97 protein-coding genes, 1 tRNA gene and 2 pseudogenes (1 of these 100 only partly in view) are annotated in these 113,685 nt (G+C 67.6%); 59 read left to right on the top strand and 41 right to left on the bottom strand.

Annotated elements, in window-relative coordinates; all coding sequences use genetic code 11:
- The 8 genes from doeA to ehuR all read right to left on the bottom strand — a co-directional run.
- Positions 1 to 611, bottom strand: partial view of an ectoine hydrolase DoeA gene (doeA, locus tag JHL17_RS23925; protein WP_200197023.1) — the 5' portion only. 580 nt of this gene lie to the left of the window's left edge; the window shows 611 of its 1,191 coding nt (coding positions 1–611); its start codon is at positions 609 to 611; the stop codon falls past the left edge of the window.
- A 31-nt stretch (positions 612 to 642) separates the two neighbouring features.
- On the bottom strand, positions 643 to 1,635 hold the full coding sequence (eutC, locus tag JHL17_RS23920) for an ectoine utilization protein EutC (protein WP_200197021.1): 993 nt from the start codon (positions 1,633 to 1,635) through the stop codon (positions 643 to 645).
- The gene (gene eutB, locus JHL17_RS23915; protein WP_200197020.1) at positions 1,623 to 2,609 is read right to left on the bottom strand and encodes a hydroxyectoine utilization dehydratase EutB; all 987 of its coding nucleotides are present in this window, start codon (positions 2,607 to 2,609) and stop codon (positions 1,623 to 1,625) included. Before eutB ends, eutC begins: the two co-directional genes overlap by 13 nt.
- Positions 2,606 to 3,391 carry an ectoine utilization protein EutA gene (gene eutA / locus JHL17_RS23910; RefSeq protein ID WP_200197018.1) on the bottom strand — a complete coding sequence of 262 codons (786 nt, stop codon included), beginning with the start codon at positions 3,389 to 3,391 and terminating at the stop codon, positions 2,606 to 2,608. Before eutA ends, eutB begins: the two co-directional genes overlap by 4 nt.
- A gap of 56 nt (positions 3,392 to 3,447) precedes the next feature.
- Positions 3,448 to 4,104: an ectoine/hydroxyectoine ABC transporter permease subunit EhuD gene (gene ehuD / locus JHL17_RS23905; protein ID WP_200197017.1), complete on the bottom strand. Its 657-nt coding sequence runs from the start codon at positions 4,102 to 4,104 to the stop codon at positions 3,448 to 3,450.
- Positions 4,105 to 4,116: 12 nt separating this feature from the next.
- Positions 4,117 to 4,776, bottom strand: coding sequence for an ectoine/hydroxyectoine ABC transporter permease subunit EhuC (gene ehuC / locus JHL17_RS23900; RefSeq protein WP_200197015.1), 660 nt, complete (start codon positions 4,774 to 4,776; stop codon positions 4,117 to 4,119).
- A gap of 100 nt (positions 4,777 to 4,876) precedes the next feature.
- Positions 4,877 to 5,662, bottom strand: coding sequence for an ectoine/hydroxyectoine ABC transporter ATP-binding protein EhuA (gene ehuA / locus JHL17_RS23895; protein ID WP_345773867.1), 786 nt, complete (start codon positions 5,660 to 5,662; stop codon positions 4,877 to 4,879).
- Positions 5,663 to 5,785: 123 nt separating this feature from the next.
- Positions 5,786 to 7,171, bottom strand: a complete 1,386-nt coding sequence (ehuR, locus tag JHL17_RS23890) for a MocR-like ectoine utilization transcription factor EhuR (RefSeq protein ID WP_486598861.1) — start codon at positions 7,169 to 7,171, stop codon at positions 5,786 to 5,788.
- Positions 7,172 to 7,259: 88 nt separating this feature from the next.
- Here ehuR and JHL17_RS23885 point away from each other — a divergent pair, with 88 nt between their 5' ends.
- From JHL17_RS23885 to JHL17_RS23875, 3 genes are all read left to right on the top strand, one after another.
- Positions 7,260 to 7,766 (top strand): Lrp/AsnC family transcriptional regulator, encoded by a 507-nt coding sequence (locus JHL17_RS23885; RefSeq protein ID WP_200197012.1) that lies wholly within the window; start codon positions 7,260 to 7,262, stop codon positions 7,764 to 7,766.
- 140 nt (positions 7,767 to 7,906) lie between these two features.
- The gene (locus JHL17_RS23880) at positions 7,907 to 9,400 is read left to right on the top strand and encodes an NAD-dependent succinate-semialdehyde dehydrogenase (protein ID WP_200197011.1); all 1,494 of its coding nucleotides are present in this window, start codon (positions 7,907 to 7,909) and stop codon (positions 9,398 to 9,400) included.
- A 28-nt stretch (positions 9,401 to 9,428) separates the two neighbouring features.
- The gene (locus JHL17_RS23875) at positions 9,429 to 10,808 is read left to right on the top strand and encodes an aspartate aminotransferase family protein (protein WP_247893776.1); all 1,380 of its coding nucleotides are present in this window, start codon (positions 9,429 to 9,431) and stop codon (positions 10,806 to 10,808) included.
- A 202-nt stretch (positions 10,809 to 11,010) separates the two neighbouring features.
- On the opposite strand, the gene JHL17_RS23870 is transcribed toward JHL17_RS23875, so the two are convergent.
- Entirely contained in the window at positions 11,011 to 11,904 is an 894-nt protein-coding gene (locus JHL17_RS23870) for a LysR family transcriptional regulator (protein WP_200197007.1), read from the bottom strand.
- A gap of 96 nt (positions 11,905 to 12,000) precedes the next feature.
- Here JHL17_RS23870 and JHL17_RS23865 point away from each other — a divergent pair, with 96 nt between their 5' ends.
- Positions 12,001 to 12,330, top strand: coding sequence for a nuclear transport factor 2 family protein (locus JHL17_RS23865; RefSeq protein WP_200197005.1), 330 nt, complete (start codon positions 12,001 to 12,003; stop codon positions 12,328 to 12,330).
- On the top strand, positions 12,327 to 13,115 hold the full coding sequence (locus JHL17_RS23860) for an SDR family oxidoreductase (RefSeq protein ID WP_200197003.1): 789 nt from the start codon (positions 12,327 to 12,329) through the stop codon (positions 13,113 to 13,115). The genes JHL17_RS23865 and JHL17_RS23860 overlap by 4 nt, the downstream gene beginning before the upstream one ends.
- 193 nt (positions 13,116 to 13,308) lie before the next feature.
- Here the strand turns inward: JHL17_RS23860 and JHL17_RS23855 are convergent, their stop codons facing one another.
- Positions 13,309 to 14,124, bottom strand: a complete 816-nt coding sequence (locus JHL17_RS23855; protein ID WP_211113541.1) for an AraC family transcriptional regulator — start codon at positions 14,122 to 14,124, stop codon at positions 13,309 to 13,311.
- Positions 14,125 to 14,221: 97 nt separating this feature from the next.
- Here JHL17_RS23855 and JHL17_RS23850 point away from each other — a divergent pair, with 97 nt between their 5' ends.
- The 13 genes from JHL17_RS23850 (at position 14,222) to JHL17_RS23790 (ending at position 30,895) form a co-directional block, all read left to right on the top strand.
- Complete coding sequence (locus JHL17_RS23850) at positions 14,222 to 16,390, top strand: FUSC family protein (protein ID WP_200197000.1); 2,169 nt, start codon at positions 14,222 to 14,224, stop codon at positions 16,388 to 16,390.
- Positions 16,387 to 16,602 (top strand): DUF1656 domain-containing protein, encoded by a 216-nt coding sequence (locus JHL17_RS23845; RefSeq protein ID WP_200196998.1) that lies wholly within the window; start codon positions 16,387 to 16,389, stop codon positions 16,600 to 16,602. The genes JHL17_RS23850 and JHL17_RS23845 overlap by 4 nt, the downstream gene beginning before the upstream one ends.
- The gene (locus JHL17_RS23840) at positions 16,599 to 17,483 is read left to right on the top strand and encodes an efflux RND transporter periplasmic adaptor subunit (RefSeq protein WP_200196996.1); all 885 of its coding nucleotides are present in this window, start codon (positions 16,599 to 16,601) and stop codon (positions 17,481 to 17,483) included. The genes JHL17_RS23845 and JHL17_RS23840 overlap by 4 nt, the downstream gene beginning before the upstream one ends.
- Positions 17,484 to 17,848: 365 nt before the next feature.
- Positions 17,849 to 19,525: a long-chain-fatty-acid--CoA ligase gene (locus tag JHL17_RS23835; RefSeq protein ID WP_200196995.1), complete on the top strand. Its 1,677-nt coding sequence runs from the start codon at positions 17,849 to 17,851 to the stop codon at positions 19,523 to 19,525.
- An 11-nt stretch (positions 19,526 to 19,536) separates the two neighbouring features.
- Positions 19,537 to 20,301, top strand: coding sequence for an enoyl-CoA hydratase/isomerase family protein (locus JHL17_RS23830; protein WP_200196994.1), 765 nt, complete (start codon positions 19,537 to 19,539; stop codon positions 20,299 to 20,301).
- Complete coding sequence (locus tag JHL17_RS23825) at positions 20,294 to 21,064, top strand: creatininase family protein (RefSeq protein WP_200196993.1); 771 nt, start codon at positions 20,294 to 20,296, stop codon at positions 21,062 to 21,064. The genes JHL17_RS23830 and JHL17_RS23825 overlap by 8 nt, the downstream gene beginning before the upstream one ends.
- 228 nt (positions 21,065 to 21,292) lie before the next feature.
- A complete protein-coding gene (locus tag JHL17_RS23820) occupies positions 21,293 to 22,432 on the top strand; it encodes an LLM class flavin-dependent oxidoreductase (protein ID WP_200196992.1) in 1,140 nt (379 codons plus the stop codon).
- A gap of 32 nt (positions 22,433 to 22,464) precedes the next feature.
- Positions 22,465 to 23,253 (top strand): enoyl-CoA hydratase/isomerase family protein, encoded by a 789-nt coding sequence (locus JHL17_RS23815; RefSeq protein ID WP_200196991.1) that lies wholly within the window; start codon positions 22,465 to 22,467, stop codon positions 23,251 to 23,253.
- Between the two features lies 1 nt (position 23,254).
- Positions 23,255 to 25,165, top strand: coding sequence for an AMP-dependent synthetase/ligase (locus JHL17_RS23810; RefSeq protein ID WP_200196990.1), 1,911 nt, complete (start codon positions 23,255 to 23,257; stop codon positions 25,163 to 25,165).
- 21 nt (positions 25,166 to 25,186) lie between these two features.
- On the top strand, positions 25,187 to 26,314 hold the full coding sequence (ribB, locus tag JHL17_RS23805) for a 3,4-dihydroxy-2-butanone-4-phosphate synthase (protein WP_200196989.1): 1,128 nt from the start codon (positions 25,187 to 25,189) through the stop codon (positions 26,312 to 26,314).
- 37 nt (positions 26,315 to 26,351) lie between these two features.
- Positions 26,352 to 26,957: a flavin reductase family protein gene (locus tag JHL17_RS23800; RefSeq protein WP_247893775.1), complete on the top strand. Its 606-nt coding sequence runs from the start codon at positions 26,352 to 26,354 to the stop codon at positions 26,955 to 26,957.
- A 637-nt stretch (positions 26,958 to 27,594) separates the two neighbouring features.
- On the top strand, positions 27,595 to 29,412 hold the full coding sequence (locus tag JHL17_RS23795; RefSeq protein WP_200196988.1) for a DUF1302 domain-containing protein: 1,818 nt from the start codon (positions 27,595 to 27,597) through the stop codon (positions 29,410 to 29,412).
- 112 nt (positions 29,413 to 29,524) lie between these two features.
- Positions 29,525 to 30,895 (top strand): spinster family MFS transporter, encoded by a 1,371-nt coding sequence (locus JHL17_RS23790; protein WP_200196986.1) that lies wholly within the window; start codon positions 29,525 to 29,527, stop codon positions 30,893 to 30,895.
- Between the two features lie 144 nt (positions 30,896 to 31,039).
- Here the strand turns inward: JHL17_RS23790 and JHL17_RS23785 are convergent, their stop codons facing one another.
- Positions 31,040 to 31,831, bottom strand: a complete 792-nt coding sequence (locus JHL17_RS23785) for an AraC family transcriptional regulator (protein WP_247893774.1) — start codon at positions 31,829 to 31,831, stop codon at positions 31,040 to 31,042.
- A gap of 326 nt (positions 31,832 to 32,157) precedes the next feature.
- On the opposite strand from JHL17_RS23785, the gene JHL17_RS23780 reads away from it, so the two are divergent.
- Complete coding sequence (locus JHL17_RS23780; protein WP_247893773.1) at positions 32,158 to 32,658, top strand: Lrp/AsnC family transcriptional regulator; 501 nt, start codon at positions 32,158 to 32,160, stop codon at positions 32,656 to 32,658.
- Between the two features lie 137 nt (positions 32,659 to 32,795).
- Positions 32,796 to 33,008: pseudogene (locus JHL17_RS23775) on the top strand (IS3 family transposase); the annotation flags it as partial.
- Between the two features lie 56 nt (positions 33,009 to 33,064).
- Here the strand turns inward: JHL17_RS23775 and JHL17_RS23770 are convergent.
- The 10 genes from JHL17_RS23770 to JHL17_RS23725 form a co-directional block, all read right to left on the bottom strand.
- Entirely contained in the window at positions 33,065 to 34,066 is a 1,002-nt protein-coding gene (locus tag JHL17_RS23770; protein WP_200196983.1) for a zinc-binding dehydrogenase, read from the bottom strand.
- Positions 34,067 to 34,113: 47 nt separating this feature from the next.
- On the bottom strand, positions 34,114 to 34,869 hold the full coding sequence (locus tag JHL17_RS23765; RefSeq protein WP_200196981.1) for an SDR family NAD(P)-dependent oxidoreductase: 756 nt from the start codon (positions 34,867 to 34,869) through the stop codon (positions 34,114 to 34,116).
- Positions 34,870 to 35,040: 171 nt separating this feature from the next.
- Positions 35,041 to 36,060 carry a LysR family transcriptional regulator gene (locus tag JHL17_RS23760; protein ID WP_200196980.1) on the bottom strand — a complete coding sequence of 340 codons (1,020 nt, stop codon included), beginning with the start codon at positions 36,058 to 36,060 and terminating at the stop codon, positions 35,041 to 35,043.
- Positions 36,061 to 36,142: 82 nt separating this feature from the next.
- Complete coding sequence (locus tag JHL17_RS23755; protein WP_200196978.1) at positions 36,143 to 37,597, bottom strand: YncE family protein; 1,455 nt, start codon at positions 37,595 to 37,597, stop codon at positions 36,143 to 36,145.
- Positions 37,598 to 37,615: 18 nt separating this feature from the next.
- Positions 37,616 to 38,101, bottom strand: coding sequence for a DUF305 domain-containing protein (locus JHL17_RS23750; protein WP_247893772.1), 486 nt, complete (start codon positions 38,099 to 38,101; stop codon positions 37,616 to 37,618).
- 96 nt (positions 38,102 to 38,197) lie between these two features.
- Positions 38,198 to 38,641, bottom strand: a complete 444-nt coding sequence (locus JHL17_RS23745; protein ID WP_200196977.1) for a nuclear transport factor 2 family protein — start codon at positions 38,639 to 38,641, stop codon at positions 38,198 to 38,200.
- Positions 38,642 to 38,669: 28 nt separating this feature from the next.
- Positions 38,670 to 39,935: an epoxide hydrolase family protein gene (locus JHL17_RS23740; protein ID WP_247893771.1), complete on the bottom strand. Its 1,266-nt coding sequence runs from the start codon at positions 39,933 to 39,935 to the stop codon at positions 38,670 to 38,672.
- 22 nt (positions 39,936 to 39,957) lie between these two features.
- Positions 39,958 to 41,001, bottom strand: a complete 1,044-nt coding sequence (locus JHL17_RS23735; protein WP_200196975.1) for an alpha/beta fold hydrolase — start codon at positions 40,999 to 41,001, stop codon at positions 39,958 to 39,960.
- A gap of 1 nt (position 41,002) precedes the next feature.
- Positions 41,003 to 42,187 (bottom strand): MFS transporter, encoded by a 1,185-nt coding sequence (locus JHL17_RS23730; RefSeq protein ID WP_200196974.1) that lies wholly within the window; start codon positions 42,185 to 42,187, stop codon positions 41,003 to 41,005.
- A 194-nt stretch (positions 42,188 to 42,381) separates the two neighbouring features.
- Entirely contained in the window at positions 42,382 to 43,224 is an 843-nt protein-coding gene (locus JHL17_RS23725) for an alpha/beta fold hydrolase (protein WP_200196972.1), read from the bottom strand.
- A 354-nt stretch (positions 43,225 to 43,578) separates the two neighbouring features.
- Between JHL17_RS23725 and JHL17_RS23720 the strand changes: the two genes are divergently transcribed.
- The 3 genes from JHL17_RS23720 (at position 43,579) to JHL17_RS23710 (ending at position 47,255) form a co-directional block, all read left to right on the top strand.
- Positions 43,579 to 44,448 carry a helix-turn-helix domain-containing protein gene (locus tag JHL17_RS23720; protein ID WP_200196970.1) on the top strand — a complete coding sequence of 290 codons (870 nt, stop codon included), beginning with the start codon at positions 43,579 to 43,581 and terminating at the stop codon, positions 44,446 to 44,448.
- A gap of 104 nt (positions 44,449 to 44,552) precedes the next feature.
- On the top strand, positions 44,553 to 45,431 hold the full coding sequence (locus JHL17_RS23715; protein ID WP_200196969.1) for a helix-turn-helix domain-containing protein: 879 nt from the start codon (positions 44,553 to 44,555) through the stop codon (positions 45,429 to 45,431).
- A 393-nt stretch (positions 45,432 to 45,824) separates the two neighbouring features.
- Positions 45,825 to 47,255 (top strand): MATE family efflux transporter, encoded by a 1,431-nt coding sequence (locus tag JHL17_RS23710; RefSeq protein WP_200196967.1) that lies wholly within the window; start codon positions 45,825 to 45,827, stop codon positions 47,253 to 47,255.
- A gap of 39 nt (positions 47,256 to 47,294) precedes the next feature.
- On the opposite strand, the pseudogene JHL17_RS38025 reads toward JHL17_RS23710, so the two are convergent.
- The 7 genes and pseudogenes from JHL17_RS38025 to JHL17_RS23680 all read right to left on the bottom strand — a co-directional run.
- Positions 47,295 to 47,443: pseudogene (locus tag JHL17_RS38025) on the bottom strand (IS3 family transposase); the annotation flags it as partial.
- Between the two features lie 189 nt (positions 47,444 to 47,632).
- Positions 47,633 to 47,706 (bottom strand) — tRNA-Gln (locus tag JHL17_RS23705).
- 156 nt (positions 47,707 to 47,862) lie between these two features.
- Positions 47,863 to 50,055: a 4-alpha-glucanotransferase gene (gene malQ, locus JHL17_RS23700; RefSeq protein ID WP_200196965.1), complete on the bottom strand. Its 2,193-nt coding sequence runs from the start codon at positions 50,053 to 50,055 to the stop codon at positions 47,863 to 47,865.
- 106 nt (positions 50,056 to 50,161) lie between these two features.
- Positions 50,162 to 51,295 carry a response regulator gene (locus tag JHL17_RS23695; RefSeq protein WP_247893770.1) on the bottom strand — a complete coding sequence of 378 codons (1,134 nt, stop codon included), beginning with the start codon at positions 51,293 to 51,295 and terminating at the stop codon, positions 50,162 to 50,164.
- 96 nt (positions 51,296 to 51,391) lie between these two features.
- The gene (gene glgX, locus JHL17_RS23690; protein ID WP_200196964.1) at positions 51,392 to 53,530 is read right to left on the bottom strand and encodes a glycogen debranching protein GlgX; all 2,139 of its coding nucleotides are present in this window, start codon (positions 53,528 to 53,530) and stop codon (positions 51,392 to 51,394) included.
- Between the two features lie 43 nt (positions 53,531 to 53,573).
- Positions 53,574 to 53,927, bottom strand: coding sequence for a HepT-like ribonuclease domain-containing protein (locus tag JHL17_RS23685; protein ID WP_200196962.1), 354 nt, complete (start codon positions 53,925 to 53,927; stop codon positions 53,574 to 53,576).
- A complete protein-coding gene (locus JHL17_RS23680) occupies positions 53,917 to 54,234 on the bottom strand; it encodes a nucleotidyltransferase family protein (RefSeq protein ID WP_200196960.1) in 318 nt (105 codons plus the stop codon). The genes JHL17_RS23685 and JHL17_RS23680 overlap by 11 nt, the downstream gene beginning before the upstream one ends.
- Before the next feature lie 661 nt (positions 54,235 to 54,895).
- Here JHL17_RS23680 and JHL17_RS23675 point away from each other — a divergent pair.
- Positions 54,896 to 55,366: a GNAT family N-acetyltransferase gene (locus JHL17_RS23675; RefSeq protein WP_200196958.1), complete on the top strand. Its 471-nt coding sequence runs from the start codon at positions 54,896 to 54,898 to the stop codon at positions 55,364 to 55,366.
- A gap of 41 nt (positions 55,367 to 55,407) precedes the next feature.
- Here the strand turns inward: JHL17_RS23675 and JHL17_RS23670 are convergent, their stop codons facing one another.
- Positions 55,408 to 56,322, bottom strand: a complete 915-nt coding sequence (locus JHL17_RS23670; protein ID WP_200196956.1) for a LysR substrate-binding domain-containing protein — start codon at positions 56,320 to 56,322, stop codon at positions 55,408 to 55,410.
- Positions 56,323 to 56,434: 112 nt separating this feature from the next.
- On the opposite strand from JHL17_RS23670, the gene argH reads away from it, so the two are divergent.
- The 7 genes from argH to speB all read left to right on the top strand — a co-directional run bounded on the left by argH (position 56,435) and on the right by speB (position 63,853).
- Positions 56,435 to 57,850 (top strand): argininosuccinate lyase, encoded by a 1,416-nt coding sequence (argH, locus tag JHL17_RS23665; protein ID WP_200196954.1) that lies wholly within the window; start codon positions 56,435 to 56,437, stop codon positions 57,848 to 57,850.
- A 64-nt stretch (positions 57,851 to 57,914) separates the two neighbouring features.
- Positions 57,915 to 58,760 (top strand): amino acid ABC transporter permease, encoded by an 846-nt coding sequence (locus tag JHL17_RS23660; RefSeq protein WP_200196952.1) that lies wholly within the window; start codon positions 57,915 to 57,917, stop codon positions 58,758 to 58,760.
- A 10-nt stretch (positions 58,761 to 58,770) separates the two neighbouring features.
- Entirely contained in the window at positions 58,771 to 59,538 is a 768-nt protein-coding gene (locus tag JHL17_RS23655) for an amino acid ABC transporter ATP-binding protein (RefSeq protein WP_200196950.1), read from the top strand.
- Positions 59,539 to 59,561: 23 nt separating this feature from the next.
- On the top strand, positions 59,562 to 60,404 hold the full coding sequence (locus JHL17_RS23650; protein WP_247893769.1) for an ABC transporter substrate-binding protein: 843 nt from the start codon (positions 59,562 to 59,564) through the stop codon (positions 60,402 to 60,404).
- A gap of 75 nt (positions 60,405 to 60,479) precedes the next feature.
- Positions 60,480 to 61,892, top strand: coding sequence for an MmgE/PrpD family protein (locus tag JHL17_RS23645; RefSeq protein ID WP_200196948.1), 1,413 nt, complete (start codon positions 60,480 to 60,482; stop codon positions 61,890 to 61,892).
- 17 nt (positions 61,893 to 61,909) lie between these two features.
- Complete coding sequence (locus JHL17_RS23640; RefSeq protein ID WP_200196946.1) at positions 61,910 to 62,773, top strand: polysaccharide deacetylase family protein; 864 nt, start codon at positions 61,910 to 61,912, stop codon at positions 62,771 to 62,773.
- 33 nt (positions 62,774 to 62,806) lie between these two features.
- On the top strand, positions 62,807 to 63,853 hold the full coding sequence (gene speB / locus JHL17_RS23635) for an agmatinase (RefSeq protein WP_200196944.1): 1,047 nt from the start codon (positions 62,807 to 62,809) through the stop codon (positions 63,851 to 63,853).
- Between the two features lie 81 nt (positions 63,854 to 63,934).
- Here speB and glgB read toward each other — a convergent pair whose 3' ends face one another.
- Both glgB and treS read right to left on the bottom strand, forming a co-directional pair.
- The gene (gene glgB / locus JHL17_RS23630; RefSeq protein WP_425599647.1) at positions 63,935 to 66,223 is read right to left on the bottom strand and encodes a 1,4-alpha-glucan branching protein GlgB; all 2,289 of its coding nucleotides are present in this window, start codon (positions 66,221 to 66,223) and stop codon (positions 63,935 to 63,937) included.
- A 302-nt stretch (positions 66,224 to 66,525) separates the two neighbouring features.
- The gene (gene treS / locus JHL17_RS23625) at positions 66,526 to 69,873 is read right to left on the bottom strand and encodes a maltose alpha-D-glucosyltransferase (RefSeq protein WP_200196942.1); all 3,348 of its coding nucleotides are present in this window, start codon (positions 69,871 to 69,873) and stop codon (positions 66,526 to 66,528) included.
- Positions 69,874 to 70,156: 283 nt separating this feature from the next.
- Here treS and JHL17_RS23620 point away from each other — a divergent pair, with 283 nt between their 5' ends.
- The gene (locus JHL17_RS23620) at positions 70,157 to 71,086 is read left to right on the top strand and encodes a glycosyltransferase (RefSeq protein ID WP_200196940.1); all 930 of its coding nucleotides are present in this window, start codon (positions 70,157 to 70,159) and stop codon (positions 71,084 to 71,086) included.
- Positions 71,087 to 71,093: 7 nt separating this feature from the next.
- Here the strand turns inward: JHL17_RS23620 and nirJ are convergent, their stop codons facing one another.
- Genes nirJ through JHL17_RS23605 form a run of 3 tightly spaced genes read right to left on the bottom strand, consistent with a single transcriptional unit; the run spans position 71,094 to position 73,807 of the window.
- Positions 71,094 to 72,254, bottom strand: a complete 1,161-nt coding sequence (gene nirJ, locus JHL17_RS23615) for a heme d1 biosynthesis radical SAM protein NirJ (RefSeq protein ID WP_200196939.1) — start codon at positions 72,252 to 72,254, stop codon at positions 71,094 to 71,096.
- 56 nt (positions 72,255 to 72,310) lie between these two features.
- On the bottom strand, positions 72,311 to 73,090 hold the full coding sequence (locus JHL17_RS23610) for a cyclic nucleotide-binding domain-containing protein (protein ID WP_200196937.1): 780 nt from the start codon (positions 73,088 to 73,090) through the stop codon (positions 72,311 to 72,313).
- 3 nt (positions 73,091 to 73,093) lie between these two features.
- Positions 73,094 to 73,807 carry a Crp/Fnr family transcriptional regulator gene (locus tag JHL17_RS23605; protein WP_200196936.1) on the bottom strand — a complete coding sequence of 238 codons (714 nt, stop codon included), beginning with the start codon at positions 73,805 to 73,807 and terminating at the stop codon, positions 73,094 to 73,096.
- A gap of 221 nt (positions 73,808 to 74,028) precedes the next feature.
- Here JHL17_RS23605 and JHL17_RS23600 point away from each other — a divergent pair, with 221 nt between their 5' ends.
- The 10 genes from JHL17_RS23600 (at position 74,029) to JHL17_RS23555 (ending at position 82,241) form a co-directional block, all read left to right on the top strand.
- Complete coding sequence (locus tag JHL17_RS23600) at positions 74,029 to 75,669, top strand: cytochrome D1 domain-containing protein (RefSeq protein WP_200196934.1); 1,641 nt, start codon at positions 74,029 to 74,031, stop codon at positions 75,667 to 75,669.
- 74 nt (positions 75,670 to 75,743) lie between these two features.
- Positions 75,744 to 76,526 (top strand): uroporphyrinogen-III C-methyltransferase, encoded by a 783-nt coding sequence (gene cobA, locus JHL17_RS23595; protein WP_200196932.1) that lies wholly within the window; start codon positions 75,744 to 75,746, stop codon positions 76,524 to 76,526.
- A complete protein-coding gene (locus tag JHL17_RS23590; RefSeq protein WP_345773866.1) occupies positions 76,519 to 77,010 on the top strand; it encodes a c-type cytochrome in 492 nt (163 codons plus the stop codon). The genes cobA and JHL17_RS23590 overlap by 8 nt, the downstream gene beginning before the upstream one ends.
- Entirely contained in the window at positions 77,007 to 78,206 is a 1,200-nt protein-coding gene (locus JHL17_RS23585; protein ID WP_200196929.1) for a cytochrome D1 domain-containing protein, read from the top strand. The genes JHL17_RS23590 and JHL17_RS23585 overlap by 4 nt, the downstream gene beginning before the upstream one ends.
- Before the next feature lie 12 nt (positions 78,207 to 78,218).
- Positions 78,219 to 78,686, top strand: a complete 468-nt coding sequence (locus JHL17_RS23580) for an AsnC family transcriptional regulator (RefSeq protein ID WP_200196928.1) — start codon at positions 78,219 to 78,221, stop codon at positions 78,684 to 78,686.
- Entirely contained in the window at positions 78,677 to 79,210 is a 534-nt protein-coding gene (gene ahbB, locus JHL17_RS23575; RefSeq protein ID WP_200196926.1) for a siroheme decarboxylase subunit beta, read from the top strand. The genes JHL17_RS23580 and ahbB (JHL17_RS23575) overlap by 10 nt, the downstream gene beginning before the upstream one ends.
- Entirely contained in the window at positions 79,210 to 79,674 is a 465-nt protein-coding gene (locus tag JHL17_RS23570; protein WP_247893767.1) for an Lrp/AsnC family transcriptional regulator, read from the top strand. Before ahbB (JHL17_RS23575) ends, JHL17_RS23570 begins: the two co-directional genes overlap by 1 nt.
- Entirely contained in the window at positions 79,671 to 80,189 is a 519-nt protein-coding gene (gene ahbB / locus JHL17_RS23565; RefSeq protein WP_200196925.1) for a siroheme decarboxylase subunit beta, read from the top strand. Before JHL17_RS23570 ends, ahbB (JHL17_RS23565) begins: the two co-directional genes overlap by 4 nt.
- 39 nt (positions 80,190 to 80,228) lie before the next feature.
- Complete coding sequence (locus JHL17_RS23560; RefSeq protein ID WP_200196923.1) at positions 80,229 to 81,788, top strand: cytochrome D1 domain-containing protein; 1,560 nt, start codon at positions 80,229 to 80,231, stop codon at positions 81,786 to 81,788.
- A gap of 168 nt (positions 81,789 to 81,956) precedes the next feature.
- The gene (locus JHL17_RS23555; RefSeq protein WP_200196922.1) at positions 81,957 to 82,241 is read left to right on the top strand and encodes a hypothetical protein; all 285 of its coding nucleotides are present in this window, start codon (positions 81,957 to 81,959) and stop codon (positions 82,239 to 82,241) included.
- Positions 82,242 to 82,246: 5 nt separating this feature from the next.
- On the opposite strand, the gene JHL17_RS23550 is transcribed toward JHL17_RS23555, so the two are convergent.
- The gene (locus tag JHL17_RS23550; RefSeq protein ID WP_200196921.1) at positions 82,247 to 82,792 is read right to left on the bottom strand and encodes a GNAT family N-acetyltransferase; all 546 of its coding nucleotides are present in this window, start codon (positions 82,790 to 82,792) and stop codon (positions 82,247 to 82,249) included.
- A gap of 5 nt (positions 82,793 to 82,797) precedes the next feature.
- The gene (locus JHL17_RS23545; RefSeq protein ID WP_200196919.1) at positions 82,798 to 84,069 is read right to left on the bottom strand and encodes an MFS transporter; all 1,272 of its coding nucleotides are present in this window, start codon (positions 84,067 to 84,069) and stop codon (positions 82,798 to 82,800) included.
- 75 nt (positions 84,070 to 84,144) lie between these two features.
- Between JHL17_RS23545 and JHL17_RS23540 the strand changes: the two genes are divergently transcribed.
- A complete protein-coding gene (locus tag JHL17_RS23540) occupies positions 84,145 to 85,032 on the top strand; it encodes a LysR family transcriptional regulator (RefSeq protein WP_200196918.1) in 888 nt (295 codons plus the stop codon).
- 165 nt (positions 85,033 to 85,197) lie between these two features.
- The gene (locus JHL17_RS23535) at positions 85,198 to 87,648 is read left to right on the top strand and encodes a PAS domain-containing hybrid sensor histidine kinase/response regulator (protein ID WP_200196917.1); all 2,451 of its coding nucleotides are present in this window, start codon (positions 85,198 to 85,200) and stop codon (positions 87,646 to 87,648) included.
- Between the two features lie 257 nt (positions 87,649 to 87,905).
- Here the strand turns inward: JHL17_RS23535 and JHL17_RS23530 are convergent, their stop codons facing one another.
- Entirely contained in the window at positions 87,906 to 88,604 is a 699-nt protein-coding gene (locus JHL17_RS23530; protein ID WP_200196915.1) for a GntR family transcriptional regulator, read from the bottom strand.
- Positions 88,605 to 88,713: 109 nt separating this feature from the next.
- Here JHL17_RS23530 and JHL17_RS23525 point away from each other — a divergent pair, with 109 nt between their 5' ends.
- The gene (locus tag JHL17_RS23525) at positions 88,714 to 89,952 is read left to right on the top strand and encodes a benzoate/H(+) symporter BenE family transporter (RefSeq protein WP_200196914.1); all 1,239 of its coding nucleotides are present in this window, start codon (positions 88,714 to 88,716) and stop codon (positions 89,950 to 89,952) included.
- An 18-nt stretch (positions 89,953 to 89,970) separates the two neighbouring features.
- Here JHL17_RS23525 and JHL17_RS23520 read toward each other — a convergent pair whose 3' ends face one another.
- Positions 89,971 to 90,375, bottom strand: coding sequence for a 6,7-dimethyl-8-ribityllumazine synthase (locus tag JHL17_RS23520; protein WP_200196913.1), 405 nt, complete (start codon positions 90,373 to 90,375; stop codon positions 89,971 to 89,973).
- 417 nt (positions 90,376 to 90,792) lie between these two features.
- Here JHL17_RS23520 and JHL17_RS23515 point away from each other — a divergent pair, with 417 nt between their 5' ends.
- Positions 90,793 to 91,899 (top strand): hypothetical protein, encoded by a 1,107-nt coding sequence (locus tag JHL17_RS23515; protein ID WP_200196911.1) that lies wholly within the window; start codon positions 90,793 to 90,795, stop codon positions 91,897 to 91,899.
- A complete protein-coding gene (locus JHL17_RS23510) occupies positions 91,896 to 93,356 on the top strand; it encodes a hypothetical protein (protein WP_200196909.1) in 1,461 nt (486 codons plus the stop codon). Before JHL17_RS23515 ends, JHL17_RS23510 begins: the two co-directional genes overlap by 4 nt.
- A gap of 4 nt (positions 93,357 to 93,360) precedes the next feature.
- Here JHL17_RS23510 and JHL17_RS23505 read toward each other — a convergent pair whose 3' ends face one another.
- Complete coding sequence (locus JHL17_RS23505) at positions 93,361 to 94,332, bottom strand: bile acid:sodium symporter family protein (RefSeq protein ID WP_425599646.1); 972 nt, start codon at positions 94,330 to 94,332, stop codon at positions 93,361 to 93,363.
- Positions 94,333 to 94,656: 324 nt separating this feature from the next.
- On the opposite strand from JHL17_RS23505, the gene JHL17_RS23500 reads away from it, so the two are divergent.
- From JHL17_RS23500 to JHL17_RS23470, 7 genes are all read left to right on the top strand, one after another.
- A complete protein-coding gene (locus tag JHL17_RS23500; protein ID WP_200196905.1) occupies positions 94,657 to 95,829 on the top strand; it encodes an isovaleryl-CoA dehydrogenase in 1,173 nt (390 codons plus the stop codon).
- A 43-nt stretch (positions 95,830 to 95,872) separates the two neighbouring features.
- On the top strand, positions 95,873 to 97,054 hold the full coding sequence (locus JHL17_RS23495; protein ID WP_200196903.1) for an acetyl-CoA C-acyltransferase: 1,182 nt from the start codon (positions 95,873 to 95,875) through the stop codon (positions 97,052 to 97,054).
- Positions 97,055 to 97,214: 160 nt separating this feature from the next.
- On the top strand, positions 97,215 to 98,360 hold the full coding sequence (locus JHL17_RS23490; RefSeq protein WP_200196902.1) for an acyl-CoA dehydrogenase: 1,146 nt from the start codon (positions 97,215 to 97,217) through the stop codon (positions 98,358 to 98,360).
- A gap of 30 nt (positions 98,361 to 98,390) precedes the next feature.
- Positions 98,391 to 99,998 (top strand): carboxyl transferase domain-containing protein, encoded by a 1,608-nt coding sequence (locus JHL17_RS23485; protein WP_200196900.1) that lies wholly within the window; start codon positions 98,391 to 98,393, stop codon positions 99,996 to 99,998.
- 11 nt (positions 99,999 to 100,009) lie between these two features.
- Positions 100,010 to 100,792 (top strand): enoyl-CoA hydratase/isomerase family protein, encoded by a 783-nt coding sequence (locus JHL17_RS23480; RefSeq protein WP_200196899.1) that lies wholly within the window; start codon positions 100,010 to 100,012, stop codon positions 100,790 to 100,792.
- A 19-nt stretch (positions 100,793 to 100,811) separates the two neighbouring features.
- Complete coding sequence (locus JHL17_RS23475) at positions 100,812 to 102,830, top strand: acetyl/propionyl/methylcrotonyl-CoA carboxylase subunit alpha (protein WP_200197061.1); 2,019 nt, start codon at positions 100,812 to 100,814, stop codon at positions 102,828 to 102,830.
- Between the two features lie 2 nt (positions 102,831 to 102,832).
- Entirely contained in the window at positions 102,833 to 103,732 is a 900-nt protein-coding gene (locus JHL17_RS23470; protein WP_200196897.1) for a hydroxymethylglutaryl-CoA lyase, read from the top strand.
- Positions 103,733 to 103,813: 81 nt separating this feature from the next.
- On the opposite strand, the gene JHL17_RS23465 is transcribed toward JHL17_RS23470, so the two are convergent.
- Positions 103,814 to 104,038 (bottom strand): DUF4926 domain-containing protein, encoded by a 225-nt coding sequence (locus tag JHL17_RS23465; RefSeq protein ID WP_200196896.1) that lies wholly within the window; start codon positions 104,036 to 104,038, stop codon positions 103,814 to 103,816.
- On the bottom strand, positions 104,035 to 104,394 hold the full coding sequence (locus JHL17_RS23460; RefSeq protein ID WP_200196894.1) for a DUF6883 domain-containing protein: 360 nt from the start codon (positions 104,392 to 104,394) through the stop codon (positions 104,035 to 104,037). Before JHL17_RS23460 ends, JHL17_RS23465 begins: the two co-directional genes overlap by 4 nt.
- Positions 104,395 to 105,151: 757 nt before the next feature.
- On the opposite strand from JHL17_RS23460, the gene JHL17_RS23455 reads away from it, so the two are divergent.
- The 5 genes from JHL17_RS23455 (at position 105,152) to JHL17_RS23435 (ending at position 112,376) form a co-directional block, all read left to right on the top strand.
- Positions 105,152 to 105,886 carry a hypothetical protein gene (locus tag JHL17_RS23455; protein ID WP_200196893.1) on the top strand — a complete coding sequence of 245 codons (735 nt, stop codon included), beginning with the start codon at positions 105,152 to 105,154 and terminating at the stop codon, positions 105,884 to 105,886.
- 28 nt (positions 105,887 to 105,914) lie between these two features.
- Complete coding sequence (locus JHL17_RS23450; protein ID WP_200196891.1) at positions 105,915 to 106,739, top strand: response regulator transcription factor; 825 nt, start codon at positions 105,915 to 105,917, stop codon at positions 106,737 to 106,739.
- Positions 106,720 to 108,336 carry a sensor histidine kinase gene (locus JHL17_RS23445; RefSeq protein WP_247893766.1) on the top strand — a complete coding sequence of 539 codons (1,617 nt, stop codon included), beginning with the start codon at positions 106,720 to 106,722 and terminating at the stop codon, positions 108,334 to 108,336. Before JHL17_RS23450 ends, JHL17_RS23445 begins: the two co-directional genes overlap by 20 nt.
- A gap of 261 nt (positions 108,337 to 108,597) precedes the next feature.
- Positions 108,598 to 109,128, top strand: coding sequence for an Lrp/AsnC ligand binding domain-containing protein (locus tag JHL17_RS23440; RefSeq protein ID WP_200196890.1), 531 nt, complete (start codon positions 108,598 to 108,600; stop codon positions 109,126 to 109,128).
- A 275-nt stretch (positions 109,129 to 109,403) separates the two neighbouring features.
- Positions 109,404 to 112,376 carry a methyl-accepting chemotaxis protein gene (locus JHL17_RS23435; protein WP_200196889.1) on the top strand — a complete coding sequence of 991 codons (2,973 nt, stop codon included), beginning with the start codon at positions 109,404 to 109,406 and terminating at the stop codon, positions 112,374 to 112,376.
- Positions 112,377 to 113,685 lie beyond the last annotated feature (1,309 nt).

Raw genomic sequence — 113,685 nt, 5'->3', positions numbered from 1 at the left:
CCGGCGTCGTAGATCTCGGCGACGAGGTCGCATTTGCGCATCCCCGGCTCGACGCGCTCGACGATGCGGGCGTGCATCGCCTCGACGATGCGGGCGGCCTTGCGCATGTAGTCGAGTTCCTGCGGGCTCTTCACCGCGCGCTGCCAGTTGACCAGCGCCGTCGCGTTCTTGAAGCGGGCGTTGGGCAGATGGGTGGTCAGCGATTGGTAGGCGGCGGCGGTGAACCAGTAATTGTCCATCTCGACGCCGATGCTGAGCCCGCCCCAGCCGCGGTCCGCCAGGATCGTCGACAGCAGATCCATCGGGTGGCGCTCGGTCGACTGCACGTAATGGTCGGGATAGCCGACGATGCTGTCATGGGCCAGATAGGCGGTGCGCTTGGCGCCGTTGGCGTCCTGGCCGCGTCCGTACCAGATCGGCTCGCCGTGCGGCGGCACGATCACGCATTGGTGGACGTAGAAGGACCAGCCGTCATAGCCGGTCAGCCAGGCCATGTTCGACGGATCGGTGACGATCAGCAGCTCGATGCCGGCCTTGTCCATGGCGGCACGGGTCTTGTCGAGCCGTGCGGCATATTCGGCCCGGCTGAAGTTCAGCGTCGGTTCCAGCATGTCGGGGTCTCTCTCGTATGAGGAGGGATGTTCAAGCGTCGAAGACGGTGCCGGCACCGGCCGCCAGGGCCCGGCCGCGCGCCAACGTGGCGATGGCGGTGTCCTGCACCCCGGTTCCGGTGAGGTCGCAGACGGTGATGGCATCGGTGGAAGGTCGGCCCGCGGCCTGCCCGGCGATGACGGCGCCCAGTTCGGGAAACTCCCGGTCGGCGGCAACCGTGCCGGCGGCAATCGCGTGGTGCAGTTCGCCCAGCCGGCGGGTCTGCGTCAGGCGGTCGGCGACATAGAGGTCGGCACGGGACAGGATGGCGGGATCGAGTTCGTTCTTGTGCTCGGCGTCCGACCCCATGGCGGTGACGTGCTGGCCGGGTTCGAGCCAGTCCGCCATCAGGATCGGCCGGTCGGCCGGGGTGGTGGTGACGACGATGTCGGCGCCGGCGACCGCCGTCCTGCTCTCCGTCGCGGCATGGACGGGGAAGCCCAGCCGCTCCGACAGGCGGGCGGCGGTGGCGGCGGCGCGCTCGGGCTGGCGCGCCCAGAGGCGGGCCTCGCGGATCGGGCGGACCAGGGTCAGCGCCTCCAGTTGCAACGCCGCCTGCACCCCGGCGCCGAAGACGGCGGCGACGGCGCTGTCGGGACGCGACAGATGCTTGGCGGCGACCGCCCCCGCCGCCGCGGTCCGCACGTCGGTCAGATAGCCGTTGTCGAGAAGCAGGGCTTCGACCAGACCGGTCCGGCTGCTCAGCAGCACCATCAGCCCGTTGACGCTGGGCAGGCCGAGCGCCGGATTGCCGAAGAAGCCGGGGCTGATCTTGATGGCGAAACCGTCGAGGCCGGGGACATAGGCGGTCTTGACGTCGACTTCTCCACGATGTTCCGGGATGTCGAGCCGCAGGATCGGCGGCATCGCCACCGGGCGGGTGGCCAAGGCCAGGAAGGCATCCTCGACGCAGGCGATGGCATCGCGGTCGAGCGGAACGATCCGCCGCAGCTCCGCCTCGGTCAGGATGGTCATGCGGGGCATGGCAGGCCTCCGGTGATGATGCGGCGGTGCAGGTCCATGGCGATGTTGCGGCCGGACAGCAGCGCGATTGTGGGCCCGCGCGGCGTCACCTTGCCGGCGAGCAGCGCTGCGATGCCGACGGCGCCGGCGCCTTCGACGATTTCCTGCTCGGCGGAATAGGCGTGTTCGATGCCGGCGGCGATCTCCGCCTCGGTCAGCAGGACGACGTCGTCGAGCAGGCTGGCGGCGAGCCGGTGGGTGTGGCGGTTGTCGAGCCCGATGCCGCCGCCGAGCGAATCCGCCAACGTCTCCAGCTCCTCGACCTGGACCGGGCGTCCGGCCTTCAGGCTGGCATGCATGGCGGCGCCGCGTTCCATCGACACGCCGATCACCCGCAGGCCTGGCCGCAGGGCCTTGGCCGCCAGCGCCACGCCGCCGATCAGGCCGCCGCCCGACAGCGGCACCAGCAGCAGCTCGGCGTCGGGCACCGCCTCGATGATCTCCAGCCCCAGCGTGCCCTGCCCGGCGATGACCTCGGCATGGTCGAAGGGCGGGACGGTGGCGAAGCCCTCCTTGCGGACCAGCCGGTCGACCTCGACCTGCGCGTCGTCCTGGGAGCGGCCGACGATGCGGATCTCCGCCCCCAGCGCGCGGATGCCCTCGACCTTGTTGGATGGGACCAGCGCCGACATGCAGACGACGCAGCGGATGCCGGCCTGTGCGGCGGCATGGGCAAGCGCCCGGCCATGATTGCCGGTGGAGGCCGCCGCGACCCCCGTTGCCAGTGCCTCGCGCGGCAGGGCCGACAGCGCGTTGGTGGCGCCGCGCAGCTTGAAGCTGCCGGTGGTCTGGCGGGTCTCCAGCTTCAGGAAGACCGGAGCGCCGCAGCGGGCGGTCAGGCTGGGCGAGGCGACGGTCGGCGTCGCCACGATCCGCCCGGCCAGCCGCGCACGGGCGCGGAAGACGTCCTCCAGGCCGATGCCGTGCCCGCTCATGACCATGCCTCCCCCGGCAGCGGCAGGGTCATCAGCCGCCCAGCCCCGGGACGGGGCCGGTCGTCGCCGCACAGGCGCAGCGCGGCCCAGGCGGTGGCCTGGTTGCTGGTGACGACGGGGCGGCCGATGGCGGCCTCGATCTCGGCGGCGACGCCGGCCGAGCGCAGGGCGGTGCAGGAGATGAACAGGGCGTCGGCGTCAGGCGGCATCGCCTCGACGGCGGCGCGCACCAGACTGGCCGGCGCGATGCGCGCCATCTCGCGGTCGTCGTCCAGCCCGAAGCAGGTGAAGCGCGCGATGTCGAACCCGTGGTCCGCAAAATAAGCGGCCATCGGCCGGCTGGTCTGTTCGGTGTAGGGGGTCAGTACGGCGATGCGGCGGGCGCCGAAGCCATGCAGGGCACGGCGGGCGGCGGCGGGCGGGGTGATGACGGGAACACCCGGCTTGGACGAGACGATGGCCTGCTCGATGGCGTCGTCGCCCATCACGACGCTGGCCGAGGTGCAGGAATAGCAGATGGCGTCGAGCGGCTCGTCGGGCAGGATCAGCGCCGCCCCTTCGGCGAGGCGCGGTTGCATGCGGCGCAGATTCTCCGGCGTCGTCGGGTTGGCGTAGGCGATGCGCGCGGTGTAGACGCCGATGCGGTCGCTGGCGACCATGCGGCGGAAGTCCGGTTCGGTCGTGTGGTCGGTCGCCAGCACGACCAGACCGACGCGCTTTTCGACCGGGCGGTCGTCGAAGGCCAGCGCGGTGGGCGAGCGCAGGATGGGGAGGGAGGACATGGCTCGAAAACTCCGGGATCGGCGTGTCAGCGCGTCGGCAATCAGCGCGTCGGCAGTCAGCGGGTGGGCCGGAAACGGCGCTCCAGCAGGTGCAGGGCGGGCACGGCGATCAGGCTGATGCACAGGAACAGGACGCCGACCATCGTCATCGGCTCCAGATAGCGGTAATTGCTGTTGGCGACGCCGCGGGCCTCGCTCATCAGTTCGATCACCGTGATGGCAGAGAGCAGCGGGGTTTCCTTGAACATTGCGACGAAATAATTCGCCAGCGCCGGGATCATCGGCGGGATCGCCTGCGGCAGGATGATGTGGCGCCAGGTCTGGTAGGGTGTGAGGTTGCAGGCCTTCGCCGCCTCCCACTGGCCGCGCGGCGTGTTGTCGATGCCGGCGCGGAAAACCTCCGAGGCGTAGGTGGCGTAGTGAAGGCCCAAGCCCACCACGCCGGCGGTCAGCGGCGACAACAGCAGGCCCAGCTCCGGCAGCACGTAGAACAGGAAATACAGCTGCACCAGCAGCGGCGTGCCGCGGATGAACTCCACCACGAAGCCGGTGATGCGCGCCACCGGCCGGCTTTTCGACCGGCGCAGCAGGGCGAAGCCCAGCCCGGCGGCGCCGGCCAGGATGGAGCCGAGCAGCGTGGCCAGCAGCGTGATGCGCAGGCCGTCCAGCAGCATCGGCATGATCTCGCGGACGAACTCCCAATCCCATTCCATGGCCGGTTTCCTTCAAGTGCGCAGCCCGTCGAGGCCGCGGGTCATGCGGCGCTCCAGGGCTTTCATGCCGAACGAGATCAGGCTGGCATAGGCGAAGTAGATGACCAGCACGGTCAGGAAGGGCAGCGCGGTGCTGCCGGTCTGCGAGCGGACGACCTGCGCCTGGAAGGTGAGGTCGCTGAGCGAGATCAGCGAGACGACCGAGGTCGCCTTCAACAGCTCGATGGCGTTGTTGCAGAAGGTCGGCACCATCACCACCGCCGCCTGCGGCAGCAGCACGTGACGCAGGCTCTGCCAGCGCGTCAGGTTCAGGGCGACGCAGGCCTCGTGCTGTTCGCGGCCGATGGACTGCACCGCCGCCCGCACCACCTCCGCGCCATAGGCGCCGACATTCAGCCCGAGCGCCAGCACCCCGGCCTGCAACGGCGTCAGCGTCACGCCCATCAGCGGCAGAACGAAATAGGCCCAGAACAGCTGGACGAAGATCGACGTGCCGCGAAAGAACTCGATATAGGCGACCGATACGGCACGCACCGCGGAGTGGCGCGACAGCCGGCCCAGCCCGGCGAGGAAGGCGGCCGGCAGGGCCAGCGCGCAGCCGAGCACGGTCAGCTTCGCCGTCACCAGCGCACCGTCCAGCATCAAGCCCAGATAGCCGGCCCAATCAGCCATGAAGCCGAGATCTCCTGCGTTCGGGGAAAAAAGCGGAAACGGACGCAGTCGGATGCGCCGAGCCTTTCAGATCCGCTGAACCGTCAGATGCGCTGAACTTTTAGATCCGCTGTCCGGCGGCGATGATCTTTTTCAAGAAGGCCTGGGTCCGCTCGTGCGTCGGGTTGGTGAAGAGGATTTCGGGCGGCCCCTCCTCGACGATGCGGCCACGGTCGAAGAACAGCACGCGGTCGGCGAAATCGTGGGCGAAGCTCATCTCGTGGGTCACCAGCAACATGGTCATGTCGGTGGTCGACCCCAGCATCCGCATGACGTTCAGCACCTCTTCCACCAGTTCGGGGTCGAGGGCCGAGGTCACCTCGTCGAACAGCATGATCCTGGGCTGCAACGCCAGGGCGCGGGCGATGGCCACCCGCTGCTTCTGGCCGCCGGACAGCTGGGCCGGCATGGCGCGGGCCTTGTCGGCGAGGCCGACGAGGTCCAGCAGCTCCATCGCCCGGCGTTCGGCATCCGCCTTCCTGACGCCCTTGGTCAGCATCGGCGCCAGCGTGACGTTGTCCAGCACGCATTTGTGCGGGAACAGGTTGAACAGCTGGAACACCATGCCGATCTTGGTCCGCATCCGATGCAGATGCGCCTCGTCGGCGGGGACCTGACGGCCGTTCCGCTCCATCTGGAACAGGCTTTCGCCGTCGATGCGGATAGTGCCGCCTTCGATGGTTTCCAGCGTCATCAGCGTCCGCAGGATCGTCGTCTTGCCGGAGCCGGACGGCCCGATCAGCGCCAGCTTCTCACCCGGCCGGACTGAAAAACACAGGTCCTGCAACACGGTGTGCGAGCCGTAGCGCTTGGTGACCCGGTCGATGTCGATGATTGCGTCGGTCACACCGGTCTTCCCTTGCAATGGTTGGCGACCGTGGATGTACGCAAACGATGCGGGACCGCAAAAATCATGTCAATCTGGAAAATCAAATCATGACAATTCTGGAGAAGCCCCCCTCGGAATTGTTCAGATGGCGAGAAGCACCGGCTCCGGGTCGCTGTTCAGCAGATTGACGATCACGCGCAGGCCGGCGTGCAGCTCCGCCTCGGTGGTGGAGCCGATGGAGACGCGCAGCGCGTCGGGGCGCGTTCCGGGACCGATGGCGAAGGCCGAGCCCGGCGCCAGCGCCACCCCCTGATGGCGGGCATGCGACACGAAGGTCGCCTCCGGCCGTCCTTCGCCCAGCGGCAGCCACAGATGCAGCCCTTCGGCATGGCTGCGATGGGGGATGCCCTTCAGGATCTCGGCGGCCAGCGCGTGGCGGCGGTGCAGGGCCTTGCGCTGCCACTCCACCATCTCCATCGCGAAGCCGCTCTCGACCCAGCGGGTGGCGATCTCGGCGACGATGGGCGTCGCGATCCAGTTGGTCACCAGATGGCGGTTGGTGACGGCGGCGAGCAGCCGGTCCGGGACCACCAGATAGCCGGTGCGCAGGCCGGGCATCACCGTCTTGGTGAAGCTGGTGACGTAGAGGGTCCGTTCCGGCGCCAGGGCCGCCAGCGGCGGGCGCCGGTCGCTCAGCAGGGGCCCGAGCGGGTCGTTCTCCACGATCGACAGATTGTGGCGTTGGGCCAGGCGCGCGATCTCCCGCCGCCGGTCCTCGCCCATGTGGGTCGCGGTGGCGTTGATCGGGTTCGGCATGACGAACAGCGCCTTGGCCGTGCCGTCGCGGCAGGCGGCGTCGAGCGCGTCGGGACGGATTCCCTCCTCGTCGATGGCGACGCCGCGCAGCTTGATGCCGAGATAGGAGGCCAGCGGCAGCAGGGTATGGTGCCCGACCTCCTCCGTCACCACGGTCGATCCGGGAGGGGCGGCGGCCATCAGGGCGATGGTCATGCCGGCGGTGGCGCCGTTGGTCAGGGTGACGTTGGCGGCCCCCGTCTCCACCCCGCATGCGCGCAGCCAGGACACCGCCGTCGCCCGGTGGCGGGCGAACAGGGTGTTGGGGCGGAAGGACAGCACCACGGCCGGCGGCAGGCTGGCGGCAAGCTCCACCAGCGCCTGCCGCATCGCCTCCACATGCAGCGGCTCGCACACCGGCTTCAGGATCGACAGGTCGATCACCTCGTCGGTGCGTTGCGGGATGTAGGGCGGGTCGACCTCGGTCTGGGCGGCGCGGATGAAGGTGCCGCGCCCGGTCTCCCCGCTGATCAGGCCGCGCCGGATCAGCTCCTCATAGGCGCGGCTGACGGTCTGGACGGAAATGCCCAATTCGTCGGCAAGCTGCCGGTGGGTGGGCAGCTGGTCGCCGACCGCCAGTTGGCCTTGCGTGATCGCCCGCTGCACCTGATCGGCCAGCGAGAGATAGACGGGCCTGCTCAAAGCCGATGCATCGGGGTGCCACTTTGTCATGCAACATTTCTGCTGGAAATCATCACATTTGACAATCCCGGAAAGCATGGACATCGTCGGGTTGTCATCTTCCAGAGGCTCCCGCTCCATGCCCGACCTGAAGCTCGATTCCATCGACCTGCGCATCCTGTCGGAAATCCAGCGTGACGGCCGCATCACCAAGCTGGCTCTGGCCGAACGGGTGGGGCTGTCGCCGACGCCGTGCTGGGTCCGGCTGCGCCGGCTGGAGGAGGCCGGCATCGTCACCGGCTATCACGCGCGGCTGGCCCTGCGGCAGGTGACGCCCTTCGCCATGGCGCTGGTCGAGGTGACGCTGGGCAGCCATCGGCAAGCCGATTTCGACCGGTTCGAACGGGCGGTCAAGGCCGAACCCGGCATCGTCTCCTGCTGGTCGGTCGGCGGCGGGGTCGATTATGTCCTGCGGGTGGTGGCGCGCGACGTCGACGCCTATCAGCGGATCATCGACCGCCTGCTGGACGGCGACACCGGGATCGACCGCTATTTCACCTACATCGTCACGCGGACGGTGAAGGACGACGCGGCGATGCCGCTGGAGGCGCTGATGGAGGAGCGGAACGGACCCGTCCACTCGTGATAGAGACTTTCTCTTCTTCTCCGCCCCGGCAAAGAGACACTCTCCGCCACAAGGGGCAGGTTCGGACACTCTCTCCATCGCGGCACCTCTAGACTCCGGACATCGGCGTTTCGACGCCCAAATCCTTTCCGGAGGTGCCCATGACCGCGCAGCTGTCCCGCCTGGACCGTCACGACGCCGTCAGCCGCCTGACCGACCGCCGGCTGCTGCGCGAACTCGCCTATGTCGGCGGACGCTGGACCGCGGCACCGGACAATTCCACCTTCGCGGTAACCGACCCGGCCAGCGGGCGGACCCTCGCCCATGTCGCCGCGCTGGAGGCCGCCCAGGCCGCCGATGCCGTCAGCGCCGCTGCCGCCGCTTTCCCGGCCTGGAGCGCCCGGCTGCCGCAGGACCGCGCCGCCCGCCTGCGCGATTGGTTCGACCGTATCGTTTCCGCCCGCGAGGATCTGGCCCTGCTGATGACCCTGGAGCAGGGCAAGCCGCTCGCCGAATCACGGGGAGAGATCGACTATGCCGCCTCCTTCGTCGAATGGTACGCGGAGGAAGCCAGGCGGGTGGGCGTCGAGAGCATCGCCAGCCATCTGCCCGGTGCCGAAATGCTGCTGCGGCGGGAGGCGCTGGGCGTGGTCGGCATGGCGACGCCCTGGAACTTCCCGTCGGCGATGCTGACGCGCAAGGCGGCGGCGGCACTGGCGGCCGGCTGCACCGTGGTGGCGCATGCGTCGTCCGAGACGCCGCTGTCGGCGCTGGCGCTGGCGGAACTGGCGGAGCGGGCGGGCATCCCCGCCGGCGTGTTCAACGTCCTGACCGGCGATGCGGAGCCGCTGGTCGGCGCGCTGTGCGACGACGCCCGCGTCCGCGCCATGAGCTTCACCGGCTCCACCGGGATCGGCTGCCGCATCGCCGCGCGTTGCGCCCCGACCATGAAGCGGCTGGTGATGGAACTGGGCGGCCATGCGCCGTTGCTGGTCTTCGCCGACGCCGACCTGCAGCGGGCGGTGGACATCGCCATCGACGCGAAGTTCGCCACCTCCGGCCAGGACTGTCTCGCCGCCAACCGCATCTATGTGCAGCGTCCGCTGTACGACAGCTTCTGCGCCGCTTTCACCGCCCGCAGCGCGGCCCTGCGCGTCGGGCCGGGGCTGGAGCCGGAGGTGCAGATCGGCCCGCTGATGAACGAAAGGGCCGTCGACAAATGCGCACGCCACGTCCGCGACGCGCTGGATCGCGGCGCCCGCTGCCTGACCGGCGGCGAGGTGCATCCCGCCGGCCCGCTGTTCTACCGTCCCACCGTGCTGGCCGACGTCGCGCCGGACTCGCTGATCCTGCGCGAGGAGACCTTCGGCCCGGTCGCCGCGATCCTGCCCTTCGATGAGGAGGCGGAGGCGGTGGCCCGCGCCAACGACACCGAATACGGGCTCGTCGCCTATCTGGTGACCCGCGACGCCGGCCGGATCCTGCGCCTGTCGCGGGCGCTGCAGTATGGGATGGTGGCGGTCAACCGGGTGAAGATCACCGGCGCGCCGGTTCCCTTCGGCGGGGTCAAGCAATCCGGCCTCGGCCGCGAAGGCTCGCGCCATGGGCTGGAGGCCTTCACCGAGCTGAAATACGTCTGCCTCGACGCCGCCTGAGCCGAAATCCTTCATGGGAAAACAGATCATGACCGACCTGACCAACGAACTGACCGCCTGGGACCGCGACCATTTCTTCCACCCCTCGACCCACATGGCGGCGCACGCCCGCGGCGACACACCGACGCGCGTCGTCACCGGCGGCGACGGCGTCTACATCACCGACCGTGACGGCAAGCGCAGCCTGGACGCCTTCGCCGGGCTCTATTGCGTCAATGTCGGCTATGGCCGGCGCGAGATCGCCGACGCCATCGCCGAGCAGGCCGGCAAGCTCGCCTACTATCATGCCTATGCCGGGCATGGCAGCGAGCCGTCGATCACGCTGGCCAAGATGATCGTCGACCGGGCTCCCGCCGGGATGTCGCGCGTCTATTTCGGCCTGTCGGGATCGGACGCGAACGAGACCAACATCAAGCTGGTCTGGTACTACAACAACATCCTCGGCCGGCCGGAGAAGAAGAAGATCATCTCGCGCTGGCGCGGCTATCACGGGTCGGGGGTGATGACCGGCAGCCTGACCGGGCTGGAGCTGTTCCACAAGGCCTTCGACCTGCCGCGCCCGCCGGTGCTGCACACCGAAGCTCCTTACTATTTCCGCCGCGCCGACCGCAGCATGAGCGAGGAGCAGTTCTCCCAGCACTGCGCCGACCAGTTGGAGGCGCTGATCCAGGCGGAGGGGCCGGAAACCATCGCCGCCTTCATCGGCGAACCGGTCCTGGGCACCGGCGGCATCGTCCCGCCGCCCGCCGGCTATTGGGAGAAGGTCCAGGCCGTCCTGGACAAGCACGACATCCTGCTGATCGCCGACGAGGTGGTGACCGGGTTCGGCCGGCTCGGCAGCATGTTCGGCTCCGACCATTACGGCATCAGGCCGGACCTCATCACCATCGCCAAGGGACTGACCTCCGCCTATGCGCCGCTGTCGGGGGTGATCGTCGGCGACCGGGTGTGGAAGGTGCTGGAGCAGGGCTCCGACCAGTTGGGCCCCATCGGCCATGGCTGGACCTATTCGGCGCATCCGCTCTGCGCCGCCGCCGGGGTGGCGAATCTGGAGCTGGTCGACACGCTCGATCTGGTGACCAACGCGCGCGAGACCGGCGGCTATTTCCGCGCGGCGCTGGCCGACGCGCTGGCAGGGCATCCGATGGTCGGCGAGGTGCGCGGCGAGGGCATGCTGGCGGCGGTGGAGTTCGTCGCCGACAAGGATGACCGCCGCTTCTTCCCCGTCGAGGCGAAGGTCGGGCCGCGCCTGTCCGCCGCCCTGCTGGAGCGGGGGGTCATCGCCCGTGCCATGCCGCAGGGCGACATCCTCGGCTTCGCCCCGCCGCTCTGCCTGACGGGGGAGGAGGCGGACATCGTGGTGTCCGCGACGGCCAAGGCGGTGAAGGCGGTGGCGGCCGAACTCTGAGTGGGCTTCCGTCAGCCCTCGCGCCGGTCCCGGCGCGAGGGCGCATCGATCGAGGCGCTTGTGGTCGAGGGGCCATGCGTTTGCGTTCACGGCCTTGGAAAATCGGACGCCGAGCTCGGAGCCATGTTCCCGACGAAACCTGGTCGTTGGCACCGCGTTCGCGAGATGGCCGCTCCTACGGAAGCCGTCACTGAACAAACCCTCATCTGGCAGGGCTGCGGGCCATGCCGATCAACGCCTTGAATGCGGCCGAAGGATTTCGTCTGCTGGGATAGTAGAGGCACAAGGGTGCCAGCGATGGCGTCCAATCTTCCAAGACCCGGACGAGACGCCCTGCCTCGATGTCTTCGCGCACATCGGACTCCATGAAGTAGCCGATGCCGACGTGATTGAGGACAGTGATGCGCGAGAGGCTCGCCTCATCCAGCGTGATGGGACCTTGAACGTCGATCTGGACGGGCTGACCGTCCTTTTCGAATTGCCAGCGATGCAGCGCGCCATTCGGCAACCGAATGCGAAGGCAGGAATGGCGCAGAAGCTCGGTGGGCACGCGAGGCTTGCCGTTGGCTTCGAAATACGCCGGCGACGCAACCACGGCAAAGCTGCGGGGAGGGCTTACGGGAATGGCAATCATGTCGCTCGGCACCAGGTCGGCGCTCCTGAGGCCAAGATCGAACCCTTCGGCAACGATGTCCACGATCCGGCCCTCGGTGACGAGATCGATGTGAACCTGTGGATAGCGCCGCAGGAACTTCAACAGGAGCGGGCCAAGCACCTCCCGCGCACCTGTCGCGAATGCATTGATCCGAAGGGTTCCGGATGGGGTTTCCTGCTGCGAGCGGGCGGCGCCCATCGCATCGTGCAGGGTCTGTACGGCGGGCCCGACATGATCGACGAAGTTTCGTCCGGCGTCCGTCAGGGAAACGCTGCGGGTGGTGCGATTGAACAATCGGACGCCGAGTTGGCGCTCCAGCTTCCCGATGACGTTGCTCAGTGCGGTGGTCGACAGGCCAAGTTCCAACGCCGCTGCCCGGAACGATCCGCGCCGTGCAATCGCGAGAACAGCATCGAATTCGATCAGGCCGTGTTTCGGCATTGTCCCGCTTTTCGCGATGCCCCATGCCGGTTTGGCCCGATTATCGTGATTGATGTTTGGCTCTAAATCAACCTTGTCACGTCAAGGAGCCGAGCGATGTCGATCGAACTGCCCAAACCCATAGCCGACTATGTCGAGGCCAATGCACAACTCGATGTGGACGGCATGTTGAAGCCTTTTGCCGCCGACGCGGTCCTCTTCGACAACGGAAAACGTCACGAGGGCCATGCCGCGCTGCGAACCTTGTTTGAGGACGAGGTGATTGCGGTCAAGGCCATCTTCACGCCGGACACCGTTCGCGGCGAGAACGGCCAAGTCGTGGCCGAAGGCCCTGCCCATGGCGACTTCAAGGGCAGCCCCATCCGATTCACCTATCGCTTCACGATCGAACACGACGCGATCAAGGCCTTGGAGATCACGGCATGAGCATCAAGGCTGATCCAACCGAGTTCGCCGGAAAACGGGTGCTCGTCAGCGGCGGCACCAAGGGCTTGGGCCGCGCTACCGTCGATCGCTTCCTGGCCGGCGGCGCCCGGGTGATCACCGCCGCCCGCGGAACTCCACGGCCGATCGACGGCGTCGAATTCGTCCAGGCAGACCTGACGACAGCCGAGGGCGGGGCAACCTTGGCCAAGGCGGCGCTCGAGCGTATGGGTGGCATCGACATCCTCGCTCATGTGATCGGCGGCTCGGCCTCGCCTGCCGGCGGCTTTCTTGCCCTGACGGAAGATCACTGGCTCGCCGAGCTGAACCTCAACCTTTTGGCCAGCGTCCGCCTTGATCGCCTCCTGGCCCCGCAGATGATGGAACGGGGTGCCGGCGCGATCGTGCATATCACGTCCATCCAATCGATCCTGCCGCTTCCCGAATCGACCACTGGCTACGCCGCCGCAAAGGCCGCGCTCCGGACCTACAGCAAGTCGATCTCCAAGGAACTGGGACCGAAGGGCGTGCGGGTCAACGCCGTCTCTCCCGGCTGGATCATGACGGAGTCGTCCGTCGACTTTCTCGAGCGTCTGCAGGCCGCCCATGGCGGCACGATCGAGGAAGCGCGGCAGGTTGTCCTCGATGCCCTGGGCGGGATCCCGATCGGGCGTGCGGCCGAGCCCGATGAGGTCGCCGATCTGATTGCCTATCTGGCCTCGGATCGCGCCGCCGCGATCCACGGCGCCGAGTTCATCATCGACGGCGGCACCGTGCGGACTGTCTGAGGTCATCGCCCCGACGTTCGCCTTCCGCGGCGGGCGTCGGGCGTCGGGAAGCGGCGGGTCCGGTGGCGTAGGGATGACGCTCCCGGCCGCCAGTTTCGTCCACGCCCGCCTTGTCCCAGGCAGATCGGCTGCTCGCAAACCGTTCACTGCATCCTGAAAACCGCACCGAAAAGCCTGTTGCGTCCTTCTCCGTTCAAGGCTGTGACGGCTTCGCCCTGCGTTGCGTGAAATATTGTGCCGGCGTGCTTCCCAGAGCTTTCTTGAACATCGTGATGAAGGCGTTGACCGACTCATAGCCCAGCTTGTCCGCCACGGTCTGTACCGCAGCCCCGCTGGCCAGTTCGCGAAGCGCAACGACGAGGTGCAACTGCTGCCGCCAGCGCCCGAAGGTCAGCCCCGTCTCGCGGATCATCAAACGGGCCAGCGATCTCTCGCTCATCGCGACGCGCTTCGCCCAGTCCGCCAACGTGCTCCGGTCGGACGGTTCGATCGTCAGGGCGTCGGCGATCGCCCGGATCTTCGGATCGCTGGAGATGGGCAGGTTGAAGTGTTCACGCGGCATCCCGGCCAGCTCGTCCAGCGTCACCCGGGCAAGACGGGCGGCATGGCTGTCCGCCAGATAGTCCGAAACCTCGCCGGTCAGCCGGTTGACCAGTTCCCGCACCAGGGGCGAGATCGACAGGGTGCAGCAGACGTCGGGCAGGCTCGCGGCTCCCGGCTCAACGAACAGGTAGCTGAGCCGGGCGTTCGCGGTGGCTCTGACGCTGTGCGGCATGGAACCCGGAATCCAGACTCCGCAGTCGGGCGGCACGATCCAGATCTCGTCGCCCGCGGTGCAGGTGACGGCGCCATGCAGCGCCAGGATCAGCTGTCCTCTTCGATGCGCATGCACCGGCACTTCCGCCTTGTATTCCGTGAAGTCGAGCAGGCGCGCGACCGCAGGCCGGTCGTCGAGATCGGGATCGAAGACGGAAACGGCCGACCGTGACGCGGAGATGGGTTTCGGCATGATCGACTCTGGCCACACTCGAATTTGGCGTGATTTAGGGATTTTTTGACAGGATACCTAATTTATCCGGTTGCGCAATGCGCCGATACTCCCGGGCATGAGAACCGAACCTCCTTCGAACCGGCTTTTCGCCGTCGCCGGGATCGCCATCCGGATCGCGGCACTCGGGCGCGCGTGGTCGTTGCCGTCCCGGATGCCGGTGCTGCGGGCGGATGTGGACGCGCTGCTCTTCTCGGCGAAGAGCTTCGCCGCGGCGATGCTGGCCTACTACATCGCGTTGCGCGCAGGAGTGCCGAAACCCTCCTGGGCCATCGTCACCGTCTACATCGTTTCGCAAAACTCGGCCGGCGCGTCGCTCAGCCGCGGCGTCTATCGCTTCGTGGGGACAGTCGTCGGTGCCGTGGCGACCGTGGCGATCATCCCCGCTTTCGTGAACGAACCGATCGTCTGCAGCGTGGTCCTCGCCTGCTGGATCGGCCTGTGCCTCTACCTCTCGCTGCTCGACCGCACCGCGCGGGCCTATGCCTTCGTCCTGTCCGGCTACACCGCCAGCCTGATCGGCTTCCCCGGCGTGTTCAATCCCGCCGCCATCTTCGATACGGCGTCGGTGCGGGTGCAGGAGATCTCCATCGGGATCCTCTGCGCCGTCCTGGTGCATCGCTTCGTCCTGCCCAAGCGCATGACCGGCCAGTTCACCGCCAAGCTGTCGGCAACGCTGCGGGACGCCCGCCGGCTGGCGGGCGATGCGCTCCGCGGAAGCTCGGGGCAGGAAACCCGCCGCGACCGCGACCGGCTCGCGGGGGATCTTCTCGCCCTGCAAGGGCTGGCCGGCCATCTGCCATACGATCCGGTCCCGGTGACGCCGAGCCGTGAAACGCTGCAGCTGATCCATGACCGGCTTGCGCGACTGCTTCCGCTGGCGACGGAGGTCGAGGACCGCATCCATGCCCTCCGCGCCGGAGGCCATCCCGTGCCCGAGGAATTGGCCGCGCTGCTGGATGGAGTGGAGCGTTGGCTCTCTGCCGCCGCCGACGCCGATGCGGCCGGGCGGGACGCCGGTGCGGTCCGGCTGCTCGACCACGCCCGGACGGTGCGGACACGCATCGCCGCGCAGGCCGCGACGGCCGGCGACCGGCTCGCGGCCAACCTCGCCGGTCACCTCGCCGAGACCATTGGCCTGCTTCACGAATGCGACCGGCTCGAACGGAACCTCGCACGCGCCGCCGCCCGGCCGCCGGACGCCGCATCGCATCTCCGATCCGGGCGTGCGACGGGCTATGTCTATCACCGCGATCCCTGGATGGCGGCCCGGGCCGCGCTGGGCGCGGCCGCCGGCATCGTCATCGGCTGTGCGTTCTGGATCTGGTCGGCCTGGCCGGAGGGCGGGATGGCCGTCTCGATCCTGGGCGTCTGCTGCGCCCTGTTCGGCAATGTCGACACGCCAGCGCCGAATGTCGTCAAATACATGGCCGGCTCGGTCGTCGGGGTGGCGGTCAGTCTGGTCTACAGCTTCGTCATCCTTCCCCGCGTGGGGGATTTCGCCGGCCTCGTCGCGGTGCTCGCACCGGCCTTCCTGGTCGCCGGTTCCCTGCAGGCGCGGCCCCCGACGACGTTCATGGCGCTCGGCATCACCCTGACGATCCCGATCCTCTCGGGGCTGGGCGCCACCTATGCCGGCGACTTCGCCGGGTCGCTCAACAGCGTCGTCGCGCTGTTTGCGGCGACGGGGTTCGCGGTCGTGAGCATGAGCCTGTTCCAGACGATCCCGGTCGATGCGGCGATCGGCCGGCTGCTTCGGCTGAACCGGCGGGATGTCAGGCGGCGGGCCCTGGGCGGCGGACCCGACGAGGCGCATTGGACAAGTCTCATGATCGACCGGACGGCGCTTCTGCTCCCCAGGCTCCGGTTGTCCGGGACATCCCATCCGGATGTGCTTGACGACACCTTGCACCACCTTCGTGTCGGGCATGCCGCCGGTCGGCTTCATCAGGCGATCCGGCAGGTCGATGCCAAGGGCGGTGCTGGCGAGGACGGCCGGATCGGCAACGACGGGCTCGAGCTTCTCACCGCCATCGCGCGGCACTTCGGCCCCGGATACCGGGCGGAACCTTCCGATGCCGTCGCTCTGCATCGGCGCATCGACACCTTGATGGCGCGGATCGCCGAAAGCTCGACCGCGGACCGGGTTCGGCTGCTCGATTTGCTCATCGACCTCCGGTTCGCCCTGGACCCGGGCCGCGCACTGACTTGGGAGACCGACCGATGATCCTCGATCTCGACATCGGAGGCGTTTTTCTCCCCGGTCCGCTGGTGCTCGCCCTCGCTGCACTTGCCGGCACCGTCGCGGTGGTCCGCCTTTTCGCGGCCACGGGTTTCTTCCGCCTGACCGCCAGCCGGCCGCTCGTCGAACTGGCCACCTTCGCCCTCCTCTACGGCCTGCTCCTGCAGGCTCTGCCATCCAGCGGAACATTCCAATGAAACCTGTGCTGTCCCTGCTCGGGCGCTATGCCCTGACCCTTTGCTTCGGCACGGTTGCCGCTCTCGTGGCGCTGCAGGTTTGGACGCACCAGGAGCAGACGCCGTGGACGCGCGATGCCCGGGTGAGCGCGGAGGTCGTACAGATCGCGCCGGAGGTGTCCGGGACCGTGGGCAGCGTGTCGGTTGCCGACAATCAGTATGTGCATCGTGGCGACATCCTCTATGCGATCGACGCCAAGCGGTTTTCGCTCGCCGTGGCGTCCGCACAGGCCGATGCCGAAGCCAGACGCCAGGACATGCTGGTTCGCCAAGCGGCGGCCCGGCGGCGAAGCCAACTCCGCGAGGTCATTTCGCAGGAGGATCTGCAACAGACGGCCGGCGCCGCCGCACAGGCAGCGGCAAGCTATGACGCTGCGGTGGCTGCGCTCGATCTCGCCAAACTCAATCTCGCACAGGCGACGGTCCGGGCGCCGGTCGACGGGTATGTCACCAATCTGCGGCTGCGGCCCGGCGACTATGCCACGGCCGGCGTGACGAGGATCGCCATCCTCGATGCGACCAGCTTCTGGATCACCAGCTATTTCGAGGAAACGAAGCTGCGGCGGATCCGTGTCGGCAGCCCGGCACGGGTCATGCTGATGGGCTTCGACGAGCCGCTTTCCGGCCATGTCGAAAGCATCGGCCGGGGCATCGAGGACAGCAACGGAACTCCCGGTCACCTCGGCCTGCCGAATGTCGAGCCGACCTTCAGCTGGGTCCGCCTCGCCCAGCGTATCCCGGTGCGCATCCACATCGACCGGGTCCCGCCCGGCGTCGAACTGGCGGCGGGCATGACGGCGACCGTCGCGGTCGAGCCCGCGACCGCCGCCGGCGCGCTGTAGGGCGATCCGTTCGTCCTGTCGACGGCAGCTCCGCCGAACCGGCGGGCCGGACGGCGAAGCGCCTCCCGGCCGCAGGAGAGTCCGGCATCTATCGCCGTCGAAAATGCCGGGCACGCCAGAATATCCTGCCATCGGCGCGCTTGCGGGGAGCCTTCGGAAGAAACCTCCGGAGCGCTCGCGCTAACCTCGCATCGGCAGGCGATCCTTGCCTGCCGCAAGCGGATCGGCGCGTGCCGGTTCCATCCTCAAGCGCAGGCGCAATGCCGAGACTCCCGGGTGGCCGCCAGCCGGCGATGCGATGATCCGACCCGCAGCGGAGACCGGGCCGGTCTGCGAGGTCGACTGGACAATGATGGAGAGCAGACATGCCCTTGCGCTTCGCAAAAGCAACCGACGAGGCTTACCGGTACCCTTTGACGATTCGCCACCTTCTGGACCGGGCCCTGACCACCTCGGCCGATCAGGAGATCGTGTACCGCGACCAGTATCGGTTCACCTACCGGGAGTTCGTGCAACGCGTCGGACGGCTGTCCTCGCTGCTGTCCTCGCTGGGCGCGGAAGAAGGGATGACGATCTCGGTGATGGACTGGGACAGCCATCGCTACCTTGAAGCGTATTTCTCCATTCCCATGATGGGCGCGGTGCTGCAGACGGTCAACGTCCGCCTGCCGATCGACCAGCTGCTCTACACGCTCGTCAAGACGAAGCCCGGCCTCCTCCTAATCCACCGCGACTTCTTTCCTTTTCTGGACGAGATCCGGCAAGCCGTCCCCGGTCTGAAGGCGATCATCGCGATCATGGACGGGACCGGCGAGCCGGCGCCCGCATGGGCAGCCGGGGACTACGAGCCGTTGATCGCAGCCGCCGATCCCGATTTCGATTTCAAGGATTTCGACGAGAACGCGATCGCGACGACCTTCTTCACGACCGGGACGACGGGGAATCCGAAGGGGGTCTGCTTCAGCCACCGGCAACTGGTTCTCCACACCTTGGCCCTGTGCGGTCATTCCGGCGATACGCGCCATCGTGGATTCGGTGTCGACGACGTGTACATGCCGCTCACGCCGATGTTTCACGTCCACGCCTGGGGCATGCCCTATATCGCGACGATGCTGGGGCTGAAGCAGGTCTATCCGGGGCGCTATGACGCCGACATGATCTGCAGGCTGCGCACCGAGCATCGCGTCACCTATTCGCATGGTGTCCCGACCGTTCTGCAGATGGTAATCGCCGCGGCAGACCGCACCGGAACGGACCTGTCCGGCTGGATGATGGTGGTCGGCGGTTCGAGCCTTACCCCGGTGCTGTTCGAGGAGGCCCGGCGCCGCGGCATGGAAATCATCGGTGCCTACGGGATGTCCGAAACCGCGCCGATCCTCACGGTAACCCGCCGCTCGCCCGGATCGGAACCGGGGGCCGCGGACGAAAGCCATCTGCTGACCAGGGCAGGGGTGCCCATCCCGCTGGTCGAGGCGCGGATCGTCGACGAGGACATGAACCCGCTTCCCAAGGATGGACGGTCGCGCGGGGAATTGGTGGTGCGCGCTCCCTGGCTCACCCCCTGCTATGTCGGCGACGAGCAGGGGTCGAAGGCCCTGTGGCGCGGCGGATGGCTCCACACCCAGGATATCGCGACGATCGACGGGAACGGCAACGTGACGATCTGCGACCGCCTCAAGGACGTCATCAAGAGCGGCGGGGAATGGATCGATTCGATCCAGTTGGAGGGCATCGTCGCGACCGCCGACGGTGTCGACGAAGCGGCCGTCGTCGCCGTGCCCGATGACCATTGGGGCGAACGGCCCCTGGCCGTGATCGTCGCCGCCCCCGGTGCGACCGTGACCCTGGGAACGCTGAACAGGCCGATCGAGGCGGCGATCGAGGGCGGTGCGATCACGCGATATGCGAAACTCGACCGCTTCATCGCCGTCAGCGAGCTGCCGAGAACGAGTGTCGGGAAAATCGACAAGAAGACCCTGCGCGCCCGGTTCGGATCCGCCCAAGCCGAGGGATCGGCCGCCACGGAGCCCCGCGCGACCTGAAAGGATACAAAATGCTGAGGATGGATCGTTTATCCACGACGCTGGTCCGGCTGACCATGGACAGGCCGCCCGCCAACGCGCTTTCCTTCGATCTGATCCAGGCGCTGGCGGACGATCTCGCCCGGTTCGGCGAAGAGGCCGATCCGCCGGCAGTGATCCTGACCGGCGCCGGTGAGCGCTTCTTCAGTGCCGGTGGCGACATTCGCGAAATCACCGCCAGAGCGGACGCCGCGATCCCACGCATGCGCGCCTTCCACCGGCTGCTTGTCGCGCTCGAAGGCTATCGCTGCCCGCTGCTGTGCGCCGTCAACGGCTATGCGGTGGGCGGGGCGCTGGAACTGGTTCTGTTTGCGGATCATGTCGTGGCGAGCGAGAGCGCGAGGTTCGGCTTTCCCGAAATCAATCATGGGCTGCTTCCCGCCGCGAAGGGCATGCGGCAGGCGATGGAGCGCCTCGGGCGCCGGGCTGCCGAGCGTCTCCTCTATTCCGGGGAGCTTGTTTCGGCGCAGGAGGCGAAGGCGATGGGCCTCGTCGATGACGTCGTCGGTTTCACCGATTTGCAGGACCGGACCCGTGCCGTCGCCGAGACGCTTCGCCTCAAGGACAGGCGGTTGTTCTCGGCGATCAAACGGACCTTCACCGATGCGCCGGGGATGACCGACGAGGAGCTTGAAGCGCGCACGCTCGGCGACATGCATGATTACCTGAACCGCGAAGAGACGGCCGCGGCGCGTGACCAGTTCCTCCAACGCAAGGCGAGGCAGCAGCATGGCTGAGGGCGATCATCTCCGGCTTGAGTTCATGACCTCGTCCGAGGTCGCTCTCGCCATCGCGGGCGGCACCCGGACCATCGTCATCCCCTGCGGGGCGGTGGAGCAGCATGGACCGCACCTGACCCTCAGCGTCGATGCCGACCACGCGGACCATTTGGGCATCCTGGTGGCGAAGGGCGTGGGAGGCGCGCTGGTGGCGCCGACCATCAGGGTCGGCTGTTCGTCCCACCATCTCGCATTTCCCGGCACGATCTCCCTGCAGGACAGCACATTCGAAATGATCTGCCGGGATTACTGCACCAGCCTGGCGAGACACGGCTTCGAACGCATCCTCATCTTCTCCGCCCATGTCGGCAATTGTCCGCCCTTGGCCAGAATGCTGCCGCGATTACGGTCGGCCGTGCCCGGCTCCTGCCGCATCTCCGCCTTCACCGATGCGAAGGCCTGGCTGGAACGGTGGCGCGATGCCGTCGAGGAAGCGGGGGGCGAGCCGATCAAGGTCGGCGGCCATGCCGACATCGCCGAAACCTCGCTGATGCTCGACCTCCACCCCGAGCGGGTGCGCATGGAGCGCTACGAGGCCGGAAGATTGGGGCTCCTTTCACAAGGCGACCTGGAGCTGATGTGGCGCGACGGGCTTGCGGCGGTCAGCGCCAACGGCATTCTCGGCGACCCCGACGGGTCCTCGACAGCCATCGGCCGACACTGCATCGAGCGCATCGCCTCCCTGCTCGTCGAAGGCTTTTCGCAAGAAGGTCCGGTTTGACACCTTGCCGGGGGTGAAGAGGCGTGGGCGGCGAAGGCGCGTCGCCGCTGCCGCCGGCCATTGCCGCCCGCCATTGCCGCCCAAGGAGCCAGGCAATCATTTTTACACAGAATAATATTCTGAGCGCACAGTCGGTAAGGCCGATCTTCGGCAGGCTCTGCCGCCCGCTTCATGACAAGCTTCCAACCATCGAAGAGGCAATCCAAACAAACCCGAGAGGGCATCCAAATGGCAGTCAAGTTCGGCTTCTGGTCCGAGCAGGAAACCCTGGTTGGGCAAAGCTATTCGCGCCGGCTTCATGAGCTTGTCGAAGAAGCGGTATTCGCCGAGAAGATGGGCTTCGACATCGTCAGCCTGTCCGAGCAGCATGTCGCCTTGGGCGGGATCTCCAGTTCGGCCCCCGAAGTCGTATATGGTTACCTCGCGGCCGTCACGTCCCGCATCCGGCTGAGGCCGGCGGTCTCGCTGATGCCCAAGAAGATCAACCACGCGCTGCGCACGGCGGAACGGGCCGCGGTCACCGACATCCTGTCCAACGGGCGCATGGAGCTGTATTGCGGCCGGGCGAACACCACCATCGCCATGCGCGCCTTCAACGTGGAACCCGCGGAAACCCTCGAGCAGATGGAGGAGGGGATCGCGCTGATCCGCGAAGCCTTCAGCAAGGACATCTTCACCTTCGAGGGCAAGCATTATCAGGTTCCGCCGCGCATGCTGGTGCCCAAGCCGCTGCAGAAGCCCTATCCGCTGATGGGCATCGCCGCGACCAGCGAGCGCAGCCATGTCTGGGCGGCCCGCCAGGGGCTCGCCGTCCTCAGCCACACGCTCTACCAGGGCTGGGATGCCCAGGCGAAGATGGTCGAAGCCTACCGGTCGAACTGGCAGCGGGATCCGAACGGCCCGCTCGACCGCCCGCGTCTCGGCATGCCGGTGTTCCTCGGGATCGCCGAAACCGATCAGGCGGCGAAGGACATCTATGCCGAGCCGCTGATGCAGTACGCCCGCATCTCGACCGATGCCTATCCGCGGCTCGCCAAGATCGCGGACGACTACGCCTATATGGGGGAGGGGCTGGAAGCGCTCCAGCGCGCGGCCACCGACTGGGATTATCTCCTCAACGACTCCGCCAGCCTGGTTTGCGGCAGCCCGGATACGGTCATCCGCCAGCTGGAACGCTTCATCGAAACCGGCGCCGAAGAAATCCTGTTCCACATCGACTCGGTTTCACACGCCGAGATCATGAAGGCGATCGAGCTGGTCGGACGCCATGTCATCCCGCATTTCAACGACCGCAACAACGTGGTGCGTCCGACCGACGAGATCCTCGAACAGATCCGCAGGATGCGGAAGACGAGCGCTTCGGCCTGATCCCCCGTCGACCGATCTGAAGAGAGTCTCCCATGACCGACAAGACCTATAGCGGCCTGCTCGTCGAGAAGCGCGCGAGCGGCGTGGCCATCATCACCCTGAACCGGCCGGAAATCCTCAACGCCATCGACTGGCCGATGCATTCCGCGCTGGAAGAGCTGTTCGTGGACCTCGACAACGACCGGGCGGTCAAGGCCGTCGTCCTGACCGGTGCGGGGCGCGGCTTCTGCTCCGGCGGCGATCAGAATGCGCTCGACGATGATTTGGGGCCGATTTCGCCGACCCGCTCCGGGCGTCACCTCATCCGCAACATGCTCGAGCTGGAATGCCCGCTGATCGCCGCCGTGAATGGGGTCGCCGTCGGGCTGGGCGCCACGCTCGCCCTGTTCTGCGACGTCGTCTTCGCGCAGCCCGGAGTCCGCTTCGCCGACACGCATGTGACGGCCGGCGTCGTGGCCGGCGACGGCGGCGCGGTGATCTGGCCGCTCCTTCTGGGGCCGGTCCGGGCGAAGCATTATCTGATGACCGGGGACTTCATCTCGGCGGAGGACGCGGCAGCGGCCGGAATGATCAACAAGGTCGTGCCGGAAGGAACCGTCGTCGAGCACGCGGTCCGTTACGCCGAGATGCTGGCCTCCGGCCCCCGCGACGCCATCGTCTGGACCAAATACGCCGTCAACAAGCTGATCAAGGAGCAGGTGCACCTGAATCTCGACACCGCCGGCGCGCTCGAGATGCTCACCTTCCACAGCCCGGAGCGCAAGGAGGCCGTCGCCGCCTTCCGCGAGAAGCGCAAACGCTTTGCAGAAGGCGGCAATTGAGATGGGCGGGCCGCATTCCTTTTTCCCGCCCGTTCCGTCCTCCATTGCCGCATCCGCGATCGACCCTCCACCGGCCGCGCATGAAGACGGGACGCTGCCGTCGCTGCTGCGCGACCGCCGGGACGGCAGGGGCGAGGCCGTGGCGTTCTTCCAGAAACGTGCCGGTACGTGGCACGCCACGACCTGGGGTGAATTCGCCAGGGATGTCGCGGCGCTTTCGCGTGCCCTTCTCGATCATGGTCTGGAGAAGGGGGACCACGTCGCCATCATGGGGGACATCTCGCAGGACTGGGTGGTCGCCTACATGGCGACGGTCTGTTCCGGCGGCGTGGCGGTCGGAATCTATTTCACCTCTTCGACGGAGGAGGTGGAGTATTTCCTGGAGGACTCCGGAAGCAAATTCGCCTTCGTCGCCGGAGAGAAGGAACTCACCATCCTTCTCCGCAGCCGGCAGGTGGAGACGCTGAAGAAGATCGTCGTCTTCGATCCGGCGGTTCCGTCATCGAAGACCATCGTCTCGCTGCCGCGGTTTTCCGCCTCGTCGTCCTCCGATTGTTCGTCGCTGCTCGACGAGCAGGCCGGCAAGGCGCGTCCGGAAGACAATGCCAGCATCGTCTACACCTCCGGGACGACCGGCAATCCCAAGGGGGCGATCCTCACCCACCGGTCGCTGATCGAGGGGCTGATGACCACCCGAGGCTTTTGCCCGGCGCTTTTCCGCGAACCCCAACGGGTGGTCGTCCATCTTCCTCTCTCCCATGTCGTCGGGCTCGGGCAGGGGATCGTTCTTCCCCTCATCAGCGAGGTCACGCCCTATTTCGGCGAGACCGGAGCGGATTTCGCGACGACCATCCGGGATGTGAGGCCGACCTATTGGATGGCGCCGCCGCGCTTCTATCAGCGCTACGCCGCCGAACTGGTCAGCAGGATCAATGCGTCGGCTTCGATCGGCAGGAAATCCTACCGCTTCGCGATGTCCATTGCCCAGAAGGCGCTGGCGGACCGCCAGGCGGACGGTCCGGACGATCCCTTTCTCCAGGCGCTTTTCGCGACCTGCCGCGATCGGATCTTCCTGCCGCTCCTGGCGGAGATCGGTCTGGACCAGCTCACATACCCCTATACCGCCTCCGCGCCGATGCCGCCGGACGTCGTGAAGCTGTGGCAGACCTGGGGGGTGAACCTCAAGGAGGTCTACGGGCAGACCGAACTGGTCGGAGCGAACACCGGGCAGATGCGGGACTGGTCGAAGCCCGGCACGATCGGCGTTCCGATTGCCGATCCCCGCTGGAAGACCAGGATCGCCGGCGACGGCGAAATGCTGGTGACGGGACCCGGCCTGTTCACAGGCTACCTGAACAAGCCCGACGACACGCTGGAGGCCTTGCGGGACGGATGGCTCCACACCGGCGACATCGTCGAGGTGCGGCCCGATGGCCAACTGGCGATCATCGACCGGAAGAAGGAGATCATCAACACCTCCGGCGGCAAGTCGATCAGCCCGGCGCAGATCGAGAACGAATTGCGGCGAAGCCCCTACATCTCGGAAGCCGCGGTCTGCGGCGACGGACGAAAATACCTCGTGGCGCTGATCGAGGTCGACCGCATCGCGATGACGGACTGGGTGAAGGGGCGGAATGAAACGATCGACGACTACGCGGATTTCTGTTCGTCGGAAGCGGTCATCCACCTGATCGAAGGGGAGGTCGCCAAGGCGAACCAGAGGCTGGCGCCCGTCGAGCAGATAAAGTCGTTCCGCATCCTGCCCGAAGAGCTGTCGGCTGAGAATGGGGTGATGACGGCGACCAGGAAAAAGCGGCGCAAGGTGCTGAACGAGCGTTACGCGGCGCTGATCAATTCACTCTACGACGATTCCGAGGATTCGCTGATCCGTCAGGCGCTGTCGAACATGTGATGCGGTGATCGGAGGAAGATCATGACGATGCTGCCCTGCACTCCACGCCATCCCTTTCTGTCCTCGACGATGGAGATCATCGAAGAGGCCCGCAACGGCAGAATGTTCATCCTCGTCGATGACGAAGATCGGGAGAACGAGGGCGATCTCGTGATCCCGGCGCAGATGGCGACGCCCGAGGCGATCAACTTCATGGCATCGCATGGCAGGGGCCTCATCTGCCTGGCGCTCGGCAAGGACCGGGTCGACCAGCTCGGTCTCAAACTGATGAGCGCGGAAAACGGCACCCGCCACGGGACGGCCTTCACCGTTTCGATCGAAGCGCGCGAGGGGGTTTCCACCGGCATCTCCGCGGCCGACCGGGCGCGGACCGTGGCGGTGGCGATCGACGCGGCCAGGGGCCCCGACCAGATCGTCTCGCCGGGCCACATCTTTCCCCTGGTCGCCCGACCCGGCGGCGTGCTGGTCCGCGCCGGCCATACCGAGGCGGCGGTGGATGTCGCGCGCCTTGCCGGCCTCAATCCGTCGGGCGTGATCTGCGAGATCATGAGGGAGGACGGGACGATGGCCCGCCTCGACGATCTCGTCGCCTTCGCCCAGCGTCACGCGCTCAAGATCGGCACGATCCGCGACCTGATCGCTTTCCGCCGCCGCCACGATCATGAGGTCGAGCGTGTCGTCACCGCGAAATTCGACAGCCGATGGGGCGGGGAGTGGAGCGCCATCACCTTCCGCATCAAGGCGATCGAGACGGAAGCGATTGCCCTGGTGAAGGGCGAGATCGACGGCAGGCCGACCCTGGTGCGCATGCACGCGCTGGATATCCTGTCGGACGTGCTCGGCCAGAGCGGGGATCGCGGCGATATCGTCGCGCGGTCCATGCAGGAGATCGCCGCCGAAGGGAGGGGCGTGATCGTGCTGTTCAGCCGCGATGTGCCGATCTCGCAGCTTCTTCGGGTGAAGGCGGGGGAGCCGCTGGTCGACAAGGCCGAACTGCGCAACTATGGCGTCGGCGCCCAGGTTCTGGCGGAACTCGGCATTCACGACATGATCCTGCTGTCCAACTCTCGGCATGTCCCGGTGGCGCTGCGGGGCTATGGGCTGAACATCGTGGAGCACCGGACGCTGCCGGTCGCCTTCGCGCCATAGCGCAGGTCGCGCGGATCGCGGCCGCCGTCCAACACAGATGCCGAACGACCGCTCCGGCGGCGCCAACCCGGGTCGGCGGCATGTCATTCCACTGCCTTGCGTGAGGGTCACCATGTCAGGACAAGATTTTCCCGTTCCGAACCCTGTGGAGACGGCAGCCTTCAGGAGTGCATTGCGGGCCATCGTCGGGTCGGTCTCGATCGTGGCGTCGGGCCAAGGCCCCGACAGGCGTGGCCTGACCGTCACCGCCGCGGTTTCCTTGTGCGTCGAGCCGCCGATGGTTCTTGCCTGCATCAACCGCAGTGCCGAGGCCCATGACGTCATTCTCCGGACCGGCGCCTTTTCCTGGAACGTTCTTGCCGCCGATCAGGTCCAGCTGGCGGAACGCTTCGCGGCGATCGACGGCAGCAAGGGCGCCTCCCGTTTCTCCCCCGCCGAATGGGACGAGAGGGTTACCGGGGTTCCGGTCCTTCGCCAATCCGTTTGCAGCTTCGATTGCAGACTACAAAACAGCGTCGAAGTTGCCACCCATACGATCATGATCGGCGCCGTCGTCGGCCAGAACCACAATCAGTCCAAGGTTCCGCTGATTTACTCTTCGGGCAGGTTCGGACGAATGGAATATTTTGAATCCGTTGGTTAGGACGAATTCCCTGCGTTCTCGTCATCACCGTATTGAAGGCGGGAAGGGCAGGGCTTCGGACCGTTTTTGAGCGCCTGCTTGGAAACGTCTATCGGTGATCCGGTTCTTTTCCGATCCGTCATCCCCGCGGAGGCGCTACGGCATTCACACAACTCGCTTCTGCGAACGAGATGCGGCCGTCTCTAGCGAATAGCCCTTCTCCCCTTGCGGGAGAAGGGTTGGGATGAGGGGTGCTGCCCGGCCCAACGGGGGGCCGGGAAGGTTGCCACTTCCCCCTCACCCCAACCCCTCTCCCGCGAGGGGAGAGGGGCTTTTCTCAATGCCAGGCTGCATGCATTGTTGCAAGCGCGAGATCTGTCCATCCCGTAGCGCGAAGGCGGGGATCCGGGGTTTCCAGTGCAAGTGTCTGCAAAGTCTGGATTCCCGCCTCCGCAGGCCGGATCAGGATCCGGGCAGCCCTTGAAAACGCCCTTCGGCATGAGCGGCTGTGGCGGCATCGGTTAGCGCCACACTCCGGCATCCGAAGCTATGCCGAGTTCTCTCAAGTGAAATCGGAAGACCGAACCCTGGCTCGTCCGTAAAGACCGGGGAAGGGCTTCCTTGTCTCAACTCCAATAAATCTTCGCAGGGAGCAAAGATGGGAGACATGATTCTATCGGCACATCGAGCCATGTGGTGGACAAGCCTTGGCATTCGCCGGAAATCGGCGATCGTTGTTGCCCTGTCGATCGCTTGGCCAGCCCATGCCTGGGAATTCAAGGAAGGAGACTGGTCGGGGGGAATCCGGGCCGTCGCCACCGTCGGAACGGCCATTCGCGCCAGTCCCATCGATCCGTCCCTGGTTCCCGCCGGCGACGGCGCACGGCTCCGGCTTGAAAGCGCGGCGCCGGGAGGCGTCAATTCCGATGACGGGAACCTGAACTACAGGAGGGGTGATCCGGTTTCCACCGTCGCCAAGGGGATGGTCGATTTCGAGGCCAACAACACCGAAGGGTGGGGCGTCTTCACCCGCGTGAAGGGTTGGTACGACCATACCCTTGCCGAGGGGCATGTCGCGCTGGGCAACCTGCCGAACAATTATGCCGGCGGTCCGTTGTCCGACCGTGGTTTTTCGCAAGGCGCCAAGTTCCGCGGCATCTCCCTTGCCGACGCTTACGTCAAGGGTCGGTTCTCCGCCGGTGGGCTGCCCATCTCGTTCAAGGCGGGCCAGCAGACCGTCGACTGGGGACCCGCCTTCACGATTCCCGGCGGCCTCCGCGACATCAACCCGCGCGACTTCGCGGCATTGTCCCGGCCGGGCTTGCAGCCGCAGGAAGGAGGCAAGCCGTTCCTGGCGCTGTCGGGCAAGGTCGACCTCTCGTCGACCGCGAGCCTCGACGTCTTCTATCAGCTGCTGGCGGCGACATCGACGCAGCCGGGCTGCGGAACATTCGCCGCCACCGCCGATTATGCGTCACCGGGGTGCGACGAGGTCATGGTGTCCAATGCCTTGTCCTCGGTCGACGGACTGTCGACCGGACGATTCCTGAAGCGCCGGAATGATCAGACCCCGGGCAATGCCGGCCAGTTCGGCGTCGGCGGTTCCTATCTGGTGCCAGACATCGGCACCCGGTTTTCGCTCCACTTCACCAACATTCACTCCCGGACCGGCTATGTCGAGGCCGATCGGACCGGCCGGAGCGGCACCATCTTCCTGCCGGGAGATCCGGACGGTTTGAATCCGGCTTATCGCTTCCAGTACCCCAAGAACATCAAAATGCTGTCCGGCAGCTTCGCCACCAGCGTTCCCGCGATGAAACTGCGGGTCGCCGGCGAGCTCGATCATAAATTCAACCAGCCGCTCGCCTTCAATGCACCCGATCTTTTGCAGGCGGCGGTGAGCGAAACCGGCGTGTTGGCCCGGGATTTCGCATCGGTGCCCCGGGGCGGGGCGTTCGCCGGTTACGAGCGCTTTCACGTCACCCAGGGGCAGTTCGCCACATCGGGCGATATCGGCGGGGTGATCGGCGGCACTTTGACCCTCGGCGGCGAGGTCGGCGCCAAATATGTCCACGATCTGCCGGATCCCAATTTCCGCCGCTATGGCCGGTCGGACATCTTCGGAACCGGCCCCAACAACGGCTTCTGCGCGGCCGGGGCCAATCCCAAGGCCTGCACCACCAAAGGCTTCGTGACGCCGTTCTCGTGGGGGTATCGTCTTCAGGCGAGCCTGAGCTACCAGGATGTTCTGCCGGGGGTGAACCTCAAGCCGTCCGTCGCCTTCGCCCACGATGTCAACGGGACATCCTATGACGGCGCGTTCAATCAGGGGCGCCAGATCCTCCGGTTGGCGCTCGATGGCACGGTCAGGGACCGCTATCTCTTCAACCTGACCTACCAGACGACCTTGGCCGGTCCCTACGACCCGCGCGCCGATCGCGACGTGTTTCTCATCAGCACGGGCGTCAAACTCTGAGCGCATGCCGAGCCGCAGGCCGGCCGCACGCAAACCCCCGCGCCTCCCGACACCGCGTTCCGACCGAAACCGACCCGGCCCCCCTGTGCCCGGTCTTTTTGGAGACTGCCGTATGACCGACGACGCAACGACCACGGTGTCGGTGCCGCAGCCGAAACCGCAGCCGAAGCCGATTGGCATGACGATCCACTATCGGCGCTATGCCCTGACCATGCTGTTCCTCGTCTACATGCTGAACTTCGTCGACCGTCAGATCGTCAACATCCTGGCGGAACCGATCAAGCGCGAACTCGGTCTCATGGACTGGCAGCTGGGGTCCTTGACCGGACTGTCCTTTGCCATCTTCTACGCGACGCTGGCGCTTCCGATCGCGCGGTGGGCGGAGCGTGCGAACCGGGTCAAGATCGTCGCGCTGTCGGCGATCACCTGGAGCCTGTTCACGGCGGTCTGCGGCGTGGCCCAGAACTTCACCCAGCTGTTCCTCGCCAGGGTCGGCGTCGGTGTCGGCGAGGCGGGCTGCACGCCGGCATCCCAGTCGCTGATCAGCGATTACACGACAAGAGAGAAGCGGGCCTCGGCGCTGGCCTTCTTCTCCATGGGCATTCCTGCCGGTTCGCTGGTCGGGATGGTAGTCGGCGGCCTGATCGCGGACAGCCTCGGCTGGCGCGCCTCCTTCGCGCTGGTCGGGGTGCCCGGCATCGCCCTTGGGCTGCTGGTCTATTTCACGCTGCCCGAGCCGCGGACATTCTCCGTCGCGGCCAGCAAGGCGCAAAGCGCGCCCAGCCTGAGGGAGGCGCTGGGCGAACTCGGCGGGAAGCGGACCTACATCTGGCTCACGGTCGCGATGGTGGCCATGAGTTTCGGGATTTACAGCAATCTTGCCTTTCAAAGCTCCCACTTCCTGCGCAATCACGCGGAAGGGTTGGGCGCGCTGGCGGCCAGGCTGAACGACCTCACCGGGATTCAATTGGGTCCCACCGGTTTCCTCGGTACGGTGCTGGGCCTGATCGTCGGCATCTGCGGCGCCGCCGGCACCTGGCTGGGCGGCCGGGCGACGGATCGCGCGGTGGCGCGCGGCAGCCTGGACGCCTACGCGACCATTCCGGCCGCCGCGGCCCTGTGCCTGCCGTTCTCGCTTTTCGCGACGTATCTCACCTCGAACACCGTGGCGGCGCTTTGCCTGATGGGGTTGCCGATGCTGCTGCAGTCCATTTATTACGGCCCCATCTTTGCGGCGGTCCAAAGCCTGGTGCGTCCGCGCACCCGGGCGACGGCCACCGCCATCTTCCTGTTCTTCGCCAATCTGATCGGGCTTGGCCTTGGACCGCTGTCGGTCGGCCTGATCAGCGATTTTCTCGCGCGGTCGATGGGGGCCGGCGACGGCATCCGCTGGGCGCTGATCAGCACGTCGCTCGTCTATGTCCTGGCGGCGATGGCCTTCATGGTGGCGCGAAAGACCATCAGGCAGGACATCGTGAGCTGACAGGGTAAACTGCGGCAGCCATCCGCGCGGTGACCGCGATGCCGGTCCCCGAACATGTCAACGGCTCTCGATCCCGCCCAAGCAGGATCGGGGGCCGTTGGCATGACGTCGGCATGACGTCGGCATGAGAAGGGCGACGCGTCGTCAGTTCGTCCCGCCTTCGGCCCGGTCCTGCAGATACCGGCGCGGCGGCTGCCCCATGTGTTTCCTGAACATGGCGGTGAATGCGCTTGGAGAATCATATCCCAGTTCCTGGGAGATCGCCTGGACCGTGGCGCCCATCGACATCCGTTGGACGGCGATCACGATGTGGAGTTGCTGGCGCCACCGGCCGAACGACATTCCCGTCTGTTTCTGGATGAGTCGGGCCAGCGTGCGCTCGCTCATGGCGACTGTTGCCGCCCAGTCCCGGATGGTCCTGCGGTCGTCCGGCGCCTCCAGCAATTGGGCGGCGATGCGCTGGATCCTGGGATGGGTGGAAACCGGGAAGTGGAGCGGCTCCGCCTTCATCTGTGCAAGCTCGTCCAGGATGACCTGGACCAGACGGCTCGTCGGACCTTCCAGGGGATAGAGCGGCGGCATGTTGGCCAGGTGAAAGATCATCTCGCGCAGCATCGGGCTGATCGAAAATGTCGCGCAGGACTCCGGCAGGGGTGAAATCTCCGGATTGATGAAGACGCAGTATGACCGGCCTCTGTCCGACATGGAAACGCTGTGGGGAATCTCCCCCGGGATCCAAACCGCTCCGTTGGCGGGGACGATCCGAAGCCCGTCGAGCGTCCGGCACATGACCGACCCTTCCGCCGCCACCACCAGCTGACCTTTCCGGTGCCGGTGGATCGGCAGCTCGTCGTCATCCACATTGCGTTGGACAAGAAAGGAGACCAGCGGCCGGGCGAGCTCGTCGGGATCCAGCGTGGCGAAGCTGACGCGCAAGCCAGTGAGATCCCACGCCCCCGAGGTCACCTCGCCGGACGCCGGGGCTTCCGGCCACTTCGCACCAATCCGTGCACTCTTCGGCAATGTTGCGGCCTCCGTGCGTCTCGATGCGGACCTCGGTCCGAATTTGACAGTTTCGCGACATAAAATGGCAATCCCATAGATACTGCCATTGGTTCGCCTCGGATACACTCTGCCGTATGCACAGTCGAATGGCAGAAGGGAATGCGCGCTGCATTCAAATGGGTTTGTTCCGCGGAATTTCCTGCCGTTCTTCGCTTCGGTTCCAAGCCAAGCCGTCAAGAATACAACAGGGAGTCATCATGATGAACACGCTGACGCTCGACCGAACGGACATCAAGATCCTCAACGAGCTGCAAAAGGATGCAAATCTGACGAATGTCGAGCTTGCCGGCAGAATCAACCTCTCCCCCTCGCCCTGCCTGACGCGGGTGAAGAAGCTGGAGCAGACCGGCATCATCGACCGACGGGTCACCCTTCTGAATCCAAAGGTGATGGGGCTGGAAATCAATGCCTATATCCAGGTCAAACTCGACAAACAGCCACAATCGGCACTGGAGAATTTCCGCGATGCCGTCGAGCGGATTCCGGAGGTGATGGAATGCAACTGGATGACGGGCGACTGCGATTTCCTTCTGCGCGTGGTCGTTCGGGACGTTGAAGAACTGGAACGGTTGATAGCGAGCAAACTGTCGAAAATAGAGTTCGTTGCCACCATCAGATCCAATTTGGTGCTGAAGCAGATAACCTATAAGACGGAGCTGCCCATCAGTACCTCCCAGGCGATCGTCATTCGATTCTGACGGTGCCGCCGCCCATTTCCGGGGCCGAGCCTGCTGCAGGGTATCCGGCTGATGCCGCCGATGAGCCAGGGGGCCGCGACGACGCGTGGCAAGGCGGTGCGCATCACGACAGCGGCAAGGCGGCGCCCCCGTCCCCATACGGTGACGCCTTGGCGGAGATCATCGACGGTCTGAGACCGAGATGATCCGACGCCGCGGGCGATGGCGCAGCCTGGATGCCGTCGGGTTCGCCACCCCGGAATAGGTCGACTGGTTCAACCACCGACCTATTCTCGAGCCCATCGGCAACGCCCCCCGCCGAGCCCGCAGCGCGCCGCTATGCCCAAGCCGAGCACGTCGCCATGGCAGCGTGGGCAGGGCGATCTCTTGCCCTGCCTGCCTCCATGCAACACGGCTACGCCAGGTTTCAACGCGAGGAAAGGAGGACAGTGCCCATCTTGCCCGGCCTTTCGACAAAGGCAGCGGCTTCGCCGACCTCCGCGAGGTCGAAGGTCTTCGCTACCGGGAAGAGCTCCGGCCTCCCGGCCGCCAGTTCGAGCGCCAATTTGAGATCGGCCTTCCGCATTTCCGGAGACAGCTCCGCCCAACGGCCGACGGTGACCCCGGAGATACGGATGCCACGCGTCGAGACGTAGAGTGCCGGAATGGAGATCGGCTGCCCCGAAAGGTCGCCGTAGGATATGAGGCTGCCGCCTTGGGAGAGAAGGCCTGCGGCGGCGCTCGCCGTTTCGCCTCCGACCGGGTCGAGAACGACGCCGACCGGCCGGCCGTCCGCTGCCGAGACGACCCGCTTCTCCCAGCCGGATTTGTCCGTCGAAACGACGGGAAGATCCGGGAAGACAACGTTGAGTTCGTTCACGCCCGCCTCGCGTCGAACGATGCCGACCACATCGTATCCACGCTCAAGAAGAAGCCCGATCGTCAATCGGGCGACGGCGGAGCCGGCTGCGGTCAGGACGACGACATCGCGGCCGGGTTTCGCGCCGGAAGCCTCGACCGCCCGTAGGAGAAGGGCCGTGGTCAGCGGGTTGACGTGGAGCTGTGCCGCGGCCTCGTCGGAAACGGTGTCGGGGATTTCCGTGACATAGTCGGCGGACACGACGGCCTTTTCGCTCCAGGCGCCGCGGCCGGGGAAGAAGGCGATGCGGGCGCCTGCAGCCAGGGCCACGCCTTCTCCGGCCTGCTCGACGATGCCATAGCCTTCGAAGCCGACGCGGACGCCGCCTTCCGGCAGGACGGAGCCGGGCTGGTAGCGCCCGGCGACGCCGAGAAGATCGCCATGATGGACCGGACGAAGAAGGACACGGACGAGGACCTCGCCGCGACCGGGTCCGGCGGGATCGGCGACGTCCACGGCCCGAAGAACCTCTTCCGGCTTGCCATGCTTGAAATAGACTGCCGCACGCATTTTCAGGCCTCCTGTGGGGGAGCAGCCCGTGGCTGCTCCCGTTGCCGTCAGACCTGGGCCTGTCCGCCGTCGGCGAAGAGTTCGGCTCCGTTGACGAAGCTTGCATCGTCGGACGCGAGGAAGAGCGTCGCCTTGGCGATCTCCTCGGATTCGCCGACACGGCCGAGCGGGATGCGCGAAGCGAGGTAGTCGAGCAAGCCCTGCTGCTGGTCCTTGTCGTCGCCGGCCAGTTCAACCAGACCCGGTGTCCGGGTGGCGCCCGGCGAGACGACGTTGACGCGGATGCCGGTGCCCTTCAGGTCGAGCGCCCACGAGCGGGCAAGGTTGCGCACGGCGGCCTTCGAGGCCGAGTAGACCGAGAAGGCGGCCGTGCCTTCGATGCCCGCCGTCGACCCGGTGAGCACGACCGAGGACCCCTTGCCGAGCAGCGGCAGCGCCTTTTGGACCGTGAAGATGACGGCCTTGACGTTGCGGCCGAAGGTGTCGTCGATCTGTTCCTCGGTGATCTGGCCAAGCGGAAGCATGCTGCCGCCGCCGGCATTGACGACGAGAACGTCGAGACGGCCCTGTTCCGCCTTTACCTGGGCGAAGAGCTTGTCGAGATCGTCGTTGCTGCTGGAGTCGGCCTGAACGCCGACGGCGGCGTGACCGATTTCCGCAACGGCCTTTTCGAGAGCGTCCTTGCGGCGGCCCGTGATGTAGACCCGGGCACCTTCGGCTGCAAAGAGCTTGGCGGTCGACAGGCCGATGCCGCTGGTGGCGCCGGTGACGACTGCGATCTTGTTGGCGAGTCTGTTCGTCATGGTGATTTCCTTTTGAGAGCGTGCGGAAGGGATCGGCCCGGGTTCGCCCGGACCGTCGGATGCTTGAAACTGTTCCGGGAGGTGGCGCCGGCCTTTGGCCTTTCGTCGCCGTCCGATGAGCTGAAATTAGGCCGTCATCCTGCCGTCGGGAAGCTGCCCGCGGTGGAGGCATCATCCATGGGAATGGATGATGTCGGTTGCACCGGCGCCTCGCCGGGCATCGGCGGCCTCGAACACGGTCGCCGCCCAATCGGCGAATGCGCGAAGCCTGGGGTTTGGAAACCGATCCGCCGGGTAGACGAGATGCAGGGCGTGATTCTCCGGCTTCCACTCAGGCAGCAGTTCGACAAGCGTCCCGGCCTGGAAATGCGGCCTTGCGAAGAAGCCGAAGCTCTGCCCGACGCCGAGACCGGCCAGCAGAGCGGTCAGATGCGCCGTACTCTCGTTCACCGCGATGCCGATCGAAGCCGGACGCTCGATCTTCTCATCGCCATGCTGGAAGCGAAGGGGAAAGCGTTTGCCGGAAGACGCCGAGAAATAGCTCACGATCCGGTGGCCATCCAACTCGTCCGGATGCGCCGGCGCCTGCCTTCCGGCCAGATAGCCCGGTGCGGCGCAGACGACGTAGTCGAGCTCGCACAGCTTCCTGGCCTTCAGGGACGAATCCGGCAGGGCGCCGCCGCGGATGACGCAATCGATGCCCTCGCCGATGAGATCGGCCGACCGGTCACTGACACCCAGCAGCAGATCGATGTCCGGGTATTGCCGCTGGAAGTCGTCCAGTACGGGAATGAGGATCCGGTTCGCCAGGACGGAGCCGATGTCGACCCTGAGCCTTCCCTTCGGAGTGCTGCGGGAACCGGCGACCGTTCCATCCATGTCGTCGAGATCGGCCAGGAGCCGGAGCGCCCGTTCGTGATAGGCCAAGCCTTCGTTCGTCATCGTCACCGAGCGGGTCGTCCGTTCCACCAGCTTCGTCCCGAGATGCACCTCGAGATCCTGCACCAGCTTGCTGACCGACGATCGCGGCAGGTTCATCGAGTCCGCGGCTTTCGCAAAAGAGCCGGCTTCGGCAACACGGACGAAGGTGCGGATCGCGAGTATCTGGTCCAAACCGCAAGCTCCATGGCTTCTGGATCGGGTCGCGCGAAAGCGGACTCGCTTCGAAGCGGGAATCCGATCGCCGAACAAAGGCTACAGCTTTGGGGAAAGCTCCACCATATCCCGGCCTCCCGACGGATGGCCCGCTGTCCCGCGGACCGCCCGGTCGCTTTCACTCCGGAACTTGAACCTGCAGGATCCGGCCCGGCTGGCCGTTTTCATCCGAGGCGACCACGAGATAGCGCCGCTCGTCCTTGTGCCTGGCCTCGACGATCTGCCGGATCGGCCCGACGGCGTTGACGATCGCCGAACCTGCAGGGTTGGTCATGAAGTTCGAGAGCCCCTCCAGCGGACCGCTGCCGTCCACCTTGCGCGACAAGGCCAGAACATAAGCTTTCTTCGGCTCAAGTCCCGTGACCGATGCCTGCAGGATCTGCGTCAGTCCCTGGTCGAACAGCGTGACGGTGGACGGTGTCTTGTCCGTCCCGTCCGCCGCGGACAGCCTCAGATGCGCCGCTTCGCCGGCCTTGCCGAGCGGCACGAGGTTCTGCCGGCCGTCTCCTTCCGGCACGGCATTCGGAACATAGGCGACCGCCTGCGGCGCCTGGCCGATCGGGATGCTGGCGATAACCTTGTTCGTCAGGGTATCGATCACGGCGAACTGGTCGGCGTTCTCGAGGCCGACATAGACGCGCGTGCCGTCGCCCGAGGGCCAGATGCCGTGCGGCAGATTGCCGACCGGGATCGTCGCCACCTGCTCGAAATCATCGGTGCGGAACACCTTCACCACGTTCAACCCGCCGACGGTCACGAAGGCGAAGCTGCCGTTCCTGTTGGTGACCAGGTTGACGTGGTTGGTGATCGGCCCGGTGTCGATCGTCCTGATCAGGTCGAACGGCGCTTCGGCGCTGAAGACCTGCGTCTTGCCGATATCTTTCAAGGTGAACCAGACCTGCTTGCCGTCCGGCGAAGCGGCGATGTTGGGGCAGAACGGGCTTTCCTGCTTCACGTGGCCGAGGATCCGGTGATCGGCAACCGAGACGACGACCGTCTCCGGATTGAAGGACGAGCAGATGTAGCCGTAGCGTCCGTCGGGCGAGAAGATCTGCATGCCGGGGCCGGCCGGCACCCTGATCCGCGTCTTTTCCTCGAAGCTGGCGGCGTCGAGAACGGCGACGTAGTCCTCGCCGCGCACCGTGACCCAGACTTCCCTGCCGTCCGGGGTGAAGAAGGCCTCGTGCGGCGAGCGGCCGACATAGGTCGTGTGCCTGACCGTGTTGGTGGCCGTGTCGATGAAGGTGACCGAGTTGGAGCCGATCGAGACGACGGCCAGGGTCTTGTGGTCGGGCGAGAAGCCCATACCATGGACGAGCACCTGGCCCTTGTAGAGCGGCGACAGGTTGCCCGGCTGCGGATCGCCGAGCTTGATGACCCCCAGCAGCGTGTTGGTCGATGGATCGCTGACCGAGACGGTGTTGGAGAACTGCTCGGCGCCATAGACACGGTCCCTGCCGCTGATCGGGATGTCGGGATCGGAGGCGGCAGCCGGAGCCTGTCCGGCGAAAGCGGCGAATGGGAAGAGTATGCTGCCGGCGAGAAGCGCCGCAGCGACAGACAGGCGGGTCATGTGGGCAAGACCTTTCAGTCACATCTTCATGTTCGGATCCATGCGCTGCACGGAACCTGGGGGAGCTTTGTCCGGGGAGATCCCCGTCGGCGCGGCAGCGGAGGGCGGGAGGGCGTCGCCGATCGCAAGCTTCATGGCCGCGATCTCCTGTTGCTGCTCGACGATGATCTCCTGAGCCAGCCGCTTGAGCTGCTCGTTCCTGCCGTATTTCAGGATGGCGAGCGCCATGTCGATGGCGCCCTGATGATGCGGCGTCATCATCGCCACGAAGTCGCGGTCGATATCACCGGTCGGCTTGACCGCCATGTCCGCCATCATCCTGTCCATCGCCACGTCGTTCGCGGCGAGATAGGCGGCTTCCGGTCCATCCGAAATGGAGGACGAATGGTCATGCCGCGAGGACTCATGCTGTGCCGGGTCATCGGCCAGGACAGCATGGGGACCCAAGCTCGCCGCCAGGATCGCGGCGAGAGCGGTTGCCTTTCCAGTCGACCACATCGTCATCGGCTTCTTCCTTTTGGCTTCAGGGGGCTGGACGACTGGGTGGAGGGTCGGCGGGAGCCGAAAATCGGCATCCCCCCGGGCGAGCACGGATGATCCTCAGCTCTGCTGGAAGGAGGCTGCAAGATTGCCGAGGACGCCAAGCTGGCCGAGAATGGTCGTCGCGGCCGTGTAGCAATGGAACGACGTCACCTTGCCGTCCTTCAGGCGGAAGACGTCGCAGCAGGGGGCATGCATTTCTTTGCCGGTCGGCGGGATCGTTCCGGCCGGGAGAGCAAGCGGCCCGGTCTGGGTGCCGTTGAGCGTCAGCTCGACGATGACGACATTTTCGGTGACGTAGAAATCTCCAAGCTCGCGGTGCATGTCATGGAAGGCGCTGGCGTAGATTTCCACCGTCTTTCCAATGTCTTCTCCGTAATATTTTGCATCTGCCGAGACATCCCAGAAATAGCCGTTCTCGGCGAAGAGGGCGACGAATCCTTCGACGTCCTTGACTTCCGCAGTCCGATAGAGTTCGCGGATGATTTCTTCATTGGTAGGCATGGTTCTTTCCTTTTTGCGATGGGGGAATTCAGCGGATGGTCCGGAAAGCCTTGCGCATCTCGTCGGCGAAGAGAGCGGGTTGTTCGAAGGCGGCGAAATGGCCACCCTTGCCGACTTCGTTCCAGTAGAAGAGGTTCGGCCAGTGGGCTTCGGCCCATGCCTTCGGCGCGCGATAGATTTCCTTCGGGAAGATCGTCGCCGCCATCGGCAGTTCGATGCGGCCGGCATCGAAGCCGCCGCCGTTGCGGGCGTTCTCCCAATAGATCCTTGCCGAGGACGCGGCGGTGCCGGTGAACCAGTACAGCGAGATGTTGTCCAGCATCTCGTCGACCGTCAGCGCGTCCTCCGCGTCGCCGCGATTGTCGGTCCAGGCCTGGAATTTCTCGTAAATCCAGGTCGCCTGTCCGGCCGGCGAGTCGGCGAGCGCATAGCCGATCGTCTGCGGCCGCGTCGCCTGTTCCTTGAAGTAGCCGAACTGATCGTTGGCAAACGTCGCCGCCGCGTCCATGGCGGCCTTTTCTTCCGGCGTCGGATCGTCCGGAAACTTCTCCGGGAAGACGAGCGGCCAATTGACATGCGCGGCGACAAGGCCTTGCGGCCGGATGTGGCCAAGGGCATGGGTGACGCCGGAGCCCCAGTCACCGCCCTGGGCGACCCATGTGCCGTAGCCGAGGCGCTTCATCAACTCGCCCCAGGCTTTCGCCGTGCGCACCACGGTCCATCCTTCCGCCCGCGGCTTGTCGGAGAATCCGAAGCCCGGCTGGGACGGAATGACGACATGAAAGGCATCTTCCGCCTTGCCGCCGTGCTTGGTCGGGTCGGTGAGAGGATCGATGATGTTGAGGAATTCGACGACCGACCCCGGCCAACCATGCGTCAGGATGATCGGCAATGCGTGCTCGTGCTTCGACTTCACATGGATGAAGTGGATGCCGAGTCCGTCGATCTCGGTGCGGAACTGCGGGTAGCCATTGATGCGTTTCTCGAAGGCCCGCCAGTCGTACTTGGCCTCCCAGTGGGAGACCAGCGACTTGGCCTTATGGAGCGGCACGCCCTGGGACCAGCCGGAGGCCGTTTCCTGCTCGGGCCAGCGGGTGTTCCTGAGGCGGCGCTTGAGATCGTCGATGGCGGCCTGCGGCACGGAGACCTTGAACGGCTTCACCTCCTTGGTGGCTGGCGGGATGGTCGGTATCGCCGCCGCCACGGCTTGCGAAGCCAAAGCGGTCGCCACGGGAAGGGCGACGGCGAACTCCAGCATGCGCCGGCGCGACGTGCCGGTCGATTGAACCGTCATATCGATTTCCTTGATTGATGCTCTACTTGAGGAAGTCGGTAATATATTTCAGCGCCTTTTCCGGCTGTTCCTCGGCGATGAAATGACCGCTCTCCGCGATCTTGTAGGCCGTGAGATCGGTGGCTTTCCGCTCAAGGGTCGTCTTCAGCCAGACGTAGCCGGGTCCGCCCAGGGCGAGAACCGGCATCCCGAGCGTGGCGTAGGTGCCGTCATCGATGATGTCCTGCGGGAAAGCCTGATACCAGGCGTTGCCGGCGCGGATGGCATCCCTGCCCGCATAGGCTGCTGCATAGACGGCACGGTCCCGGGCGTCGATCTTGCTTTCGTCCTTCATCAGGTAGCGGAAGAACCACCTCTGCTCGATGTCCTGCCGGCCCGCCAGAAGGTCTTCCGGAAGGCCCTTGACCTGATGGAAAGCGAACCACCAGGCATAGGCATGATCCTCATCGATCCTGTCGCCGAAGGTGCCGGCTGTCGGAAGCAGCGGCCATTTGGCAAGTTCCGCGTCCGGATGGGGCACGTCGAGCATCACGACCTTGCCGGTGGCGTCGGGGTAATTGGCGGCATAGGCAAAGGCGACCATCGACCCGATGTCGTGGCCGACCACATCCACCTTGGCATAGCCGAGCGCCTTGACCAGTTCATGGACGTCGCTGGCGAGCCTCTTCTTCTCATACCCGTCGGCAGGCTTGTCGGATTGGCCCATGCCGCGGATATCGAGCGCGATCACCGTATGGGTCCTGGCAAGCTCCGGCATGATCTTGTGCCAGGACCACCAAGTCTCCGGCCAGCCCGGAAGGAGGATCACCGGTGACCCTTGCCCACCGATCACGTAGTGGAGCTTGACGCCGTTCACGGTGACATCGGCATTGCGAAACCCCGGAAGCGAGGCGACAAGCTCGGCGTCCCCGGTTGCCTGGGCGGCAACGGTCGTGGTGGCGGGTTGAGCGGCGGCGGGAGCGGCCGTCGAGACGATCGCGACGAATGCCGCCGCCGCGAGTTTGCCCGCGATGGGTTTGCCCGCCAAGGATTTGCCCACCAAGGATTTGAGAGAGGGAAAGGTCATGTCAGGTCTCCTTCGTCCCGGCGTCGGGGAGAAACAGGCTCCTGGCCACCAGGACCGCGGCCAGGAGGTTGAGGCAGGCACCAGCCAGAAAGGCGCCGATGAGTCCTTGAGCGTCGGCAATGAGCCCGCCACCGAAGGCGCCGATCGCGAGGGCGATCTGAAAGACGCTGACGGTGATGGCCGAGCTGGCTTCGAATCGCTCGGGCTCGGCAGCATAGGTCCAGATCTGCAGGCAAACGGGAACCGCACCGAAGGCCGCGCCCCACAGCGCGACGGAAATCGCCTGTGCAGGCGCGCCGGCAGGCAAAAGAGTGGTCATGACGATGAAGATCGCGATGGCAAGTGCGACCAGCATGAAGCCGGATGCCGGGTTTCGGCGGCTCAAGCGCTCGCCGAGGAATGTGCCGACAACTCCGAACACGCCGTAGATGGCAAGGACGAAGCCCAGTCGCGCTGGATCCACTTTGGCATTTTCGACCAGAAGGGGTTCGAGATAGGTATAGGCCGCGAACTGGCCGGCCGCAGTCAGGGCGGTCGCGACGAACGGCAGCGCAAGGCCGCGACTGCCGGCCGTCTCAACCAGGCTCTTCACCGACTGCCCGGTGGCAATCACGATTTTCGGCAGGAACAGGCTCTGCGCAGCCATCACCAGAAGGCAGAGCGAGGCAACGGCGAAAAACGATAGCCGCCAGCCCATGACGCTTCCCAGGGCCGAACCCAATGGAACGCCGACCACGGTGCCGATCGATATTCCCGCCATGATGATCGCCGTCGCCCGATCGCCGTCCTGGGTGGTCACCAGCTTGCGTCCGGTGGCTGCGGCGAACGTCCAGAAACCGCCGACGCTGACGCCGAGCAGGGCCCGTCCGACGAGTGCGGCCGCGAAGCCGGAAGCGGTTGCGACGATCAGGTTGGAAGCCAGGACCAGGAGCGTGAATCCGATCAGCAGGAGCCTGCGGTCCAACGTCCGTGCCGTGATCATGCAGACCGGAGCGGCGATGGCCGCAACGATGCCGGGCATCGTCACCAGCAAGCCGGCCTGACCGGCGGCGATGCCGAACTGGTCCGCGATATGCGACAGCAAGCCGATCGGAAGGAACTCGCTGGTCACCAGCGCGAAGGTCCCCACCGCGATCGTGAAGACCGCGGGCCAGGAAGAGGTCGCAGGCGCGCTGTTTGCCGTCATGGTGGCTCCTCGGGATTATGGAGCTGCAGGATGCTCTCCCGCCTGGGGGGCCGGGCAGGGGGACGTGTTGAAGAGGGCCGAAACGAGCAGGTCCGTTCGATGCACAGCAAGGTAGAGAGGCGGGACCGCGGCCGGGAAGCGCGCCGGTTTGGAAACATCATCCATGGTGATGGATGCTGCCCCGCCGTGGTCCTTCAAGCCTTCACAAAGGCAAGGAGATCGGCATTGAGGACGTCGGCGTTGATCGTCAGCATGCCATGCGAGAAACCGGGATAGGTCTTGAGCTGGCCATTCTTCAGAAGCTTGGCGGACTTTACGGCCGAGGCGGCGATCGGCACGATCTGGTCGTCTTCGCCGTGCAGCACCAGCGTCGGGATCGTGATCGCCGTCAAGTCTTCCGTCTGGTCGGTCTCGGAGAAAGCCCTGATGCCCGCGTAGTGGGCCAGGGCACCGCCCATCATGCCCTGCCGCCACCAATTCTGGATCACACCCTCCAGGACTTTCGCGCCTTCGCGATTGAAGCCATAGAATGGGCCGGCCGGGACGTCGCGGAAGAACTGCGCACGATTGGCGGCGAGCGCCGAGCGGAAGCCGTCGAAGACCTCGATCGGCAGGCCTTCCGGATTATCGTCGGTCCTGACCATCAACGGCGGCACGGCGGACACCAGCACCGCCTTGGCAACGCGTCCAGCCGGCTGGCCATGCCTCGCGACATAGCGGGCGACCTCGCCGCCGCCGGTGGAATGGCCGATATGGATGGCGTCCTTCAGGTTCAGATGCTCGACCACGGCGAAGGCGTCGGCGGCGTAATGGTCCATGTCGTGCCCGTCCGAAACCTGCGCCGAGCGGCCGTGGCTGCGGCGGTCGTGGGCGACGACGCGATAGCCCTGCTGCAGGAAGAACAGCATCTGCGCATCCCAGTCGTCGGAGGAAAGCGGCCAGCCATGGTGGAAGACGATCGGTTGCGCATCCTTGCGCCCCCAATCCTTGAAGAAGATATCGACGCCGTCTTCGGTCCTGATGTGGTTTTCGGTCATGGGGAGGGTTCCGTCGTGGAAAGTGTTTGCCAGCCGCGAAGCTTGGCGCCGCCGGCAGTTACAGGGGGCGCGGCCGGCGCGGCGCCGGTGATGAAGGCATCAGACCGTGTGATGGTTCAGGCTCTGGTCGTCGGTTGACGTCACGGCATCGATGTCCGCTGGAAGCTCTCGGGTGGAACGCGTTGACCTTATTCCGTACCGGAGCACCGAACGATGAGCGTTCTTGCGCTAGCTGCACGTTCTTGCTTCAAAATGAGCAGGAGCAGGACTCAGCGGTTTGTCTCTCGTCGCGAATGTCTAGGTTCGGCGATGCATTGCTGCGGCTCGCAGCGTGTTTCCGGATCGGGAGGCATCATGAGCGCCGATGACGGCAGGGCTCTTCACGAGAACGTCGTGCGGATCGAGAGGCGCGTGCACACCTGGAACTGTGTGACGGTCATCGATGTCGAGGAACACACCCGAGGCGAAGTCCTCCATGCCTTGGTCAATGACGAGGAAACTGGGGTCGCCATGGCCCTGGAGGAAGTCGGTGGCGTCACGGAGCCGCGTCTCGAACCCGATCGGGCCTGCATGCTCGATCACAGGCCGAACCACATGACACTGGTGCCGAAGGGAATGCCCCTTTGGGGCCATGGCGCCAAGGATCTGCATTACAGTCGATATGCACTGCTGCTGTTTGATCTCGATGCGCTCGAAGCACGGTTCGAGGAGGATTTCGACGCCAGGATGTTCGCACGTCCGCGCCTGCGGTTCACGGATGACAGGATTCACGCACTCGTCCGGATGCTGATCAATATTCCCGACCGGGATGCATCCATGACCCTGCTGGGCGACAGCCTGACCTCGGCGGTCTTCGCGTTGTTGTCTCGCGAAAATGAGCGAGGTCCCGCCGGCACAAAGCTGTCTTGCCATGCCTTGCGTCTCGTCGAGAGCTACATCCGGGACCAGCTGCCGCGGCGGATCGAACTTCGCGAACTGGCAGAGCTCGCGCAGATGTCCCAGTGGCATTTTTCCAGGGGCTTCAAGGCATCGACGGGGCTCTCGCCCTATCAGTGGCAACTGACCAAGCGACTGGAGAGGGTCAAGGAACTGCTGTTGCGAAGCGATGCGCCTTTGAACGTCATCGCGAAGGCGACGGGTTTCTGCAACGCCACGCATCTTATCCGGGCATTCGAACGGCGCACCGGCGAAGCCCCCGCGGTTTGGAGACGGGATGGAAAGTGACTCCGGCCGTCAGGTCTTGCCGTCCACCCATACCTAAGTTTACATGCCTTGCGGCCAGAAGCGCAGTAGTTGTTCTATTCGGAGCCTCAGCATGGAGCCTGCCGATGAACACCCGCGAAGCAGAGCTTCTGAATCTACCGTATAATATCCGTAGCATCGTGACACGCACGCAGAACTGGAATGGCGTACGCATCGACATAACGAAAGCGCATTATGCGGAGGGCGAGATACTCCACCCGCTTGGTTATGAGGACAAGACTCGCCTCTCCGTCAATCTCGATGAAGTGGGTGGCATTACCGAACCTCGCCTGAGCAGGACCGTGCCGTGCCCGGTGGAGCACAAGCCACGCTACATGGCTTTTGCGCCGGCCGGGACCGCGCTTTGGGGCTACGCGTCGAAGCTTGGCTTCTGCTATGACGCGACGGTGATGTTCGATCTGGAGGCTCTGGAGGAGCGCCTGCAACATGGTGTTTCCCGAAGCCGCGGCCAGGCTCCGAGATTGCGCTATGCGGAGCCCAGGATTTGGACTCTGGTCAACATGCTGGTCGCCATCCCGGACGGCGACAGCTCCTATCAACTCTATGGCGACAGCCTGACGGCGGCCATTTTCGCCATCGCCTTCGAATCGCGGGAGACGCACAGACGATCCGGAGCTTTGGCGCCTTGGCAGCTGAACCGGGTTGTCGAGTATATGACGCGGCGGCTTCCTCGCCAAGTCGAGCTCCAGGAACTGGCCTCCCTGGTAAACCTGTCCCAATGGCATTTTGCGCGGGCATTCAAGGCATCGACCGGCATGTCGCCTTACCAATGGCAGTTGGATGCCCGTCTGAAAGAGGCGCGCCACCTGCTTCTGACCACCGACCTGACGATCGAGGACATTGCGATCGCGACGGGGTTCTCCGACCACATGCACCTGATCCGTCGGTTCCGCAGCAAGACCGGCATGCCCCCTGCCGCTTGGCGACGCATGCACAAGTCGTGACCCAGCGGTCCTCCGCCAATGGGCGGTCGGCGACGAGGTCACTGCGATGCCCGGCACGTCCGGCCTTCCCGTCTCGGTATTCCGGCGCCGATGGAACGGCCCCGACCCCCGTCCGTACCGACAGAGGGGCTGCTCCGCGAGGTTCGCCGCGTCTGCCGAACAAGCGCCGCGGAGGGGGTTGCCGCGCGAAGCGGTTTGCCGACGGTGTCCACTTGCGGCAGTGTGGCCGGCCACGGGAGCGGCGGCGGACCGTCCGCCAGTCCAGGGTCCATCAGGGGCTCATTGGAACCTTTGTATGGATTCCAGGCTTTTGATTTCTCGTGCGATTCAGGCGTCGGACGATTTCGCCCGAACCGACTACACTCTGGGGCCGCCGAGCAGGAGACCGATCCGATGGCCGAAACCGCTGCAGGCCACTTCACCACCGGTTCACCGATGCGCCATGTCGTGGTGATGACCGTCACCGGCTCGATCGGGCTGATCGCGGTATTCGCTGTTGATCTGCTGAACCTGTTCTACATCTCGCTGCTCGGCGAACGGGAACTGGCGGCGGCGGTGGGGTTCGCCGGCACCGTCCTTTTCCTGCAATCGTCGATGTGCATCGGGCTGTCGATCGGCGCCGGAGCGCTGGTCGCACGGGCGATTGGCGGCGGCCGGCGCGCGGAGGCGGCGAGGCTGGCGGGCTCCAGCCTGATCCTCACCGCGCTGATCGCCGCATTGGTCGGTCTGCTGACCTTGCCGCTGCTGGGACCGGCGATGGACCTGTTGGGCGCCAGGGGAGCGACCAAGGATCTGGCGGTCGGCTATCTGACCATCCTGTCACCGACCTTGCCGCTGCTCGGCCTCGGTATGAGTTGTTCGGCGATGCTGCGGGCGCAGGGCGATGCGCGGCGAGCCATGACCGTCACGCTCTATGCCGCATTGTTCACCGCGGCGCTGAACCCGGTCCTGATCTTCGGCCTGCGGCTGGACCTGACCGGTGCGGCGGTGACGGTCGTGCTGTCCCGCTGCCTGCTCGCCGCCGTCGGCTGGCACGGTGTGGCGCGGGTGCACCGGCTGCTCGCCGTTCCGGGCTGGTCCGGGCTGCGGAAGGATGCCGGGACCCTGGCCGGCATCGCCGGTCCGGCGGTCCTCACCAATCTCGCCACCCCGGTCGCCGGCGTCTACGTCACCACCAGCATGGCCCGTTTCGGCGACGCCGCGATCGCCGGGACGGCCATCGTCGACCGCATGGTTCCGGTCGCCTTCGGCACCATCTTCGCCCTGACCGGGGCGGTCGGTCCGATCCTGGCCCAGAATCTGGGCGCCGGCCGTCTCGACCGGGTGCAGGCGACCCTGCTGGCCAGCCTGGGGCTGATCGTCGTCTGGGTGCTGGCGGTCTGGCTGGGTCTGTTCCTTGCCCGCGACTGGGTGGTGATCGCCTTTTCCGCCGAGGGCGTGTCGGCCGAACTGGTGCGCCTGTTCTGCACCGTGGTGGCCGGCGGGTTCCTGTTCGTCGGCTTCCTGTTCGTCGCCAACGCCGCGTTCAACAATCTGGGCTTCCCACTGCTGGCGACCGGGTTCAACTGGGGCAGGGCGACGCTGGGGACCATGCCGTTCGTCGCGGCGGGCGGTTGGCTGGGCGGGGCGCCGGGAGTGCTGATCGGGCAGGCGGCGGGATCGGTTCTATTCGGCATCGCCGCGGTCTGGGTGGCGTTCCGGGTAACCGGACGGCTCGGCCGGACCGGAGGCGGCCCGGCGCCGGAGACCCTGGCCGTGCCGGCCGCCGCCCTGCTGTCGGACAAGGCGGCGATCGTGCTGACCGTGCAGGTCAACCGGCCGTGAGGCAAAGCCGCCGCCGTGAACCGTGCCGGGTTTGCCGGAGGCTTGAGCCTGGCAGCGCGCTTCGGCGTCGGCGGGGGGGGAGTATTGTCGATGGGCTCGATCAGGCACCGGCGATTGAACCGGTCGACCCATTCCAAGGTGGCGAACTGGACGGCCCCGAGGGTGCGCCATGGTCCGCGGCGCCGGATACGCGGCGGTGCCAGTGCCGGGTCTGTTGGCGGAGGACAAGGTGCGCGGGTTGGCCCGTGCTCCGTACTCTGACGGGACCGGGCGGCCTGTTGAGCAGCAGCTTTGGGGTCACAGCCATGGGCACCACCTGCGGGTCGTTGCAGGAGCGGCCGAACCAAGTGGCTGTTTCCAAGGAAGGTCTTGAGAGTTGGTTGGGGGACTAGGATTCGAACCTAGGCTGGCGGAGTCAGAGTCCGCTGTCCTACCGCTAGACGATCCCCCAGACCGTCACCGGGGCGGCTCGTTCGCCGTGCCCCGTGGTGTGGGCGGGTTTATAGCGACCACATGCCTGGCTGTGAAGAGCTTTTTTTGATCCGACTGCATTTTTCTTCGACGCGGGCCGCCGGCCCGGCTCCTTGGGGCCGGCGGCACACTCCGCTCAGCGCGGGACGATGCCCGCCAGCGGGGCGATGATCCGGCGGAGGTCGTCGTCGGACTCCAGCTCCTCCAGCTTGCGGGGAAGGCGGCGGCGCCAGTTCGGGTGCTGGTCCACCGTGCCGGGGAGGTTGGGCTGCTCGTCGTCCGCCAGCAGATCCTCGATCTGGGCCATCACGATGCGGGAGGGCGTGCGTGCCAGATAGGCATGGACGGCGGCGGACAGCTCCACGCGGAAGGGCTGCCCGCCGTCCTCGGTGGGGTAGCTGTCCGGGCGCAGCCCCTCGCGGGACAGGGCCTGCAGCAGGCGCCAGCGGTCGACACCGCGATCCCAACGGTCCTGGTCGCGGCTGGCGTCGTCGGGGTAGAGGCCGAGACGCTGGCGCCAGTCGAGATCGCGGCCGGTCCAGAACCCCTTGAAGGGCGCCAGATCGTGGGTGCTGACGGTCGCCATCGAGCCGGCGGGATAGTCGCCGGGAGGCTTGAAGCCGCCCTCGGCGGTGCGTTCGAAATAGAGCACCCGGTAGCTCAGGATGCCGGCCCGCTCCAGCGCCGGGCGGAACCCCTCGGGCACGGTGCCCAGATCCTCGCCGATTACGACGCAGCGGTTGCGGCGGCTCTCCAGCGCCACGATGCGCAGCAGGTCGTGGAAGGGATAGGCGACATAGGCGCCGGGGCTGCCGTCCTCCGGAATCCAGAACAGGTGCTGCAGCGCCATCACATGGTCGATGCGCAGCGCCGCGGCATGGCGCATGTTGGCGCGCAGAAGCTCGACGAAGGGCCGGTAGGCGGACTCGCGCAGGCCGAGCGGCGACAGCGGCGACAGCCCCCAATTCTGCCCGTTCATGTTGAACTGGTCGGGCGGCGCCCCGACATTGGCGCCCTGCACCAGCGCCGACGGATCCGCCCAGGCGGAACCGCCGCCGGGATGGGCGGCGACGGCGAGGTCGCGGTAGAAGCCCATGGCAAGGCCGGCGGACCGCCCACGCGCCGCGGCCTCGCCCAGCTGGCGGTCGGCCTCGAACTGCGCCCAGGCGAAGAAATCGACGCGGTCGGCATGCGCGGCGGCGAAGGCGGCGACCTCGGCGCTCTGCGGGTCCTGGAAGGCGGCCGGCCAGCTCCGCCACATCCATTGCGACGGATCCTGGCGGAAGAAATGCTCGTGCAGGGCATCGAACAGGGCATGGCGGTCGAGCGCCCCCCCCATCTCCCGCCGGAAGGCGGCATAGGCGGCCTTGCGCGGGTGGTCGTCGGGCAGGGCGCCGAAACGGGCGTGCAGAGCGTCCAGCAGCGGCAGCTTCAGCGCGGCGACGGCGGGATAATCCACCAGCTCCGCCCCCCTTGCGGCAGCCAGCGCCGCCTGGAAGGCCGGGTCCGCGATGCGGGCGCGCAGATCGCCGGCACCGGCGAACTCGGGAACGGCGGCCGGGTCGATGTAGAGGAGGTTGAGGAACTGCCGGCTGGACGGCGAATAGGGGCCGATGTGGTTGGGGTCGGCCGGGAACAGGGCGTGCAGCGGGTTCAAGCCGACCAGCCCGGCTCCCAGCCGGCCGGCGGCCTCGGCGAAGCCGGCGAGGTCGCCGAAATCGCCCATGCCCCAGTCCTGCTCCGACCGCAGCGAATAGACCTGCAGCCCGATGCCCCAGCTGCGGCCGGCGGGCACCATCTCCTCCACCGTCACGCAGCGTTCCGGTGCCACGATCAGGGTGGTGGAGCCCGACGGTCCGGCCGATCCGACGGCCGTCTCGACATGCAGGTCCAGCCGATGGTAGCCGATGGGCAGCGACACCGGCAGCCGGGCGCCCAGCCCACGGCGTTCGTAGGCGGTCCCGTCGAAGGTGGCACGGTCGGTCACCGGCAGGTCGCGGACCGCAAGGCGGCCACCCTGGGGTGTCCCGCCCTCCGGCGTCAGCTCCCAGGCCAGGGCGGCATCGTCCAGGCCGGCGGGCAGGGCGACGCCCAGATCGATCCCTTGCCCTTCCCCGACGACCAGCACCGGCGGCAGCGGGCGGCTCCACGACCCGAGTTCGACGCTGCGCAGGCTGGCGGCGACCTCCTCGTCCGTGGCGGCGCGCAGGCCAAAGGCGGCGATCAGCGCCCGCTTGCTGGCGGCGGAGGTCTCGCGCAGGTTGCCCCAGATGTCGTGATAGTGGGGTTCAAGTCCAAGCAGATCGGCCAGCCGGTCGAGATCACTCATGCAGGGTCCCCGCGGGGTTGTACGGAAAACAGGGTGGGGCTTAGGGATTGGGACGGCAGTCCGCGGCGTCAATGCCGCATGGCGGTCTATGCCATCGGCACTTCCCTCAGCCGGCCGGAAGGGCGGTGGCCGCCGACCCTGCCGCCGACCCTGCCGCCGACTGCGGGATTGGAGAGACGGCGGAATCGGGGGGCGATGCCGGCGGCGCCGACGCGGCGGCGGCCTTGGCCTGGGCGATCTGTTCCAGCCGGGCGCGGTAGCCGGCGACGGCCGAGGACACTTCCTGCGTCATCGCCTCCAGCGGACGGTCGGGATCGACGGCCTGCATCAGGGCATGGGACAGCGCCTGCAGCTGGTTGCGGTCTTCGGCGGAAACCGGGGCGGCCCCGGCGGCGCGGATCTTGTCGGCCAGCGCCTTGATGGCGCGGGCGACCGCCTCGACGGGGGCGTGGTCGCCATCCTCGCCCAGCCGGCGCAGCAGATCGTCCAGGAAGCCGCCGATGCGGCCGACATGGTCGACGGCCATCCGATCCGGAACCGGCCGCGCCAGCCCGGCCAGGGCGAAGTCGACCAGGAAGGCGACCTGGATGCTGGCGCGCAGCCGCTTCTGGGTGGCGACGGTGGTGATCGCCTCGTTCAGCAGCATGCGGGCGCCGGACTGGGTCCATTGGCCGGTCGCCTTCAGCCGCAGGGTGTTGGGGGCGTCCAGCACCGGCACCTGCGCCCCCTCGCGCGGCGATTTGCGGCGGTCGGGACCGGTATAGTCGGCGGTGACGACGAAGCCCTTGCGGGACTCGATCAGGCTGACGATGCGGTCGCGCACCTGCTTGGGCGACACCGGCTTCATCAGCAGGTCGTCGCCGCCGGCATTGGTGACGCGGGTCAGCAGCGCCGGGGTCGGCGCCCAGGTGGTGACGATGACGCAGGCGAACGGGTTGGGCACGGCGGGTTCGTTGCGCAGGGAGCGGATGAAGCGGAAGGTCTCCGAATCCTCGCCGTCGGCGTCGACCAGCACCAGGTCGGGCATCGCCGCGTTCAGCAGGCCGGCGGCGGCCTTCACCGAATCGAACAGCTCCACCCGCCGGAAGCCCAGCCGGATCAGCACGTCGCGGAACACGCGCGCGGTGTTGAGCTGGCTGTCGATGATCGCGGCGTCGACCTGCGAGAAATCGTAATCCGGCATCGTCCCACCCGAGGCTCCGCTGCGGCCGTGGCCGAAAGCCGCGGTGCAGCGTAACATGCTTTGTCTCCGCCCGTCGCGGTAGCATCTCCGGCCGGGAGACGGCCAGTGGGCAAAGGATCGCAGGGAACCGCGTCACCCACCCTGTCCCAGCCCTCACATGCCCGCCTGCTCCACCAGGGTGAAGACCAGCACCGTCCGTCCGTCGACCAGGGCCGACCGTCCGGCGAGGTGGATGCGCTCGTCTCCCGCCCCGTCGGCGGCGCGGGTGTCGAGCACGCAGCGCCAGCCCCGGCCGCCCGGCACGTCGGGCAGGGTCACCGCCAGGGTGTCGGCATGGGCGTTCAGCACGATCAGCAGGACGCCGTCGGACAGCGCCTGTCCGTCCGGGCCGACATGGGTGCCGGCGCGGCCGTTCAGCAGCAGGACGATGCAGCGCGCCTGGGTGTTGCGCCAATGCTCCGCCGTCTTCTCCACCCCTTGCGCATTGTACCAGACGATGTCCTTCAGCCCGTTGGCCGCCACCTCCCGCCCATGCAGGAAGAGCGGGCGGCGCAGCACCGGATGGACGCGGCGCAGTGCGATCAGCCGGCGGACGAAGGACACCAGCGTTCCATCGCGCTTGCCCCAGTCGAGCCAGGTGATGTCGTTGTCCTGGCAATAGGCGTTGTTGTTGCCGTCCTGGCTGTGGTCCAGCTCGTCGCCGGCCAGCATCATCGGCGTGCCCTGCGACAGCATCAGCGTTGCCAGCATGTTGCGCTTCTGCCGCGCCCGCAGCTCGGTCACCGCCGGATCGTCGGTCGGCCCCTCCACCCCGTGGTTCCAGGAGCAGTTCGACGAATGGCCGTCGCGGTTCTCCTCGCCGTTCGCCCAGTTGTGCTTGTCGTTGTAGGAGACGAGGTCGTGCAGGGTGAAGCCGTCATGGGCGGTGATGAAGTTCACGCTGGCCCAGGGGCGGCGTCCGCGCTTCTCGAACAGGTCGGCGGAGCCGGCGATGCGGCCGGCCAGTTCCGGCAGCATGCCGTCGTCGCCGCGCCAGTAGCGCCGCACGGTGTCGCGGTAGCGGTCGTTCCACTCCGCCCAGCCCGGCGGGAAATTGCCGACCTGATAGCCGCCGGGACCGACGTCCCACGGCTCGGCGATCAGCTTGACGTCGGCCAGCACCGGGTCCTGCCGCACCGCGTCGAGGAAGCCGGAGCCGGGATCGTAGCCGTAGGGCTCCCGCGCCAGCACGGTGGCGAGGTCGAAGCGGAAGCCGTCGACATGCATCTCCGTCACCCAGTAGCGGAGGCTGTCCATCACCAGCTGGACCACCCGCGGATGGCTGAAATCCAGCGTGTTCCCGGTGCCGGTGTCGTTGATGTAGTGGCGCGGGTTGTCCGGCATCAGCCGGTAATAGCTGAGATTGTCGATGCCCTTGAAGGACAGGGTCGGCCCCAGATGGTTGCCCTCGGCGGTGTGGTTGTAGACGACGTCGAGGATGACCTCGATCCCCGCCTCGTGCAGGCGGGCGACCATCGTCTTGAACTCCGACAGCACGCCGGTGGTCATGTAGCGCGGCTCCGGCGCGAAGAAGCCGATGGTGTTGTAGCCCCAGTAGTTGGTCAGCCCGCGGGTGACGAGATGCTGTTCGTCGGCGATGGCCTGGACCGGCAGGAACTCCACCGAGGTGATGCCGAGCGCCCGCAGATACTCGATGACGCTCTGGGCCGACATGCCGGCGAAGGTGCCGCGCAGATGGGCGGGCACGTCGGGATGGCGCATGGTGAAGCCGCGGACATGGGTCTCGTACAGCACCGTATCGGTCCAGGGCACCCGGCGGTGGCGGTCGTGCCCCCAGGTGAAGGCGCCGTCGACCACCCGGCATTTCGGCATGCCGCGGGCGTTGTCGCGCCGGTCGAAGGACAGATCCTCCTTGGTCGAGCCGACCCGGTAGCCGTAATGGGCGTCCGACCATTTGAAGCCGCCGAACAGCGCCCGGGCATAGGGGTCGAGCAGCAGCTTGTTCGGGTTGAAGCGGTGCCCCTCCTCCGGCTCGTAGGGCCCATGGACGCGGTAGCCGTAGAGCAGGCCGGGCCGGGCGTCGGGAAGATAGCCGTGCCAGACCTCGTCGGTGTGCTCCGGCAGGGTGACCCGCTCGACCTCGCGCTGGCCGGTCTTGTCGAACAGGCAGAGCTCCACCCGTTCGGCATGGGCGGAGAACAGCGCGAAGTTGACGCCGAAGCCGTCCCAGGTGGCGCCGAGCGGATGGGGCTTGCCGGGCCAGACCGGGGTGCGGGCAGGGGTGGGGGGCATCAGCGGGCGGCCTTCTTGTTGGGCGCACGAATGGACAAAGCGCTCATTCGTCTGTCCTCAGCAGTGCCAGCTCGGCAGTCACCGCAGCTTCCAGAGCGGTAAGCTCATTGTTGATCGTGTGCCAGATCACGGCATCATCGACACTATCATAATCGTGACGGTAGACGTTCCCGGCACCCGCGACAGCGCGCCAGTCGATGTCGGGGTGTCGGCTTTTCACATCTGACGGCAGATGGCGGGAGGCTTCCGAAACGATCTCCAGGGCACGCAGGACGGCGTAGCAGGTCTTCTGGTCCTGCACGAAGTCATCGAAGCTCATCCCGTCGACGAAGGACCCGATCGCTTCGATGTTTCTCCGGATGTCGGCCAAGGGCTTGTGCGGCAGCTTAGAACGCATCGACCATCTCCTGGACGACGCTGTCCCGCAGCAAGGGGCTCAACCTCCTGCGATCGACAACGTCGGTCGGCCGGTCGAAGAGGTCGGCGATGTCCAGGGTGACGCGCGTGTACTCGAACAGCCCCATCGGACGGGCGGGATCGAGGTCGATCAGGATGTCGATATCGCTGTCGGCATCGGCGTTGCCACGGGCGACCGATCCGAAGACGGCGGCATGCAGAACTCCCCGGCGGTGCAGCGCCTCGCGGTTCGCCCGCAGGGTTCGCACCACCTCGGCAGCGGAGGGGGGAGGTTTCCTATCGACCATCAGCCAGTGCCCGGCTCACCGGATCTCCGAAAAGACACAAGGGATCCAATAAGAAAGCCTCCCTCTGCCGCCGTCAAGGGAGGTTGGCGGCGGATTTTGAATGATGGCATTCGCTGGGGGGGACGGAGTGCCGTGCTTTGCGGCGGATGCTCCATCCTGCCCGTCCTGGAGCCGTAGCAGGCCCGGCACGGCGTGGTGCGGCTGCACCCCACCGCGCGGGAGACCTGGAGGAAGGAATCGCCGCGCGCCAGCATGCCGATGGCCATGATCCACTGCTCCTCGTGGAGCTGCGGGCCGGGAACCAGCGAGCCTCCGGACGGCACCGGAGGCTCTTCGGCCCGGCAGGGACCATGGTCGTTGGCAAGAGCTCCGGCGGCGAGGGCAGGGCCGGCGGGGGTATGGCTTCGCTCCGCCGGATGCTGCGCCCTTTGCGGAGCGCATATGGAAAGCTGTTCCTGGAAGCGGGACGCCGACGCGGTAGCCCTGGCACGGCACCGGCGTGACGTTGCGGACGACGCGCCCGGCAACGCCTCCATGCGCCAAAGCCGCCCGGACCCGCTTTTCTTCCTGTACAGAGGCGGCCGTCCACACATAAATCTGGCCGTGCATCGGCGGCCTCTCCCCCGATCCAGATGCCGATCACTCCGCTCCAGGCACGACCATGACGATCCGGCCCTTCGATCCCGCCGAAGCGGAGCAACTCGCCCGACTGTTCGAAGCGATGCAGGCGCACTACCGCGTCCCCTGTCCGACCCGTCCGGCGATCGTCGCCGACCTCCGCCGCCTTCCGCCGGGCAACCGGATCCTGGTTGCCGAGGCCGACGGCGTCCTGGCGGGCTTCGCCGCCTTCGCCGAGATCTGGCCCGGACCGGGGTTGCGCAAAGGGCTGTTTCTCAAGGAACTCTACGTCGACGACGCCCATCGCGGCAAAGGTCTCGGCCGCGGCCTCGTCAAGGCGCTTGCCGCCCTCGCCCTGGCCGAAGGCCATTCCCGCGTCGATTGGACGGCCGACCGCAGCAACCCGGGCCTGCTCGCCTTCTACGACGCGACCGGTGCGCGGCGGGAGGCCGAGAAGCTCTGCTACCGCCTGACCGGCGAGGCGCTGGCCCATCTTGCCGGGCGGGAGTCCTGAAAGGAGCCGGCAGTCCAACCGCGCTCCAAGGCAGCGTTCGATCACGCGTCGCCGATTTCGGCCGCGGTCTCCCGTTCCGACCGCGCCGCCTCGGCGAGCGCCCAGTCGCAGAAGGATTTCAACACCCCTTCGCGCGGCCGCGTCGACGGTGTCGTCAGCCAGTAGCAATTGCGGCTGTCGAAACCGAGGCCGAGCGGGTTGACGAGTTCGCCCGACTGGAGTTCCCGCGCGATCAGCACGCGCGGCACAAGGGCCAGTCCCTGGCCGCCGATCGCTCCGCGGATGACGAGCGCATAGTAGGACAGCGGGAACTGCTCCAGCCCGGCCGGAAGCTCGCGTCCATGGGCGGCGAAGAACTGCTCCCAGCCCAGCGGCGTCTGGGAATGGACCAGCAGGCGGTATCTGCCGATATCGTCGAGACCGGCGATGCCGCCGCCGCGTTCCAGCGTCATCGGCGAGCCGACCAGGGCGACATCGCGGCCGAGGAAATAGTCGGCGGTCCAACCCGGAAAGTCGCCCTTGCCGAAACGGAATACCACGTCGATTTCGGGATGGCTTTCGCGAGACGCGTAGGTGACGAACTGGACGTCGACGTCGGGATGCAGGTCGGTGAAGCCGATCAGCTTCTGCATGAACCAGCGGTCGCCCAGGATCGGCAGGACATGGAGGCGCAGGACCGGCCGGGTGTGGCGCAGCCGCGCGGTGCGGATGGCCGCGGTTTCCATCGCCCCGATCGCCACCCGCGCCTGTTCGGTGTAGATGATCCCGGCCTCGGTCGGCACCAGCCCATGCCGCGCGCGTTCGAAAAGCGTCAGTCCCACCAGCGTCTCCACCGCCTTCAACTGCTTGCTCACCGCGCTCTGCGTCATGTTGAGGGCGACCGCCGCCGCCGACACGGTGCCGTGCTGCGACAGCGCGGCGATGACGCGGAGCGCGGTGGTGGTGGGGAGATGCAAACGGGCCTCCTCGGGTGACTATTCCGATTTGGAATACCCTTGCGGAATTCAATTCATTTGTCCAGCCGGGGCTTCCTGATGCTCACTCTGTGTGCAGAACGAGGAGTTGCACATGAACAGCGCAGGTGCCCTCTGGGGCGGACGGTTCAAGAAGGCACCGTCCAAGGCCCTGGCCGATCTTTCGCGGTCTCCGGCTGAATATTTCCGGCTTGCTCCCGAGGATTTGCGGTCCTCCGCCGCCCACGCCCGCGAACTGGTCCGCGCCGGCATCCTGGACGCGCAGGAATGCGCCGCCATCGAACAGGCGCTGGCCGGGGTGGAACAGGATTTCCTTGCCGGCAAGCTGCAGCCGATCCCGGCGGACGAGGATGTCCACACCTTCCTCGAACGCGTGCTGAAGGATCGCATCGGCGCGCTCGGCGGCAAGCTGCGCGCCGGCCGCTCCCGCAACGACCAGGCGGCCAACGACCTGAAGCTCCATCTCCGGACCAAAATCCGCAGCCTTGCCGCCGATGTCCTGGACCTCCAGAACGCGCTGGTCGCGCAGGCGAAGGAGCATGTCGACACCATCACCACCGGCTTCACCCATCTCCAGCCGGCGCAGCCGGTGACCTTCGCCCATCAGCTGCTCGCCCATGCGCAGGGCTTCGCCCGCGACGTCGACCGGATGATGGACTGGGAGCGGCGGTCCGCCCTGTCGCCGCTCGGCGGCGCCGCGCTCGCCGGCTCGGCCATCGCGCTCCATCCCGAACTCGCCGCGGTGGAGCTCGGCTATGACGGCGCGTGCGAGAACTCGATCGACGCGGTCGGCGCCCGCGACCATGTCGCGGAGTTCCTGTTCGTCACCGCCATGCTGGGGGTCAACCTCTCGCGGCTGGCGGAGGAGGTGTTCCTGTGGAACTCCAAGCAGTTCGCCTGGGTCGAGCTTGACGACGGCCACGCCACCGGCTCCTCGATCATGCCGCAGAAGAAGAATCCGGACATCGCCGAGCTGACGCGGGGCCGCTCGTCCCGCCTGATCGCCGTGCTGCAGGGCGTGCTGGTGGCGCTGAAGGGCATTCCCTTCGCCTACAACCGCGACCTTTCAGAGGACAAGTGGGCGGCCTTCGAGGCGATCGACACGCTGGAGCTGGTGCTGCCGGCGATGACCGGGATGATCGCCACCATGGCGGTGGACCGCGAGCGGCTGAAGGCGCAGGCGACGCTCGGCTTTTCGCTGGCGACCGAGGTCGCCGACTGGCTGGCCCGCCGCGGCGTGCCCTTCTCCGAGGCGCACGACATCACCGGCGCGCTCGTCCGCCATTGCGAAGCCAGGGGCTGCGATTTCGGCGACCTGAGCGCCGAAGACCTCGCCGCCGTCGATCCCCGGCTGGGGCCCGATGTCCTGGCGCAGCTGACCGCCGAAGCGGCCGTCTCCGCGCGCTCCGGCTACAACGGGACCGCGCCGGCCAGCGTGCGCCGGCAGATCGGGCGTCTGGAGACGGTGATCGGGCGCCAGCGCGTCTGGGCGGGACCCGGCCCCGGCTAAGCGACCAGCACCGGACCGGCGTGCCGGAAGACAAGACCACGGACGAAGGGGGCGGATTGAACCGATGAGCGAGGACATCTACCGAACAAGCCATCTGAAACTGCGCCCCCGCCGGCATTGGGGACGGATGGTCGCCGCCGGGATCGTGCTGCTGCTGCTCGCCGCGCTGGTCCGCGCCTTCGCCACCGGCAAGATCGAATGGTCCTATGTCGGCGAATTCCTGTTCGCCCCGGCGATCCTGGAGGGGTTGGTCAACACGATCCTGATGACCTTTTCGGCCATGCTGATCGGCATCGTGCTGGGCGTGCTCTTCGCGATCATGCGTATTTCCGAGAACCCGGTGCTGTCCTGGATCGCCACGGGCTATGTCTGGATCTTCCGCGGCGCGCCGGCCCTGCTGCAACTGCTGCTGTGGTTCAACCTGGCGCTGGTCTTCCCCAAGATCGGCATTCCCGGCCTGATGGAATGGCGGACCGTCGACGTGATGACACCGTTCGTCGCCGCCATGCTGGCGCTCGGCATTCAGCAGGGAGCCTACACGTCGGAGGTGGTCCGCGGCGGCCTGCTGTCGGTCGACAGCGGGCAATACGAGGCGGCGCGCGCCATCGGCATGGGCCAGCTGATGATGCTGCGCCGGATCGTGCTGCCGCAGGCGATGCGGGTGATCCTGCCGCCGATCGGCAACGAGGTGATCGGCATGGTCAAGATCACGTCGCTGGCCAGCGTCATCCAGTATTCGGAAATCCTGCACAACGCGCAGATCGTCTACTACGCCAACACGCGGGTCCTCGAACTCCTGCTGGTGGCCAGCTTCTGGTATCTCGCCGTCGTCTCCATCCTGTCGGTCCTGCAGATGTACGTCGAGCGCCACTTCGCGCGCGGAACCAAACGCCCCAAGGCGACGGGCTGAGGAGGGAACGATGTCGGAAATCCTCGTCAAGGCGATCGACGTCACCAAGCGCTACGCGAACTTCACCGCGCTCGACCGCGTCAACCTCGAAATCCGCAAGGGGGAGGTCTGCTGCATCATCGGGCCGTCGGGATCGGGCAAGAGCACGTTCCTGCGCTGCATCAACATGCTGGAGCGCATCGACGGCGGCGCCATCTGGGTTGGCGGCGAACTGCTCGGCTACCGCCGGCAGGGCGACGAGCTGCACGAGCTGCGCGACGCCGAGATCGCCCGCCAGCGCCGGCACACCGGCATGGTGTTCCAGCGCTTCAACCTGTTCCCCCACCTGACCGCGCTGGAAAACGTGACCGAAGGCCCGATCCACGTCCTGAAGGAGGATCGCAAGGCGGCCGTCGCCCATGCCCGCGATCTCCTCGCCCGGGTCGGTCTGGCCGACAAGATGGACCACTACCCGTCCGAACTGTCGGGCGGCCAGCAGCAGCGGGTGGCGATCGCCCGCGCCATGGGCATGCGCCCGGACCTGATCCTGTTCGACGAGCCGACCTCCGCCCTCGACCCGGAACTGGTTTCCGAAGTCCTCGACGTGATGAAGGATCTCGCCGAAAGCGGCATGACGATGGTGGTCGTGACCCATGAGATGGGGTTCGCCCGCGGCGTCGCCGACACCGTCGCCTTCATGGAATCAGGCCGGATCGAAGAAATCGGTCCGGCGGAGAAAGTCCTGTCCAATCCGGACAGCGCCCGCTGCGCGGCCTTCGTCCGCGCCGTCCACAAGTGAACGATCCCGAGCCCGGAGAAACCATGATGACCCTGAAATCCGCTCTCCTTGTCGCTGTCGGTCTCGCCTGTGCGGCGGTCGCCCCCGCCGCTGCCCAGGACGTTCCGGCGCGCATCAAGTCCGCCGGCAAGGTGATCGTCGCCAACCAGCCGAACTATCCGCCGATGGAATACAAGGATCCGGCGACCAACACGCTGAAGGGGCTGGACATCGACCTCAGCCTGGCCCTGGCCAAGCAGCTCGGCGTCACCGTCGAGTGGGCCGACATCGGCTTCGAGCAGATGATCTCGTCGCTGACCACCGGCCGAGCCGATCTCATCCATTCCGGGATGAGCGATCTGCCCAAGCGCCGCGACAGCCTGGATTTCGTCGACTACATGAAGTCCGGCGCCCAGTTCTACACCCTTGCCGACCGCAAGGACGAGTTCAAGCTGCCGACCGACTTCTGCGGCAAGAAGGTCGCCATGAGCCGCCGCACCTCGTTCCCCGATGAGACCGCCAAATGGTCGAAGGAGAATTGCGAGGCGCAGGGCAAGCCGGCCGTCCAGGTCGTCGGGTCGGAGGGGTCGGCCGATGCCCGCACGCAGCTGAAGCAGGGCCGCGTCGACGGCGCCGTCCAGGGCTCCGAGACGCTGCCCTATCTCGTCGGCCTGGAGAAGGACAGCTACGTGATCGTCGGCAAGCCCTTCACCTCGCTCTACCAGGGAATCGCCTTCGCGAAGACCGAGCCGGGACTGCGCGACGCCTATGTCGCCGCGCTGAAGACGCTGATGGCGTCGGGTGAATACAAGAAGATCTTCGACAGCTGGGGGCTGGCCGACGCGATGCTCGACACCGTGCTGGTCAACAGCGAACCGGTGAAGTGATCGTCCGGGAACCGCGCCGGCCCACCCGGCGCGGTCCCTCCCATCCCCACCCCGGGGACTTCCAGGACACGTCCAATGACCTCCCATCCGACCGCCGCCCCGCCGACCGCGGGAGCGGACGCGCTGACGCGCCTTGCCGCCTTCACCGCGACCCTCCGTTTCGCCGATCTGCCCGCCGCCGTCGTGGACAAGGCGCGGGTGCATATCCTCGACACGCTGGGGGCCGCCCTCGCCGGAACCCGGTCGCACGAATTCGCGCTGGTCGCCGCGACGGTCGGCGTAAATTCCGGCGGCCCGGCCCGCCTGTGGGCGCTGGGCAGCGCCGCGAGCGCGCGTGACGCTGCGCTGGTCAACGGGGTCGCCGCCCATGTCTTCGAACTCGACGACACCGGCGGCTGCGACCATTCCGGTGCCGTCGTGGTGCCGGCGGTGATCGCCGCCGCCGAAGGCCGCCCGGTTTCGGGCGAGGAGCTTCTCGTCGCCGTCGTCGTCGGATACGAGGTCGGCCGCCGCCTGCTGGAGGCTGCCGGCGGCTACGACCGGCACAATGGCGCCGGCTGGCATTCGACCGGGACCTGCGGCGCGGTCGCCGCCGCCGCCGCGGTCGCGCGGCTGTGGCGGCTGGACGCCGCCGCGACCGCGCACGCGATCACCATCGCCACCAGCTTCTCCTCCGGCCTGTGGGCCTTCATCCACGACGGTGCGCAGACCAAGAAAATCCATGCCGGCCGCGCCGCGGAAGGCGGCGTGCTGGCCGCAGAGCTCGCCCGCGCCGGGATGACCGGCCCGTCGCGGGTCTTCGACGAGGTCTGGGGAGGCTTCTTCCGCAGCTTCGGCCATGCCGACGGCGACCTTGCCCGTTTCACCGAGGAGCTGGGCCACGTCTACCGGATCATGCGGGTGTCGCTGAAGCCCTATGCCGCCTGCCGCGGCACCCATTCGGCGATCGACGCGGTCGGCGACCTGCTCGCCGAGACCGGCCGGCCGGGGACGGAGATCGACCGGATCGGCGTGCGGGCCAGCGAGTTCCTCATCGGCATGTGCGGCCGGCCGGAGGTCGAGCCGCTCGCCGCGGCACAGATGAGCCTGCCGCTCGCCATCGCGCTCCGCGCCGTCCATGGCGAGGCCGGCCTGTCGAGCTATGCCGGGCCGAAGCGCCGCGACCCCCGCATCCGCGACCTGCTGGAACGGATCGTCGTCGAAACCGATCCGGCGATGGCCGCGCTCGACGAACCGGTCGTGGAACTGCGCTTTTCCGACGGAACCAGTGTTGACCGCATGGTGCCGAGGGCCACCGGTTCGCCCGAGCGGCCGATGACGCCGGCGGCGGTGCAGGCCAAGTTCGCCGAACTGGCTGGCATGGCGTTGCCGGCGGAATCCGTCACCGCACTGGCCGATCTCGTCGCGGCCCTGCCGGCAGTGGAGGACGTCGCCCCCCTGTTCGCCCTGCTCGCCGCCGGGCGTCCCGCCACAGAGCCATTCCGCTGATAAGCCGGGAGCCAGCCATGACCGACTTTCCCCCGATCGCCTTCAACCGGGCGCCGCCCGCCCCGGACTTCCCCTGGCCGAACGGCGCCAAGAGCGCGCTTTTCGTCGGCTTCGACGTGGATGGCGAGACCGCCTGGATCGGCAACCGGCCGGAGAACGGCGACCGTCTCGTCACCGTCTCGCATGGCGGCTGGGACGGCCGCGTCGGCATCGCCCGCATCCTGGACCTGCTCGAAGAGGTGAAGGTCAAGGCGACCTTCTTCATCCCCGGCTGGACCGCGCTCGCCCACCGTCTCCAATGCGAGGCCATCGTGGCGGCCGGCCACGAGATCGGCCATCACGGCTATCTTCATCGCCGGCCGGAACGCTCCGCCTTCGATGCTGCCCGCGCGGAGATCGACCGCGGGTTCGAGGCGCTGGACCGCGCCCTGGGCGTCCGGCCGGTCGGCTATCGCGCCCCGTCCGGCGAGAATTTCCCCGAGCTTCTCGCCTATCTGGCGGACAGCGGGATCGTCTATTCCAGTTCCTTCCGCGACGATTTCCGGCCCTATCGCCACCTCCTGCACGACGACCGGCCCGGCCCGATCGAGATCCCGGTCAATTACGCCTTCGACGACTGGAACTTCGGCATGACGAGCCGGGTCGACCCGCGCCCGATCTTCGGCCGCGACGCGGTCCTGAGCCTGTGGATCGACGAGTTCGAGGCGACGCACGCCTGGGGCGGCTGCACCACCATGGTGCTCCACCCGCAGGTATCCGGGCGGCCGATGCGTTGGCACCTGTTGCGCGACTTCCTGCGTCACGTGCTGGCGAAGGGCGATGTCTGGATCGCCACCGGCGCGGAGATCGCCGCCCATTACCGTGCCTGCGAAGCGGCCTGAGCACCGTTGCCGCTGCCTGAAAGGAAAGCCTTGATGACGCCCGAAAAGCTTGCCGCCCTGCGCGCCCGTTACGCCGACGCCGGCGGCGCCGACATCGACGACCCCGATTTCCGCAAGGCGGCGGGGTTGCAATTCTCCGACGGCGAGCGCCGCAAGTGGCCGTTCTCCGACCCGGCGACCCTGCTGGACGCCCCGTTCCGTCCGGACGCGTTTGCGGCGGGTTTCGCCGGCCTCGACGTCGCGCTGGTCGGCGTGCCGATGGACCTGGGCGTCACCAACCGCGCCGGCGCCCGGCTGGGGCCGCGCGCGGTGCGGGCGGTCGAGCGCATCGGCCCCTTCGAGCATGTGCTGCGGGTCACGCCGATGGCCGACCTGCGCGTCGCCGACGTCGGCGACGTGCCGTTCCGCTCCCGCTTCGATCTGGCGCTCTGCCATGCCGATATGGAGGCGTATTTCGGCCGGCTGGTCGCCTCCGGCGTGACGCCGCTGTCGGTCGGCGGCGATCACTCGATCACGCGGGCGATCCTGGCCGCCGTCGGCCGCGACCGTCCCGTCGGCATGGTCCATATCGACGCCCATTGCGACACCGGCGGCGTCTATGAAGGGTCGAAGTTCCACCATGGCGGACCCTTCCGCCAGGCCGTGCTGGAAGGCACGCTGGATCCGGAGCGCTGCATCCAGATCGGCATCCGGGGTGGGGCCGAATATCTCTGGGAGTTCTCGAAGACCTCCGGCATGACCGTGATCCATGCGGAGGAGGTCGCGGAGATGGGGATCGCCGCGGTGATCGCGAAGGCGCGCGCGGTGGTCGGCGGCGGGCCGACCTACGTCACCTTCGACGTCGACGGGCTGGATCCCGCCTATGCGCCCGGCACCGGCACCCCTGAAGTGGGTGGGCTGCAGCCGCGGGAGGTGATGGCGATCCTGCGTGGGTTGGCCGGCATCGACATCGTCGGCGGCGACGTGGTGGAGGTGGCACCCCAGTACGACGCCACCACGAACACCGCCCAGATCGGCGCGCAGGTCCTGTTCGAGCTTCTCTGCCTCGTTGCGCTGAAGAGCGCCGACCCGCGCCGCTGAATCCGCCGCTGAACCGGTATCGGTGCCTGGGGCCGCGTAGCCCCGGCGCCGATACCGGCCTCAGCCTTCGGAAGTCCCGCGCTACTCCGCCTTGCGTTCCAGGATCAGCGTCGACAGCGGTGGGATGGTCAGGTCGAGCGAGTGGGTGCGGCCGTGCCAGGGCAGCTCCTCGGCATAGATGCCGCCGCCGGAATTGCCGACGCCGCTGCCGCCGTACTTGGAATCGTCGGTGTTCATCCGCTCGACATAGCGGCCCGGCAGCGGCACACCGACGCGGTAGCCGTGGCGGGGAATGGGGGTGAAGTTGCAAATGGCGATGACGATGTGCCCGGGATCGGCGGCCTTGCGCAGGAAGGTGAAGACCGAGTTCTCGTTGTCGTTCGATTCGATCCACTCGAAGCCGGACGGGTCGCAGTCCGTCTTGTGCAGCGGCTCCAGCTCGCGGTAGAGGCCGTTGAGGTCGCGGACGAGGTCGCGCATGCCCCGGTGCAGCGGCTGTTCCAGCAAATGCCAGTCCAGGCTGCGCGCCTCGCTCCATTCGCTCCACTGGGCGAACTCGCCGCCCATGAACAGCAGCTTCTTGCCGGGATGGGCGAACATGAAGCCGTAATAGGCGCGCAGGTTGGCGAATTTCTGCCAGTCGTCGCCCGGCATCTTGTTGATCAGCGAGCCCTTGCCGTGCACCACCTCGTCATGGCTGAGTGGCAGCACGAAGTTTTCGGAGAACTGATAGATCAGCCCGAAGGTCATCTGGTGGTGATGGTAGCGGCGGTGGATCGGGTCGTTCTGCATGTAATGCAGCGTGTCGTGCATCCAGCCCATGTTCCATTTGTAGCCGAAGCCGAGCCCGCCAAGGTATGTAGGCTTCGACACCATCGGCCAGGAGGTCGATTCCTCCGCCACTGTCATGGCGCCCGGCTGCTGGCCGTAGACCAGCTCGTTCATGCGCTTGAGGAAGGCGATGGATTCGAGGTTCTCGCGCCCGCCGAACGTGTTGGGGACCCACTCCCCCTCCTTGCGGCTGTAGTCGAGATAGAGCATCGAGGCGACGGCATCGACGCGCAGCCCGTCCAGCTTGTAATGGTCGAGCCAGAACAGCGCGTTGCCGAGCAGGAAGTTCTGCACCTCCGTCCGGCCGAAATTGTAGATCAGGGTGTTCCAGTCCTGGTGGAAGCCCTGGCGCGGATCGGCATGCTCGTAGAGATGCGTGCCGTCGAAATCGCCCAGCCCGTGCGGATCGGTCGGGAAATGGCCCGGCACCCAATCGAGCAGCACGCCCAGCCCGGCGCGGTGGCAGGCGTTGACGAAGTCCTTGAAATCCTCCGGCGAGCCGTGGCGGGCGGTCGGCGCATAGAGGCCGATGGGCTGGTAGCCCCAGGAGCCGTCGAAGGGATGCTCGGTGATCGGCAGAAGCTCGATATGGGTGAAGCCCATGTCCTTGGCGTAGGGGATCAGCCGCTCCGCCAGTTCCTGATAGGTCAGGAAGCGATTGTCCTCCTCCGGCACCCGCGCCCAGGATCCGAGATGGACCTCGTAGATCGAGATCGGCGCGGTGCGGTCCGACGACGCCAGCTTGCGGCTCTGCCACTCCTGGTCGCGCCATTCGTAGGACGGCAGGCCGTGGACGACCGAGGCGGTGGCCGGGCGCATCTCCGCCTGGAAGGCGTAGGGGTCGGCCTTGGCCGGCAGCAGGTTGCCGTTGGGCCCCCGGATCTCGAACTTGTAGCGCTGGCCGGGGCGGGCATGGGGCACGAAGATCTCCCACACCCCAACCTCGACGCGCCGGCGCATCGGCATCCGGCGGCCGTCCCAGTTGTTGAAGTCGCCGACGACGCTGACGCTGCGGGCGCTCGGCGCCCAGACGGCGAAGGACACGCCGGCGACGCCGTCGACCTCGCGCGGGTGGGCGCCCAGCTTCTCGTAATTGCGCAGATGGGTGCCTTCGGCCAGCAGATGGACGTCCAGCTCGCCCAGCATGTTGCCGAAGCGGTAGGCGTCCTCGAACTCCTGGGTCGCCAGCGGGTACTGGGCGCGCAGGCGGTAGCGGAAGCGCTCCGTGCGGTCAGGCAGCACGGCGCGATAGAAGCCGTCCGGGTGGATGCGCTCGGCCTCGCCCGCCGGCTCGCCGGTGGCGCTGTCGATCACCCACAGCCGCTCGGCGCCGGGCACGAAGGCGCGGACCTCCACCGGGCGGCCGGCCGCCTCCTGCTGCATGCCGAGCACGGCGAAGGGATCGCCATGGTCGGCCCGCGCGATGGCGTCCGCCGCCGCGCGCAGGGCCTCGGCCCGGCGATCGGCGGCCTGATGCTCGGTGGGGCGGCCTTCGGGGACGCCGCTCTGCGCCTGGTCCTTGCGGGTGTCCGTCGTCATGTCGCTCGCCATTGGCCAAGTGCCCTTCTTCGTGGAGGCCCTATCGTCTTCATGGACCGTGAACATACTCGCGGCAGTTTCATCACACCATGCCCGCCGAAGAACCGTTCACGATGATAGCATTTCGACGTGCAATCCCTCTCCCGTCCCGGGAGAGGGGGGCCGCGGAGCGGCCGGGTGAGGGGTGAGGCAAGGATCAAGAAGCGCATGGCGTCTTGGATCACCCCTCACCCTCCCCACGCCTTCGGCGTGGGTCCCCTCCCTCTCCCGGGGCGGGAGAGGGCGATTGTCGCCAGGTACGACTAGCGTGCAGCGTCGTCGCCCTTGGCGTCGTCGAGCAGCCCCAGCACGCCCTTTACCGGGATGCCGATCCAGTTGGGCCGGTTCGCCGCCTCGTAGGCGATCTCGTAGAAGGCCTTCTCCAGCAGGAACAGGGTCAGCAGGCCACGCGCGGTTCCCTCGCCCCCCTGATCATCCGCCGGCCAGGCCGGGCAGCCTTCGATCGCCGTGCGGTAGCCGTCGAGGAAGGACCGGGCGCTGCGGCGCTCCCAGTCACGGGCTGCGGCCAATGCCGGGCTGTCGCCGCTGTTCGACCCCTCGCCGGCGCTGTCCAGCCGGAACAGCGCCGCCCAGGCGGCGTAGTTGAAGGAACGCAACATACCGGCGACGTCGCGCAGCGGGCTGGACTTGGCGCGGCGTTCCTCCAGCGTCTTGGCCGGCTCCCCTTCGAAGTCGAGGATGTACCAGTCGTTCTGCGCGCGAACGACCTGGCCCAGGTGATAATCGCCGTGGATGCGGGTCTTGACGCCGCCGGCCGGCATCGCCGCCAGCGCCGACAGACGGTCCATCGCCTCGGCCCGGCGGGACAGAAGCTGCTCGGCATCGGCGCGCACATCGGTTGCCAGGCGGTCCAGCGTTCCGGGCAGGGCGGCGAAGGCGGCCTCCGCCTGGGTGCGGGCGGCGGCGGCCCAGCGCGCCAGATCGTCGGTCGAGATCGGCTCCGGATCGAAGGCGGCGTTGCCGGTGTCCTGCGCCAATGCCCGGTGCAGTTCGGCGGTGCGCTGCCCCAGCGTGGTCATCATCACCAGATGCATGCCGAAGGGCTCGCCCGATTCGGCGGCGTCCTCGGTGGTGCCGGCGACGCCGAGGCGGATGTCCTCCAGCTGGCGCTCCAGTTCCTCCACCGTGCTGGCCCAGCCGTCGCCCTGGTTGCGGACGAAGGCCTGGGCCACCGCCAGCGCGGTCGGCGTGCCGTCGGCGGCGACCTGCTCCACCGTGCCCAGCAGGGCCGGGGTGTTGGCGAAGCCGACCTCGGTCAGGAAGCGGCCCATCTCGACCTCGGGATGCTCGCCCTCCACCAGGCGGCGCAGAACCTTCAGCACGATCTGGCTGTCGACCAACACGGAAGTGTTGCTCTGCTCGACCCCCAGGCGCCGCACCTCGGCCTCCGGCGACAGCTCGATGGCGGTCAGCGCCTCGGTCGGGGTGAAGCGGATGCGGTCGTCCCCGGCGGACGCCTTCAGCGAATCGCCGCGGCGCAGCGCCTCGATCAGCGCCAGGGCGAAGCCGTCGGCCTGGACGGCATCATAGATGGCGCCGGTCCGCGGGCCGCGCCGCACCTTGCCCAGCGTGTAGGGCAGCAGCGGCCAGCCGGTGGCGCCGGCCCCATCCTCCCAGCTCATCGCCAACGGCAGGAAATAGCTCTGGTCGGCGGCGTCGCCGTCCAGGCCGACCTGCGTCCGGACCAGCATGAAGCCCTCGCCCGGCCCCGGAAGCTGGGCGGCGAGGGTGACGTGCGAGCGGGTGATGCGGCGGTCCTTGGCGGAGAACCAGCGCTGCTGGGGCAGGAAGGCCTGCAGGATGTCGCGGCCCAGCTCGTCCGCCGCCTTGCCGGTGGTCAGGCTGTGCCAGCCGTCGCGCACGACGATGGTCAGCAGATCCGGCACCGGCTCCGGCGGCGTCTCGTGCCAGGTCGGCAGCTCCGCCTCCGCCGTCAGGGCGAACCAGTAGAAGCCGTAGGCCGGCAGCGTCAGCAGATAGGGCAGGTCGCCGATCGGGGGGAAGACGGTGCGGCCCAGCAGCTCGACCGGGATGCGGCCCTTCCAGGCCTTGAGGTCGAGTTCCACCGCCTGGGCCGAGCGCGACAGGTTGGCGACGCACAGCGCGATCTCCGACCCGTTTTCCGTCTCCAGGGAGCGGATGTAGGCCAGGACCTTGCGGTTGCCGGGATAGAGCAGCGAGAAGGCGCCGCGGCCGAAGCTCTGGCGCTGCTTGCGCACCGCCACCAGCCGCTTCATCCAGTTAAGCAGCGAGGAGGGGTTGCGCGCCTGGGCCTCGACGTTGACCGCCATGAAGCCGTAGATCGGGTCGAGCACCGCCGGCAGGTAGAGCCGGGCCGGGTCGGCGCGCGAGAAGCCGCCGTTGCGGTCGATCGACCATTGCATCGGCGTGCGCACGCCGTCGCGGTCGCCGAGATAGATGTTGTCGCCCATGCCGATCTCGTCGCCGTAATAGAGCACCGGCGTGCCGGGCATCGACATCAGCAGGCTGTTCAGCAGCTCGATCTTGCGGCGGTCGTTCTCCAGCAGCGGGGCGAGGCGGCGGCGGATGCCGAGATTGATCCGCATGCGCCGGTCGGCGGCGTAGAAGTTCCAGAGATAGTCGCGCTCGCTGTCGGTGACCATCTCCAGCGTTAGTTCATCATGGTTGCGCAGGAAGATGGCCCACTGGCAGTCGGCCGGGATGTCGGGTGTCTGGCGCATGATGTCGGCGATGGGATGCCGGTCCTCCATCGCCACCGCCATGTAGATGCGCGGCATCAGCGGGAAGTGGAAGGACATGTGGCATTCGTCGCCGCCCTTCTCCGGATCGCCGAAATAGGGCAGCACGTCCTCCGGCCACTGGTTGGCCTCGGCCAGCAGCATGCGGTCCGGATATTCGGCGTCGAGCGCGGCGCGGATCGCCTTCAGGACGTCGTGCGTCTCCGGCAGGTTCTCGTTGTTGGTGCCCTCGCGCTCCTTCAGGTAGGGGATGGCGTCGAGCCGCAGCCCGTCCACCCCCATGTCCAGCCAGAAGCGCATCACCTTCAGCACCTCCTCCAGAACCTCGGGATTGTCGAAGTTCAGGTCGGGCTGGTGCGAATAGAAGCGGTGCCAGTAATAGGCATTGGCGACCGGATCCCAGGTCCAGTTGGACTTTTCCGTGTCGCAGAAGATGATCCGCGTACCCTGGTATTTCTGGTCGCTGTCGGACCATACATAATAGTCGCGGTGGTTGGATCCCGCGGGCGCCTCCCGCGCGCGCTGGAACCAGGGATGCTGGTCGGAGGTGTGGTTGATCACCAGTTCGGTGATCACCCGCAGGCCGCGGCTGCGGCACTCCGCCATGAAGCGCCGGAAATCCTCGAGGTTCCCGTAGGTCGGGTTGACCGAGGTGTAGTCGGCGATGTCATAGCCGTCGTCGCGCAGCGGCGATGGATAGAAGGGCAGAAGCCACACGGCCGTCACGCCCAAATCCTGGATGTAGTCCAGCTTCTGGGTCAGACCGGCGAAATCGCCGATGCCATCATTGTCGGCGTCGAAGAACGCCTTGATGTGCAGTTGGTAGATGACGGCGTCCTTGTACCAAAGCCGGTCCTGCCGATCGATCATGGGTCCAGCACTTTCGAGAAGCGATTGACGGAACACGTGTCGCGGGAACACGGGATTGCAACAAGCCACCCGGTCGAAGGTTTCACCCGAACGACCGTCAGGCAACCCCTGACTTCCGGATAGGCTGGACGGGGAAAACCAGGAGGTACGACGATCGGATGGGGATCCGCGGCCCCCCTTCCAATGCGTGGCAATCCCGACCGGACATCGATTGACGCCGAAGGATTATCCAGGCAGGTTGCCCACCCTCATCATCGTGCGTCTACGGCCTACCGGATCACTCATGCTGGGTTCCTTCATCGTCGTCACCGGCGGCGACTCCCGCTACTGTCCGCTGATCCGCGAGTTGATCGCGTCGCTGCGGGCGCTGAAGCCGGCGGCGGACTGCCCCATCGGCGTGATCGACGCCGGCCTGACCACCGAGCAGACCGCGGAACTGGAAGCGCAGGGCGCCACGGTGGTGGCACCGCCCTGGCCGGTCAGCATCCCGGCGCACAGGCTGCGAAACCGCATCCACCTGAAGGCCAATCTCGCCAAGCTGCACCTGCCGAGCTACTTCCCCGGCTACGACACGGTGATCTGGATCGACGCCGACGCCTGGGTGCAGGATTGGGAGGCGGTGGAGATGCTGCGGCGGGGGGCGGCGCTGAACCGCTTCGCCATCGTCGCCCAGTTCGGCCGCTTCTCGGAGACCGAGCTGCGGCTGAACTGGCTGTTCGGCGGCTTCGCGCGGGTGCGCTCCATCCTGTACAAGAACTCCAGCCGCGCCGGGCTGACCACGGCGGAATGCCGGGCGCTGGCGACCCGCCCGACGCTGAATGCCGGCGCCTATGCCCTGAAGTCCGACGCGCCCCATTGGGAAGCCTTCCAGCGCTGGCAGAAGCGGGTGCTGCGCAAGGGCCGGCTGTTCACCTCCGACCAGCTGGCGATGGCCGGCGCCATCTACCTGGACGGGCTGCCGGTCGAGCTTCTGCCGGAATGGTGCAACTACATCGGCCCCTGGCGCTTCGATCCCGAACGGCGGGAACTGGTGGAATACTACCTGCCCAACCGCCGGCTGGGCATCGTCCACATGGCCGGCGAGGACGCCATGCGCGCCGACCCGTCGGTGCTGCGCCCGGTGCTGGACATGCAGGACCGTACCCACCAGCTGAGCCTGCGCTATCCGGCCTGGGCCGTGCCGGCGGTGGAGCGGGTGACGGAAGCGGTTTAGGACGGAGTCACCCGGCGGGAGTCCCGATTTCCGCCGCGGTCAGATAGCAGCCCGGATCCTCGGCCCAGGGATCGCCGGTCAGCTTTTCGGCGCGCACGCGGGTGTTGCCGTTGCAGATCGCCAGGAAGCGGCAGCCGGCGCAGCGTCCGCCAACCGGACGCGGGCGCTGCTTCAACCCGGCCAGGATGGGATCGGACCGGTCGTTCCAGATGTCGGCGAAGCGGCGAGCGCGGATGTTGCCCAGCGTGTGGTGCCCCCACATGGTGTCGGGATGGACGTCGCCCTGGGTGTCGATGTTGGCGATGCCGACCCCCGACGCGTTGCCGCCCCAGCGGACCAGCCGCCGCTCCAGCGCGGCGCGGCGGTCGGGAAAACGCTCCGCCGCCCACATCAGCAGGAAGGCGCCGTCGGCATCGTTGTTGCCGGTCACGATCTCCCGCGGGCGCCCGGCCCGTGCGTCGGCCAGCGCCGTTTCGAACAGCCGCCCCATGGCGACGCGCGTGGTCTCCTTCATCGCGTCCATGCGCCGGTGGGCGTTGCCCCGCCCGGCATAGTTCAGGTGCGACAGGTAGAACTTGTCGATCCGCTCCTCCGCCATCAGGGCGAGGAGCGCCGGCAGGTCGGCCGCGGTCTGCTCGGTCAGCGTCAGGCGCAGCCCGACCCGCAGACCGGCATCCCGGCACAGGCGGATGCCCTGCAGCGCCTCGTCGAAGGCGCCGGCACGGCGGCGGAAGCGGTCATGCGTCGGGGCCAGCCCGTCCAGGCTGACGCCGACATAGTCGTAGCCGGCGGCGGCGATGGCCGCGACCCGCGTCCGGTCGATCAGCGTCCCGTTGCTCGACAGCCCGACATAGAAGCCCAGCGCCTTGGCCCGCCGCGTGATGTCGAACAGGTCGGGTCGCATCAGCGGCTCGCCGCCCGACAGGATCAGCACCGACACGCCCGCCGCCTTGAGGTCGTCGAGGACGCGGAACGCCTCGGCGGTGGACAGCTCGCCGGGGAAGTCGTGGTCGGCCGAGAAGGAATAGCAGTGCAGGCAGGACAGATTGCAGCGCCGCACGAGGTTCCAGATCACCACCGGACCGCCCCCCGGCGGCGGCGGATTTTTCGTCGGCTGCGCCGAAGCAGGAGCGGTGAGCATGCGCATGAACTGGCTGAGACGGAACATCGGACGGGGCCTTGCGATGGCGATGGCGGGGCGAGGGGAGGAGGGGCGGTGGGAGGTCAGGCGCCCGGCGGCGGGGCGCAGAGCGCATGCAGGCGGGCGACATCCTCGACGCGCACGGTGCGGCCCTGGGTGTGCACGCCGAACTCGCGCAGGCGCCCCAGCACGCGGGACAGGGATTCCGGCTCCATGCCGAGGCGGCTGGCGATGACCAGCTTCTTCATGGGAAGGACGATCACCGTCTCGCCGCTCGCCTGCGGGGTCAGCGAGACGAGGAGTTCCGCCACCCGCTCCATCGGGCTGCGGCTGCGCAGCCGGCGCATCTCCCCGGCGAGCCGCCGTTCCCAGCGCAGCAGCGAGCCCAGCATGCGGCAGGCGACGGCCGGGTTGGCGCGCAGGCCGGCGAGGAAGCCGCGCGCGCCGACGCGCAGCAGCTCCGCCCTTTCCACCACCTCGGCGGCGATGGGGTAGACCCCGGCGAAGATGGCGGCCTCCGCGAAGCTGGACACCGGCTCGACGGTCTCGACGATGCTCTCGCGGCCGCCCTCGGTCAGCGCGAACAGCTTCACCCGGCCGCTCAGCACGATGAAGAAGGCGTCTGCCTGATCGCCGGCCTGGAACAGCAGGCTGTTGCGCGGGTGGGACTCCGCCGGGGCGTTCCCCAGAAGACGGCAGATGACGGCCGGCTCCAGGCTCTCGAACAGCGGCAGGCTGCGGATGGCCGGCAGGTCGATGCCGCGGCGGCACAGGCGGCCGCGGCATCGGACGGGCGGGCGGGCCGGTTCGACCCCGCGGGCGCCGCCGGGATCGGTGCAAAGGCGGGCGAGCACGCAAGACATGGTTCAGTCTTCCCACGAAGGATCGGTGCCGGACTCTGTGTCGGACTGCCAGAAGCGGCGCAGGACCTCCATGTCGTCGATGTCGACATCGTCCAGCCGGCCGGAATGCACGCCCTGCGCGCGCAGTTTCGCGAAGGCGCGCGACAGGCTTTCCGGCTTCATCCCCAGCCGTTCCGCCAGGAACTGCTTTTCGCAGGGCAGGACGATGTGCACCCGGCCGCGCTGCCCGCCCGCCAGCCGGACCAGATAGCCGGCGAGCCGCCGGGTGGTGGATTGCAGCTTCAGCTCGGTGATCTCATGGATCAGGCCGCGCAGCCGTGCCGCGGCCCCGGCCATCATCGCCTGCACCACCTCGAACCGGTCCTGGAGATGGGCGAAGAACGGCTCGGCCTGGATGGCGACGGCGGTCACCGGCAGCAGGGCATAGGCGCTCGTCGCGTGCCGGCCGCAATCGAGCACCGCCTCCTCGCCGACCAGATGGCCCGGCCCGACGATGTCGAGGACGTTCGAACAGGTGCCGTCCCCGGCCGTGGTCAGTCCGACGGTGCCGCTCAGCACGAGGTAGAAGGCGGTCGCCGGCTGGCCGCGCAGGAACAGGGCGCTGCCCTGGGCGAAGGTCCGTTCGGCGCTGTAGGTCAGAAGATGCGTGCGGTCGGCTTCCGACAGCTGCCCGAGCACGGGGCTGTCGGCGATGCTCCGCGCGAGCGCGCTGTCCATATCGGCACCTCGCTTGCCTGCCGGTATCGATGGCCGACGATAGGGGCTTCGTCGCCGCGGCGGCTTGACCGCCGTCAAGTCGTCCGGCCCCTCCATCGTGAAGGATCGGGCTGCGGGAAAAAGAGCCAGCTAACCAAAGTCAAGGATTGTGCACGGAAGCGGCGCCAAGACTGCCGGCACACCGAAGGCTCACACCGCAAAGCTTGAGAGGGGGAAACCACATGAAGCGCAAGGCGTTGTTGTTCACGGCCGCAGTCGGGTTGGTGCTGGCGATGCCGGGGGGCAGGCCGGCGGCCGCCGAGGAGGCCGCGCCGCCGATGACCAAGGAGGAGTTCGAGCAGGCCAAGGAAATCTATTTCCAGCGCTGCGCCGGCTGTCACGGCGTGCTGCGCAAGGGAGCCACCGGCAAGCCGCTGACCACCGACATCACGCGCGACCGTGGCCTGGACTCGCTGAAAGCCTTCATCACCTACGGCTCTCCCGCCGGCATGCCGAACTGGGGTACCTCGGGCGAGCTGACCGAGCAGCAGGTCGACCTGATGGCGCGCTACGTCATGCAGGAGCCGCCGCAGCCGCCCGAATGGGGCATGAAGGAGATGCGGGCGAGCTGGAAGGTGCATGTGCCGGTCGACCAGCGGCCGAAGAAGCAGATGAACACGCTGGACCTCGACAACCTCTTCGCGGTGACGCTGCGCGACACCGGCGAGGTGGCGCTGATCGACGGCAAGTCCAAGAAGATCGTCAAGGTGATCCCGACCGGCTATGCCGTGCACATCTCGCGCATGTCGGCGTCGGGACGCTATCTCTTCACCATCGGCCGCGACGGGCGCATCGACCTGACCGACCTGTGGGCAGCGGAGCCGACCAAGGTCGCCGAACTCAAGATCGGCCTGGAGGCGCGCTCGGTCGAGACCTCCAAGTTCAAGGGCTTCGAGGACAAATACGCCATCGCCGGCGCCTATTGGCCGCCGCAATACGTCATCATGGACGGCGACACGCTGGAGCCGAAAAACATCGTCTCCACCCGCGGCATGACGGTCGACACCCAGGAATACCATCCGGAACCGCGCGTCGCCTCGATCGTGGCGTCGCACTTCAATCCGGAATTCGTCGTCAACGTCAAGGAGACCGGCCAGATCCTGATGGTGAACTACCAGGACATCACCAACCTGAAGGTCACCACCATCCCGGCCGAACGCTTCCTGCACGACGGCGGGTTCGACAGCACCGGCCGCTATTTCCTGGTCGCCGCCAACGCCCGCAACAAGATCGCCGTGGTCGACACCAAGGAGGACAAGCTGGCCGCCCTGGTGGACACCCAGGGCGCCACGCCGCATCCCGGCCGCGGCGCCAACTTCGTGCACCCGAAATTCGGCCCGGTGTGGGCGACCAGCCATCTCGGCGACGAGAAGATCTCGCTGATCGGCACCGATCCGGAGAAGCACAAGGAGTTCGCCTGGAAGGTGGTCGGCACCATCGACGGCCAGGGCGGCGGCTCCCTCTTCATCAAGACCCACCCGAAATCCAACAATCTCTGGGTCGACACGCCGCTGAACCCGGACGAGGCGATCCACTCCTCGGTGGCGGTGTTCGACACCCGCGACCTCGGCAAGGGCTTCGAAGTGCTGCCGATCGTCGAATGGTCCGGCGTCAAGGGCGGCGCACACCGCGTCGTGCAGGGCGAATACGACAAGGACGGCGGCGAGGTCTGGTTCTCGGTCTGGAACGGCAAGGAGCAGGAATCGGCCATCGTCGTGGTCGACGACAAGACCCGCAAGCTCAAGCAGGTGATCAAGGACCCGCGCCTGATCACGCCGACCGGCAAGTTCAACGTCTACAACACCAAAATGGACATCTACTGACGCCATCGGCCGCGACGGGCGGCGGCATGCCGCCGCCCGCCTTTCCCATTCCATTCCTGACGATCGAGGGCGCCATGGCAGTCGGACGGGTTTATCTGGTGGGGGCCGGTCCCGGCGACCCGGATCTGCTGACGGTGAAGGCGCTGCGCCTGATCGAGGCCGCCGAGACCGTGGTCTACGACCGGCTGGTCGGCGAGCGGATCCTCGGACTGGTCCCGCGCCATGCCGAGCGCATCTTCGTCGGCAAGGCGCCGCGCCGCCACACCCTGTCGCAGGAGGAGATCAACGCCCTGCTGGTCCGGCTGGGGTTGGCCGGCCGCCGGGTCCTCCGCCTGAAGGGCGGCGATCCCTATGTCTTCGGGCGCGGCAGCGAGGAGGCGCTGGCCGTCGCCGCCCACGGCATTCCCTTCGAGATCGTCCCCGGCGTTACCGCCGCCTGCGGCTGCGGCGCCTATGCCGGCATCCCGCTGACCCATCGCGGGCTCGCCACCGGCGTCCGCTTCGTCACCGGCCATTGCCGCGAGGATGCCGAGCTGTCGCTGAACTGGGCGAGCCTCGCCGATCCGGACACCACGCTCGTCTTCTACATGGCGCTGCTGAACCTCGCCGAGATCCGCAGCCGGCTGGTGGCGGCCGGGCTGCCGGCGGACACCCCCGCCGCCGTGGTGTCGCGCGGTACCTCGGCCGACCAGATCGCCTGCCTGGGAACGCTGGGCGACCTGCCGGAACGGGTGGCGGCGCTGGCGCCGCCGGCGCCCTGCCTGACCATCATCGGCCGCGTCGTGTCGCTCGCCCCCCAGCTTGCCTGGGCTCCGGAGCCGGCGGCGGGATTTTCCCGGGCGGTGCGCCATGGCTGAGCGGGGAAGTGGGAAGAGAGTCGGCTCCCCTCTCCCCCCCGGGGAGAGGGTTAGGGTGAGGGGGGTACACTGCGGCCTTTCCCCGAGAATCCACACAATGCATCCCCCTCACCCCGACCCTCTCCCCGGGGGGGAGAGGGGGATGTCGGCGGGAGAGCGGGGCAAGGGACGGCGGACCCTTGCAGTTCTCCTGAGTCTTGGCTTCGCCACTGGTGCAGGCGCGGGCGAAATCCCCGCGTCCCGTCAGGCGGAGCTGACGAGCCTGGTCCGGCAGGATTGCGGGTCCTGCCACGGCATGACGCTGAAAGGCGGGCTCGGCCGGCCGCTGCTCCCGGACGATCTGGCCGGCAAGTCGGCGGAGGCGCTGGCCGCCGTGGTGCTGGACGGCATTCCCGGCACGCCGATGCCGCCCTGGCGCGGCCTGCTTTCCGATGACGAGGCGCTCTGGATCGTCAAGCGCCTGGCTGGAGGACTCGACCGATGACCCCATTCCGTCCGACCGTCCTCCGCTGGGCCGCCGTCGCCGCCTGGCTGGCGCTGTCCGGCCTTCCCGCCGCCGCCGAGACCGCGCTGCGGGGAACCGGCGATCTCGGCATCGTCATCGAGCGCGCCGTCGGCCGCGTCCTGCTGGTGGAGAACAGCGGCCGCCGGCGCCTCGCCGAGATCGCGGGGCTGGGCGATCTGTCGCATGCCGCCGCCGTCTTCTCGCGCGACGGGCGCTATGCCTACGTCTTCGGCCGCGACGGCGGGCTGAGCAAGCTCGACCTGCTGACCGCGACGGTCGTCAAGCGGGTGGAGCAGGCCGGCAACAGCATCGGCGGCGCCATCTCCCAGGACGGGCGGCTGGTCGCCGTGCAGAATTACGAGCCGGGCGGGGTGAAGGTGTTCGACGCCGCGACGCTGGATCTGGTGGCCGACATTCCGGCGACCTACGGCGACGGAAGCGCGCGGTCGAAGGTGGTCGGGCTGGCCGACGCCCCGGGCAACCGCTTCGTCTTCACGCTGTACGACGCCGGCGAGATCTGGGTCGCCGACCTGTCGGACCCGGCGCGGCCGGGCTTGCGCAAATACACCGGGATCGGGCGGCAGCCCTATGACGGGCTGGTGACGCCGGACGGCCGCCATTACATCGCCGGCCTGTTCGGCGAGGACGGGCTCGCCCTGCTCGACTTGTGGAACCCGGACGCCGGGGTGCGCCGCATCCTCGACGGCTACGGCCGCGGCGAGCAGCCGCTGCCGGTCTACAAGATGCCGCACCTGCGCGGCTGGGCCCAGGCCGGGGGCAAGCTCTACCTGCCGGCCGTCGGCCGCCACGAGGTGCTGGTGGTCGACGGCGCGAGCTGGACCGAGATCGCCCGCATCCCGGTGAAGGGGCAGCCGGTCTTCGTCATGGCGCGGCCGGACGGGCGGCAGGTCTGGGTCAACTTCGCGTTGCCCGACAACGGCTTCGTCCAGGTGATCGACGTGCCGGCCGCCGCCGTGGTCAGGACGCTGGAGCCGGGGCCGGGGGTGCTGCACCTGGAATTCACGCCGCGCGGCGAACAGGTCTGGGTGTCGGTACGCGACCAGGACCGCGTGCGCGTCTACGACACCGCCAGCTTCGCCGAGGTCGCCGCCCTGCCGGCGGACAAGCCGAGCGGCATCTTCTTCACCGCGCGCGCCAACCGTATCGGCTTTTGACGGGGGACCGGCATGGACAGCATCCGAGATTCGAGCGATCCGACCGACCGCCGCCTGCTCGACGAGTTCCAGCGCGGCTTCCCCCTGATTCCGCGCCCCTTTGCCGAACTGGCCGCCCGGCTCGGCAGCACGCCGGCCGACATCCTCGACCGGCTGCGCCGCCTGACGGCGGCCGGCGCCGTCGCCCGTGTCGGCGCCGCCTTCCGGCCGCACCGGGTGGGCGCCAGCACGCTCGCCGCCATGGCGGTGCCGCCCGGCGACATGGTCCGCATCGCGGCGCTGGTCGGAGGGTTCGAGGAGGTGAACCACAATTACGAACGCGAGCACCGGCTGAACCTGTGGTTCGTCGTCACCGCCGCCGATGGCGCGCGCGTGCGCGCCGTGCTGGCGGAGATCGAGGCCGCGACCGGCCTGCCGGTGCTCGACCTGCCGCTGGAGCGCGGCTATCACCTGGATCTGGGATTCCCGCTATGGACGTGAACGGGGCATCGGTGGCGGAGCGGGTCCGGCCCGCGGGCCCGCCCGGGGACAATGACCGGCTGCTGCGCCGGCTGCGCGACGGGCTGCCCCTGGTGGCCCGGCCGTTCCTGGCGATCGGACAGGCCATCGGCCAATCGGAAGCCGGCGTGATCGCCGCCATCCGCGATCTGGTCGAGACCGGTGCCGCCTCGCGCTTCGGCATCATCGTCGATCACGCCGCACTCGGCTTCACCGCCAACGCCATGGTGGTGTGGGACGTGCCGGACGAGCGGGTGGATGCGGTCGGGGCGGCGCTCGGCGGGCGGCGCGGGGTGTCGTTGTGCTACCGCCGCCCGCGCCGCCCGCCGGTCTGGCCCTACAACCTCTTCACCATGATCCATGGCCGCAACCGCGACGAGGTGCGGGCGCTGGTGGAGGAGCTGGCGGACGGCTGCGGCTTGGCCGGCCTGCCGCGCGAGCTGCTGTTCACCGTCCGCCGCTTTAAGCAGACGGCCCCCTGCTATGGCCGGGACGGGAGGGAGTGATGGAACTGGACGCCATCGACCGGGCATTGATCAACCGTTTGCAGGACGGCCTGCCGCTGACCTCCCGCCCCTTCGCCGCGGTGGCGGCGGAGCCTGCGATGGCGGAATTCGGGCTGGACGAGGACATGGTGATCGGCCGTGTCGCCGCGCTGCGCGAGGCCGGGGTGCTGAGCCGCTTCGGGCCGCTCTACAACGCCGAACGCATGGGCGGCGGCCTGTCGCTCGCCGCCATGGCGGTGCCGGCGGAGCGGCTCGACGCGGTGGCGGCGCTGGTGAACGCCTTCCCGGAGGTCGCCCACAACTACGCCCGCGACCATGCGCTCAGCCTGTGGTTCGTGCTCGCCACCGAGACGCCGGAGCGGGTGGCCGAGGTGGCCGCCGCCATCGAGGCGCGGACCGGCCTCGCCGTCCGGCTCTTCCCCAAGCTCGCCGAATACGCGCTGGACCTGAGGTTCGAGGCATGACCGATCCCGCACCCGATACCGTCGCGGCCGATCCGGTCACGCTCGATGCCGTCGACCGCCGGCTGGTGGTGGAGACGCAGGCCGGCCTGCCGCTGGTGCCGCGGCCCTACGCCGCGCTGGCCGCCCGGCTCGGCATCGCCGAGGAGGAGGTGATCGCCCGCTTCGGGCGGATGCTGCGGGCCGGGATCGTCCGCCGCATCGCCGCCGTGCCGAACCATTACCGGCTGGGTTATGCCGCCAACGGGATGAGCGTCTGGGAGGTGCCCGAGACGGTCATCGACGAGGCCGGGCGCCTGCTGGCCGCGCTGCCCTTCGTCACGCATTGCTATCGCCGCCCGGCCCATCCGCCGGACTGGCCCTACACGCTGTTCGCCATGGTCCATGCCAGGGACCGCGCCGAGGTCGAGGCCCGCATCGGCGCGATGGCCGGCCTGCTCGACGGGCGCAGCCGCAGCCATGCGGTGCTCTACAGCACCCGAATCCTCAAGAAGACCGGCCTGCGCCTGTCGGCGTGAACGGTTCCCGCCTCACTCTCCCTTCGCCGGACATTTCCCATGCACGCCCGCATCATCCTTGCCATGGCGGCGCTTATCGCCCTGCTGCCGGGAACGGCTCCGGCGCAGGAGGGCCCCGCCGCCCGCTACGCCGAGCATTGCGCCGCCTGCCATGGCGGCGACCGGCTGGGCGCCATCGGCCCGGCGCTGCTGCCCGACAATCTCGGGCGGATGAAGCCGGCCGACGCCGTCGCGCTGATCGCCGGGGGCCGGCCCGCCACCCAGATGCCGGGATTCGCCGACCGGCTGAGCGGGGCGGAGATTGCCGATCTCGCCGCCTATGTCCTGGCCCCTCCCGCCCAGGAACCGGCATGGACCGACGCCGACATGGCGGCCAGCCACATCATCCACACGGCCCCCGCGGCGCTGGCGGCCCGGCCCGTGCACAAGGCCGATCCGCTGAACCTGTTCACCGTGGTCGAGGCCGGCGACCACCATGTCACCATCCTCGACGGCGACAGCTTCGAGCCGCTGGCCCGCTTCCCCAGCCGCTTCGCCCTGCATGGCGGGGTCAAGTATTCGCCGGACGGCCGCTTCGCCTATTTCGCCTCGCGCGACGGCTGGGTGTCGGTCTACGACCTCTATGGGCTGGTGCCGGTGGCGGAGATTCGGGCCGGCATCAACACCCGCAACATCGCGGTGTCGGCCGACGGCCGCTTCGTCGCCGTCGGCAACACGCTGCCGCGCACGCTGGTGCTGCTCGACGCCCGCGATCTCACGCCGCTGAAGACCATCCCGGTCGTCACACCGAAGGGCAGCGCGCGGGTCAGCGCCGTCTATGCCGCCCCGCCGCGCAAGAGCTTCATCCTGGCGCTGAAGGATGTGCCGGAGATCTGGGAGATCGCCACCGACGACAAGGCCGGCCCGGCCTATGGCGGCTTCGTCCACAGTTACGAAAAGGGCATGGTCGAGGCGGTGGGAGCACAGCAAGGCCTGTTCGCGGTGCGGCGGATCGAGCTGGACGAGCCGCTCGACGATTTCTTCTTCGACCCGTCCTATGCCAACGTGATCGGCGCGTCGCGCGACGGCGGCAAGGGGCAGGTGGTCAACCTGACGGTGGGCCGCAAGATCGCCGAAATCGACCTGCCCGGCATGCCGCATCTGGGCTCCGGCATCAGCTGGATACTGGACGGACGGCGGGTGATGGCGACGCCGCATCTGAAGGGGGCGGCGGTCAGCGTCATCGACATGAAGGACTGGACGACGGTCAAGCGCATCGACACGCTCGGCCCCGGCTTCTTCATGCGCAGCCACGAGGCGACGCCCTATGCCTGGACCGACGCCTCGCTCAGCCCGCGCCGCGACACCATCGAGATCATCGACAAGCGGACGCTGGAGATCGTCCGGACGCTGGTCCCGTCGCCCGGCAAGACCGCGTCGCATGTGGAGTTCACCCGCGACGGCCGCCATGCGCTGGTCAGCATCTGGGAGGACGACGGCGCCCTGGTCGTCTACGACACCGCCAGCTTCGAAGAGGTCAAGCGCCTGCCCATGCGCAAGCCGGTGGGGAAATACAACGTCTTCAACAAGACCCGCTATTCCGAAGGCACCAGCCACTGAGCGGGCCGGTCGCACTCTGTCGCTCCCTCCCAATCCTCATAGCCCCTTCGCCGCAGTCTGCCTTCGCCTCAGCCGAAGGCAGACTGCGGCAAAGCCGCATTGTGGCGATCCGCTGCGTCGATCAAGCTGGTCCCGGACGATGAGGTCGACGGAAGGGGAGGACGGAGCATGGCCCTGCTGGATCGCGACGACAGGGGTCGCGACGGCGCGAGCGCCGGTGACAAGAACGGCTTCCTGGCGGGAGTCGACCGCCGGCTGCTGGTGGTGGCGCTGGCGCTGGGGCTGCTGACTTCGCTGGCGGTGGTGGACCAATACCGGCCGACGCCCGGGGCGGCGGCGCCGGTGGAGTGGCGACTGCCGTCGATGGAGCTGCCGCGGACGGTGCCGATGGCGACGGCGCCCAACCCGCGCCAGGATGGCCCGCGCCACGATGAATTGCTCGGGGCGGACTGAGCGGGTCAGCCGGCCGGCGGGGTCTCGCTCCCCGCGCCGAGCGGGCGTTCCATCAGCACGCCGTCCAGCCAGCGGCCGAACTTGAAGCCGACCGCCGGCAGGATGCCGACGGGACGGAAGCCGCAGGCGCCGTGCAGGCCGATCGAGCCGTGGTTGGCGCTGTCGCCGATCGCCGCGATCATCCGGCGGTATCCGGCCGCCTCGCACATCTCGATCAGCGGGAGCATCAGCGCCCGGCCGATGCCGCGCCGGCCCATCCCGTCGGCGACATAGACGGAGTTCTCCAGCGTGAAGCGGTAGGCGCTGCGCGGCCGGTAGAGCCCGGCATAGGCATAGCCGGCCAGCCGCCCCTCGCACTCCGCCACCAGATAGGGCAGGCCGCGGGCCAGCAGGTCGGCGCGGCGGCGGGCGATTTCCCCCTCGTCCGGCGGGACTTCCTCGAACGACGCGGTGCCGTGCAGGACATGATGGGCATAGAGGGCGGTGATCGCGGGAATGTCGGCGTCGGCGGACGCCCGCACGGTGATGGCGGGCCCGGTGGTGGAGGGCATGGGAGTCAGCTCCGGTTTGGACGGTCGGCGGGAAGAAGGAGGGCGCAGACGGTCGCCAACCCGCCGCCGACGCCGAGAAGCGCGAAGCCCCATCCCCATCCGGAGCCGCCGCTGCCGCCGGCATGGTCCAGCATCAGCCCGACCGCCAACGGTGCGGCGCCGCCGGCGCCGAAGCCGAGGATGGAGCGCACGGCGAGCGCCGCCCCCAGGCTGCCCGGCTCGACCGATTCGGTCATCGCCGTGGACAGCACGGGCGAATCGCCCAGCGCGGAAAATCCGTAGAGCGCCGCCACCGCCAGGACCAGGGCCAGCGGCATCCCGTCCATCCAGCCGATGGAGAAGGAGCACGCCGCACCCAGCAGCCCCATCGCCACCAGCACCGCCCGCCGGCCCAGCCGGTCCGAGGCGCGCCCCATCAGCAGCGACGACAGAAAGCCCGAGATATGGATGGCCCCGGCGATCCACAGGCCGCGCAGGCCGGCGCCGTCCGAACCGGCCCCTCCGGTTCCGGCCCCTCCGGTTCCGGCAAGGCTGGCGGTCAGGAAGGCCGGCAGCCAGGCCCACATGCCCAGCAATTCCCAGCAATGGGTGGTGTAGCCGGCGGTCAGCAGGAAGGACCGGCGGTCGGCCAGGAAGCGGAAGGCGCCGCGCAGCCGGCGCGCCGGCCCGGCCGCCACCAAATTGGCCCGGCCGCGCAGGCCCGGCGTGGCGAGCAGCGCCGCCAGCAGTGGTCCCAGCCCGCAGGCGATGAAGGCGGCCTCGTAGCCGAACCGCTCCGCCAGCCCGGCGGCGAGCGCGATAGAGCCGAAATAGCCGAGCGATCCCGCCGCCAGCAGCCAGCCCACCGCCGCGCCGCGCCGCGCCGCCGGCACGCCCTGCGCCACCAGCATGATGGAGGGGGCGTAGGTGCCGCCCTGGGTCAACCCCATCAGGGCGAACAGCAGCAAGCCGCTTTCCGCCGACCGGGCGAAGACGGCGAAGGCGATCCCGGTCAGGGCCGTCGCCCAGCTCGCCCACAGGAAGACGCGCTTGGCGCCCAGGCTGTCGGCGAACCACGAGGATCCCACCAGCGACAGGGCGTAGCCGACGTTGAAGGCGGTCTGGATCGATCCGGCCTCGCCCGCCGACATGCCCCAGGCCTGCATCGCCGGTCCCAGTGCGCCGGCATAGACCATGAAGGACAGCGAGGCGGCGAAGCGGCTGGCACACAGCAGCACGAGCCAGATCGGCCGGGGGGCGGGGAAGGGGGCAGGGACGGAGAGGGCGTCGGTCGTCATGGCCTCACCGTCGCGGACCGCCGAGGAAAAGGCAAATTTATTGATTTGATCGAAATCATAAGGAAGACTGTGGGTATGCGCGGCCTCAACCTCGACCAGCTCATCACCTTCGCCACCGTCGTCGAGCATGGCGGCTTCACCGAGGCCGCCGGCCGGCTCGGCCTGACCCAGCCGGCGGTCAGCATGCAGATCCGCAACCTCGAGGAGAGGTTCGGCGTGCGGCTGGTGGAGCGGGTGGGCAAGCGTGCGCTGCCGACCGCGGCAGGCCGCGACCTGCTGCCCTTCATCCGCCGCCTGCGCGACGAGGTCGATGCCGCCGCCGCCGCCATGGGCCGCCACCGTGCCGGGCAGGTCGGGCGCGTGCGCATCGGCACCGGCGCCACCGCCTGCATCTACCGGCTGCCGCCGATCCTCACGGCATTGCGCACCGCCCATCCGGGGCTGGAGATCATCGTCGTCACCGGCAACACGCCCGACATCCTGGATGCGGTGGAGGGTGGGTCGCTGGATCTGGCGCTGGTCACGCTGCCCGCCCGCCGTCCCGACCTGTCCATCGAGCCGGTCTGCAGCGAGGAACTCGTCTGCGTCGGCCCGCTGTCCGGGCAAGCGGAACCGCAGGACGGTGTGGCTCCGGCGGCGCTGGCGGAGGCGACGCTGATCCTCTACGAGCGCGGCGGCACCATGCGCGCGGTGATCGACGGCTGGTTCATGGCCGGCGGCATACAGCCGCGCCCGGCGATGGAACTGGGCAATGTGGAGGCGATCAAGAATCTCGTCGCCGCCGGACTCGGCCGGTCGATCCTGCCGTCGGTCACCGTCCGCGGTCCGCAGGATTGCGACCGGTTCGCAGTCCAGCCTCTGGCGCCACCATTGATTCGCACCCTTGGGTTGGTATTGCGGCGTGACAAAATGCTTGATGCAGGCGTGCGCGCGATGGTGAAGGCAATCACCGATATGCGGTAGCATCATTGATGAAATTGAACATCTTCACAATCGTCCGGGATATTGCTTTTGGAAGGTTTACAGAGGCTTTGGTCATTGCGCACTCTTGCTTTCTGAGACTTTCGTTTTTCTTGGGCGCCTATGACCAAGCAGCAGCCTGTCCCCGGCCGGCCTACCGATAACCGAATGGGGGAGGGGCGGGAGCGGCATGGCCAACCCGATGCCAAATCCGATACCCAGCCGGAAATCCGACAGAACACCACCCTGTTGGCGCGGTTGACGGAGCTGGAGCAGGAAAACGCCCGGCTGCAGGCGGCGCTGTCCACCGCCTGCAGCGGGTGCGACGACCTGCTGACGGTCACCGCGCTGAACGAGGATCTCCGCACTGCCTTCACGGCCCTGGAGCGCAGCCGCGCCGCCCACGCCGACAGCGAGAGGCGGCTGCGCGCGATCCTCGACAGCGCCGTCGGCCATGCCATCCTGACCCTGGCGCCGGACGGCCGGGTGACCAGCTGGAATCCCGGTGCGGCCCGCATCCTGGGCTGGAGCGAGGAGGAGGCGCAGGGGCAGCCGGTCGAAATCCTCTTCCCGCCGGAAGACGCCGCCGCCGGCGTTCCCGCCGCGCTTCGGGTGCGCGCGCTGGCCGAGGGGCGCATCCAGGAGGAGCGCGGCTTCCGCCGTCGCGACGGGTCCGCCGTCTGGGGGGCGCTGACCATCCTGCCGCTGCAGGGCGACGAGGACGGCTTCCTGTGGATCCTGCACGACCGCTCCGACGAGCGGCGGATGGAGGAGGCCATCGCCGACGTGCGCCGGCGCGCGACCGACATCCTGGACAGCATCGACGAGGCGCTGGTGGCGCTGGACAGCGATTACCGCGTGATCTACCAGAACCGCCGCGCCGAACAGCTCGACCGCCAGTCGCTGTCGGCGGTGCGCGGCCGCCGCCTGTGGGAGGTATGGCCGCAACTCGCCGGGTCGGACCTGGAGGCGCTGTGCCGCCGGACGATGACGGAGCGGCAGCCGACCGCCATCGAAAAGCGTTTCGACGGCGAAGGCACCACCCTGTGGCTGGAGATCCGGTTCCTGCCGACGCCGGAAGGGGTGGGCTGCTTCTTCCGCGACATCACCACGCGCAAGCGGGCGGAGGAGGAGGCCCGCGCCTCGCACGAGCGGGCGGTGAAGATCCTGGAAAGCATCAGCGACGCCTTCTATGCCGTCGACCACGACTGGCGCTTCAGCTACATCAACCGCAAGGCCGAACAGGTCTGGGGCCGGTCGCGCGACACCCTGCTGGGCCGCCGGCTCTGGGAGGCCTTCCCCAAGATACTGGGCAGCGAGGCCTTGGAGGCGCAGAAGCAGGCGGTCCGCGAGGGCCGGGAAATAACCGTCGAGGTGCTGTCTCCCACCATGGGCAATTGGGTGGAGGCCAGCATCTATCCCAGCACCGATGGTCTTTCGGTCTATTTCCGCGACATCACCGCCCGCCGTCAGGCGCAGCAGGCGCTGTTGCAGGCCAAGGAGACGGCGGAGGCGGCCGACCTCGCCAAGGGCAAGTTCCTGGCCGCCGCCAGCCACGACCTACGCCAGCCCCTGCAGGCGCTGCTGCTGTTCGTCGACGTGCTGAAGCCGCATGTCCAGGGCAGCCAGGGCGCCAACGCCCTGATGCATCTCGGCCGCGGGCTCGACGCGCTGAAGGAGCTGCTGGACAGCCTGCTGGACATGTCGCGCCTCGATGCCGGCGTGGTCCAGCCGAACATCGAGACCGTGTCGATGGCACCGCTGTTCGACCACATCGCGGCCTCCTACCGGCCGGTGGCGGCGGCCAAGGGGCTGGAACTGCACATGTCCTCCTGCAACGCCGCCGCCCGCACCGACCGCACGCTGCTGACCCGCATGGTGCGCAATCTGGTGGAGAACGCCCTGCGCTATACGGAGAGCGGGCGGATCGACATCGAATGCCGGCGGGGCGGCGGGCGCCTGCTGATCGAGGTGCGCGACACCGGCATCGGCATCCCGCCCGACCATCTGGAACGCATCTGGGAGGAGTTCCACCAGGTCGGCAACCCGGAGCGCGACCGCAACCGGGGCCTGGGGCTGGGGCTCGCCATCGTGCGGCGGCTGTCGCAGCTGCTGAACCACCCGGTGGACGTCCAGTCGAAGCCAGGGCAGGGGACCAGCTTCGTCATCACCCTGCCGCTCTGCCGGAACGTGGAGGTCCCGGCGACCCCGGCGGAGGCGGCGACCGCCGGCCGTGGCCGCTTCGCCGTGGTGGTGGACGACGATGCCATCGTGCTGCTGGGGCTGGAGACGATCTTCCGCGAATGGGGTTATCAGGTGCTGGTCGCCGGGTCCGCCCAGAAGGCGGTGGAAGGGTTGAGCCGCACCGGCCGGCGTCCCGACCTGATCGTCGCCGATTACCGGCTGCGCGAAGGGCAGTACGGGACGGACGCGGTCGCCCGCATCCGCGCGCTGTACGACGATCCCGGCAGCGCTCCGATCCCCGGCCTGATCCTGACCGGCGAGACCGGTCCCGACTGCGAGCGCGACGCCGTGGCCCATGGGCTGGGCATCATCCACAAGCCGGTGACCCCGCGCCAGCTCGGCCACGCGCTGGGCGAGTTGCTGGGGGCGCCGTGATTCCGTGAGCCGCACGCCACGGTCGGCCTCATATCGGCCCCATCGTCGTCCATGACCATCCAAGCCGCACCGTTCGCAGGCATGGCCGTCCTATCATACGCGGTCAGAAAAATTCTGACCGCTGCGTTCATACGCCACGCAGGCTTCGCGCCTAGCGGCGCGCGCCCGCAGTCGCGGACGATACCGGGTTCGAAAAGTCAGAACTTTCCGAATCCGGCATCACGGGGGTCTTCAGCGTCTGTCCCAGGCCGGCTTTTTCAGGCCGGCTTTTTCAGGAAAGCGGTCAGCTCCTTTTCGGCCGCCGACACATGGTCGATCACGATGGCGCAGGCTGCGTCGGCATCGCCGGCCCGGCAGGCGGCGAGCAGCGCGTAGTGGTCGTCCTGCGAGCGTGACTGGTAGCCGAGCGCCACGAACTGGAAGCGCAGATAGCGGTCGGCGGCGGCCAGATGCTGTTCCACCAGCGCCAGCAGGCGCGGCCGGCCTGCGCGGGCATAGAGCGTCATGTGGAAGCGGCGGTTCAGCTCCCCCATCCGGCCCGGATCGGGCTCTCCGTCCATCTCCGCCAGAAGATCGGCCGCCAGCGCCAAGTCTTCCGCCGTCAGCCCCGGCAGCGACAGGCGCAATGCCGCCGGCTCCAGGGCGGTGCGGATCGTGCCGATGTCGGCCGAATCCTCCGCGGAGATCGCCGCGACCACCGCCCCGCGATGGGGATGGAATTCCACCAGGGCACGCGCCTCCAGCTGGCGCAAGGCCTCGCGCACCGGCATGCGGCTGACGCCGAAGGCGGCGGCCAGTTCCTCCTGACGCAACGGGGCGCCGGCTGGCAGCACGCCGCCCAGGATCGCCTCGCGCATCGCCGCCTCGACGAATTCGGTCGCGGTGCGGAAGCGCGGCCGGTTGCGGGCGATCACCGCCGTCAGGTCGGGGGAAGGGGCATCCGGTACGTGGGGCATGGATCGACCGAAGTGGGAGGGGAGGAGCGGACAAGAAACCGCTTGCGCGGATATTGGATCCAATCTAACGATTTTCCGGTCCCCTGTCACGCATCGGAAAGGACCGGACATGTCCGGCTCATCCCCCACCCCGTCTCCTCCCGGGTCGCCGGTCCGCACCGTCGTCCCGTCGCATCCCTTCCGATCGCGCCTGTCGGTGCCGGCGCTCGCCACCGGGCTGCTGGTGGCGCTGGTCGGCTATGCCGGTTCGGTCGCGGTCGTGGTGCAGGGGCTTTCGGCGGTCGGAGCGGACACCGTGCAGATCGCCTCCGGTCTCGTCGCGGTCGGTCTGTCCATGGGGATGTCGGCGATCTGGCTGGCGTGGCGGCAGCGCCGGCCGATCAGCATCGCCTGGACCACGCCGGGCATGGCGCTGCTGGCGGCGACCGGTCCGGTGGCCGGCGGTTTTCCCGCGGTGGTCGGGGCCTTCCTGACGGTGGCGGTGCTGATCATGGCGGCGGGGATGTGGTCGCCGCTCGGCCGCTGGATCGCGGCGATCCCGAAGCCCCTGGCCAACGCCATGCTGGCCGGCCTGCTGCTGAAGCTGTGCCTTGCGCCCTTCCTGGCGATCGCACAGGCGCCCGGGCTGGGATTGCTGGTTCTGGCGACCTGGGCGGTGGTGGGACGCGCCGCCCGGCTCTATGCCGTACCGGCGGCGGTGGCCGTGGCACTGGCGGCGCTGGCGCTGGATCCGCCGCCGCTGGGAGCGTTTCCGTCCGATCCGTGGCCGTCGCTGTTACCGGTGATGCCGGTCTTCACCTGGGAGGCACTGGTCGGGCTGACCCTGCCGCTGTTCGTCGTCACCATGGCGTCGCAGAACATTCCCGGCCTGGCGGTGCTGGCGACCTTCGGCTATACGCCGCGGCTGCCGCCGGTCTTCCTGGCGACCGGCCTCGCCTCGGCCCTCGGCGCCCCGTTCGGAGGGCCGACGGTCAATCTGGCGGCGATCACCGCGGCCATGTGCGCCGGACCCGACGCCGATCCGCTGCCGGAGCGGCGCTGGCAGGCCGCCGCCGCCGGCGGCGCCGGCCATATCCTGCTGACCGCGCTGGCGGCGATCACCGCGGCGCTGGTCTCCCGGTCCCCGCCGATCCTGATCGAGGCCGTGGCGGGGCTGGCGCTGATCGGCGCCTTCGGCGGCTCGCTGCTGGCCGCCGTCCAGGTCGAGGAGGAGCGTCTTCCGGCCCTGGTCACGCTGCTGGTGACCGCGTCGGGACTGTCCCTCCTCGGGATCGGCTCGGCCTTCTGGGGCCTGCTGTTCGGCGGGGCGATGCATCTGCTGCACCGCCGGCGCCCCGCCGGAGCGTGAAGGCCGACTCCGTCCGGATCAACCCTGCTCGATCAGGTCGGCGCAGGCCTCCACCGCCGCGGCGGCGTAGGGGCGGATGCGCGGCGGGATCTGCGACGGGTTGATGCCCGGCCCGAGGATGCCGACGCCGACCGGCTTCATGAACTGGAGCTGCAGGTCGATCAGGCTGCCGATGACGGCATGGCCCATGACGTTGCCATGCTCGGTCTCGCCGCGTTCGATGATGCCGAGCGCCACCGCGCCGGCGACATCGTCGCGCATCAGCAGGCGCTTGATCGCCAGTGGCTTTTCCATCGAACCGGGGACCCAGACCTCCGCCACGATGCCGAGGCCGCGGCGGGCGGCGACGGTGCGCGCCTCGTCCAGCATCTCCTCCACCTCTTTGCGGTGGAACCGTCCGAGCACGATGCCGATGTTGCTCACCCTCTGCTTCTCCCGTATCTGGCGGTGTGACGTCCGCCCAAACTGTCGTGTCGCCGCGCAAAGCGCAAGGGGCGTCACGCAAGGTGTGAAGCGGGTCGGCTGCATGGAGCTTTCTTGCCGACTTTATAAAGTTGCGCACGTAATACGCGCCATATTGCGGTCATATCCAAGATATCGCGGAAGCAAGATAAGGGAAACCCTGATGGATAGGCTCAAGCTTGTCCTGTGATCTGTCAACAAGTGCGACAGGGCGTCGCAGAGTGCTACAATTCAGAACAAATTGGTCGCCGCCGCTTTTCTTGTGACCATGTAATGATCGGGTTGCGGAGATCGCGTCTGGTCCGACCGACGGACCCGTCGCCGCCGCACGAGAACGACTCCGCAAAAGAACGATCAAGCTGATCCGGAACGGCAATCATGTTGAAAGGTGCGATCGAATACGCGCCGTCGACCTTCGAGGAGCGCGGGGCCGCGGTGGCCTTCACGACACCGCTGCTGTCGCAGACCCGCGTGCGCCGCGGCGACCGCTCGAAGCTCGAGGTGCTGATCCCCAGCCTGTCCCAGGGGCTGGGCATTTATGTCGTCGCCTGGAGGGCGGTGCCGGACATGGTGTCGATGACCATGCACGACCGCTACCTTCATGACCTGATCGTAAAGGAGGATGCCTGCTCTCCGTACGAGATCCGCCGGGCGACGCTGAAGGCGGCACGGCGCGGGCTTGCCGGGCCGCAGGCGGCGCAGGCCGCCCGCCGCGTGCTGGAGGAGGACGACGAGCAGGGCACCCTCACCCATTACCTGCTGATCCTGGCGATCCTGAAGGCGGTCGGGCTGGAATCGCCGGAGATGCTGAAGGCCGGCATCGACACTGACGAGGGGCAGCGGCTGACCCGGCAGCTGATGACCCGCGCGGCGGAAAGCCTGAGGATGGACGCCACGCTGCTCTACGCCCGGCTGGCCGACGTCGCCGCGGTCGCTGCCCCGGTCGGGCTGGCGCGTTCGCCCAGGACCGGCCGGCTGGCGCGCGGGCTGAACGACCTCAAGAGCTTCAGGGACAGCATGACCGCCTGGGCGCAGGACGTGCCGAGCGACGCGGGACCGGTCGCGGAATTCTGCGCGGCGGTGGCGCAGCACAGCATCGACATCGGCGACACGGTGCTGGGCGATTTCCACCGCCGGATCGAGGCGATCGGTCCGCTGCTGCGCGACTGGGACGATGCGTTCATCCGCGTGCGTGGCCAGGCGGCCCGCATGGCGTGGCTGCTCGACGGCTGGAGCCACATCACCGGTGCGTGGGAGGTGGCGCAGGGGGAGGACCGGCAGCAACAGGCCGCGACCGTCAACGACCTGTTCCGCATCCTGCCGCTGCTGCCGCGGCGGGAGGCCGGTCGGGACTTCGTCGAGGACGCCAAGCAGGTCAAGGTGGTCCACCGCCGGTCCGTCCGCATGCTGGAGGACTGGCGCATGGGCCGGATGGACATCGACGCCATCCGCCGGATCGAGTCGGTGAAGGCGTTTGCGCCATGACGGGGAAGGCGGACGACGCGGGTCGCGAGCCAGCCCCGGCCGACCATCTGCCGGGGCTGGAAAGCCGGCTGTTCGACATTCCCGAGACCAAGTTCATCGAGGTGGTCCGCCTGCTGGAACGGGTGCGCGACCACCCCGACGTGCGCCAGACCTTCGCCGCCATCCGCCCGCGCCTGATCCAGGTGCGCCCCGGCCGGCGGCCGACGTTGAAGCGCGTGCTGTGCATGCCGTTCGAGGATGTGCTGGAAAGCGTCGGTGGCGTCGACGTGCCGCCGGGCCGTATCGAGCGGCGGGTGATCGACCCGGCATGGCGGCTGGTGACGGAGTGCGGCGACGAGGCGCTGATCGACCAACTCGACCGCCAGGTGCAGGAGATGGCGCCCGGCAACCTCAACGCGTTGCGCAATGTCGGGCGCAGGTTGTGGCCGATGGCGGCGAAAGCGATCCGTCAGGCGACGCAGGAGATGGTCCAGGGAGCGGTCGTGCTGCTGCAAGGTGACGAGGAACTGCGGCGGCAGGTGCTCGACGTCGCCGCCTTCCTGGAGATCGGCCTGACGGTCGAAGCGCTGAAGGACGCGCTGACGCCGAAGCCGCTGCCGGCGCTGGACGACCACCATGTCGCCGCCATCGAGCAGGCGGTCCAGGCGGTGGCGCGGCAATCCACCGGCGCGGTCCATCACCTGCTTCTGGCCGCCGCCTCGCGGCTGGCGACGCCGGCGGATCTGCTCGCGGTACTGAACGACATGGATTTCGGCAAGGCCCGGCGCGAGCAGCCGGCGATCTTCGCCCGGCTCGGCGGGCTGATGGTGACGAACCTGGAGGAGCGGACCGCCCGTCTGGACGGTCCAGGGGATGGCCAGGGGGGCGGCCAGGGGGGCGGCCAGGGAGGCGGGAAGAGCAGGGCCGCCGCCGCGATCGCTCCGGAGGACGCCGTTGCCATCGCCGAGCGGCTGGTCGCCAGCGTCAACACCACCTCCGCCGTCATGGATTTCGTGGCGGAACCGCTTTATCGCAAACGGCTGGAGTCGGTGACGGCGGCGGTGCGGGCCATGCTGGCCGGCGCCGTCCTGGACAGCGCGCCCGACGGCATCCTGACCGCCGTCCCGGCTCCGGCGGTGAGCGGCCGCCCGGTGCCGGTGAACGAGAACGCCCAGCTCGCGGCCGAGGACCACGCCCGCGCGCTGCGGCGTTGCGAGGGCCTAGCCGACGTGCTGGACCTGCAAAAGCCGTTGCGGGATGCGATGGCGTCGATGGAAAGGGGACTGACGGCGCGTGCCGACGCCCTGCTGGCGCAGTATTCCAAGACAACCGGCATCCCCGGCGATGCGGAGACGGCGGAGATCAATCTGTTCTATGCGTTGCGCCTGCTGGAGCTGATCGCCGGGCCGGCCAAGGCCGACCGGCTCCGCACCGCCATCATGGCCGCGACGGGAGAGTTCGCCGAGGACGGAGAGTAGGGGCTCAGGAGGTCGCCGGCAGCGCGTCCCTGGCTTGGCCCTCGTTGGCGTAGCGGCGGGCCAGCACGGCGCCGACCATCAGCTGGATCTGGTGGAACACCATCACCGGCAGCAGCACCAGCCCGGCGGTGGCGGGGGCGAAGAGGACGCCGGCCATCGGCACGCCGCTGACCAGCGATTTCTTCGACCCGCAGAAGACGATCACCGCCTCGTCGGCGCGGGAAAAGCCCAGGCGGCGGCTCAGCAGCGTGGTGCCGACCAGGAAGACCGCCAGGATGGCGCAGTCGATCAGCACCACCATGCCCAGCGCCGCCGGCGGCACCTGATGCCACAGCCCATTCACCACCGCCTCGCTGAAGGCGATGTAGACGACCAGCAGGATCGATCCGCGATCGGTGAATTTCAGCATCGTCTTGTGCCGTGCCGCCCAGGCGCCGATCCAGCGCCGCAGGAGCTGGCCGGCGATGAAGGGCAGCAGAAGCTGCGCCGCGATGGTCTGCAGCGTGTCCAGCGACAGTGCCGAGCCCTGCACCTTCAGGAACAGCGCCACCAGCAGTGGCGTCATCAGGATGCCGGAGATGTTGGACAGGGTGGAACTGCACACCGCCGCCGCCACGTTGCCCCGCGCCATCGAGGTGAAGGCGATGGAGGACTGGACGGTGGAGGGCAGCAGGCAGAGGAACTGCACCCCGATTGCCACCGCCGGCGGCAGCAGGCTGGATGGCAGCGTCTCCACCACCGCCCAGCCGATCAGCGGGAAGGCGACGAAGGTCAGGCTGAAGATCAGCAGGTGCAGCCGCCAGTGCGCCAAGCCCGCCACCACCTCTTCCCGGGGCAGGCGGGCACCGTGCAGGAAGAACAGCAGCGCGATGGCCGCCTCCGCCAGCCAATGGACGCCTTCGGCGAGTTGTCCCTGCACCGGCAGCACGGTCGCCAACCCGACGGTCGCCACCAGGGCCATGGTGAAACCGTCCATGTTCGGTCGCGGCACGCGGATCATTGGTTGGTCCCCCAAATCGATGGTGCGGATCGGATATAGCGCGTCAGCAGCCGATATAACCGCTCCAGCCGCCCTGGAATACAGTATCCAACATGCATGGCAGCGTTGAAAAGATTGGGGAAAATTCACATACCCCATGATTTTTCCACGATACGGAAACCCGCCGTCCCTGCGGCGAGCGGCTAATCCCTTGAGGTTGCGTAGGTTTCCGATCCTCTCCGCTTGCCCCTTGCCATGGCTCCATCCATACGGTAACGTATGGTCAAAGAACGGATGATTTCCCAGGGGAGCGATACGCCCATGCTGTCCAACCAGTATCCCAGCCTGAATTTCGACCTCGGCGAGTCGGCCGACATGCTGCGCGATTCGGTGCGGAGCTTCGCCGCCAACGAGATCGCCCCCCGCGCCGCCGAGATCGACCGCAGCAACGAGTTCCCGAACGAGCTGTGGCGCAAGATGGGCGACCTCGGCATCCTCGGCGTGACGGTGGAGGAGGAGTATGGCGGCGCCGGCATGGGCTATCTGGAGCATGTCGTGGCGATGGAGGAGGTGTCCCGTGCCTCCGCCTCGGTGGGCCTGAGCTACGGCGCCCACTCCAACCTCTGCGTCAACCAGATCCGCAAGAACGGCACCGAGGAGCAGAAGCGCCGCTACCTGCCCAAGCTGATCTCCGGCGAGCATATCGGCGCGCTGGCGATGTCGGAGCCGAACGCCGGGTCCGACGTGGTGTCGATGAAGCTGCGGGCGGAGAAGAAGGGCGACCGTTACGTCCTGAACGGCACCAAGATGTGGATCACCAACGGCCCCGACGCCGACACGCTGGTGATCTACGCCAAGACCGACATCACCGCCGGTCCGCGCGGGATGACCGCCTTCCTGGTGGAGAAGGGCTTCAAGGGATTCTCGGTGGCGCAGAAGCTGGACAAGCTCGGCATGCGCGGTTCCAACACCGGCGAGCTGGTGTTCGAGGATTGCGAGGTGCCGGAGGAGAACATCCTGGGCGGCGTCGGCCGCGGGGTGAATGTCCTGATGTCGGGGCTGGACTACGAGCGCGCGGTGCTGTCCGGCGGTCCGCTCGGCATCATGCAGGCCTGCATGGACGTCGTGATCCCCTATGTCCACGACCGCAAGCAATTCGGCCAGTCCATCGGCGAGTTCCAGCTGATGCAGGGCAAGCTGGCCGACATGTACACGATCATGAACGCCGCCAAGGCCTATGTGTACGCCGTCGCCAAGGCCTGCGACCGCGGCGAGACCACCCGCAAGGATGCCGCCGCCGCCATCCTGTTCTCCGCCGAAAAGGCGACCTGGATGGCGCTGGAGGCCATTCAAACGCTGGGGGGCAACGGCTACATCAATGAGTACCCGACCGGTCGCCTGCTGCGCGACGCCAAGCTCTACGAGATCGGCGCCGGCACCAGCGAGATCCGCCGCATGCTGATCGGGCGCGAGCTGTTCAAGGAAACCGCGTAAAGCGGATCGGCAACAAGGCACAGAGGGAAAGGGACCGACCACCATGACCGACAGCATCGTCATCGCCGCCGCCGTCCGCACGCCGATGGGCGGCTTCCAGGGCGACCTCATGGGCCTGACCGGCCCGCAGCTTGGCGCCGCCGCCATCCAGGCGGCGCTGGAGCGCGCCGGCCTGGCCGGAGACGCAGTCGATGAGGTGTTCATGGGCAACGTGCTGTCGGCCGGGCTGGGCCAGGCCCCGGCCCGTCAGGCGGCGCTGGGCGCCGGGCTGCCGAAGGGCGTCGGCTGCACCACCATCTCCAAGGTCTGCGGATCGGGCATGCGGGCGGTGATGTTCGCCCATGACGTGATCAAGGCCGGCTCGGCCAGGGTGGTGGTGGCCGGCGGCATGGAGAGCATGTCGAACGCCCCCTACCTGCTGGACCGCGCCCGCGCCGGCTATCGCATGGGCCATGGCAAGGTGCTGGACCACATGTTCTTCGACGGGCTGGAGGACGCCTATGAGAAGGGCCGCCTGATGGGCACCTTCGCCGAGGAATGCGCCGGCAGCTACGGCTTCACCCGCGAGGCGCAGGACGATTTCGCCATCGAAAGCCTGAACCGCGCCCGCAAGGCGGTGGAGGACGGCTCGTTCAAGGCGGAAATCGCGCCGGTGCTGGTGAAGGGGCGCAAGGGCGATACGCTGGTCGACACCGACGAGCAGCCGGGCAAGGGCGATCCCAAGAAGATCCCGACGCTGAAGCCGGCCTTCGCCAAGGACGGCACGGTGACGGCGGCCAATGCGTCGTCGATCTCCGACGGCGGCGCGGCGCTGATCGTCACCACCCGCAGCGAGGCCGACCGCCGCGGCCTGCGCGTGATCGCCGAGATCAAGGGCCATGCCAACCACGCCCAGCAGCCGGCGCTGTTCACCACGGCCCCGGTCGGTGCGATGCAGAAGCTGTTCGAGAAGGTGGGCTGGTCGGCCCGCGACGTCGACCTGTTCGAGATCAACGAGGCGTTCGCCGTGGTGACCATGGCGGCGATGCGCGATCTCGATCTGCCGCACGACAAGGTCAATGTCCATGGCGGTGCCTGCGCGCTCGGGCACCCGATCGGCGCCTCGGGGGCGCGGATCATCGTGACGCTGCTGGCGGCGCTGGAGAAGTACGACCTGAAGCGCGGCGTGGCCAGCTTGTGCATCGGCGGCGGCGAGGCGACGGCCATCGCGGTGGAGCGGGTGTAAGGGGGCAGTTATAGACCCCCACCCTAACCCTCCCCCGCTGGGCGGGGGAGGGGACAAGCGCTTGTGTGGCGGAGGGGCGGCAGTCCCTCCCCCGCCCAGCGGGGGAGGATAGGTGGGGGTCTAGCCCCGCCATTTAAGAAGAGCCTATGGGAGGAGCAGCATGCACCTGACCGAAGAACAGACCATGGTCCGCGACATGGCCCGCGCCTTCGCGCAGGACCGGCTCGCCCCGACCGCCGCCGAGCGCGACCGCAGCGGTGCCTTCCCCAAGGCGGAACTCGCCGAGATGGGCGAACTCGGGCTGATGGGCATGCTGGTGCCGGAGGAGTTCGGCGGTGCCGCCACCGACCATGTCGCCTACGCGCTCGCCATCGAGGAGATCGCCGCCGGCGACGGTGCCGTCTCCACCATCATGAGCGTGCACAACTCTGTCGGCTGCATGCCGATCCTGAAGTTCGGCACGGACGCCCAGAAGGACCGTTTCCTGAAGCCGATGGCGCGCGGCGAGAGGCTCGGCGCCTTCTGCCTGACCGAACCGCAGGCGGGATCCGACGCTTCGGCGATCAAGACCCGCGCCCGGCGCGACGGCGACCGCAATGGAGATTGGTGGGTGCTGAACGGCACCAAGCAGTTCATCACCTCGGGTTCGCAGGCCGACGTCGCCATCGTTTTCGCGGTGACCGACCCGGGCGCCGGCAAGAAGGGCCTCAGCGCCTTCATCGTGCCGACCGACACGCCGGGCTATCAGGTGGCGCGGACCGAGGAGAAGCTGGGCCAGCACTGCTCCGACACCTGCCAGATCGTCTTCGAGGACTGCCGGGTTCCCGCCGAGCTGATGCTCGGGGCCGAAGGCGCCGGCTACAAGGTGGCGCTGGCCAATCTGGAAGGCGGGCGCATCGGCATCGCCAGCCAGTCGGTCGGCATGGCGCGCGCGGCGCTCGACCACGCCATCCGCTACGCCCAGGAGCGGCAAAGCATGGGCGTGCCGATCATCCAGCATCAGGCCGTCGCCTTCCGCCTCGCCGACATGGCGACCCGCGTGGAGGCCGCACGCCAACTCGTTCTGCATGCGGCGTCCCTGCGCGATGCCGGGGTCCCCTGCATGAAGGAAGCGGCGATGGCCAAGCTGTTCGCCTCGGAGATGGCGGAGAAGGTCTGTTCCGACGCCATCCAGATCCATGGCGGCTACGGCTATCTCAACGATTTCCCGGTCGAGCGCATCTATCGCGACGTCCGGGTCTGCCAGATCTACGAGGGCACCAGCGACATCCAGCGGCTGGTCATCAGCCGTGCCCTCATCCAGTAATCAAGACCGCCAAACCGGGAGGAAGACGGCATGACCGTCCTGAAGAGCGCCCTGAACGCGCGCTCCGCCGAGTTCCAGGCCAACGCCGACGCCATGCAGGCCCTGGTCGACGATCTGCGCCGGAAGGTCGCCGCCATCCAGCAGGGCGGCGGCGCGAAGGCGCGCGACAAGCACCTTGCCCGCGGCAAGCTGCTGCCGCGCGAGCGGATCCGCCAGCTGCTCGACGTCGGCTCGCCGTTTCTGGAGCTGTCGCAGCTGGCCGCCGACGGCGTCTATGCCGAGGACATTCCGTCGGCCGGCATCATCGCCGGCATCGGCAGCGTCGCCGGGCAGGAATGCATGATCGTCGCCAACGACGCGACGGTGAAGGGCGGCACCTATTACCCGCTGACGGTCAAGAAGCATTTGCGGGCGCAGGAGATCGCGCAAGCGAACAACCTGCCCTGCATCTATCTGGTCGACAGCGGCGGCGCCAACCTGCCGAACCAGGACGAGGTCTTCCCCGACCGCGACCATTTCGGCCGCATCTTCTACAACCAGGCCAACATGTCGGCCGAGGGCATCCCGCAGATCGCCGTGGTGATGGGAAGCTGCACCGCCGGCGGCGCCTATGTCCCGGCGATGTCGGACGAGGCGATCATCGTCCGCAACCAGGGCACCATCTTCCTCGGCGGCCCGCCGCTGGTGAAGGCCGCGACCGGCGAGGTGGTGTCGGCCGAGGATCTCGGCGGCGCCGACGTCCATTCCCGCACCTCCGGCGTCACCGACCATTATGCGATGAACGACGCCCACGCGCTGGCGATGGCGCGGCGCGTGGTGTCGAACCTGAACCGCGCCAAGCACATCGACCTGGATCTCCGCGAGCCGGAGGACCCCGCCTTCGACCCGCGCGAACTCTACGGCGTCATCCCCAGCGACGCCCGCAAGCCCTTCGACGTGCGCGAGGTGATCGCGCGGGTGGTCGACGGCTCGCGCTTCGACGAGTTCAAGCCGCTCTACGGCACGACGCTGGTGACGGGCTTCGCCCACATCTTCGGCTATCCCGTCGGCATCATCGCCAACAACGGCATCCTGTTCAGCGAATCCGCCCTGAAGGGCGCCCATTTCGTCGAGCTGTGCTGCCAGCGCCGCATCCCGCTGGTGTTCCTGCAGAACATCACCGGCTTCATGGTCGGCCGCAAATACGAGGCCGGCGGCATCGCCAAGGACGGCGCCAAGTTGGTCACCGCGGTCGCCTGCGCCAAGGTGCCGAAATTCACCGTCATCATCGGCGGCAGCTATGGCGCCGGCAATTACGGCATGTGCGGCCGCGCCTACAGCCCGCGCTTCCTGTGGATGTGGCCGAACGCCCGCATCTCGGTCATGGGCGGCGAGCAGGCGGCCGGCGTGCTGGCCCAGGTCAAGCGCGACGCCATGGAAGCCCAGGGCAAGCCGTGGTCGGCCGAGGACGACGAGGCGCTGAAGGCGCCGATCCGCGCCCAGTTCGAACGCGAGAGCCACGCCTATTACGCCAGCGCCCGGCTGTGGGACGACGGCATCATCGACCCGGCCGACACCCGCATGGTGCTGGGGCTGGGGCTGTCGGTCTCGCTGAACGCCCCGGTGCCGAAGACGCCCTTCGGCGTCTTCCGGATGTGATGGGGGCGACCATGAGCGACATTCTCATCGACATCGCCGACACCGGCGTCGCCACCGTCACCATGAACCGTGGCGACGTGCACAACGCCTTCAACGAACAGGTCATTGCCGACCTGACATCCGCCTTCCGGCGGGTGGGCGAGGATCCGGCGGTGCGCGTCGTCCTGCTGCGCGGGGTGGGCAAGAGCTTCTCCGCCGGGGCTGACCTGTCCTGGATGAAGAAGATGGCCGGCTACTCCCATCAGGAGAATCTGGCCGATGCCATGGGCCTCGCCACCATGCTGCGGACGCTGGACGAGTGCCCGAAGCCGACGGTCGCCGTGGTGCAGGGGCCGGCCTTCGGCGGCGGCGTCGGGCTGGTGTCCGCCTGCGACATCGCCATCGGCGTCGAGACCGCCACCTTCGCCCTGTCGGAGGTGCGGCTGGGCATCATCCCCGCCGCAATCAGCCCCTATGTCATCGCCGCCATCGGCGAGCGCGCCTGCCGCCGCTATTTCCTGACCGGCGAGCGCTTCAGCGCGGCGGAGGCCCACCGCATCGGTCTGCTGCATGAGCTGACCAATGCCGACGGGCTGGAGGAGACGGTGGCGAAGACGGTGAAGAGCCTGATGGACAGCGCCCCCACGGCGGTCGCCGCCGCCAAGGAGCTGATCCGCGCCGTCGCCCGCCGGCCGCTGACCGACGACGTGGTGCGCGACACGGCGGAGCGCATCGCCCGCCAGCGCGCCAGCGCCGAAGGCAAGGAGGGCGTCGGCGCCTTCCTCGACAAACGCACCCCGTCCTGGCGGAGCTGATCCAATGTCCCAAATGGCCATGTTCGACAAGATCCTGATCGCCAACCGCGGCGAAATCGCCTGCCGGGTCATCCGCACCGCCCGCCGCCTGGGCATCAAGACCGTCGCCGTCCATTCGGAGGCCGACGCCAAGGCGATGCATGTCCAGATGGCCGACGAGGCTGTCTGCATCGGCCCGGCCCCGGTCGGCGAAAGCTATCTGCGCGGCGACGTCATCCTCGACGTGGCGAAGCGCACGGGTGCCCAGGCCATCCATCCCGGCTACGGCTTCCTGTCGGAGAATGCCGGCTTCGCCGCCGCCTGTGCCGAGGCCGGCGTCGTCTTCATCGGCCCGCCGATCGAGGCGATCCGCGTCATGGGCTCCAAGGCGGAATCCAAGCGGCTGATGGCGAACGCCGACGTGCCGCTGGTGCCGGGCTATCACGGCACCGACCAGGACTTCGCCACCCTGTCGGCGGAGGCCGAGCGTATCGGCTATCCGGTGCTGGTCAAGGCATCGGCCGGCGGCGGCGGCAAGGGTATGCGCGTGGTGCGCGCCGCCAACGAGCTGGCCGATGCGGTGGCCGGCGCCCAGCGCGAGGCCAAGGCCGCCTTCGGCGACGACAGCCTGCTGCTGGAGAAGTATCTCGGCCGGCCGCGCCATGTCGAAATCCAGGTCTTCTGCGACACCCACGGCAACGGCGTCTATCTGTTCGAGCGCGACTGCTCGGTGCAGCGCCGCCACCAGAAGGTGATCGAGGAGGCGCCGGCCCCCAACCTGCCCGACGACCTCCGCCGCCGCATGGGCGAGGCCGCGGTCGCCGCCGCCAAGGCGGTGAACTATGTCGGCGCCGGCACCGTCGAGTTCCTCTATGAGGATGGCGGCTTCTACTTCATCGAGATGAACACCCGCCTGCAGGTGGAGCATCCGGTGACCGAGAAGATCACCGGGCTCGATCTGGTCGAGTGGCAGTTGCGCGTGGCATCCGGGGCGGAGCTGCCGCTGCGCCAGGAGCAGCTGACCCGGAAGGGCCATGCCTTCGAGGCGCGGCTCTATGCCGAGGATCCGCAGCGCGACTTCCTGCCCGCCATCGGCAGGCTGGTCCGTCTGCGCCCGCCGGCCGAGAGCGATCATGTCCGCGTCGACACCGGCGTCCGCGAAGGCGATTCGGTGACGATGTATTACGACCCGATGATCGCCAAGCTGATCGTCTGGGACGAGGACCGCGACAGCGCGCTGCGCCGCCTGCGGGTGGCGCTGGCCGAGTATGAGGTGGTCGGCGTCACCACCAATGTCGCCTTCCTCGGCGCCATCGCCGGCCATCCGGCCTTCAAGGCGGTGGAGATCGACACCGGCTTCATCGAGCGCCACCGCGCCGACCTGCTGCCGCCGCCGGCCCCGGTGGTCGACAGGGCGCTCGCTGCCGCTGCCCTGTCGGTGCTGCTGACGCGCCGGGAGGAGGCCCAGGCCGCCCTGCGTGCCCGCTCCGACCGTCATTCGCCCTGGCTGCTCGCCAATGGCTGGCGGCTGAACGAGGAGAACCATTACGACCTGCGCCTGATGGACGGCGAAACGGCGCGCGAGGTGACGCTGCATTTCCGCAGCGCCAATGGCCAAGAGGGCGGCTATGAGGTTGCGGTGGATGGCGGTAAGCCGATGCCGGTGACCGGCGTCAGCTTGTCGGACGGCCTGCTGACCGCCACGCTGGACGGCATGCGCACCCGTGCCACCGTGGTGCGGCAGGGGCTGGACATCACCGTGCTGATCGACGGTGCCGTGTCGCGCCTGACGCTGGACGACCCCAGCGCCCGCGCGGCGGAGCAGGAGGGCGGCTCCGGCCGCCTGACCGCGCCGATGCCGGGCACCGTGGTCCGCGTGCTGGTCGAAGCCGGCCAGACCGTCGAGGCCGGCGCGCCGCTGATGCTGCTGGAGGCCATGAAGATGGAGCACACCATCAAGGCCCCGGCTGCCGGCACCGTCAGTGCGGTGAATTTCGCGGCGGGCGATCAGGTGTCGGAAGGCGTCGACCTGCTGGTTCTCGACATCGCGGAGGCCTGACGATGCTGTTGCCGAAGTTCGTCCGCATGGTGGAGGTCGGCCCGCGCGACGGCCTCCAGAACGAAAAGTCGATGGTGCCGACCGCGGTGAAGGTGGAACTGGTCAACCGCCTGTCCGACGCCGGCCTGGGCGTGGTCGAGGCGGCCAGCTTCGTCTCGCCCAAATGGGTGCCGCAGATGGGCGACAGCGCCGTGGTGCTGGCCGGCATCGCCCGCAAGCCCGGCGTCCGCTATGCCGCCCTCACCCCCAACCTGAAGGGGCTGGAGGGCGCGCTGGCGGCCAAGGCCGACGAGGTGGCGGTGTTCGGCGCCGCCTCGGAGAGCTTCAGCCAAAAGAACATCAACTGTTCCATCGCCGAGAGCCTGGACCGCTTCGCCCCCGTCATGGAGCAGGCCAAGGCGGCGGGTGTGCCGGTCCGCGGTTACGTCTCCTGCGTGCTCGGCTGCCCCTATGAGGGGGAGATCGCGCCGCAGGCGGTGGCCGAGGTGGCGGAACGCCTGTTCGCCATGGGCTGCTACGAGATCTCGCTGGGCGACACCATCGGCACCGGAACCCCGACGAGAGCGCAGGTGATGATCGCCGCGGTGGCGGAGCGGGTGCCGGTGGAGAAGATCGCCGTCCACTTCCACGACACCTACGGGCAGGCGCTGGCGAACATCCTGGCGGCGCTCCAGATGGGCGTGGCGGTGGTCGACAGTTCCGTCGCGGGCCTGGGCGGCTGCCCCTATGCCAAGGGCGCCAGCGGCAACGTGGCGAGCGAGGATGTGCTGTACATGCTGAACGGCCTCGGCATCGAGACCGGGGTCGATCTGGACAGGCTGGTCGCGGCCGGGGCGTTCATCAGCGACGCCATCGGCCGCCCCACCGCATCGAAGGTGGCCCGCGCTCGTGGTTGTGCGTGAGGGACCCTTCGGCAACGAAGGGCCGCGCGTCCGGCAGGGCGCGCGGCCCTTTCGTATTCCGGAGTTCTGCTTCCAGGGTTTTCAGGCCACCAGTCGGACATGCGCGATTTCCCGCCGCCCGACCGGGCGGACGGTGCGGGCGGCGACCGTCGCAACCGCCACGGTATCGCCGGCCAGCGTGGTGAACTCGACCTCGAACCCTTTGCCTCCGTCATGCACCATGACCACACAGCCGACATCGCCCTGCTTCAGTCCGGCTTCCGGCAGATCCTCGGTCAGCACGACCGGATCGAGTTCCTGGATCATTCCTTGCTCCCCGGTTCGGGATAAGCGGTGACCAATCTTGGCACATCCTGGCCGGTTGCGACAAACCAAACACTGCGGACGAGAGGCGAGCGTCCCGACGGCGTTTTCAGGCGGCCCACAACCGTGTATTTCAACCCGAACTTCGTCTGGTCCACATTGACTACGTCCGGTGTGCGGATGTGGATCAGCAAAGCCTGCTGAAGACGTTGCCATTCCGCCGGCTCGAAGCCGAAGTACCGAAAGAAGGCTGCCTTGCTGCGCCCGGCCGGATGGCTGTCCGACAACAGGTAGGTGGTCAGCTTTCGCTCCTCAATGACAGCTCTGTCGGCTCCCGGCACGGAAATCATGGCGTGCATCGCGGAATGTTCGGAAAACTTCCCAAGCTAACGGATGGAGATTGGTCCGTCGATAATCAAGAATGCCGCATGCATGCCCATCATCCGGATATGCGGCCTCCTAAATTGTACGTGCTACCAACTTGACGCTTCCGGTCGGCCGGCGCATCATGGTCGGCGTGATGAATGGTGCCGAAAACGCAGCGTTCCCACGACGCCGACCGGCCTGAGTGCCGGCCGGAACCACGGCTGGAGTTCCAGCGGCAACGACCCACGGCCGCCTTGCGCGCGCCGCCACATGACCTGTTGCCCGTCCGGCTGTTCGGCGGCGGAGCCATACCCGGGTGGCTCCGCCGCCGATTGTTTTTCGGCCCCGATTGTTTTTTGGGCAGCCGCCATGCTTCCGCCCCGCCCGGGCCATCCTCCCGCCTCATTTCTGTCACGTCCTGTCGTCCTCCGCTCCTCAGAACGAACGCGGTTGGGCTGCAATGGATTTGACCGGATTTCATACCACTTTTGAGCAAAGGACCCGGCGGTTTGCGCCGGATTCCCTCGAAAATCAAACGAAACTCCGAAAAATATTGGTGGGCTTTCACAAAATGGGGGTAAGGGCTGTGGCTTTAACGCGCCATTAACCAGACTGGATTGAGTTTAGGGACATCAGACGCGGCCAACTCCAACCAGCACGCGAAGTTGACTTCAAGGCTAGATGGAATTGGTTCGTCCCCTGTTAATGCCGTTATGTCCCGTTTCCCTTGGATTTGAAAGGCCCGCCCCCATGACCGTGCCGGCAGTCCTCCGCGATGTGGCGCAGTTCGGCGCCTACGCCGCCGGCCGGGGCCGACATGCGGGCCTGCTGGTTGCAGTCCTGCTGGTGGCCGGTTGTCCGGCCAACAGCGTGGGACCGGGCTGGGGCGGGCCGGACGTGACGTCGGCCAACCCGAACGCCCGCCAGATCACCCCGCCGGTGCCCAAGCAGAAGCCGGCGCGGAAGGTTCCCGACGCCGCCGCGCTGGCGCCGGCCCTGCCGATGCCGCAGCCGGGTCCGCCGGTCACCACCGGGGACTTGGCGACTGCCGCGGCTTCCACCCAGGCCTCCACGCAGCTGGCGGCCATCGGACCCGATACCGTTCCCCAACCGGCGAATGCCGCGGCGACCACCGCGGCGGTGCCGGTCCTGGCCCCGGCCATGGGGGGCATGCCCACCCAACCCGCAACCACCAACGCCGACCCCGACAGTCTTGTCGGGCTGGACGAAGTCCAGACTCTCAAACTCCTGGGGTCCCCCGTTGCACGGGAAGAGGCGCCTCCCGCCAAGATCTGGCGGTATGCCAAGGGCGATTGCACCCTCAAGGTCTTCTTCTTCATGGATATGACCTCGTCCCAGGACTTCCGCGCCCTCTCCTACGACATGAAGAGCAGCCAAAATGTCCCTGACGCCGACCACCGATGCTTTGCCCAACTCCTCGCTCAAGCTGAACCAGGGCGCCCTGTCCGCCCCGGGTTTCAGTAAGGCGGAGTCGAACAAGGGAATGTCCGCAATGACCGAACCGACCATTGCCCGCATCGCTCTGGTCGACGACGACGACCTGTTCCGGGAGTCGCTCAGCCTCAACCTCGGCGACGAGGGTTACGAGGTCATCACCTTCGACCGCGGCGAACCGGCGCTCGATTTCTTCGCCGACGGCGGGTCGGTCGACATCGTCCTCCTGGACTGGCGCATGCCCAAGCTCGACGGCATCGACGTGCTGCGCCAGATGCGCGCCCGCGGCATCGCCACCCCGGTCATCTTCCTGACCGTGCTGTCCGACCAGATTTACGAAGAGGCGGCGCTGGCCGGCGGCGCGCTGGACTTCGTCGAGAAGTCGCGCAGCCTGTCGATCCTGCTGAAGCGCATGCGCCTGATCCTGGATGGGATCAAGGGCGACGGCATCAAGGGTGCCGAGGACGCGGATGCCGGCGGCGCCAGCACCAGCCACCGCCTGGGCGAGCTGGAGCTGCGCCTCGACAACAGCCGTGCCCTGTGGAAGGGCAAGCGCATCGACCTGACGCTGACCGAGTTCAACATCGTCAAGCTGATGTCGACCCGCCCGGAAGAGGACGTCTCCTACCGCGAGATCTACGACCTCGTCCATGGCAAGGGCTTCGTCGCCGGCTACGGCCCGTCGGGCTACCGCGCCAACGTCCGTGCCTTCATCAAGCGCATCCGCCAGAAGTTCCGCTCGGTCGACGCCGGCTTCGCCTGCATCGAAAACTATCCGGGCTTCGGCTACCGCTGGGGCAAGGGCGAGAACGCGGCCAACCAGGGCCGGGACGAGGACGGTATGGGCGAGGATATGCTGATCGATGGCGCTGCTGCCGATTGACCTTGCGATGCGGGCGCCCCGACGGGCGTCCGCCCGCCTGCTTTGGCTCTGGCGCTCGATGGCGAGCCGCCTGCTGCTCCTTACGCTCGTCTTCGTCGCGGTGCCGGTCCTGCTCTACGACCAGTTCCAGCGGGCCGACGAGGCATCGCAACAGCTTTTGCTGAAAAGCGCCCAGCGTCAGGGTGAACTGATCGCCCGGGCGCTGGAACCCGAACTGCTGGGCGTCGACCGCACGGCCCTTCCCAGCCTCAGCATCGCGCTTGCCCGCTACGGCGATGACCGCACGCGGCTGAAGCTTCTGGTGCGCCCCCGGGTGGCCGCCACCGCATCCGGCGCCAAGGCCGGGCCGGAACCCTTCTTCTACGTCGCCGCGGCCCCCAGCCTGTCGACCGCCGACATCGACGCCGAACGGCGCCTGCTGCTGGAACAGGGCGTGCTGGACCGTCTGGGATCGAGCTGCGCCGGCAACTCGACGCTGGCGATGCGCGTTCCCCATGTCGAAGGCGGGGAGGAGGTGCTGTCCTCCATCACCCCGATCAAGACCAGTTTCGGCTGCTGGGCGCTGGTGACCAGCCACGCGACCGAGGCCTACATCTCCTCCTCCATCGGCCGCCCCTATTGGAGCACGCCGGCGGTCCAGGCCGCCGCGGCGATCTATCTGGCGATGGCCGCCCTGGTGCTCGCCGTGCTGGCCGGCGTCTGGCGCAACCTGAACCGCTTCGGCGATTTGGCGCGCCGCATCGTCGGCGGGGACGACACCCCCGACCACGAGGACCGCAACGCCTCCTTCGCCGCGCGCAACACCGTGCCGGAGCTGGCCGGGGTGGCGGAGGATTTCGATCGGCTGGTCGCCACGCTGCGCGACAGCGCCCAGTCGCTGCGCCGCGCCGCGGAGGACAACGCCCATGCCTTCAAGACGCCGATCGCCGTGATCCGCCAGTCGGTGGAGCCGTTGCGCCGCGCCCTGCCGGCGGAGAACGCCCGCAGCCAGCGGGCGCTGACGATGATCGAGAAGTCGCTGGACAAGCTGGACGGCCTCGTGTCCTTCGCCCGCCGCATGGACGAGGCGGCGGCCGACCTGCTGGCCCCGGCGCGGCGCCGCGTCGACCTGTCGTCGCTGGTGGAGCGGATGGCCGGGGGCTATACCGGGCTGCTGGCCGAGCGCCGCCTGCACATGCGCTCGCGCATCGATGCCGGGCTGGTGGTGCGGGCCAGCGAGGAAACTCTGGAGACCATCGTCGAGAATCTGGTGGAGAACGCCGTCAGCTTCTCGCCGCCCGACGGGACGGTCAGCGTCCGGCTGACCCGCAGCAACTCCCAGGGTGCGCCGATGGCCGAACTGGTGGTGGACGACGAAGGGCCGGGTGTCGATCCGGCCAATCTGGACCGCATCTTCGAACGCTACTTCTCCCACCGCGAGCCCGGCCGCGGCATGCCGGAGGACGAGGCGGCGGCGCACCAGGCCGGGGCGGCGCATTTCGGCATCGGCCTGTGGATCGTGCGGCGCAACATCGAGGCCTTCGGCGGCCGCGTCCGTGCCGAGAACCGCCCGACCGGCGGCCTGCGCATGACGGTGACCCTGCCGCTGGCGGGATGAGGCGGGAGCGGCCGCAGCCGCGCCACCGGCATATGGCCCCGGGGCGAACGGCCTTCGGATCGCCGGTGCCATTGCCGCTCCGGCTATGGTCCGGCATGGCCCGGCCCCGTTTTTTCCGCTACAGCTTCGTGCGTTCATTATGAAACGCACGAAGCTGTAGCTCTATATTTGGCGATCGGATTCACGCTCCAAATCGATTCCGATTTTACGCGATCCGATCTAGGATCGGCGCCGTCAGCCGAACAGCATTCCGAGCCGCCGATGGACCGCAGCCTCGATTCCACCGACATCAAGATCCTGCGCGAGTTGCAGGATGACGGGCGCCTTAGCAATGTCGAGCTGGCGCGCCGCATCAATCTCAGCCCGGCCGCCTGCCTGGAGCGGGTGAAGCGGCTGCAGGCCGACGGCATCATCCAGCGCTATGTCGCCCTGCTCGACCCGCACCGGCTGGAAGCGGGAATGCTGGTCTTCGTCGAAGTGGTTCTGGACCGCACCACGCCCGACAATTTCGACGACTTCAAGGCCACGGTGCTGCGCATGCCGCAGATCATGGAATGCCACATGGTCGCCGGCGGCTTCGATTACCTGGTCAAGGCCCGCGTGCGCGACATGAACGAGTACCGCCTGTTCCTGGGCGAGCTGCTGTCGACCGCCCGCGGCGTGCGGGAAACCCACACCTACGCCGTGATGGAAGAGGTGAAGAGCGTCACCGCGATCCCCCTCGATGGACTGTCGGGCGGGCATTCGAGCGGGCCGCCGGGCGGGTCCTCCGGTGGTTCGTTACGAGGCTGAACGGTCAGACAATATAGTTTTATCCAAATTGCGCGCCGGCCGGGTGCCGGTCCTCCTTTCGGGACGCATTTTGCATGGCATGGCGCCGATCGGCTCGGCACCACCGGCAGGGCGTGGGCCCAGGCGTGTTCGATTGCCGACAAAATGATGCGGCACACCGCTTGCAGCGAAGCGTCCGGTCTGGGGGCGCGGCTTTCGCGGCCGTCCGGCGGCTTCCACTCCGCCCGCCTGCCCGACCGTCGTCTTCGAGACCCTGGCAGAAGCGGAGCTGCGTCATGCGCGTCAACACACCGATCACCGACCGGGAAGTCCATCTGACCGAGGGTGTTCCCCTGGTGTCGCGCACCGACACGGGCGGCCGCATCACCTTCGTGAACCGGGCTTTCGTCGAGATCAGCGGCTTCGACGAAGAGGAGTTGATCGGCGCTCCGCACAACATCGTCCGCCACCCCCACATGCCAAAGGAGGCCTTCGCCGACCTGTGGGCGACGGTGAAGGCCGGCCGTGCCTGGGAAGGGCTGGTGAAGAACCGCACCAGGACCGGCGATCATTACTGGGTGCGCGCCAACGTCACGCCGGTCGTCGAGAATGGTGCCGTCACCGGCTACATCTCCATCCGCTCCAAACCGTCACGGGACGAGATCGCCACGGCGGAGGCGCTGTATGCGGGGATGCGCGACGGCCGTGCCGCGGCGGTTCTGGCGGAAGGCGCGCTGTTGCGGCGCAGCCGCGCCGGCCGGGCCGCCGCCCTGGCCTGGGCGAGCCTGTCCGGGCGCCTGGCCGCGGTGTTCGGGCTGCTGATCCTCGCCATCCTGCTGGCCGGCTGGCTCGGGCTGGACGGCATGGCCGCCTCCAACCGGTCGCTGCGCACGGTCTATGAGGACCGCACCGTCCCCGCCTATCAGATCGGCGCGATCCAGAACCTGGCCCGCGACAGCCGGCAGCGCCTGACCGATTTCGCCGCCGATCTGCGGGCGGGAGGCGGTGCCGTCGATCCCGCCGCGGTGGAGACGGAGATCGCCGGCAATGCCGCGGCGATGCGGCGGCTGCTGGCCGAATATCTGGCGACCTATCTGACGCCGGAGGAGGCCGTCCTCGCCGACCGGTTCAAGCCGCTGGTCGGCTCCTACCTGCAGGCCGGGATCGGCCCGGCGCTGGTGCTGGCGCAGCAGAGGAACGCGGCCGGGCTGGACGCCCATCTGCGCGACGCCGTCCGTCCCGCTTTCGCCGAACTGCGCGGCGTGTCCGACGCCCTGCTGGACCTTCAGGTCCGGGTCGCGCGCGAGGAGTTCGACAAGGCCGAACAGGATTATCGGAGCCGCGTCGTCGAGGTGGCGGCGGCGATGCTGCTGAGCGGCCTGCTCGCCGCCCTGTCCGGTTGGGCGATCCTGCGCAGCGTGCGACGGCCGCTGGCGGTCCTGGAGCAGACCTTCGAGCGCATCGCCCGCGGTGCCCTGACCGACCCGATGCCCGCCATCGGCGTGCCGGAGTTCCGGCGGGTGGCGTCGGAGCTGAACGCCATGAAGGCGAAGCTTGCCTATGGGATCCACGAGAAGCACGAGACGGAGCTGCGTCAGAAGGCGCTGACCCGCCAAGCCCTGCTGGAAACCTGCAGGTCGATCGAAACCGACCTCGATTCCACCTGGATGGGCGTGGAACTGGCGAGCCGGCGCGCCGGCGACGGCATCCAGCAGTTGACGCGGGCGCTGGGCGTGGTGCGCGAGAACACGGTGGTGGTATCGGCGGCGTCGGAGCAGGCCCGCGCCAACGCCCAGTCGGTCGCCGCCGCGACGGAAGAGTTGAACGCCGCCGGGCAGGAGATCGCCCGGCAGGCGGCGCGCTCCAGCGAGGTCGCGCGGCGCGCGGTGGACAATGCGCGCGGTTCCGCGGCCGCCATCGGCCGCATGGAGGTGGCGACGGAGGAAATCGCCAAGGTCGCCACCCTGATCAACGAGATCGCCGGGCAGACCAACCTGCTGGCGCTCAACGCCACCATCGAGGCGGCCAGGGCGGGGGAGGCCGGCAAGGGATTCGCCGTGGTCGCCGGCGAGGTCAAGCAGCTCGCCGGCCAGACCGCGCGGGCGACCGAGGACATCGCCCGCCAGATCGGACAGTTGAAGCAGGCGGTCGGTGGCAGCATCACGGCGATCCGGACCGTCATCTCGGTGATCGAGGAGATCGACGAGGCCGCCGCCGCCGCTGCCGCCGCGGTGGAGCAGCAGTCGGCCGCCAACGCCGAGATCGGGCGGAGCGCCAGCAATTCCGCCGGCGGTGCCGCCCAGCTGTCGGACAGCGTGCTGCGCATCCGCGGCCAGACCGACGGGATCAACGGCATCGCCACCGACGTCAGCCGCCGGATGACCGATACGCAGGGGGCGGTGGCCGACCTGAAGCGCCGGCTGGTCATCGCGCTGCGCCAATCGGTGGCGGGCGACCGCCGCGCTTCCGACCGCATTCCCTGCGAGGAGCCGATCGGCTTGACCGTTGCCGGCGAGCGCCGCAGCGTCACCATGCTCGACCTCTCGCCGGACGGGCTGCTGGTGGACGTCAAGGGACTGCCGGAACTGGCCGAGCAGACGCTGCTGACCGTGACCCTGCGCGAGGCCGGGGATCTGCCGGCCATCGTCGCCGGCACCAGCGACCTCGGCTTGCATCTGGCCTTCGACGAGCTGTCGGCCGCCCAGGCCGACCGGCTGGAGCGCGTCTATGCAGCGATGATCGAGGCGGAATCGGCCGTCATCCGCACCGCGCAGGACGCCGCGACGGCTTTGGCTGCCGCGCTGGAGCGGGCGCTCGCCGAGGGCGGCATCGGCGAGGAGGATCTGTTCTCGACCGAACTCGCCACCATCGCCGGCAGCGAGCCGGAACAGTCGCTCGCCCCTTTCACCGAACTGACCGACCGCCTGTTCCCGGCGATCCAGGAGCCGGTGCTGGCCTCCGACCCGCGCTTCCAGTTCTGTGCCGCGGTCAACGCCGTCGGTTATCTGCCGACCCACAATGCCCGCTATTCCGAGCCGCAGCGGCCGGGCGAGACGGCCTGGAACGCCGGCCATTGCCGCAACCGCCGGGTCTTCGCCGACCGCTCCGGCCTCGCCGCCGCCCGCAACACCCGGCCCTTCCTGCTGCAGGCCTACCGCCGCGACATGGGCGGCGGGCAGATGGTGCGGCTGAAGGAGGTCGACGCGCCGATCGTCGTGCGGGGCCGCCACTGGGGCAATCTGCGGCTGGCCTACCTGGGGTCACCGTAAGAGAGTGATCAGATTGACCGGAATATGGGAACACGGTGGGAACGTACGCTCCTACACCCCGAAGGGCCGGCTCGGCATAGCGCCTTTTGAGGGTTCCGGTCGTGGCAGGCGGAAATGCACTTGGAGGGGCCGAATTCATGACCCATCCGGGGTGACGTGGGCGAAGCATTCCGCGGGGATTCTCAGGGGATCGGCAGGGCCCACGCCATGCGGCCGCGCCGCCTCGGATTGGGGCCAGCGAGGATGATGGCCTTGAGTATAGCTTGCTCACCCGCGCTCAACCCTTCCAGTGGGCTAGGGAAACAGCGGTCGTAGAGCCCGGCCACACCGCCTGCGTTGGAGCGAAACACAGCATCGCGCAACGCTTCTGATGCGCCAGGAAGCGTAACTCACTGGCGCTCAAGTCTTCCCGAACTGGCAACGCATGCCGCTATGCGCTTCTTCCCCTCTTGAACGGGCAATCGGATCATGGGTGATCCGATTTGGGAATCGACCCTTGTGAGTCGGCGCTTCCATCCGCTGTGGTCACCCGCTTTGATTGATATCGTTAATAATTTCTTCCCGTTATATGGTGTGTAATGTCGTTAAGCGCATCAAAAAGCTATTGACAGCGCAAGGAATATGAATAAACCTGGCGCATAGGTAGCAAAATATACATGAAAATCTGTTATTTTGCGACTTTAGAAAATAAATATGTCTTAATAGGATGTTGATATGATTAAAATACAATTAACTATTGGATTGAGTGAATGCACGGAGGCGATGCTTGCGCGTCTCATCGAAGAATTGACGTATAGCCTTTGACGAATTTGCAAAGATTCAGTAGTCGTTTGTTGTTTATTAAAGTAATATGAAATAATAAATATAATTCCGATCGACGATATATTGGCGATATCACCAATCGTATGGCCATAATTTACTAAGATATATTTCTTAATTCATCTGTTTTTTAATATCAATTAGCTATTAAGCTAAACATTCGCACTGGTGCGATCAATGCTTTTCTTCCATTAGGTTGGTCAAATGCTCCTGCAGAGCATCAGGGTTGAAAAAGCGAGAGAGCACGTCTTGTCACGGGGACATAACCGAAAGGGCTGTCATGCACGCTTTTACCCGCCTCCGTCATTGCCGCCGCCTTCCAGCCCGGTTGAGGGCTGGTCTGGAGACCCTGTCACAGCTTTCCCTGGATGAAGTGCGCGTGCATTACAACTCCCCCCACCCTGCCGAGCATGGGTGTGAAGCCTTCGCGCTAGAGGCTGTTAGGGACTTGTAGGATGGCGACAGCTTTTCCGAGCATGAGACAGGCGAA

The organism is Azospirillum endophyticum (genome assembly GCF_016595245.1).
GTDB lineage: Bacteria > Pseudomonadota > Alphaproteobacteria > Azospirillales > Azospirillaceae > Azospirillum > Azospirillum endophyticum.
This window is presented reverse-complemented; position numbering and strand designations above follow the sequence as displayed.

Bases quoted from the DNA above. Each gene is read 5' to 3' on its own strand.
- eutC (WP_200197021.1), bottom strand. From the start codon at position 1,635: ATGCCCCGCATGACCATCCTGACCGAGGCGGAGCTGCGGCGGATCGTT.
- eutB (WP_200197020.1), bottom strand. From the start codon at position 2,609: ATGAGCGGGCACGGCATCGGCCTGGAGGACGTCTTCCGCGCCCGTGCG.
- eutA (WP_200197018.1), bottom strand. From the start codon at position 3,391: ATGTCCTCCCTCCCCATCCTGCGCTCGCCCACCGCGCTGGCCTTCGAC.
- ehuD (WP_200197017.1), bottom strand. From the start codon at position 4,104: ATGGAATGGGATTGGGAGTTCGTCCGCGAGATCATGCCGATGCTGCTG.
- ehuC (WP_200197015.1), bottom strand. From the start codon at position 4,776: ATGGCTGATTGGGCCGGCTATCTGGGCTTGATGCTGGACGGTGCGCTG.
- ehuR (WP_486598861.1), bottom strand. From the start codon at position 7,171: ATGACAAAGTGGCACCCCGATGCATCGGCTTTGAGCAGGCCCGTCTAT.
- JHL17_RS23885 (WP_200197012.1), top strand. From the start codon at position 7,260: ATGCCCGACCTGAAGCTCGATTCCATCGACCTGCGCATCCTGTCGGAA.
- JHL17_RS23880 (WP_200197011.1), top strand. From the start codon at position 7,907: ATGACCGCGCAGCTGTCCCGCCTGGACCGTCACGACGCCGTCAGCCGC.
- JHL17_RS23875 (WP_247893776.1), top strand. From the start codon at position 9,429: ATGACCGACCTGACCAACGAACTGACCGCCTGGGACCGCGACCATTTC.
- JHL17_RS23870 (WP_200197007.1), bottom strand. From the start codon at position 11,904: ATGCCGAAACACGGCCTGATCGAATTCGATGCTGTTCTCGCGATTGCA.
- JHL17_RS23865 (WP_200197005.1), top strand. From the start codon at position 12,001: ATGTCGATCGAACTGCCCAAACCCATAGCCGACTATGTCGAGGCCAAT.
- JHL17_RS23860 (WP_200197003.1), top strand. From the start codon at position 12,327: ATGAGCATCAAGGCTGATCCAACCGAGTTCGCCGGAAAACGGGTGCTC.
- JHL17_RS23855 (WP_211113541.1), bottom strand. From the start codon at position 14,124: ATGCCGAAACCCATCTCCGCGTCACGGTCGGCCGTTTCCGTCTTCGAT.
- JHL17_RS23850 (WP_200197000.1), top strand. From the start codon at position 14,222: ATGAGAACCGAACCTCCTTCGAACCGGCTTTTCGCCGTCGCCGGGATC.
- JHL17_RS23845 (WP_200196998.1), top strand. From the start codon at position 16,387: ATGATCCTCGATCTCGACATCGGAGGCGTTTTTCTCCCCGGTCCGCTG.
- JHL17_RS23840 (WP_200196996.1), top strand. From the start codon at position 16,599: ATGAAACCTGTGCTGTCCCTGCTCGGGCGCTATGCCCTGACCCTTTGC.
- JHL17_RS23835 (WP_200196995.1), top strand. From the start codon at position 17,849: ATGCCCTTGCGCTTCGCAAAAGCAACCGACGAGGCTTACCGGTACCCT.
- JHL17_RS23830 (WP_200196994.1), top strand. From the start codon at position 19,537: ATGCTGAGGATGGATCGTTTATCCACGACGCTGGTCCGGCTGACCATG.
- JHL17_RS23825 (WP_200196993.1), top strand. From the start codon at position 20,294: ATGGCTGAGGGCGATCATCTCCGGCTTGAGTTCATGACCTCGTCCGAG.
- JHL17_RS23820 (WP_200196992.1), top strand. From the start codon at position 21,293: ATGGCAGTCAAGTTCGGCTTCTGGTCCGAGCAGGAAACCCTGGTTGGG.
- JHL17_RS23815 (WP_200196991.1), top strand. From the start codon at position 22,465: ATGACCGACAAGACCTATAGCGGCCTGCTCGTCGAGAAGCGCGCGAGC.
- JHL17_RS23810 (WP_200196990.1), top strand. From the start codon at position 23,255: ATGGGCGGGCCGCATTCCTTTTTCCCGCCCGTTCCGTCCTCCATTGCC.
- ribB (WP_200196989.1), top strand. From the start codon at position 25,187: ATGACGATGCTGCCCTGCACTCCACGCCATCCCTTTCTGTCCTCGACG.
- JHL17_RS23800 (WP_247893775.1), top strand. From the start codon at position 26,352: ATGCCGAACGACCGCTCCGGCGGCGCCAACCCGGGTCGGCGGCATGTC.
- JHL17_RS23795 (WP_200196988.1), top strand. From the start codon at position 27,595: ATGGGAGACATGATTCTATCGGCACATCGAGCCATGTGGTGGACAAGC.
- JHL17_RS23790 (WP_200196986.1), top strand. From the start codon at position 29,525: ATGACCGACGACGCAACGACCACGGTGTCGGTGCCGCAGCCGAAACCG.
- JHL17_RS23780 (WP_247893773.1), top strand. From the start codon at position 32,158: ATGATGAACACGCTGACGCTCGACCGAACGGACATCAAGATCCTCAAC.
- JHL17_RS23770 (WP_200196983.1), bottom strand. From the start codon at position 34,066: ATGCGTGCGGCAGTCTATTTCAAGCATGGCAAGCCGGAAGAGGTTCTT.
- JHL17_RS23765 (WP_200196981.1), bottom strand. From the start codon at position 34,869: ATGACGAACAGACTCGCCAACAAGATCGCAGTCGTCACCGGCGCCACC.
- JHL17_RS23755 (WP_200196978.1), bottom strand. From the start codon at position 37,597: ATGACCCGCCTGTCTGTCGCTGCGGCGCTTCTCGCCGGCAGCATACTC.
- JHL17_RS23750 (WP_247893772.1), bottom strand. From the start codon at position 38,101: ATGACGATGTGGTCGACTGGAAAGGCAACCGCTCTCGCCGCGATCCTG.
- JHL17_RS23745 (WP_200196977.1), bottom strand. From the start codon at position 38,641: ATGCCTACCAATGAAGAAATCATCCGCGAACTCTATCGGACTGCGGAA.
- JHL17_RS23740 (WP_247893771.1), bottom strand. From the start codon at position 39,935: ATGACGGTTCAATCGACCGGCACGTCGCGCCGGCGCATGCTGGAGTTC.
- JHL17_RS23735 (WP_200196975.1), bottom strand. From the start codon at position 41,001: ATGACCTTTCCCTCTCTCAAATCCTTGGTGGGCAAATCCTTGGCGGGC.
- JHL17_RS23730 (WP_200196974.1), bottom strand. From the start codon at position 42,187: ATGACGGCAAACAGCGCGCCTGCGACCTCTTCCTGGCCCGCGGTCTTC.
- JHL17_RS23725 (WP_200196972.1), bottom strand. From the start codon at position 43,224: ATGACCGAAAACCACATCAGGACCGAAGACGGCGTCGATATCTTCTTC.
- JHL17_RS23720 (WP_200196970.1), top strand. From the start codon at position 43,579: ATGAGCGCCGATGACGGCAGGGCTCTTCACGAGAACGTCGTGCGGATC.
- JHL17_RS23715 (WP_200196969.1), top strand. From the start codon at position 44,553: ATGAACACCCGCGAAGCAGAGCTTCTGAATCTACCGTATAATATCCGT.
- JHL17_RS23710 (WP_200196967.1), top strand. From the start codon at position 45,825: ATGGCCGAAACCGCTGCAGGCCACTTCACCACCGGTTCACCGATGCGC.
- malQ (WP_200196965.1), bottom strand. From the start codon at position 50,055: ATGAGTGATCTCGACCGGCTGGCCGATCTGCTTGGACTTGAACCCCAC.
- JHL17_RS23695 (WP_247893770.1), bottom strand. From the start codon at position 51,295: ATGTTACGCTGCACCGCGGCTTTCGGCCACGGCCGCAGCGGAGCCTCG.
- glgX (WP_200196964.1), bottom strand. From the start codon at position 53,530: ATGCCCCCCACCCCTGCCCGCACCCCGGTCTGGCCCGGCAAGCCCCAT.
- JHL17_RS23685 (WP_200196962.1), bottom strand. From the start codon at position 53,927: ATGCGTTCTAAGCTGCCGCACAAGCCCTTGGCCGACATCCGGAGAAAC.
- JHL17_RS23680 (WP_200196960.1), bottom strand. From the start codon at position 54,234: ATGGTCGATAGGAAACCTCCCCCCTCCGCTGCCGAGGTGGTGCGAACC.
- JHL17_RS23675 (WP_200196958.1), top strand. From the start codon at position 54,896: ATGACGATCCGGCCCTTCGATCCCGCCGAAGCGGAGCAACTCGCCCGA.
- argH (WP_200196954.1), top strand. From the start codon at position 56,435: ATGAACAGCGCAGGTGCCCTCTGGGGCGGACGGTTCAAGAAGGCACCG.
- JHL17_RS23660 (WP_200196952.1), top strand. From the start codon at position 57,915: ATGAGCGAGGACATCTACCGAACAAGCCATCTGAAACTGCGCCCCCGC.
- JHL17_RS23655 (WP_200196950.1), top strand. From the start codon at position 58,771: ATGTCGGAAATCCTCGTCAAGGCGATCGACGTCACCAAGCGCTACGCG.
- JHL17_RS23650 (WP_247893769.1), top strand. From the start codon at position 59,562: ATGATGACCCTGAAATCCGCTCTCCTTGTCGCTGTCGGTCTCGCCTGT.
- JHL17_RS23645 (WP_200196948.1), top strand. From the start codon at position 60,480: ATGACCTCCCATCCGACCGCCGCCCCGCCGACCGCGGGAGCGGACGCG.
- JHL17_RS23640 (WP_200196946.1), top strand. From the start codon at position 61,910: ATGACCGACTTTCCCCCGATCGCCTTCAACCGGGCGCCGCCCGCCCCG.
- speB (WP_200196944.1), top strand. From the start codon at position 62,807: ATGACGCCCGAAAAGCTTGCCGCCCTGCGCGCCCGTTACGCCGACGCC.
- glgB (WP_425599647.1), bottom strand. From the start codon at position 66,223: ATGACGACGGACACCCGCAAGGACCAGGCGCAGAGCGGCGTCCCCGAA.
- treS (WP_200196942.1), bottom strand. From the start codon at position 69,873: ATGATCGATCGGCAGGACCGGCTTTGGTACAAGGACGCCGTCATCTAC.
- JHL17_RS23620 (WP_200196940.1), top strand. From the start codon at position 70,157: ATGCTGGGTTCCTTCATCGTCGTCACCGGCGGCGACTCCCGCTACTGT.
- nirJ (WP_200196939.1), bottom strand. From the start codon at position 72,254: ATGTTCCGTCTCAGCCAGTTCATGCGCATGCTCACCGCTCCTGCTTCG.
- JHL17_RS23610 (WP_200196937.1), bottom strand. From the start codon at position 73,090: ATGTCTTGCGTGCTCGCCCGCCTTTGCACCGATCCCGGCGGCGCCCGC.
- JHL17_RS23605 (WP_200196936.1), bottom strand. From the start codon at position 73,807: ATGGACAGCGCGCTCGCGCGGAGCATCGCCGACAGCCCCGTGCTCGGG.
- JHL17_RS23600 (WP_200196934.1), top strand. From the start codon at position 74,029: ATGAAGCGCAAGGCGTTGTTGTTCACGGCCGCAGTCGGGTTGGTGCTG.
- cobA (WP_200196932.1), top strand. From the start codon at position 75,744: ATGGCAGTCGGACGGGTTTATCTGGTGGGGGCCGGTCCCGGCGACCCG.
- JHL17_RS23590 (WP_345773866.1), top strand. From the start codon at position 76,519: ATGGCTGAGCGGGGAAGTGGGAAGAGAGTCGGCTCCCCTCTCCCCCCC.
- JHL17_RS23585 (WP_200196929.1), top strand. From the start codon at position 77,007: ATGACCCCATTCCGTCCGACCGTCCTCCGCTGGGCCGCCGTCGCCGCC.
- JHL17_RS23580 (WP_200196928.1), top strand. From the start codon at position 78,219: ATGGACAGCATCCGAGATTCGAGCGATCCGACCGACCGCCGCCTGCTC.
- ahbB (WP_200196926.1), top strand. From the start codon at position 78,677: ATGGACGTGAACGGGGCATCGGTGGCGGAGCGGGTCCGGCCCGCGGGC.
- JHL17_RS23570 (WP_247893767.1), top strand. From the start codon at position 79,210: ATGGAACTGGACGCCATCGACCGGGCATTGATCAACCGTTTGCAGGAC.
- ahbB (WP_200196925.1), top strand. From the start codon at position 79,671: ATGACCGATCCCGCACCCGATACCGTCGCGGCCGATCCGGTCACGCTC.
- JHL17_RS23560 (WP_200196923.1), top strand. From the start codon at position 80,229: ATGCACGCCCGCATCATCCTTGCCATGGCGGCGCTTATCGCCCTGCTG.
- JHL17_RS23555 (WP_200196922.1), top strand. From the start codon at position 81,957: ATGGCCCTGCTGGATCGCGACGACAGGGGTCGCGACGGCGCGAGCGCC.
- JHL17_RS23550 (WP_200196921.1), bottom strand. From the start codon at position 82,792: ATGCCCTCCACCACCGGGCCCGCCATCACCGTGCGGGCGTCCGCCGAC.
- JHL17_RS23545 (WP_200196919.1), bottom strand. From the start codon at position 84,069: ATGACGACCGACGCCCTCTCCGTCCCTGCCCCCTTCCCCGCCCCCCGG.
- JHL17_RS23540 (WP_200196918.1), top strand. From the start codon at position 84,145: ATGCGCGGCCTCAACCTCGACCAGCTCATCACCTTCGCCACCGTCGTC.
- JHL17_RS23535 (WP_200196917.1), top strand. From the start codon at position 85,198: ATGGGGGAGGGGCGGGAGCGGCATGGCCAACCCGATGCCAAATCCGAT.
- JHL17_RS23530 (WP_200196915.1), bottom strand. From the start codon at position 88,604: ATGCCCCACGTACCGGATGCCCCTTCCCCCGACCTGACGGCGGTGATC.
- JHL17_RS23525 (WP_200196914.1), top strand. From the start codon at position 88,714: ATGTCCGGCTCATCCCCCACCCCGTCTCCTCCCGGGTCGCCGGTCCGC.
- JHL17_RS23515 (WP_200196911.1), top strand. From the start codon at position 90,793: ATGTTGAAAGGTGCGATCGAATACGCGCCGTCGACCTTCGAGGAGCGC.
- JHL17_RS23510 (WP_200196909.1), top strand. From the start codon at position 91,896: ATGACGGGGAAGGCGGACGACGCGGGTCGCGAGCCAGCCCCGGCCGAC.
- JHL17_RS23505 (WP_425599646.1), bottom strand. From the start codon at position 94,332: ATGGACGGTTTCACCATGGCCCTGGTGGCGACCGTCGGGTTGGCGACC.
- JHL17_RS23500 (WP_200196905.1), top strand. From the start codon at position 94,657: ATGCTGTCCAACCAGTATCCCAGCCTGAATTTCGACCTCGGCGAGTCG.
- JHL17_RS23495 (WP_200196903.1), top strand. From the start codon at position 95,873: ATGACCGACAGCATCGTCATCGCCGCCGCCGTCCGCACGCCGATGGGC.
- JHL17_RS23490 (WP_200196902.1), top strand. From the start codon at position 97,215: ATGCACCTGACCGAAGAACAGACCATGGTCCGCGACATGGCCCGCGCC.
- JHL17_RS23485 (WP_200196900.1), top strand. From the start codon at position 98,391: ATGACCGTCCTGAAGAGCGCCCTGAACGCGCGCTCCGCCGAGTTCCAG.
- JHL17_RS23480 (WP_200196899.1), top strand. From the start codon at position 100,010: ATGAGCGACATTCTCATCGACATCGCCGACACCGGCGTCGCCACCGTC.
- JHL17_RS23475 (WP_200197061.1), top strand. From the start codon at position 100,812: ATGTTCGACAAGATCCTGATCGCCAACCGCGGCGAAATCGCCTGCCGG.
- JHL17_RS23470 (WP_200196897.1), top strand. From the start codon at position 102,833: ATGCTGTTGCCGAAGTTCGTCCGCATGGTGGAGGTCGGCCCGCGCGAC.
- JHL17_RS23465 (WP_200196896.1), bottom strand. From the start codon at position 104,038: ATGATCCAGGAACTCGATCCGGTCGTGCTGACCGAGGATCTGCCGGAA.
- JHL17_RS23460 (WP_200196894.1), bottom strand. From the start codon at position 104,394: ATGCACGCCATGATTTCCGTGCCGGGAGCCGACAGAGCTGTCATTGAG.
- JHL17_RS23455 (WP_200196893.1), top strand. From the start codon at position 105,152: ATGACCGTGCCGGCAGTCCTCCGCGATGTGGCGCAGTTCGGCGCCTAC.
- JHL17_RS23450 (WP_200196891.1), top strand. From the start codon at position 105,915: ATGACCGAACCGACCATTGCCCGCATCGCTCTGGTCGACGACGACGAC.
- JHL17_RS23445 (WP_247893766.1), top strand. From the start codon at position 106,720: ATGGCGCTGCTGCCGATTGACCTTGCGATGCGGGCGCCCCGACGGGCG.
- JHL17_RS23440 (WP_200196890.1), top strand. From the start codon at position 108,598: ATGGACCGCAGCCTCGATTCCACCGACATCAAGATCCTGCGCGAGTTG.
- JHL17_RS23435 (WP_200196889.1), top strand. From the start codon at position 109,404: ATGCGCGTCAACACACCGATCACCGACCGGGAAGTCCATCTGACCGAG.